The 114,609-nt window shown below is 61.6% G+C and carries 106 protein-coding genes and 1 pseudogene (1 of these 107 cut by a window edge); 61 read left to right on the top strand and 46 right to left on the bottom strand.

Annotation, left to right across the window (positions count from 1 at the left end; all coding sequences use genetic code 11):
• The 4 genes from IFT98_RS14500 to prlC all read right to left on the bottom strand — a co-directional run.
• A protein-coding gene (locus IFT98_RS14500; protein ID WP_192050328.1) for a gluconate 2-dehydrogenase subunit 3 family protein crosses the window boundary here: on the bottom strand, positions 1-259 show its beginning. 479 nt of this gene lie to the left of the window's left edge; only the first 259 of its 738 coding nucleotides appear in the window; the start codon lies at positions 257-259; the stop codon falls past the left edge of the window.
• Positions 260-512: 253 nt separating this feature from the next.
• The gene (locus IFT98_RS14505; protein WP_192050326.1) at positions 513-2,582 is read right to left on the bottom strand and encodes a M3 family metallopeptidase; all 2,070 of its coding nucleotides are present in this window, start codon (positions 2,580-2,582) and stop codon (positions 513-515) included.
• A 120-nt stretch (positions 2,583-2,702) separates the two neighbouring features.
• Positions 2,703-2,960 (bottom strand): YheV family putative zinc ribbon protein, encoded by a 258-nt coding sequence (locus IFT98_RS14510; protein ID WP_043191945.1) that lies wholly within the window; start codon positions 2,958-2,960, stop codon positions 2,703-2,705.
• Positions 2,957-5,005 carry an oligopeptidase A gene (gene prlC, locus IFT98_RS14515; protein WP_192050324.1) on the bottom strand — a complete coding sequence of 683 codons (2,049 nt, stop codon included), beginning with the start codon at positions 5,003-5,005 and terminating at the stop codon, positions 2,957-2,959. The genes IFT98_RS14510 and prlC overlap by 4 nt, the downstream gene beginning before the upstream one ends.
• Before the next feature lie 92 nt (positions 5,006-5,097).
• Here prlC and IFT98_RS14520 point away from each other — a divergent pair, with 92 nt between their 5' ends.
• Complete coding sequence (locus IFT98_RS14520) at positions 5,098-5,643, top strand: gamma carbonic anhydrase family protein (RefSeq protein WP_192050322.1); 546 nt, start codon at positions 5,098-5,100, stop codon at positions 5,641-5,643.
• A gap of 4 nt (positions 5,644-5,647) precedes the next feature.
• A complete protein-coding gene (locus IFT98_RS14525) occupies positions 5,648-6,304 on the top strand; it encodes an HAD hydrolase-like protein (protein ID WP_122796645.1) in 657 nt (218 codons plus the stop codon).
• Between the two features lie 67 nt (positions 6,305-6,371).
• Here IFT98_RS14525 and IFT98_RS14530 read toward each other — a convergent pair whose 3' ends face one another.
• Entirely contained in the window at positions 6,372-7,457 is a 1,086-nt protein-coding gene (locus tag IFT98_RS14530) for an aminopeptidase (RefSeq protein WP_192050320.1), read from the bottom strand.
• Between the two features lie 83 nt (positions 7,458-7,540).
• Here IFT98_RS14530 and IFT98_RS14535 point away from each other — a divergent pair, with 83 nt between their 5' ends.
• Both IFT98_RS14535 and IFT98_RS14540 read left to right on the top strand, forming a co-directional pair.
• The gene (locus IFT98_RS14535; protein ID WP_192050318.1) at positions 7,541-7,954 is read left to right on the top strand and encodes a PA0061/PA0062 family lipoprotein; all 414 of its coding nucleotides are present in this window, start codon (positions 7,541-7,543) and stop codon (positions 7,952-7,954) included.
• Between the two features lie 109 nt (positions 7,955-8,063).
• Positions 8,064-8,477 (top strand): PA0061/PA0062 family lipoprotein, encoded by a 414-nt coding sequence (locus tag IFT98_RS14540; RefSeq protein WP_192050316.1) that lies wholly within the window; start codon positions 8,064-8,066, stop codon positions 8,475-8,477.
• A gap of 50 nt (positions 8,478-8,527) precedes the next feature.
• On the opposite strand, the gene IFT98_RS14545 is transcribed toward IFT98_RS14540, so the two are convergent.
• Together IFT98_RS14545 and IFT98_RS14550 are read right to left on the bottom strand one after the other, a co-directional pair.
• Positions 8,528-8,761, bottom strand: coding sequence for a DUF1161 domain-containing protein (locus IFT98_RS14545; protein ID WP_192050314.1), 234 nt, complete (start codon positions 8,759-8,761; stop codon positions 8,528-8,530).
• Between the two features lie 53 nt (positions 8,762-8,814).
• Positions 8,815-9,240 carry an OsmC family protein gene (locus IFT98_RS14550; protein WP_342214174.1) on the bottom strand — a complete coding sequence of 142 codons (426 nt, stop codon included), beginning with the start codon at positions 9,238-9,240 and terminating at the stop codon, positions 8,815-8,817.
• A 197-nt stretch (positions 9,241-9,437) separates the two neighbouring features.
• On the opposite strand from IFT98_RS14550, the gene IFT98_RS14555 reads away from it, so the two are divergent.
• Complete coding sequence (locus IFT98_RS14555; RefSeq protein ID WP_192050310.1) at positions 9,438-10,439, top strand: LLM class flavin-dependent oxidoreductase; 1,002 nt, start codon at positions 9,438-9,440, stop codon at positions 10,437-10,439.
• A gap of 101 nt (positions 10,440-10,540) precedes the next feature.
• Here the strand turns inward: IFT98_RS14555 and IFT98_RS14560 are convergent, their stop codons facing one another.
• Together IFT98_RS14560 and IFT98_RS14565 are read right to left on the bottom strand one after the other, a co-directional pair.
• Positions 10,541-10,765, bottom strand: a complete 225-nt coding sequence (locus IFT98_RS14560; protein ID WP_192050309.1) for a DUF1161 domain-containing protein — start codon at positions 10,763-10,765, stop codon at positions 10,541-10,543.
• A gap of 133 nt (positions 10,766-10,898) precedes the next feature.
• Complete coding sequence (locus IFT98_RS14565; RefSeq protein WP_043191958.1) at positions 10,899-11,114, bottom strand: dodecin; 216 nt, start codon at positions 11,112-11,114, stop codon at positions 10,899-10,901.
• Between the two features lie 145 nt (positions 11,115-11,259).
• Between IFT98_RS14565 and IFT98_RS14570 the strand changes: the two genes are divergently transcribed.
• Positions 11,260-11,583 carry a DUF883 family protein gene (locus IFT98_RS14570; protein WP_122480070.1) on the top strand — a complete coding sequence of 108 codons (324 nt, stop codon included), beginning with the start codon at positions 11,260-11,262 and terminating at the stop codon, positions 11,581-11,583.
• Here the strand turns inward: IFT98_RS14570 and IFT98_RS14575 are convergent.
• A complete protein-coding gene (locus IFT98_RS14575; RefSeq protein ID WP_185794610.1) occupies positions 11,580-12,476 on the bottom strand; it encodes a LysR family transcriptional regulator in 897 nt (298 codons plus the stop codon). The genes IFT98_RS14570 and IFT98_RS14575 overlap by 4 nt on opposite strands.
• A 105-nt stretch (positions 12,477-12,581) precedes the next feature.
• Here IFT98_RS14575 and trpB point away from each other — a divergent pair, with 105 nt between their 5' ends.
• The 3 genes from trpB to IFT98_RS14590 all read left to right on the top strand — a co-directional run bounded on the left by trpB (position 12,582) and on the right by IFT98_RS14590 (position 15,227).
• Positions 12,582-13,805, top strand: a complete 1,224-nt coding sequence (trpB, locus tag IFT98_RS14580) for a tryptophan synthase subunit beta (RefSeq protein ID WP_192050307.1) — start codon at positions 12,582-12,584, stop codon at positions 13,803-13,805.
• On the top strand, positions 13,802-14,614 hold the full coding sequence (trpA, locus tag IFT98_RS14585) for a tryptophan synthase subunit alpha (RefSeq protein ID WP_192050305.1): 813 nt from the start codon (positions 13,802-13,804) through the stop codon (positions 14,612-14,614). Before trpB ends, trpA begins: the two co-directional genes overlap by 4 nt.
• A 121-nt stretch (positions 14,615-14,735) precedes the next feature.
• On the top strand, positions 14,736-15,227 hold the full coding sequence (locus tag IFT98_RS14590; protein ID WP_192050303.1) for an anti-virulence regulator CigR family protein: 492 nt from the start codon (positions 14,736-14,738) through the stop codon (positions 15,225-15,227).
• A 213-nt stretch (positions 15,228-15,440) separates the two neighbouring features.
• Here the strand turns inward: IFT98_RS14590 and IFT98_RS14595 are convergent, their stop codons facing one another.
• The 3 genes from IFT98_RS14595 to IFT98_RS14605 form a co-directional block, all read right to left on the bottom strand.
• Complete coding sequence (locus IFT98_RS14595) at positions 15,441-16,214, bottom strand: hypothetical protein (RefSeq protein ID WP_152965730.1); 774 nt, start codon at positions 16,212-16,214, stop codon at positions 15,441-15,443.
• 112 nt (positions 16,215-16,326) lie between these two features.
• Positions 16,327-16,800: a hypothetical protein gene (locus IFT98_RS14600; protein ID WP_192050301.1), complete on the bottom strand. Its 474-nt coding sequence runs from the start codon at positions 16,798-16,800 to the stop codon at positions 16,327-16,329.
• 94 nt (positions 16,801-16,894) lie between these two features.
• Complete coding sequence (locus IFT98_RS14605; RefSeq protein ID WP_192050298.1) at positions 16,895-17,803, bottom strand: choline sulfate utilization transcriptional regulator; 909 nt, start codon at positions 17,801-17,803, stop codon at positions 16,895-16,897.
• 114 nt (positions 17,804-17,917) lie between these two features.
• Between IFT98_RS14605 and betC the strand changes: the two genes are divergently transcribed.
• Both betC and choX read left to right on the top strand, forming a co-directional pair.
• The gene (gene betC, locus IFT98_RS14610; RefSeq protein WP_192050296.1) at positions 17,918-19,429 is read left to right on the top strand and encodes a choline-sulfatase; all 1,512 of its coding nucleotides are present in this window, start codon (positions 17,918-17,920) and stop codon (positions 19,427-19,429) included.
• A gap of 38 nt (positions 19,430-19,467) precedes the next feature.
• A complete protein-coding gene (gene choX / locus IFT98_RS14615; protein ID WP_122480064.1) occupies positions 19,468-20,388 on the top strand; it encodes a choline ABC transporter substrate-binding protein in 921 nt (306 codons plus the stop codon).
• A gap of 99 nt (positions 20,389-20,487) precedes the next feature.
• Here the strand turns inward: choX and aroE are convergent, their stop codons facing one another.
• Together aroE and hemF are read right to left on the bottom strand one after the other, a co-directional pair.
• Entirely contained in the window at positions 20,488-21,312 is an 825-nt protein-coding gene (gene aroE, locus IFT98_RS14620; protein WP_192050294.1) for a shikimate dehydrogenase, read from the bottom strand.
• Positions 21,313-21,329: 17 nt separating this feature from the next.
• Positions 21,330-22,253, bottom strand: coding sequence for an oxygen-dependent coproporphyrinogen oxidase (hemF, locus tag IFT98_RS14625; protein WP_192050292.1), 924 nt, complete (start codon positions 22,251-22,253; stop codon positions 21,330-21,332).
• 165 nt (positions 22,254-22,418) lie between these two features.
• On the opposite strand from hemF, the gene IFT98_RS14630 reads away from it, so the two are divergent.
• Positions 22,419-23,390 (top strand): NADPH:quinone reductase, encoded by a 972-nt coding sequence (locus IFT98_RS14630; protein WP_192050290.1) that lies wholly within the window; start codon positions 22,419-22,421, stop codon positions 23,388-23,390.
• 42 nt (positions 23,391-23,432) lie between these two features.
• On the opposite strand, the gene IFT98_RS14635 is transcribed toward IFT98_RS14630, so the two are convergent.
• The 3 genes from IFT98_RS14635 to IFT98_RS14645 form a co-directional block, all read right to left on the bottom strand.
• Positions 23,433-23,987 (bottom strand): L-threonylcarbamoyladenylate synthase, encoded by a 555-nt coding sequence (locus tag IFT98_RS14635; RefSeq protein WP_122480061.1) that lies wholly within the window; start codon positions 23,985-23,987, stop codon positions 23,433-23,435.
• 37 nt (positions 23,988-24,024) lie between these two features.
• Positions 24,025-25,131: a DNA-processing protein DprA gene (gene dprA / locus IFT98_RS14640; RefSeq protein ID WP_192050287.1), complete on the bottom strand. Its 1,107-nt coding sequence runs from the start codon at positions 25,129-25,131 to the stop codon at positions 24,025-24,027.
• 118 nt (positions 25,132-25,249) lie between these two features.
• Complete coding sequence (locus IFT98_RS14645) at positions 25,250-26,275, bottom strand: LysM peptidoglycan-binding domain-containing protein (RefSeq protein WP_122716106.1); 1,026 nt, start codon at positions 26,273-26,275, stop codon at positions 25,250-25,252.
• Between the two features lie 71 nt (positions 26,276-26,346).
• Here IFT98_RS14645 and def point away from each other — a divergent pair, with 71 nt between their 5' ends.
• The 4 genes from def (at position 26,347) to trkA (ending at position 30,571) form a co-directional block, all read left to right on the top strand.
• Complete coding sequence (gene def / locus IFT98_RS14650) at positions 26,347-26,853, top strand: peptide deformylase (RefSeq protein ID WP_192050285.1); 507 nt, start codon at positions 26,347-26,349, stop codon at positions 26,851-26,853.
• Positions 26,854-26,941: 88 nt separating this feature from the next.
• Positions 26,942-27,874, top strand: coding sequence for a methionyl-tRNA formyltransferase (fmt, locus tag IFT98_RS14655; RefSeq protein ID WP_192050283.1), 933 nt, complete (start codon positions 26,942-26,944; stop codon positions 27,872-27,874).
• Entirely contained in the window at positions 27,871-29,184 is a 1,314-nt protein-coding gene (gene rsmB, locus IFT98_RS14660) for a 16S rRNA (cytosine(967)-C(5))-methyltransferase RsmB (RefSeq protein ID WP_192050281.1), read from the top strand. The genes fmt and rsmB overlap by 4 nt, the downstream gene beginning before the upstream one ends.
• Before the next feature lie 13 nt (positions 29,185-29,197).
• A complete protein-coding gene (gene trkA / locus IFT98_RS14665; protein WP_122480055.1) occupies positions 29,198-30,571 on the top strand; it encodes a Trk system potassium transporter TrkA in 1,374 nt (457 codons plus the stop codon).
• Positions 30,572-30,646: 75 nt separating this feature from the next.
• Here trkA and IFT98_RS14670 read toward each other — a convergent pair whose 3' ends face one another.
• A complete protein-coding gene (locus tag IFT98_RS14670) occupies positions 30,647-31,534 on the bottom strand; it encodes a lysophospholipid acyltransferase (RefSeq protein ID WP_192050279.1) in 888 nt (295 codons plus the stop codon).
• A gap of 37 nt (positions 31,535-31,571) precedes the next feature.
• Entirely contained in the window at positions 31,572-32,123 is a 552-nt protein-coding gene (locus tag IFT98_RS14675) for a DNA-3-methyladenine glycosylase I (RefSeq protein WP_192050278.1), read from the bottom strand.
• Positions 32,124-32,206: 83 nt separating this feature from the next.
• Between IFT98_RS14675 and glyQ the strand changes: the two genes are divergently transcribed.
• Genes glyQ through IFT98_RS14695 form a run of 4 tightly spaced genes read left to right on the top strand, consistent with a single transcriptional unit; the run spans position 32,207 to position 36,533 of the window.
• Positions 32,207-33,160 (top strand): glycine--tRNA ligase subunit alpha, encoded by a 954-nt coding sequence (glyQ, locus tag IFT98_RS14680; RefSeq protein WP_043193756.1) that lies wholly within the window; start codon positions 32,207-32,209, stop codon positions 33,158-33,160.
• Positions 33,157-35,211, top strand: coding sequence for a glycine--tRNA ligase subunit beta (gene glyS, locus IFT98_RS14685; RefSeq protein WP_122799669.1), 2,055 nt, complete (start codon positions 33,157-33,159; stop codon positions 35,209-35,211). Before glyQ ends, glyS begins: the two co-directional genes overlap by 4 nt.
• 3 nt (positions 35,212-35,214) lie before the next feature.
• Positions 35,215-35,748, top strand: a complete 534-nt coding sequence (gene gmhB, locus IFT98_RS14690) for a D-glycero-beta-D-manno-heptose 1,7-bisphosphate 7-phosphatase (protein WP_192050276.1) — start codon at positions 35,215-35,217, stop codon at positions 35,746-35,748.
• Between the two features lie 14 nt (positions 35,749-35,762).
• A complete protein-coding gene (locus IFT98_RS14695) occupies positions 35,763-36,533 on the top strand; it encodes a lysophospholipid acyltransferase family protein (protein WP_192050274.1) in 771 nt (256 codons plus the stop codon).
• A gap of 185 nt (positions 36,534-36,718) precedes the next feature.
• On the opposite strand, the gene IFT98_RS14700 is transcribed toward IFT98_RS14695, so the two are convergent.
• Both IFT98_RS14700 and IFT98_RS14705 read right to left on the bottom strand, forming a co-directional pair.
• On the bottom strand, positions 36,719-38,338 hold the full coding sequence (locus IFT98_RS14700) for an MFS transporter (RefSeq protein ID WP_122716097.1): 1,620 nt from the start codon (positions 38,336-38,338) through the stop codon (positions 36,719-36,721).
• Positions 38,339-38,405: 67 nt separating this feature from the next.
• Positions 38,406-40,058 carry a GMC family oxidoreductase gene (locus tag IFT98_RS14705; protein ID WP_192050272.1) on the bottom strand — a complete coding sequence of 551 codons (1,653 nt, stop codon included), beginning with the start codon at positions 40,056-40,058 and terminating at the stop codon, positions 38,406-38,408.
• Positions 40,059-40,196: 138 nt separating this feature from the next.
• On the opposite strand from IFT98_RS14705, the gene IFT98_RS14710 reads away from it, so the two are divergent.
• On the top strand, positions 40,197-41,084 hold the full coding sequence (locus tag IFT98_RS14710) for a LysR family transcriptional regulator (RefSeq protein ID WP_192050271.1): 888 nt from the start codon (positions 40,197-40,199) through the stop codon (positions 41,082-41,084).
• 162 nt (positions 41,085-41,246) lie between these two features.
• On the opposite strand, the gene IFT98_RS14715 is transcribed toward IFT98_RS14710, so the two are convergent.
• The 5 genes from IFT98_RS14715 to dnaA all read right to left on the bottom strand — a co-directional run bounded on the left by IFT98_RS14715 (position 41,247) and on the right by dnaA (position 49,002).
• Entirely contained in the window at positions 41,247-42,584 is a 1,338-nt protein-coding gene (locus IFT98_RS14715) for an MFS transporter (RefSeq protein ID WP_192050269.1), read from the bottom strand.
• A gap of 230 nt (positions 42,585-42,814) precedes the next feature.
• Positions 42,815-45,232 carry a DNA topoisomerase (ATP-hydrolyzing) subunit B gene (gene gyrB / locus IFT98_RS14720; RefSeq protein ID WP_192050267.1) on the bottom strand — a complete coding sequence of 806 codons (2,418 nt, stop codon included), beginning with the start codon at positions 45,230-45,232 and terminating at the stop codon, positions 42,815-42,817.
• Between the two features lie 4 nt (positions 45,233-45,236).
• Entirely contained in the window at positions 45,237-46,340 is a 1,104-nt protein-coding gene (recF, locus tag IFT98_RS14725) for a DNA replication/repair protein RecF (protein WP_192050265.1), read from the bottom strand.
• Between the two features lie 11 nt (positions 46,341-46,351).
• Positions 46,352-47,455 (bottom strand): DNA polymerase III subunit beta, encoded by a 1,104-nt coding sequence (gene dnaN / locus IFT98_RS14730; protein ID WP_192050263.1) that lies wholly within the window; start codon positions 47,453-47,455, stop codon positions 46,352-46,354.
• A gap of 38 nt (positions 47,456-47,493) precedes the next feature.
• Positions 47,494-49,002: a chromosomal replication initiator protein DnaA gene (gene dnaA, locus IFT98_RS14735; RefSeq protein WP_192050261.1), complete on the bottom strand. Its 1,509-nt coding sequence runs from the start codon at positions 49,000-49,002 to the stop codon at positions 47,494-47,496.
• Positions 49,003-49,624: 622 nt separating this feature from the next.
• Here dnaA and rpmH point away from each other — a divergent pair.
• The 21 genes from rpmH to glmS all read left to right on the top strand — a co-directional run bounded on the left by rpmH (position 49,625) and on the right by glmS (position 69,795).
• Entirely contained in the window at positions 49,625-49,759 is a 135-nt protein-coding gene (rpmH, locus tag IFT98_RS14740) for a 50S ribosomal protein L34 (RefSeq protein ID WP_043192020.1), read from the top strand.
• Between the two features lie 13 nt (positions 49,760-49,772).
• The gene (gene rnpA / locus IFT98_RS14745; protein ID WP_049860458.1) at positions 49,773-50,177 is read left to right on the top strand and encodes a ribonuclease P protein component; all 405 of its coding nucleotides are present in this window, start codon (positions 49,773-49,775) and stop codon (positions 50,175-50,177) included.
• Positions 50,170-50,415: a membrane protein insertion efficiency factor YidD gene (gene yidD, locus IFT98_RS14750; RefSeq protein WP_082223633.1), complete on the top strand. Its 246-nt coding sequence runs from the start codon at positions 50,170-50,172 to the stop codon at positions 50,413-50,415. Before rnpA ends, yidD begins: the two co-directional genes overlap by 8 nt.
• 2 nt (positions 50,416-50,417) lie before the next feature.
• Complete coding sequence (gene yidC / locus IFT98_RS14755; RefSeq protein ID WP_192050259.1) at positions 50,418-52,103, top strand: membrane protein insertase YidC; 1,686 nt, start codon at positions 50,418-50,420, stop codon at positions 52,101-52,103.
• Positions 52,104-52,182: 79 nt separating this feature from the next.
• Positions 52,183-53,553, top strand: coding sequence for a tRNA uridine-5-carboxymethylaminomethyl(34) synthesis GTPase MnmE (gene mnmE, locus IFT98_RS14760; protein ID WP_192050257.1), 1,371 nt, complete (start codon positions 52,183-52,185; stop codon positions 53,551-53,553).
• Positions 53,554-54,014: 461 nt separating this feature from the next.
• On the top strand, positions 54,015-55,913 hold the full coding sequence (gene mnmG, locus IFT98_RS14765) for a tRNA uridine-5-carboxymethylaminomethyl(34) synthesis enzyme MnmG (RefSeq protein WP_192050255.1): 1,899 nt from the start codon (positions 54,015-54,017) through the stop codon (positions 55,911-55,913).
• Between the two features lie 5 nt (positions 55,914-55,918).
• The gene (rsmG, locus tag IFT98_RS14770; RefSeq protein ID WP_192050412.1) at positions 55,919-56,557 is read left to right on the top strand and encodes a 16S rRNA (guanine(527)-N(7))-methyltransferase RsmG; all 639 of its coding nucleotides are present in this window, start codon (positions 55,919-55,921) and stop codon (positions 56,555-56,557) included.
• A gap of 18 nt (positions 56,558-56,575) precedes the next feature.
• Positions 56,576-57,367: a ParA family protein gene (locus tag IFT98_RS14775; protein WP_049860453.1), complete on the top strand. Its 792-nt coding sequence runs from the start codon at positions 56,576-56,578 to the stop codon at positions 57,365-57,367.
• An 8-nt stretch (positions 57,368-57,375) separates the two neighbouring features.
• The gene (locus IFT98_RS14780) at positions 57,376-58,248 is read left to right on the top strand and encodes a ParB/RepB/Spo0J family partition protein (RefSeq protein ID WP_122716089.1); all 873 of its coding nucleotides are present in this window, start codon (positions 57,376-57,378) and stop codon (positions 58,246-58,248) included.
• A 148-nt stretch (positions 58,249-58,396) separates the two neighbouring features.
• Entirely contained in the window at positions 58,397-58,804 is a 408-nt protein-coding gene (locus IFT98_RS14785; protein ID WP_122796674.1) for a F0F1 ATP synthase subunit I, read from the top strand.
• A 16-nt stretch (positions 58,805-58,820) separates the two neighbouring features.
• On the top strand, positions 58,821-59,690 hold the full coding sequence (gene atpB / locus IFT98_RS14790; RefSeq protein WP_122480034.1) for a F0F1 ATP synthase subunit A: 870 nt from the start codon (positions 58,821-58,823) through the stop codon (positions 59,688-59,690).
• A gap of 134 nt (positions 59,691-59,824) precedes the next feature.
• Positions 59,825-60,082, top strand: a complete 258-nt coding sequence (gene atpE, locus IFT98_RS14795; protein WP_002555987.1) for a F0F1 ATP synthase subunit C — start codon at positions 59,825-59,827, stop codon at positions 60,080-60,082.
• 57 nt (positions 60,083-60,139) lie between these two features.
• Positions 60,140-60,610, top strand: a complete 471-nt coding sequence (locus IFT98_RS14800) for a F0F1 ATP synthase subunit B (RefSeq protein ID WP_122480033.1) — start codon at positions 60,140-60,142, stop codon at positions 60,608-60,610.
• 12 nt (positions 60,611-60,622) lie between these two features.
• Positions 60,623-61,159, top strand: coding sequence for a F0F1 ATP synthase subunit delta (locus IFT98_RS14805; protein WP_043192047.1), 537 nt, complete (start codon positions 60,623-60,625; stop codon positions 61,157-61,159).
• Between the two features lie 21 nt (positions 61,160-61,180).
• Positions 61,181-62,725 carry a F0F1 ATP synthase subunit alpha gene (atpA, locus tag IFT98_RS14810; RefSeq protein ID WP_122480032.1) on the top strand — a complete coding sequence of 515 codons (1,545 nt, stop codon included), beginning with the start codon at positions 61,181-61,183 and terminating at the stop codon, positions 62,723-62,725.
• 50 nt (positions 62,726-62,775) lie between these two features.
• A complete protein-coding gene (atpG, locus tag IFT98_RS14815) occupies positions 62,776-63,636 on the top strand; it encodes a F0F1 ATP synthase subunit gamma (protein WP_043192052.1) in 861 nt (286 codons plus the stop codon).
• Between the two features lie 27 nt (positions 63,637-63,663).
• Complete coding sequence (gene atpD / locus IFT98_RS14820) at positions 63,664-65,040, top strand: F0F1 ATP synthase subunit beta (protein ID WP_122480031.1); 1,377 nt, start codon at positions 63,664-63,666, stop codon at positions 65,038-65,040.
• Between the two features lie 42 nt (positions 65,041-65,082).
• Positions 65,083-65,508 (top strand): F0F1 ATP synthase subunit epsilon, encoded by a 426-nt coding sequence (locus tag IFT98_RS14825; protein ID WP_043192055.1) that lies wholly within the window; start codon positions 65,083-65,085, stop codon positions 65,506-65,508.
• A gap of 112 nt (positions 65,509-65,620) precedes the next feature.
• On the top strand, positions 65,621-66,988 hold the full coding sequence (gene glmU / locus IFT98_RS14830) for a bifunctional UDP-N-acetylglucosamine diphosphorylase/glucosamine-1-phosphate N-acetyltransferase GlmU (protein ID WP_192050253.1): 1,368 nt from the start codon (positions 65,621-65,623) through the stop codon (positions 66,986-66,988).
• Between the two features lie 192 nt (positions 66,989-67,180).
• Complete coding sequence (locus IFT98_RS14835; RefSeq protein ID WP_122480029.1) at positions 67,181-67,948, top strand: DeoR/GlpR family DNA-binding transcription regulator; 768 nt, start codon at positions 67,181-67,183, stop codon at positions 67,946-67,948.
• An 11-nt stretch (positions 67,949-67,959) separates the two neighbouring features.
• A complete protein-coding gene (gene glmS / locus IFT98_RS14840; RefSeq protein ID WP_192050252.1) occupies positions 67,960-69,795 on the top strand; it encodes a glutamine--fructose-6-phosphate transaminase (isomerizing) in 1,836 nt (611 codons plus the stop codon).
• 160 nt (positions 69,796-69,955) lie between these two features.
• On the opposite strand, the gene IFT98_RS14845 is transcribed toward glmS, so the two are convergent.
• The 4 genes from IFT98_RS14845 to cls all read right to left on the bottom strand — a co-directional run bounded on the left by IFT98_RS14845 (position 69,956) and on the right by cls (position 75,306).
• Entirely contained in the window at positions 69,956-71,455 is a 1,500-nt protein-coding gene (locus tag IFT98_RS14845) for a Fic family protein (protein ID WP_192050250.1), read from the bottom strand.
• Between the two features lie 272 nt (positions 71,456-71,727).
• On the bottom strand, positions 71,728-72,258 hold the full coding sequence (locus tag IFT98_RS14850) for a DUF1003 domain-containing protein (RefSeq protein ID WP_192050248.1): 531 nt from the start codon (positions 72,256-72,258) through the stop codon (positions 71,728-71,730).
• A 197-nt stretch (positions 72,259-72,455) separates the two neighbouring features.
• Positions 72,456-73,751, bottom strand: coding sequence for an acyltransferase family protein (locus IFT98_RS14855; RefSeq protein ID WP_192050246.1), 1,296 nt, complete (start codon positions 73,749-73,751; stop codon positions 72,456-72,458).
• Positions 73,752-73,866: 115 nt separating this feature from the next.
• Positions 73,867-75,306, bottom strand: a complete 1,440-nt coding sequence (gene cls, locus IFT98_RS14860) for a cardiolipin synthase (RefSeq protein ID WP_192050244.1) — start codon at positions 75,304-75,306, stop codon at positions 73,867-73,869.
• Between the two features lie 165 nt (positions 75,307-75,471).
• Between cls and IFT98_RS14865 the strand changes: the two genes are divergently transcribed.
• Together IFT98_RS14865 and zigA are read left to right on the top strand one after the other, a co-directional pair.
• A complete protein-coding gene (locus IFT98_RS14865) occupies positions 75,472-75,981 on the top strand; it encodes a DUF3617 domain-containing protein (RefSeq protein ID WP_446730843.1) in 510 nt (169 codons plus the stop codon).
• Between the two features lie 156 nt (positions 75,982-76,137).
• Complete coding sequence (gene zigA, locus IFT98_RS14870) at positions 76,138-77,349, top strand: zinc metallochaperone GTPase ZigA (protein WP_192050239.1); 1,212 nt, start codon at positions 76,138-76,140, stop codon at positions 77,347-77,349.
• Positions 77,350-77,359: 10 nt separating this feature from the next.
• Here zigA and IFT98_RS14875 read toward each other — a convergent pair whose 3' ends face one another.
• On the bottom strand, positions 77,360-77,710 hold the full coding sequence (locus IFT98_RS14875) for an NADH:ubiquinone oxidoreductase (RefSeq protein WP_192050237.1): 351 nt from the start codon (positions 77,708-77,710) through the stop codon (positions 77,360-77,362).
• A gap of 26 nt (positions 77,711-77,736) precedes the next feature.
• On the opposite strand from IFT98_RS14875, the gene IFT98_RS14880 reads away from it, so the two are divergent.
• Positions 77,737-78,702 (top strand): CobW family GTP-binding protein, encoded by a 966-nt coding sequence (locus IFT98_RS14880; protein WP_192050235.1) that lies wholly within the window; start codon positions 77,737-77,739, stop codon positions 78,700-78,702.
• A 6-nt stretch (positions 78,703-78,708) separates the two neighbouring features.
• Here the strand turns inward: IFT98_RS14880 and IFT98_RS14885 are convergent, their stop codons facing one another.
• Positions 78,709-79,098 (bottom strand): DUF3301 domain-containing protein, encoded by a 390-nt coding sequence (locus IFT98_RS14885; protein WP_122716071.1) that lies wholly within the window; start codon positions 79,096-79,098, stop codon positions 78,709-78,711.
• A gap of 117 nt (positions 79,099-79,215) precedes the next feature.
• Between IFT98_RS14885 and pdxY the strand changes: the two genes are divergently transcribed.
• Positions 79,216-80,082 (top strand): pyridoxal kinase PdxY, encoded by an 867-nt coding sequence (pdxY, locus tag IFT98_RS14890; protein ID WP_122480013.1) that lies wholly within the window; start codon positions 79,216-79,218, stop codon positions 80,080-80,082.
• Here pdxY and IFT98_RS14895 read toward each other — a convergent pair.
• A complete protein-coding gene (locus tag IFT98_RS14895; RefSeq protein WP_122480012.1) occupies positions 80,079-80,564 on the bottom strand; it encodes an acyl-CoA thioesterase in 486 nt (161 codons plus the stop codon). The genes pdxY and IFT98_RS14895 overlap by 4 nt on opposite strands.
• 251 nt (positions 80,565-80,815) lie before the next feature.
• On the opposite strand from IFT98_RS14895, the gene IFT98_RS14900 reads away from it, so the two are divergent.
• Complete coding sequence (locus IFT98_RS14900; RefSeq protein ID WP_192050410.1) at positions 80,816-82,570, top strand: cation:proton antiporter domain-containing protein; 1,755 nt, start codon at positions 80,816-80,818, stop codon at positions 82,568-82,570.
• Between the two features lie 101 nt (positions 82,571-82,671).
• On the opposite strand, the gene IFT98_RS14905 is transcribed toward IFT98_RS14900, so the two are convergent.
• The 3 genes from IFT98_RS14905 to uvrD form a co-directional block, all read right to left on the bottom strand.
• Positions 82,672-83,079, bottom strand: coding sequence for an SMI1/KNR4 family protein (locus tag IFT98_RS14905; RefSeq protein ID WP_192050233.1), 408 nt, complete (start codon positions 83,077-83,079; stop codon positions 82,672-82,674).
• 117 nt (positions 83,080-83,196) lie between these two features.
• A complete protein-coding gene (locus IFT98_RS14910; RefSeq protein ID WP_192050231.1) occupies positions 83,197-84,051 on the bottom strand; it encodes a Tim44 domain-containing protein in 855 nt (284 codons plus the stop codon).
• A 191-nt stretch (positions 84,052-84,242) separates the two neighbouring features.
• Positions 84,243-86,426, bottom strand: coding sequence for a DNA helicase II (uvrD, locus tag IFT98_RS14915; RefSeq protein WP_192050230.1), 2,184 nt, complete (start codon positions 86,424-86,426; stop codon positions 84,243-84,245).
• A gap of 154 nt (positions 86,427-86,580) precedes the next feature.
• On the opposite strand from uvrD, the pseudogene IFT98_RS14920 reads away from it, so the two are divergent.
• From IFT98_RS14920 to IFT98_RS14930, 3 genes and pseudogenes are all read left to right on the top strand, one after another.
• A pseudogene (locus IFT98_RS14920) lies at positions 86,581-88,128 on the top strand (PAS domain-containing protein); the annotation flags it as partial.
• Between the two features lie 196 nt (positions 88,129-88,324).
• On the top strand, positions 88,325-89,200 hold the full coding sequence (gene hexR, locus IFT98_RS14925; protein ID WP_122480007.1) for a transcriptional regulator HexR: 876 nt from the start codon (positions 88,325-88,327) through the stop codon (positions 89,198-89,200).
• Positions 89,201-89,300: 100 nt separating this feature from the next.
• A complete protein-coding gene (locus IFT98_RS14930; protein ID WP_122716067.1) occupies positions 89,301-89,516 on the top strand; it encodes a PA3496 family putative envelope integrity protein in 216 nt (71 codons plus the stop codon).
• On the opposite strand, the gene IFT98_RS14935 is transcribed toward IFT98_RS14930, so the two are convergent.
• A complete protein-coding gene (locus IFT98_RS14935) occupies positions 89,458-90,420 on the bottom strand; it encodes a LysR family transcriptional regulator (RefSeq protein WP_122796694.1) in 963 nt (320 codons plus the stop codon). The genes IFT98_RS14930 and IFT98_RS14935 overlap by 59 nt on opposite strands.
• Before the next feature lie 188 nt (positions 90,421-90,608).
• Between IFT98_RS14935 and IFT98_RS14940 the strand changes: the two genes are divergently transcribed.
• Together IFT98_RS14940 and oadA are read left to right on the top strand one after the other, a co-directional pair.
• Positions 90,609-92,024: an acetyl-CoA carboxylase biotin carboxylase subunit gene (locus tag IFT98_RS14940; RefSeq protein ID WP_122480004.1), complete on the top strand. Its 1,416-nt coding sequence runs from the start codon at positions 90,609-90,611 to the stop codon at positions 92,022-92,024.
• A gap of 11 nt (positions 92,025-92,035) precedes the next feature.
• Positions 92,036-93,859, top strand: a complete 1,824-nt coding sequence (gene oadA, locus IFT98_RS14945) for a sodium-extruding oxaloacetate decarboxylase subunit alpha (protein ID WP_192050226.1) — start codon at positions 92,036-92,038, stop codon at positions 93,857-93,859.
• 75 nt (positions 93,860-93,934) lie between these two features.
• Here oadA and IFT98_RS14950 read toward each other — a convergent pair whose 3' ends face one another.
• From IFT98_RS14950 to IFT98_RS14960, 3 genes are all read right to left on the bottom strand, one after another.
• Positions 93,935-96,895, bottom strand: a complete 2,961-nt coding sequence (locus IFT98_RS14950) for an autotransporter family protein (protein ID WP_192050224.1) — start codon at positions 96,893-96,895, stop codon at positions 93,935-93,937.
• A 61-nt stretch (positions 96,896-96,956) separates the two neighbouring features.
• Positions 96,957-97,640, bottom strand: coding sequence for a GNAT family N-acetyltransferase (locus IFT98_RS14955; protein ID WP_192050222.1), 684 nt, complete (start codon positions 97,638-97,640; stop codon positions 96,957-96,959).
• An 8-nt stretch (positions 97,641-97,648) separates the two neighbouring features.
• Positions 97,649-98,095 (bottom strand): GNAT family N-acetyltransferase, encoded by a 447-nt coding sequence (locus IFT98_RS14960; RefSeq protein WP_192050220.1) that lies wholly within the window; start codon positions 98,093-98,095, stop codon positions 97,649-97,651.
• A 366-nt stretch (positions 98,096-98,461) separates the two neighbouring features.
• On the opposite strand from IFT98_RS14960, the gene IFT98_RS14965 reads away from it, so the two are divergent.
• Entirely contained in the window at positions 98,462-99,673 is a 1,212-nt protein-coding gene (locus IFT98_RS14965) for a YeeE/YedE family protein (protein WP_192050218.1), read from the top strand.
• A 98-nt stretch (positions 99,674-99,771) separates the two neighbouring features.
• On the opposite strand, the gene IFT98_RS14970 is transcribed toward IFT98_RS14965, so the two are convergent.
• From IFT98_RS14970 to IFT98_RS14980, 3 genes are all read right to left on the bottom strand, one after another.
• Positions 99,772-100,770 carry an asparaginase gene (locus IFT98_RS14970; protein WP_192050216.1) on the bottom strand — a complete coding sequence of 333 codons (999 nt, stop codon included), beginning with the start codon at positions 100,768-100,770 and terminating at the stop codon, positions 99,772-99,774.
• Between the two features lie 12 nt (positions 100,771-100,782).
• Positions 100,783-102,225: an alanine/glycine:cation symporter family protein gene (locus IFT98_RS14975; RefSeq protein ID WP_185794650.1), complete on the bottom strand. Its 1,443-nt coding sequence runs from the start codon at positions 102,223-102,225 to the stop codon at positions 100,783-100,785.
• Positions 102,226-102,438: 213 nt separating this feature from the next.
• Positions 102,439-103,863, bottom strand: coding sequence for an aspartate ammonia-lyase (locus IFT98_RS14980; protein WP_122479996.1), 1,425 nt, complete (start codon positions 103,861-103,863; stop codon positions 102,439-102,441).
• 259 nt (positions 103,864-104,122) lie between these two features.
• On the opposite strand from IFT98_RS14980, the gene IFT98_RS14985 reads away from it, so the two are divergent.
• From IFT98_RS14985 to IFT98_RS15005, 5 genes are all read left to right on the top strand, one after another.
• Complete coding sequence (locus tag IFT98_RS14985; protein ID WP_192050214.1) at positions 104,123-105,031, top strand: LysR substrate-binding domain-containing protein; 909 nt, start codon at positions 104,123-104,125, stop codon at positions 105,029-105,031.
• 314 nt (positions 105,032-105,345) lie between these two features.
• A complete protein-coding gene (gene purE, locus IFT98_RS14990) occupies positions 105,346-105,837 on the top strand; it encodes a 5-(carboxyamino)imidazole ribonucleotide mutase (RefSeq protein WP_122479994.1) in 492 nt (163 codons plus the stop codon).
• Positions 105,838-105,848: 11 nt separating this feature from the next.
• A complete protein-coding gene (locus tag IFT98_RS14995) occupies positions 105,849-106,931 on the top strand; it encodes a 5-(carboxyamino)imidazole ribonucleotide synthase (protein WP_192050212.1) in 1,083 nt (360 codons plus the stop codon).
• Between the two features lie 93 nt (positions 106,932-107,024).
• On the top strand, positions 107,025-107,273 hold the full coding sequence (locus IFT98_RS15000) for a GlsB/YeaQ/YmgE family stress response membrane protein (RefSeq protein ID WP_122479992.1): 249 nt from the start codon (positions 107,025-107,027) through the stop codon (positions 107,271-107,273).
• Positions 107,274-107,413: 140 nt separating this feature from the next.
• The gene (locus tag IFT98_RS15005) at positions 107,414-107,947 is read left to right on the top strand and encodes a DUF3299 domain-containing protein (protein WP_192050210.1); all 534 of its coding nucleotides are present in this window, start codon (positions 107,414-107,416) and stop codon (positions 107,945-107,947) included.
• Positions 107,948-108,019: 72 nt separating this feature from the next.
• On the opposite strand, the gene IFT98_RS15010 is transcribed toward IFT98_RS15005, so the two are convergent.
• Positions 108,020-108,922 (bottom strand): D-hexose-6-phosphate mutarotase, encoded by a 903-nt coding sequence (locus tag IFT98_RS15010; RefSeq protein ID WP_192050208.1) that lies wholly within the window; start codon positions 108,920-108,922, stop codon positions 108,020-108,022.
• Between the two features lie 51 nt (positions 108,923-108,973).
• Positions 108,974-109,375: an acyl-CoA thioesterase gene (locus IFT98_RS15015; RefSeq protein ID WP_043192132.1), complete on the bottom strand. Its 402-nt coding sequence runs from the start codon at positions 109,373-109,375 to the stop codon at positions 108,974-108,976.
• 325 nt (positions 109,376-109,700) lie between these two features.
• Here IFT98_RS15015 and IFT98_RS15020 point away from each other — a divergent pair, with 325 nt between their 5' ends.
• The 3 genes from IFT98_RS15020 (at position 109,701) to IFT98_RS15030 (ending at position 114,578) form a co-directional block, all read left to right on the top strand.
• Positions 109,701-110,990: an MFS transporter gene (locus IFT98_RS15020; RefSeq protein WP_122479989.1), complete on the top strand. Its 1,290-nt coding sequence runs from the start codon at positions 109,701-109,703 to the stop codon at positions 110,988-110,990.
• A gap of 97 nt (positions 110,991-111,087) precedes the next feature.
• Positions 111,088-112,086 (top strand): phosphate ABC transporter substrate-binding protein PstS family protein, encoded by a 999-nt coding sequence (locus IFT98_RS15025; RefSeq protein WP_049860390.1) that lies wholly within the window; start codon positions 111,088-111,090, stop codon positions 112,084-112,086.
• Between the two features lie 206 nt (positions 112,087-112,292).
• Positions 112,293-114,578 (top strand): ABC transporter permease subunit, encoded by a 2,286-nt coding sequence (locus IFT98_RS15030; protein WP_192050206.1) that lies wholly within the window; start codon positions 112,293-112,295, stop codon positions 114,576-114,578.
• The last annotated feature ends 31 nt before the right edge of the window (positions 114,579-114,609 follow it).

Below are 114,609 nucleotides of genomic sequence, written 5' to 3' on the forward strand. Positions count from 1 at the left end.
GAGCGCCGGGGCCCAGATCGTCCGCCGGAATTAGGCGAGCCACTGCGGCCTGAACGAAAGCCCATTCTTCAGCGGTGAAAAATGACGGCTGATAGTCGGTGGCGGGCGTGGGCACAGGTGCTGCCGACCGAGCAGCGGCGTTGGCATCGACCGTCAGGGCTGCGACGCCCAAGCCACTGCTGGCGACGGTTACCACCGGAATGAGGGTCAGGGTTTTGCGCAGAAAATCCCGGCGCGGGTTGTTTTCTTGCTCGGACATCAAGGTTCTCATCAGCTGTTCGATACGGTTTTTATCGATGCGCAGCCCGGCGGTACGTGTTCGTTGCACCACGTGGCCAGCGGCGGGTGGTGCTTTGTGGAAGGCGCAGACGCGACACATTCGGCACGAAGCCAGGCGCGGCAAAATGCCGCCCTGACGGTTCAGCCGACAAATGTATCCATTTGTGACGGCAAATGAAACCGGTTTCAGTGTGTGCGTACCGGGTCTTCATATCTGCCATTGCGTGGCCCGATCACGTCTTGATGCCCAGATCGAGCAGCAGCGCGTCGATACCCGGCTTGCTGCCAGCAAAGCTTTCGACCAGTTCGGCAATGGGTCGCGTCCCGCCCGATGCCAGAATCAAGCGTTCGAAATCTCCCCCGACCTGGCTTGAGAGCAAGCCTTCGCGCTTGAAGCGGGCGAACAGATGAGCGGCGAGCACCTGGGCCCAGACATAACTGTAATACCCGGCCGCGTAGTACTCGTCGGTGAACAGGTGGACGAAGGTGTTCAACCAACGCACATAGGCGGGATAACGGACGACCTGGGTCTGCTGCAGCACCTGTTCGCCAATCTGCTGCGCCGAGAGCGTGTCGTTCTGGCTGTGCAGACGATAGTCGACCAAAGCGTATTCGAGCTGCCAGAGCAGGGCCTGGGCACGGAAGCGCGCTTGGGCGGCGAGCGCCTGTTCGACGAAGGCGGTACCGATCGGTTCGCCGGTTCGATGATGTCGCGACAGCGACTGCAGAACCTCGGGCTGCATGGCCCAGTGTTCGAACACGCCGCTGGGCAATTCCACCGCGTCTTCGGCCACGCCCTTGATGCCTGACACGCTGCCATGGTCGACGCGGGTCAGTACATGGTGCAGCGCATGGCCCAGCTCGTGGAAAAACATCTGGATCTCGCCCAGGCTGAGCAGGCAGGGAAACGCCGGCGTCTCGGCTGCAAATTCACAACCCACATGAGCGATGGGCAACTGCAGCCGGCCGTCGGCAAAACGATGGCGGTCACGCAGGGCTTCCATCCAGGCGCCCGCGCGCTTCTTCGGCCGGGTATGCAGGTCCAGGTAGATATGGCCCAGCACCTGTCCCTGCTCGCTGAGTTGAAACAGGTGCACCGATGCAGGCTGGCGCGGTGCCGGCGGGCATTTCAGCCACTGCACATCGAACAGTTGCTCGAGCAGCCGCTGCAGGCCATCGAGCACGGCCTGCACGGGAAAGTATTCACGCACCTTGAGCTCGGTCACCCCGTGATGGATCTGCAGGTATTTCTCCTGATAGTAATTGCAGTCCCAGGGCTGCAGCGCCGGCACTCCGAACAGCGCGGCCAGTTCCTGCAGCGGGGCGAACTCCGCCAGCGCCGCAGGGCGGACCTTGTCGATCAATTGCAGCAGGAGCTGTTCCACGTCGGCGGCTTCGTCGAACATGCGCGTGGCCTGGGCCAGCGAGGCATAGCTGCGATAACCACTCGCTTCGGCCAGCTCGGCGCGGGCCGCAAGGATGCGTTGCAGCACCGGTCCGTTGTCATGTTTTCCGGCCTGCGGGCCTTGCTCCGAAGCCTGGGTGTAGAAGGCGCGGTACACCTGCTCGCGCAGTGCGCGGTCGTGGGCCTGGCTCAGTACCGCCAGCACCAGCGGCAGCTCCAGTGGCAGCAGCCAGCCCGACAGGCCAGCCTCGCGTGCGCTCAGCGCCATGCTGGCGAGTACCGCAGGAGCAACGCCTGCCAGTGCGGTCTGGTTATCGAACTTCAGGGCCCCGGCTTCGCTGGCTGCGCTCATGTTGTCGGCGAAGGTCTGGTACAACCCGGCCAGCTCCAGATGCAGGCGCCCGATGCGCCTCTGAATCGAAGGTTGGGTGCCTGCCCCGGCCAGGCGCGAAGCACGCAAGGCATGGCTCAATGCTGCCTGCTGGGTCGGGTCCAGATCGAGCGCCTGCGGACTTTGCTGCAATAGCTGCAACACGGCATGCACGGTGCGGTTGTGCTTCATGGCCGACTCATAGGCCTGTACCCGTTCGCGACAGCGCGCATAGGCGTCGATCACCGCGAGATGGTGATGGCGACTGAGCAATTGTTCGGGCTGCAGCACCGCCAGCAGGCGTTGGTGCATGTCTTCCAGCGGTTTGACCAGGCCATCCCAGGTAGGGAACTCGAGTTGCTCGGGAAGCAATCGCGCCAGCTGACGCAAGTTGCTTTCGATCACATGGGTGATGGCCGGCTCGACGTGTTCGGCCTTGATCAAGTGGTAGGGGACTATGTCGTGATTGCCCAGCAAAGGGTTGTCGGCCAACAGGGCGGCCGGTGCAGACGGGTGCGCGGTGGTCATGTTCGATTCCTTGAATGACGCGTGAGTGGCGCGCCAGTCTAGGAATGGGAACGGTGTGGGACGTGGTAGCCGGCTATTGCCGTCGGCCTGCCCTTGCGGCAAGTCGACGGCGCGCCTGGCTCAAGGCTTCTTGAGCTTGGGGTTGGGAAAGAACTGCACCGGTTGCGAAGTGGGCCGGGCGACCTTGACGGCCACCTTATTGACCCGCGTGCCCAGCTCGCTGGGCACCGATTGGCCCTGCGCGTTCAGCGTGTCGCTGTAGCCGCAGGCCACGCATTCGCGATGCGGAACCTCGTCGACGCTCCACATCATCAGCTTGTCCGGCTCGCTGCAGGCCGGGCAGACGGCCCCGGCGATGAAGCGCTTCTTGGTGATCATGCTGCCGCTTCCTCGCTCAACCCGCTGTGGCGCAGCAGCGCATCGATGGAGGGCTCGCGACCGCGGAAGTCGACGAACAGCACCATGGGTGCCTGCGACCCGCCGCGGGCCAGAATGGCCTCGCGGAACGCGCGGCCAGTGTCGGCGTTGAGCACGCCGTCTTCCTCGAACTTGCTGAACGCGTCAGCCGACAGCACTTCAGCCCACTTGTAGCTGTAGTAACCGGCCGCGTAGCCGCCGGCGAAGATGTGCGCGAAGCTGTTGGGAAAGCGGTTGTAGGCCGGCGGACGCATGACCGAAACCTCGTCACGGACACCGTCGAGCACTTCCATCACGCTGCGGCCGTCGCCGTGGGAGGCGTGCAGTTCGAAGTCGAACAGCGAGAACTCGATCTGCCGGACCATCATCAGCCCGGACTGGAAGTTCTTCGCGGCCAGCATCTTCTCCAGCAGGTCCTGGGGCAGCGGCTCGCCGGTTTCGTAGTGACCGGAGATCAAGGCCAGGCCTTCGGGTTCCCAGCACCAGTTTTCCATGAACTGGCTGGGCAGCTCGACCGCGTCCCAAGCCACGCCGTTGATACCCGACACACCGACGTGCTCGACCCGCGTCAGCAAGTGGTGCAGGCCGTGGCCGAATTCGTGGAACAGTGTGGTGACTTCGTCGTGGGTCAGCAGCGCGGGCTTGCCAGCATCGGCCGGGGTGAAATTGCACACCAGATTGGCCACCGGGCTCTGCAGCTCGCCGGCCTCGGTGCGACGCCGGTCGCGGGCGCCGTCCATCCAGGCGCCGCCGCGCTTGTTGGCGCGCGCGTAGAGATCGAAGAAGAAGCGGCCCACGTGCTGGCCGTTTTCCTTGATCTCGAACAGGCGTACATCAGGGTGCCAGGTGTCGAACCCTTTCTGCTCGGCGATCTCGATGCCGTACAGGCGCTGCACGATGGCGAACAGGCCGCCCAGCACCTTGTCGATGGGGAAGTAGGCGCGCAGCGCCTCTTGGGAAACGCTGTAGCGCTGTTCGCGCAGCTTTTCGCCATAGAAGCCGCTGTCCCAGCTTTGCAGGTCGGCACAACCCTGTTCGGCGGCGTAGGCCTTGAGCTGTTCCAGATCCTGGGCCGCGAATGGCTTGCTGCGCTGGGCCAGATCACGCAGGAAGGTCAACACCTGATCGGTCGATTCGGCCATCTTGGTCGCCAGGCTCAACTCCGAATAGCTGGCGTAGCCCAGCAGCTGCGCCAGCTCCTGGCGCAGGTCGAGGATCTCGCGCATCACCGGCGTGTTGTCGTTCTGGCCCGCGTTGGGGCCTTGGTCCGACGCGCGGGTGCAGTAGGCCGCGTAGAGTTCTTCACGCAGGGCACGGTCGTGAGCGTAGGTCATGACCGCGTAGTAGCTGGGGAACTCGAGGCTGATGAGCCAGCCGTCCAGGCCCTTGGCCTGCGCCGCTGCAGCCATCTGCGCCTTGGCCGAATCGGTCAGGCCGGCCAGGGCCGCTTCGTCGGTGACGTGCTTGGTCCAGGCCTGGGTGGCATCGAGCAGCTGGTTGGAGAAACGGCTGCCCAGTTCCGAGAGCTTGCTCTGCACCTGGGCGTAGCGCTGCTGTTGATCGACCGGCAGATCAATACCGGACAGGCGGAAATCGCGCAGCGAATGTTCCAGAATGGTCTTCTGGGCAACGTCGAAGCCTGCAGCTTCAGGGCTGTTGGCCAGGGTTTCGAAGGCCTGGAACAGTTCGCGGTTCTGGCCCAGCTCGGTCGAGTAGGCACTGAGCGCCGGCAGGCACGCTTCATAGGCCTGGCGCAGTTCGGCACTGTTGCACACGGCATTGAGGTGGCTGACCGGGCTCCAGGCGGCGCCCAGGCGGTCGTTCAGCTCGTCCATGGCCAGCACCAGGCCGGCCCAGGTAGGCTGACTGCCCTGGGTTTGCAGAATGTGGGCAATGGCCGCGCGGTTATCGGCCAGGATCTGTTCAATCGCCGGTTGTACGTGCTCGGCACGGATCGCCGAGAACGGCGGCAGGTCGTAGGACTGCAGAAGGGGATTCGCGCTCACGGTTAAACACCTTGGCTATTGAAGAAACACTGGGACATCTTAATTACAATTGCGATTCACCGCAGCTATCGACAACACAGAGGATGCCTATCGTGGCTATTCGCACATTCCAGCAGCATACGCCGCGCCTTGGCGAACGCGCCTTCGTCGACCGCTCGGCGGTGGTCATCGGCGACGTCGAGATCGGCACCGACAGCTCGGTCTGGCCGCTGACCGTGGTTCGCGCAGACATGCACCGCATCCGCATCGGCAAGCGCACCAGCGTGCAGGATGCCAGTGTGCTGCACATCACCCATGCCGGCCCGTTCAATCCAGACGGTTTCCCGTTGCTGATCGGTGACGACGTGACCATCGGCCACAAGGTCATGCTGCATGGCTGCACCCTGGGCAATCGCATCCTGGTCGGCATGGGCAGCACGGTCATGGATGGCGCAGTGGTGGAAGACGACGTGATCATCGGCGCCGGCAGCCTGGTGCCGCCGGGCAAGCGCCTGCTCAGCGGCTTCCTGTACGTAGGCAGCCCGGCCCGCCAGACGCGGCCGCTGACCGACAAGGAACGCGCGTTCTTCACCTACACCGCTGGCAACTACATGAAGCTCAAGGACCAACACCTGGCCGAAGGCTTCGACAAGGACTGATTCCGTGCATTATCAAAATATCCTGTTCGACCTCGACGGCACCCTGACCGACCCGCGCGAGGGCATCACCCGCTCCATCCAGTATGCCTTGGCCAAACTGGGCATCGACGAACCCGATCTGCGCAACCTGGAGCATTTCATTGGCCCTCCCTTGCTGGAGCAGTTCATGCACGCCTACGGTTTCGACGAAGCCCGTGCCTGGCAGGCAGTGAATTTCTACCGCGAGCGTTTTCGCGTCACGGGCCTGTACGAAAACCAGATCTTCGCCGGTGTCATCGCGTTGCTCGAAACATTGCAGGCGCAAGGCCGCCATTTGTATATCGCCACATCCAAACCCTGGGAGTTCGCCCGGGAAATCGCCCGCCACTTCGATTTCGCCAGGCACTTCAAGGTCATCTACGGCAGCGAGCTCGACGGCACGCGGACCGACAAGGTGCAACTGATCGCTCATATCCTCGAGCAGGAAGGGCTGGAGCCAGGCAAGACCTTGATGGTCGGCGACCGCAAGCATGACCTGATCGGCGCCCGCCTCAATGGCCTGGATTGCGCGGCGGTGGGCTATGGGTTCGGTTCGCGGGAAGAGCTGGTCCTGGAAAATCCGACGTATCATTTCGATACGTTGCAGGCGCTGCATGAGGCGTTTTTGCAAGGCGCGCGATGATGCAGTGAAGGTGCGGGCCTCTTCGCGGCCAGTGGCCGCGAAAGGGCCCGAGAGAACACCGCAAACCTCATCGGCCCAACCGATTCAACTCGGCCCTGCGCTGGTCCATCGGCAACTTGCCCAGCTTTTGCGCCTGGGCATAGAACGCGCGCCAGTCGCCATCGACCTGCCGGAACAGGCCGGCGAACGCCGGTACCCATTGGTCATACAGGCCAAACGGCAACAGCTTGGCATTGTTCATCGGCCCATTCATCCAGGCATCGAAACGCCGGTCGCCACCCCAGCGCTCATCGCGCAGCTGGCGATAGTCACGGCGCAGGCGTTCGAACTCGGCAGCCTTGCCAGCCTGCATGGCCTCGGCCGTAAGCGGCTGCGCGTACAGCGTGGCCAGGCGTTCGCGGGTCTCGAGCACCAGCCGGGTGAACTGCTCACGTTGTACTGCAGGTGTGCCTGCCGCCTTTGCCAAACCGCGCCAGGCGCGCCACTGCCGGGTGCCCTCCTGCTCGACGAAGGTGGCGAAGGACTCGTTGAACTCGGTGTCGTCCTGCACATACACGCGCTGATGCGCCAGCTCATGGAAGATCAGCGTAGCCAGGCGCTCGTCGCCCCATCCCAGCATGGTGTTGAGAATGGGATCATCGAACCAGCCCAGGGTCGAGTAGGCCTCTACGCCGCCGATGTACACATCCCGGCCCGCCAGCTTCTGCAACGCCGCCTCGCCCCGAGCACCGGACTGGCTGTAGTAGCCGCGATACGCAACGCAACCGGCGACGGGGAAGCAATGGGTCAACGGCGCCAGGGAAAACTCTGGCGTGGCGAATACGTTCCACACCACCAGCGGCCGACCGATATCGGCATACAAACGATAGCTGCGGTTGTCCGGCAGATGCAGATGCGCACTGGCGAAATCGCGAGCGGCCTGCGCACGCTGCAACTGCTCGCGCAGGCGCGGATCGCGCGCGGGGTCTGCGATGATCCGCGTGACCGGCTCACGTGCCTGCAACAGCTGCCACTGGCCCTGCATCAACTGGCCGTAATAGCCGACGCTGGTGCAACCGCTGAGCAGGAACAACAGGCACAGGGGAACAAAAGCGCGCAAACCGCGGTCGAGTGCGGCAAGAATGGAACGACGAACAACAACGAATTCATGCATGTGGTTTTCCATCGCCAGGCCCGCCAGCGAGCAGGTGTTATCGGCGCTGACCCTGCATCTTACGATCCCATCAGGAGAATTCCATGCGCGCATTGATCATTGCTGGCGGCATGCTGGCCCTTGCCGGCTGCGCCGGTCTGCCCGACCCGGACCCCAGCCAGGCCTGGATCGATCTGCAGGCCGACAAGCACAACGCCCTGCAGGCGACCCAAGTCGACGAGCGGGAATGGGGCGACACCCGTTATTTCGAAGTCGAACCCGGCAGCCATGAGCTGACCGTGCGCTTGCAGTTCCCCGTGCAGCCGACCAACATCGGCCCAGTGCCCGCGCCGCTGTGGCGCAACTGCGAACTGAACCTCACCTACGCCGGCTTCGACGCTGGGCAACGGTATTTTCTGGAAGCCGGCAGCGTCGGCTTTCGCCCATGGGCCAGGCTCTACGACGAGCAGCGCAAACTGGTAGGCCAGGCACAACCTGCAGGCTGCCAGAGCGCCTGAGTACTCGGCCGGGCATGGCGACCGTCGGCGGCAACTCGCATGGCCGACGCAAAGCTTCTAGACTCGACGTGTGTCCTGCTCACTTTTTTCCTGCAGCCAAGGAGTTTCCATGCGCGCCGTGCTCGCCCTGTTGACCCTCACCACGCTGGCTGGCTGCGCCAATCCGCCGTTGCCGGCCGTGGATCCTGGCAAGGCCTGGATCGAAATGTTCACCACGACCGGTCGGCTGGTCATGGCAGAAAGTCTGGATGGTCGCAAACTCAATGACGGGCGCTACTTTCAGGTAGATCCCGGCAGCCATGAGCTGGAAGTGCGTTTCGATTACGAAATGTATGCCGGCGGGGGGCTGGTCAACGACCCGTTTGACCGTACCTGCTACCTGACCGTGCGCTATGACGGTTTCAAGGCAGGTCAGCGCTACCGCCTGGAGGGCAGAGCGATTGCCATGCAGGCCAGTGCGCGTCTGTATGACTCAAGCCGGCAGATCGTCGCCGAAGACCGGGCGATTCACTGCATTCCCTGAATCCGGGCGCAGCGGTGCACCACTGAACGACGACAGCGGATGCCGTGGGATCAGGTGTCGTTCTTTTGATAGATGATCTTGCGCGTGCCGTTGTCGCAGGACCCCACCACCATGCTCGGGTCCTTGGCGTCCAGATTGTCGACGATTTCCAGGGTGTAGGACACAACGCCTGCCCCTTGGATCTTAGCTTCGATCTCGGCCTTCAATTCTTCGCACGACTTGGGTGCCGCCAACGCCGAGGTTGCCAGGACACTGCACGTCATCGCCAAAATGAATCGTTTCATGGGCAATTCTCCAGGTGAGTGAGCAGTGTACGGCAACCGGGCGCAACCCTACCTCAAGATTCCAGCGTGGCGTCCAGAGTGATCTGGGCGTTCAGCACTTTCGACACTGGGCAGCCTTCTTTGGCCTTGTTGGCCAGTTCTTCGAACTTCGCCTGATCGATGTTGGGGATCTTCGCCGACATGGTCAGTTTGATGGCGGTGATCGCGAAACCTTCGCCTTCCTTGTCCAGCGTAACCTCGGCGGAGGTCTTGATCTGATCTGGCGTGAAGCCTTCACCGCCCAGGATCATCGAGAAGGCCATGGAGAAGCAGCCGGCATGGGCCGCGCCGATCAATTCTTCCGGGTTGGTACCTGGCTGGCCTTCGAAGCGGGTGTTGAAACCATAGGGGTTGCTTTTCAGGGCGCCGCTTTGCGTCGAGATCTCGCCCTTGCCGGTTTTCAGATCGCCTTTCCAGACAGCCGATGCGGTTTTCTTGATGCTCATAAAGCCTCCTTGATGGGCGCGACGGGTTCGCGCGGTGACAAGTGTTCAGAGGCCACGGCGCGAGGCAAGTTCAGCGCCGTTCTGACCGCTGGCTATTGAATCCGAATGATAAGCCCATATTGATTACACACTCGGTAGCAAAGATGCGCGGGGCATCCCACCTGCCACATACCCACAGGATGCCAATGATCATGACTGGTTTGACCGATACGAAATACTCCGTCCTCGACCTTGTACCGGTGCGGGCCGACCACGGCCCGGCGCGGTCGCTGCACAACGCGCTGGACCTGGCACGCCACGCCGAAGGCTGGGGCTACAACCGCTTCTGGGTGGCCGAGCATCACAACATGGACGGGATCGCCAGCTCGGCGACCTCGGTGCTGCTGGGCTATCTGGCGGGGGGCACTTCGTCGATCCGCGTCGGCTCTGGCGGGGTGATGCTACCCAACCATGCGCCGCTAGTGATCGCCGAGCAGTTCGGCACCCTGGAAAGCCTGTATCCGGGGCGCATCGACCTGGGCCTGGGCCGCGCGCCGGGGTCGGACCAGATGACCGCCCGGGCGTTGCGCCGTGAACGCTCCGGCAGTGCCGACGATTTTCCCGACGACGTCCGCGAGTTGATGGCCTACCTGGGGCCACGCACTCCGGATCAGAAGGTGATTGCGGTGCCGGGCAGCGGCACCAACGTGCCGGTCTGGTTGCTGGGCTCCAGCTTGTTCAGCGCGCAGCTGGCGGGCATGTACGGCCTGCCGTACGCCTTCGCTTCGCATTTCGCGCCGCGCTACATGCATGAGGCGATCCGGGTCTATCGCGCCCACTTCCAGCCCTCCGAGGTGCTCGACAAGCCTTATGTGATGCTCGGCGTGCCCTTGGTGGCAGCCGACAGCGACGAGCACGCCGACTACCTGGCAACCTCGGTCTACCGCCGCATCCTCAACCTGATGCGTGGCCAGACTCTGGTGCAGCAGCCACCCGTGAAAAGCATGGAAGGGTTGTGGTTGCCCCATGAGAAGGCCGCGGTCGGGGACTTTCTGGGCCTGGCGATGGTGGGAGGACCGGCGAAGCTCCGTGCCAAGCTGGACGTGCTGAAGGAACAGACTCAGGCAGATGAGCTGATCTTTACCTGCGATCTGTACGAGCATGCCGACCGCTTGCGGTCGTATGAGCTGTTGGCGCAGGTGATGCAGGGCTGAGTCTTGCACCGACCTGGTGTATTGCGGGGTTCGTTTCGCGGCCGCTAACCGCTCCTACAGGGGATTTCGTTTTCTGTGGGAGCGGGGGGCGGCTGCAATCTTCAGCGCTTGTAGACGATAGCCTTGGTACCGCCTTCACACGAACCGACCACCTGGAAACCGGCATCCGGAGTGACGTTGTCGACCACTTCCAAGGTGTAGCCCGACACGCCCTTGGCATCAATGTTCTTGGCGATTTCTCCCTTGAGTTCTTCACACGACTTGCCCGCAGCGAACGCGCCGCTTGCCAGGCTCAACAAACCCACAGCCAATAAAACTCGCTTCATCGCTTACATCCTTGGTCTGATAGTGCCGGTTTAAAGACAAACGGCGGGCCGCCTGGATTCAGGTCGACACGCCGGTAATGTGTTGTAACTCAACCTATGGCATTCGGCCAGTCGGAAGATTCCGTGTTTTCTGTCAGCTGTTCTGGATACGGAAGCCGACTTTGAGTGTGACCTGGAAATGCGCCACGCGACCGTCTTCGATATGGCCACGGGTTTCGGTCACTTCGAACCATTCCATTTTTTCGATGCTTTTGCTCGCTTCGGCCAACGCGTTGTTGATGGCGTCTTCGATGGTGGTGGTCGAGGAACCTACCAGTTCAACCTTCTTGTACGTGTGGTGATCGCTCATGATGCTCTCCATTCGGGTGGCTACTGAAGTGGTTGTCTACCTGTGTGGGGATTTCTGCGCTAAAAGTTCACACGCACTGCACTTTCATCTTGCAGCGCAGTCGGAATCTACACACGCTATTCACCACAATGAAGGAGAGTTACCCATGGCAATTTCGTCACGCAAAGCTTCGCTGCAGAGCATGGAAGCAGAAATCGAAAGCCTGCTCCGCTCCCTGGAAAGCCTGAAAGAAGATTCCACCGAGGAGTCGCGCAAGGTGCTCAAAGCGTTGAAAGCCAACGCGGAATCCGCGCTGAGCCATTCGCGCAGCCTGATCAGCGACGCCTATGAAGAAGTGAAGGTCAAGACCAAGGAAACCGGCATTGCCACCCGTGACTACGCCCAGGAGCATCCTTGGGCCGCCGCTGGCGTCGCCGTGGGCGCACTAGGCCTGATCGCCGCTTACCTGATGTGCAATCGCAGCAACTAATCGACCTGGCGTTCGAGCTCTTGCGCAAGCCATAGCGCCAGTTGTCGGGCGCGCCCGTCTGCGGCGCGTCGCGGGACCCAAAGTGCCAGCCGCGCCGGGGTTTGCGTAAACCCCCATGGCGCGGCCAGGCGCCCGGCGCGCAGGTCATCGACCACCAGCGGTTCGGGTGCGATGGCAATGCCCAGGCCAGCCACCGCCGCCTCCAGTAAATAATACAAATGCTCGAACCCTTGTCCCATGGTCAACGCCTCGGGATCCAGGCCGTTGCGCCGTGCCCAGCTGGGCCAGGCCTGTGGCCGCGATGTGGTGTGCAGCAACGAGTGCCCGAGCAAGTCGCTGGCAGCACGGCTCTGCAAGGCTTCGAACCCTTGGAAGCGCGGGCTGAGTACCGGGCCGATACGCTCTTCGGCCAGCTCGTACACGTCCATGTCGGCGGGCCAGGGCGGCTCGGCGAACATCAGCAAGGCATCCAGCCCGGGACGGCGAGGGTCCAGGTCACCTTCGCCAGCCGAGAGGTGCAGGCGCAAGTCCGGCAGCTCGCTGTTTAGCCGACCCAATCGAGGTATGAACCAGCGCGCCAGCAAGCTTCCCGAGCACCCTAGAACGAACGGTGCCTGAGCCTGGGCCTGGCTGAGCTCCGTACAGACCAGACGCAAACGCTCGAAGGCCTCGGCGCTGGCATCGCGCAGTCGAATGCCAGCATCTGTGAGTTTCAAGCCACGTCCCTGCTTGACGAACAACGCGATGCCCAGATGCTCTTCAAGCACTTTCAACTGTCTGCTCACGGCACCGTGGGTAACGCTCAGGTAGTCAGCCGCCTTGCTGACGCTGTTGAGCCGGGCAGTGGCTTCGAACGCTTTGAGGGCATTCAGCGGGGGCAGGTCACGGCTCATGGTATTGTGAGAAATCCTGACAGGTTGTCGAGATCTTATCGGTTTTCTTCGATCGTTGTCGTGGATACAGTGGCTACATCGTCATTCAATTCCCTGGAGCTTCGCATGACCCAGACCAATCTTCGCAGTGGTCCTGACAGCAACGGCCTGTTCGGCGCCTTCGGTGGCCGCTACGTCGCCGAAACCCTGATGCCGCTGGTGCTGGAGCTGGCTCGCGAATACGAAGCCGCCAAGGCCGATCCCGAATTTCTCGAGCAGCTCGCCTACTTCCAACGCGACTACATCGGCCGGCCCAACCCGCTGTATTTCGCCGAGCGCCTGACCGAACACTGCGGCGGGGCGAAAATCTACTTCAAGCGCGAAGAGCTCAACCACACCGGCGCGCACAAGGTGAACAACTGCATCGGCCAGGTGCTGCTGGCCAAGCGCATGGGCAAGAAGCGCCTGATCGCCGAGACCGGCGCCGGCATGCACGGCGTGGCCACGGCCACGGTGGCAGCTCGGTTCGGCTTGCCTTGCGTGATCTACATGGGCGCCACGGATATCGAGCGCCAGCAGGCCAACGTGTTTCGCATGAAGCTGCTGGGCGCTGAGATCGTGCCGGTCACTTCCGGTACCGGCACGCTGAAGGATGCCATGAACGACGCCTTGCGCGATTGGGTCACCAATGTCGACGACACCTTCTACCTGATCGGCACGGTGGCCGGCCCGCACCCTTACCCGGCCATGGTTCGCGACTTCCAGTCGATCATCGGCAAGGAAACCCGCGAGCAGTTGCAGGAGAAGGAAGGGCGCCTGCCCGACAGCCTGGTGGCTTGCGTAGGTGGCGGTTCCAATGCCATGGGTCTGTTCCATCCCTTCCTGGATGACAGCAGCGTGGAAATCATCGGTGTCGAAGCCGCCGGCCATGGCGTGGATTCCGGCAAGCATGCCGCCAGCCTCAACGGCGGCGTGCCCGGCGTACTGCACGGCAACCGTACCTATCTGCTGCAGGACGACGATGGGCAGATCACCGACGCGCACTCCATCTCGGCCGGCCTGGACTACCCCGGCATCGGCCCTGAACACGCCTTTCTGCATGAAATCAAGCGCGTGAACTACACCAGCATAACCGACGAAGAGGCGCTGACCGCGTTCCACGCCACCTGCCGCCTGGAAGGCATCATCCCGGCGCTGGAAACTGCCCATGCCCTGGCCGAGGCCATGAAGCGCGCGCCAACATTGCCCGCTGACCACCTGATGGTGGTGTGCCTGTCCGGCCGCGGCGACAAGGACATGCAAACCGTCATGAGCCATATGGGCGCCCACCCGAAGGAGACACTGGCATGAGCCGCCTCGAACAACGCTTCGCCGACCTCAAGGCCGAAGGCCGCGCCGCGCTGGTGACGTTCGTCACGGCGGGCGACCCAGGCTACGACGCTTCGCTGTCCATCCTCAAAGGCTTGCCGGCTGCCGGCGCCGATGTGATCGAACTGGGCATGCCCTTCACCGATCCGATGGCCGACGGCCTGGCCATCCAGCTGGCGACCCTGCGCGCACTCAACGCTGGGCAGACGCTGGCGAAAACCTTGCAGATGGTTCGCGAATTCCGCGTCGACGACAGCACCACGCCGATCGTGCTGATGGGTTACTACAACCCGATCCACCGCTTCGGCGTCGAAGCCTTCGTGGCCCAGGCCAAGGAAGCCGGTGTCGACGGCCTGATCATCGTCGACCTGCCGCCCGAGCATGATGGTGAATTGGCGACCCCGGCACAGGCCTCGGGTATCGACTTCATCCGTCTGACCACGCCAACCACCGACGATGCACGCTTGCCACGGGTACTGGAGCGCAGCTCCGGGTTCGTCTACTACGTATCGGTGGCCGGCGTGACCGGTGCCGGCTCGGCTACCACCGAGCACGTGGGCGCTGCCATAGAGCGGCTGCGTCGGCATACCGACCTGCCGATCAGCGTTGGTTTCGGCATCCGCACGCCCGACCAGGCTGCCGCCATTGCCCGCCTGGCCGATGGCGTGGTGGTCGGCTCGGCACTGGTGGACAAGATCGCCCATGCCCAGCACCACGGTCAGGCTGTGGAAGATGTGCTGTCGCTGTGCAGTCAACTGGCGCAGGGCGTACGTAAGGCTCGTGTCAGCTGAAGGTAAAGATTCCAATACAGAGGAATTAGCCTCTGGTTCACGGGACTAAACGGCAAGACCAAGGGGATCGAACCTGTGTTCGGTGCCCCTTTTTGCTGTTTGGCCGTGAAGGAAATCCATGATGAACATGCCAAAAAACCTGATCCTGAGCATGGGTGCATTGCTGATCGCTTGTGCACCGCTGGTGCAAGCCGCTCCCGGTGGTCCGGGTGGAGCGGATGAGCAACGTCAAGGACGCCAGGAACAACCCCATCAGCGGCAGGACGGACCCGATCGGCCTGATCATGACGAGCGCGGTCCGGGCAACCGTGGCCCAGGCAACCCAGGTGGCGGCATCGCGCGCGGTGGTCCACCCCAGGATTTCGGCCCCGTACGCCAGACCATTCAGGATCATCGCGACGTCTTCCGGCCCGGCAACCCACCTCCCGCCAGTATTCGCGCCATCAAGGGACAACCCCTGCCTCGCGGCTACGGTGCCCGCCTCGACGGTCCCGCGCTGAAGCATCTACCACGTTACGAAGGCTACGAATGGCGCCGCATGGGCACGGATGTGGTGCTGATCGCCATTGGTACCGGGATCGTTTATGAGGTATTGCAGGGGGTGTTGAACTGATCAACCATCTAGAGATGCACTGCCTGTCGTGACGCCTTCGCGGCTGTACGCCGCTCCTACACGGTCGCATTTCTTTGTAGGAGCGGCGTACAGCCGCGAAAACGGTGAGATAGGCGCTGCATAGCTTGCAGCAGAACCACGCCGACTCATAGCAGCAACGCAGCAAACTATTCAGCGCATTCGCTTCGAATCACTTCTAGCGCATAGCCAATGTCACTCGGCATAAACGCGTCTGGGAATGCCGGACATATCGTGATACTCAAAGAATGGAATGCTAACACTTCCATGGAAAGGCGCATTTAGCCCCCATTGACCATACCCAGCCTCTAGATGGCTAGGCGCTCCACCGGACGCAGACAGAGGGAAATTTGCAGCGGATAGGCTATCAACAGGCGAGCTCAAAACCGGCATTGACGGCTGCACCGGAACATCCAAGCTTTCATCGAACAGAGCTCTTAAGGCGCTTACAATCTCTTCATGCAAAACAGGATTATCGATACCAGGCTCGAACACACCCCAAAAACTAAATCGAGACAAACCCATCAAATCTCCAAATGTTGTAAACATAGAATTGCTGTTTTTTGTATTGCCAATCACCTTGATACCCCCCGGTGGGTAGTCGAGATTCATATCGTTTATAAGCCCAATCGACTTCACGGCGGCACGCCACCGAGGTAGTATATTTCCGCTGTCTCCGGACAAGACCACTTTTCGAGTCTGTCCTTCTTGGTAGAGATACCCCGTAGTCACCTGGTGACCTATTACACCCACCTCAGCGTGATGTTTTTTAACTGCAAAATGCCATGCTCTCAATGAGTGGCGATTAGAGGTGCCAATTGTCGCCGTACGAAGCGTGACGCGGTCGGTAGCTAAGCCATGTAGCTCCGCCATGACCTCTCCGTTCGGGTGACGAAGCGCCCAAAAGTTGTGGCTCCATAGACCGGCGATAGCATGTGAACGTGCTTCGATTTGATATTGCTGTGACATGGGTAACTCCTGTTAAGGGATGGATGTATGACTTCGCGAACTGTAGCCCGCGGTCTATGCTTCCACTACCCGGCTTATGGAGTTAAATACATAATTAATATTTTCTCATATTCTAATGAGAAGCCGCCCAAGCGCTTATACACCCCATGCCACTAGCCAAAAAGTCCATGGATGACCAATTCGATAGATCTGAAACAGGCTCGAGATAGTCGAAACCGTAAACAAGCGTGATATTGCCCCAACAGCCGCTCACTTTTTCGACGTTGCGATCCGGCTGCTGGAAATGGGTTTCGCTGATTACCGTACATACAATCCGGTTCGAGGCGTGTTGAGCAGAAACGCATTCGCCTTTCATGCCTTTGAAAAACGCTACCAGTGATGCATGGTCCAACGGTCGAAATGCCCGAGCGCCTATGGATCTACCTTCATCAAGACGAAGGGAAGGCGAGTGACCATCCGGCATCATGCGGATGATCGTATAGGTGAAGATATCGATTGGGGTAGGCGGGTGATAATCCTGAGGGATGGGTAGATAACATCCTGAAACGGCGGTAGATACAACGGCGACTGCTATGGCACGGCGCATGTCGATGCATTCCTGATCGGCGGGACATGCAGGTTAGCCAGTCGACCGATTGTGCAGTAGCAGCCGTTTCCCAAGTGAATGTGAGATATCCCCTCTACCGCCGGCTCTGCTCCTCCATCACCCAATCCACGAACCGTTGCACCATTTGTCCACGGCGTTTGCGTTGCGGCACCACCACGAAATAGCCCAACGCCGATGTGGCGGCGCCTTCGAAAGGGCGGCAGAGCAGTTGCTGCTCCAGCAATGCGTCCACCAGGTGACGCCAGCCGATGGCAACGCCTTGCCCGGCAATCGCGGCCTGGATGAGCAGTGTGTAGTTGTCGAAGCGCAATTGCCCCGGCGCTGGGGCACTGGGGATGTGCAAGGCGCGGAACAGGCCGATCCAATCGAACCACTGACAGCTGCTTTCACCGCGCAGGTGCAGCAGCGGCCATTCGAGCAATGCATCAGGGCCCAGCGGTAGCGTTCGATCGTCCAACAGGCGCGGGCTGCAGACCGGGAAGACTTCTTCGTTGAACAACCAGTGACTTTCACCCTGACGGAAACGGCCATCGCCGAACAGGACCGCCACATCGATGTTCGGGCCAAGCATGGCGTGGCTGCGTTCACTGGTGACCAGGCTGACGTCGACCTGTGGATAACGTTGGTGGAAGCGATGCAGACGTGGCATGAGCCAGTAGGCGGCGAACGCGAAGTCGGTAGAGACCTGAAGCACTTCGTGCTGGGTTTGACTGGTGATCAAGCCCAGACAGTCGTCAATGCCGCGCAGCCCTCCATGTACCGCCTCGAACAAGGTGTAGCCTGCGTCGGTCAGCTCGATGCCTCGGTAGATACGATCGAACAGGCGGATGGCCAGCTGTTCCTCGAGCCGTTTGATCTGCTGGCTGACGGCAGGCTGCGTCGTACCCAGCTCGACCGCGGCAGCGGTAAAGCTGCGCAGCCTGGCGGCCGCCTCGAAAGCCCGCAACAGGTCAAGAGACATCTCTCCAAGGCTCGTAAACATAAGCGCTACTTATCCTAGGTATTGTCCGGCATGGGCTTTACCAGGCCACAGCTGCACCGCATGGTGGACGGCAGAAATTTCGCATTAATCTCCACTATGGAATGCCCTGAGCCGATGAAGCGCAAGAACATTCTTTTCATCATGGCCGATCAGATGGCCGCACCCATGCTGCCGATCTACGCGCCATCACCGATCAAGCTGCCGAACATCAGCCGCCTGGCCGAGACCGGGGTGGTCTTCGATGCGGCTTACTGCAACAGCCCTTTGTGCGCGCCTTCGCGCTTCACATTGGTCAGCGGCCAGTTGCCGAGCAAGATCGGTGCCTACGACAACGCTGCCGACTTTGCCGCCGACGTGCCGACCTATGCTCACTACCTACGGCGCCTGGGCTACCGCACGGCGCTGTCGGGCAAGATGCATTTCTGTGGCCCGGACCAGCTGCACGGCTACGAAGAACGCTTGACCAGCGACATCTATCCGGCCGATTACGGTTGGTCGGTCAACTGGGACGAGCCCGACGTGCGCCCCAGCTGGTACCACAACATGTCCTCGGTGTTGCAGGCTGGTCCCTGCGTGCGCACCAACCAGCTGGACTTCGATGAAGAGGTGGTCTTCAAGGCCCAGCAGTACCTGTTCGATCACATTCGCGAAGACGGTGATCGGCCGTTCTGCCTGACGGTGTCCATGACCCATCCGCACGACCCCTACACCATTCCCAAGCCGTTCTGGGACCTGTACCGCGACGAGGACATCCCGCTGCCGCAGGACGTTCCGAACCAGGCCGAGCTGGACCCGCATTCGCAACGCCTGCTCAAGGTGTATGACCTGTGGGACAAGCCCCTGCCTGTGGATAAGATTCGCGACGCCCGCCGCGCCTACTTCGGGGCCTGCAGCTACATCGATCACAACGTCGGCAAGCTGTTGCAGACCCTGGAAGAAACCGGATTGGCCGACGACACCATCATCGTCTTCTCCGGCGATCACGGTGACATGCTCGGCGAGCGTGGCCTCTGGTACAAGATGCACTGGTTCGAGATGGCCGCGCGGGTGCCGCTGCTGGTTTGCGCGCCCGGGCAGTTCAAGCCAGGGCGAGTGCAGGCCGCAGTGTCTACCGCCGACCTGCTGCCGACCTTCGTCGAGCTAGCCGGTGGCGAACTGGAACCCGGCTTGCCGTTGGACGGACGCTCACTGGTGGCTCACCTGCAGGGCCAAAGCGGTCATGACGAAGTGTTCGGTGAATACATGGCCGAAGGTACCCACAGCCCGTTGATGATGATCCGCCGTGGCGCGATGAAATTTATCTACAGCGAGGTCGACCCTTGCCTACTCTATGACGTGGACAACGACCCACGCGAACGTGAAGACCTGAGCCAGTCACCCCCGCACCGGGCACTGTTCGAGGCTTTCCTGAGTGAAGCCCGGCTCAAATGGGACATGCCGGCGATACACCAACAGGTGCTCGCCAGCCAGCGCCGACGCCGCTTCGTGGCCGGCTCGCTGACCCAAGGCACGCTGAAGAGCTGGGACCACCAGCCGCTGGTGGACGCCAGTCAGCAGTACATGCGCAACCATATCGACCTGGACGACCTGGAGCGCAAGGCACGTTATCCACAACCCTGCCCATAACATTCGAAGCTCTGAGGGGAAGTCGCATGAAGGTCACCATGAAGATATCCACAGCCCTGGCCGCCGGTTGGCTGGCGGTTGCCGGGACCACGGCGGTCGCCGACGAACAACGCTGCGAGACGGTGAAGATGGCCGACCCGGGCTGGAGCGACATTGCCGCCACCAACGCGCTCACCAGCCTGGTGCTGGAAGGCATGGGTTACCGGCCCAAGATCGACACGCTGGCGGTGCCGATCATCTTTGGCGGTCTCAAGGATGGCCAGGTGGATGTCTTCCTCGGCAACTGGATGCCGGCCCAGCAGGGCTTCTACGACAAGTTCGTGGCCAACGGCGATGTGGTGCAGTACGCCAAGAACCTGGATGGTACCGAGTTCACCCTGGCCGTCCCCGACTACGTGTATGACGCGGGTGTGAAGGATTTCGCCGACCTGGACAAGCACGCCGACAAGTTCGGCAAGAAGATCTACGGGATCGGTTCAGGGGCACCGGCCAACCTCTCGCTGGCCGAGATCATCAAGAAGGACGAATTCGGCCTGGGTGACTGGAAACTGGTGGAGTCCAGCGAGCAGGCGATGCTGACCGAGGTCAATCGCAACGTGAAGAAGAAGTCGTTCGTGGTCTTCCTCGGCTGGACGCCGCACCCGATGAACGTGCAGATCAAGCTCAAGTACCTCACCGGCGGCGAGAAGTATTTCGGCTCGACCGGCACCGTGCACACCCTGACCCGCAAGGGCTATGCCGAGAGTTGCCCGAACACCGGCAAGCTGCTCAGCAATCTGGTGTTCACCCAGGACATGGAGAACAGCATCATGGCCGATGTGGCCAACAACAAGAAAACCAGCGCACAGGCGGCGCAGGCCTGGCTGAAAGCCAATCCGGCGGTGTTGGAGAAGTGGCTGGAGGGTGTGAAAACGCTGGATGGCAAGGATGCCCTGCCGGCGGTACGCGCGAAGCTTTGATTTGACGGGCTTTGATTTGATGGGTGTCAGTCATGGCCTCTTCGCGGGCGGCGAGCTCTTTGACCGCGAAGAGGCCTTCACTGACACCCTTCAATCAACTCAACCCGCCGCCATCTCCCGGCGCAGCTGGCTCAGCACCGGCGCCGTATCCACCGCCACGCCGCGCCAGTAGGTGAACGCTTCGGCCGCTTGCTCGACCAGCATTCCGAAACCGTCCAGCGACAGGCGCGCACCGTGTTCGCTGGCCCAGCGGCAAAACGGCGTCGGCTCCTTGCCATACATCATGTCGTAGCAGACCGTTACGCCTGGCTCGATCAGGCTGGCGGCGATCGGCGGCAGATCGCCCGCCAGGCTCGCCGAAGTGGCATTGATGATGATATCCACCGGCTCCTCCAGCCAATCGAAGCCACTGGCCGCCACCGGCCCCAGGTCAGCGAACAGCTGCGCCAGCTGTTCGGCTTTCTCGACCGTACGGTTGGCGATCACCAGTGACAGCGGCCGCTGTTCGAGCAACGGCTCGAGCACTCCACGCACCGCACCGCCGGCACCCAACAGCAGAATACGCTTGCCCTGCAGGGTCACGCCGGCGTTGTTGACCAGGTCGCGCACCAGCCCCACGCCATCGGTATTGTCGCCACGCAGGCTGCCATCGGGCAGCCGACTGAGCATGTTCACCGCGCCGGCACGCTGCGCTCTCGGGGTCAGTACGCTGCACAGGCCGAACGCCTGCTCCTTGAACGGGACGGTCACGTTTGCGCCCAGCCCTGCTTCGAAAAAGCCCAAGGCACTGCGGGTGAAGTCGTCGATGGGCGCCAGCCGTGTGTCGTATACCAGCGCCTGGCCCGTCTGCTCGGCAAACAACCGGTGGATGGCGGGTGATTTGCTGTGCCCCACCGGGTTGCCGAAAACCACGTAACTGTCCATGCCAATCGTTTCCTGAATCAAAGGGTAGGGGTCTGCGCCAGCCAGTCGCGATCCTGCAGAAAGTAGTCGGTGAGCCGCGCCTCCTCGCTGCCGGGTGCCGCTTTCCAGTCATAGCCCCAACGCACCTGCGGCGGCAGTGACATCAGGATCGACTCGGTACGGCCACCCGACTGCAGGCCGAACAGCGTACCGCGGTCGTAGACCAGGTTGAACTCGACGTAGCGCCCGCGGCGAAACTCCTGGAATTCACGCTGCTGCGCGGTGTACGCCATGGCCTTGCGCCGCTGAACGATGGGCAGGTAGGCGTCGATGAAGGCATCGCCGATGGCGCGCATAAACGCGAAGCTGGTGTCGAAATCCCATTCGTTCAGGTCATCGAAGAACAGGCCGCCCACGCCCCGCGGCTCGTCCCGGTGCTTGAGGTGGAAATAGCGGTCGCACCAGGCCTTGTAGCGCGGATAGACATCGGCGCCGAAAGGCTCGCAGGCCTGTTGCGCAACGCGATGCCAGTGGATGCAGTCTTCCTCGTGGGCGTAGTAGGGCGTCAGGTCGAAGCCGCCGCCGAACCACCAGACGGCCTCTTCGCCTTCTTTTTCGGCAATGAAGAACCGCACGTTGGCGTGGGAGGTGGGCACGTGCGGGTTGCGCGGGTGGATCACCAGCGACACGCCCAGTGCCTCGAAGCCGCGGCCGGCCAGTTCCGGTCGATGGGCGCTGGCCGAAGGTGGCAGGCCCGTGCCGAATACATGGGAAAAGTTGACCCCGCCTTTCTCGATCAACTCACCGTCGGCAATCACTCGAGTGCGCCCGCCGCCGCCGGCTGCGCGCGTCCAGGCATCTTCGACGAAGCGCGCGCCGCCGTCTTCGGCCTGCATGGCGTGGCAGATTCGATCCTGCAGATCGAGCAGATAGGCTTTCACGGCCTCTGTGCGGGTAGTCATGGCATCACCTTGAAAAAGGGCAAATACCGCCAGCGGCCTGGGAACACGCCTGACCGGCGATCAAGTCGGCGCGTAGCATAGCATCGCTCACCGCGTGCGGCAGTTGACGCCGGTCAAGCAAAGGCGTCCGATAGGCCTTCGCCCAACGACAGCAGGAGTGAGCAGATGGCAAAGCGTATCCAGTTCGGTTCCACCGGCGGCCCGGAAGTCCTCGAGTTCGTCGACTTCGAGCCCAGGCAACCGGGCCCGCAGGACATTCGCGTACGCAATCACGCCGTGGGCGTGAACTACATCGACAACTACTTCCGCAGCGGCCTGTACCCGGCGCCACTGCCTTCGGGCCTGGGCACCGAGGCCGCTGGCGTGGTCGAAGCGGTGGGCAGCGAGGTGGACCGGTTCAAGGTCGGCGACCGTGTGGCCTATGCCGGTGGCCCCCTGGGCGCCTACAGCGATCTGCACGTGCTGCCGGCGGCCATGGCCGTGCACCTGCCGCCGAGCATCAGCTTCGAACAGGCCGCTGCGGTGATGCTCAAGGGCCTGACCGTGCAATACCTGCTGCGCCAGACCTACAAGGTCGAGGCCGGCGAAACCATTCTGTTCCATGCCGCCGCCGGTGGGGTGGGCTCGCTGGCCTGCCAATGGGCGGCGGCGCTGGGCGTGAAGCTGATCGGTACCGTCAGTTCGACCGCCAAGGCCGAACGGGCCAAGGCTCTGGGCGCCTGGGAGGTGATCGACTACAGCCACGAAGACGTGGCCAAGCGGGTGCTCGAATTGACCGACGGCAAGAAATGCCCGGTGGTGTACGACGGTGTTGGCAAGGACACCTGGGAAACCTCGCTGGACTGCCTCCAGCCGCGCGGCTTGATGGTCAGCTTCGGCAATGCGTCGGGCGCGGTCAGTGGGGTCAACCTGGGCATTCTGTCGCAGAAGGGCTCGCTGTACGTAACCCGGCCGACCCTGGCCAGCTATGCCGTGCCCGGTACAGTACAGGGCATGGCCGACGAGCTGTTCGCGATGATCGCCAGCGGCAAGCTCAAGGTCGACGTCAGCCAGCAGTACGCACTCAGCGATGCCGCCAAGGCGCAGACCGCGCTCGCCGCGCGCGAGACGGTGGGCTCGACCATCCTGCTGCCGTGAAACCAGGCAGGGAGCCCCATCAAGGCGGCTCCCTCGCCGGCCTCAGGGCCTGATCACTTCACCGGTGATCAAGTCGCGAATCACGCTCGGGCTTTTCCGCCCACCCAGCGCGCCGCCCAGCACGACGTCCACTTCGCCACGAAAGTACTGCTCCACACGCAGGCGGCTGCGCGCGGCCGGGCGTCCTTGGCGATTGGCGGAGGTCGACACCAGCGGCCCGACCAGCGCACACAGTTCCCGTACCTGCGGGTGATCGCTCACGCGCAGCGCGACGGAATCGTGAATACCGGTGATCCATTCGGGCAGCAGGCCTTGGTGAGGCACCAGCCAGGTGTTCGGGCCGGGCCAGGTACTGGCCATCCGATCAATCCACTCTTCGGGAAAATCCTCGAACAGAAAGTCGAATTGGCGGATGTTGTCAGCGATCAGGATCAGGCCCTTGTCGACCGAGCGCTCCTTGATGGCCAGCAAGCGGTACACCGCTTCTTCGTCCCACGGATCGCAACCCAATCCCCAGACAGCTTCGGTAGGGTAGGCGATCACCGCGCCCGCTCGGATCTCGCGCGCCGCTTGTTGCACACGCCAACTGCTCACCATCTGCTGTCACTCCCATTGAAGACTGCCGCCAGTGTACTTAGCTGGCCCGTGCAAACCAACGTCCCGCCTGACTGACCACGCGCCCCTGCATCTCCAGCTCGGTAAGTTGCGCCATCACCTGCGGCAGTGGCCATCCCAGCGCCGCGGCCAAACCTTCGGTGGTGTGCGCGGCCGCCACCAGCACCTTCAGCAGCGGATCGGCGACCTGGGCTGGCACCAACGGCGTGACCGGTGGCAGACGCTGCCAGCCCTGCAACCCCTCCAGAATATGATCGATGGTCTCGACCAGTTGCGCGCCGTCGCGGATCAACTGGTGACAACCGCGTGCGCCGGGGTGATGAATCGAACCGGGCAGCGCCCACACTTCGCGGCCATGCTCGGCGGCCAGCCTTGCGGTGATCAGCGAACCGCTGGCCGGGCTGGCCTCGATGACCAGCACCCCCAGGGACAAGCCGCTGATGATCCGATTGCGGCGGGGAAAATTGCCCGGCTGCGCCTGCGCGTCGAGGGGAAACTCGGAAACCAGTGCGCCCTTTTGCTCGACGATGGCCTGGGCGAGCGCGCGATGCTTCTGTGGATAAAGTTTTTCCAGACCGGTGCCCAATACCCCGATGGTATGCCCACCCACCTCCAGTGCACCTTGATGAGCTGCCCCGTCCACGCCCAGGGCCAGGCCGCTGGTGATGGCAAATCCCGCCGCTGCCAGGCTGCGAGCGAATGCCCGGGCGTTGTCCAGGCCGGGCGGCGAGGCGCGGCGACTGCCGACCACGGCAATCTGCGGCTGCTCCAGCACACTGGGATCGCCGCGTACGAACAGCAGCGGTGGTGGGTCGGCGATTTCCTTGAGCAGGGCGGGGTAGTCGGATTGGTCCCACATCAGCAAATGCTGGTGCGGGCCCTCCAGCCAGGCCATTGCAGCCGCAGCGTTGCGATGGATGCAGGGGTCGCGGCGGGCCTGGGCGCTGGCGTCGCTGCAACCGGCACCGCGCCATTGCACGACCGGCGCATCGAGCGCCGAACGTGCGCTGCCAAAGTGCGCGACAAGCTTGTGGAAGCGTTGCGAGCCGATTTCCGGGAGCAAGTGCAAGCGCAGGCGCGCCTCGAGTTCGGAAATGGCGTGTGTAGCGGTATCGAAAAGCGGCATCCGATCATCCTTGAATCGGCAGGCCCGCAGACAGCTGGACAAGCTGTGGATAACTCTGTGCACAAAAGTATCGGAAAGCGACCGGCCATGACCCTGTCATGTCCGGTGCCGGTATGCGCTACGGGTTGCCTACCTTGTCCATCACTGCCAGCGAGCGGTTGGCGTTGAGGATCAAACCATAGCTCAGCTTTTCATAAGTGCGGAACACCATGAGCAACCCGGAACGCTCGTCGGGGACCTTGACCTGCTCGCCGGTGATACGATCGCGCACTGTTTCGCCGGTCTTGTACACCGCCAGAACGTTGCCTTCGCGCAGCCCGTCGCGCGTTCCGCGGTTCAAGGTGACCACGTCGTACTTGCCGATCTGTGTAACACCTCGTGGTACATCAATGATCACACCACGGATGTCCGTCTCTGGCGCGCTGGGGAAAAACGTCGAATTGACCGCACGTTGTTCGTCGCTGAACAGCCGGTCGCCCAGGCGGACCTCCTCGCGCGAGCGTTGCAGTACCAGGGTGGAGATGTCCCCCTCGGTCGCGACGATTTCGCCGCCCCCGATGTTGTCGGCGTTGATCCCCAGAAACTCCTGGGTGTCGGGGTCGGTGTAGGTCTTGCCCTGGCGGAAGATGCCGTACACCGATTGCGCCGGGTCGAATGCGCCACGGGCGTAGATACGGTCGCCCATGCCGCTGAGCACGCGCTCGGCATTACCGGCCACGATGTAGGGCGCGGCGTTGAACTGTTCAGCCGAATCCATGATGCGGTTGGTGAGCAGGAAGCTGTTGATCGATTCCAGCGGGATGCTTGGAATGGCCTCGGCCACGGGTGTGGTGCGGACCCTGGGCGAGAGCTTGATGGTGCCACGCGAAGCGCCACGTTCGAGCATCAGTTGTGGCTGGCCGTTGACGAAGCCCAGCACCAGCGAATCGCCAGGGTAGATCAGGTCCGGGTTGGCGATCTGCGGGTTGGCGTGCCAGAGGTGTGGCCACTGCCACGGCTGGCTGAGAAACTTCCCGGAAATGTCCCACAACGTATCGCCACGCACCACGGTGTAGCGCTGTGGGTAGCCGTCCCTGAGCTGCACTTGCGCCTGCGCCAGGCCGGCCATTGCCAGCATCAGCAGGGCGAGTAGTGATTTCCTCATGCCGTGAATCCCTTTATCATGTCTGCTCACGCGAAATAACGACTTTACCTCACAGTGCAGCACATACGCATATGGCTATTTTAAACATCCTCGAATTTCCAGACCCGCGCCTGCGTACCGTCGCCAAGCCGGTCACGGTGGTGGACGACAGCGTTCGCCGGCTTGTCGATGACATGTTTGAAACCATGTACGACGCGCCTGGCATCGGTTTGGCCGCCACTCAGATCAACGTGCACAAGCGCATCGTGGTCATGGACCTGTCCGAAGATCGCAGCGAACCACGGGTGTTCATCAACCCCGAGTTCGAGTCGCTGACCGACGAGATGGACCAGTACCAGGAAGGTTGCCTGTCGGTGCCCGGCTTCTACGAGAACGTCGATCGTCCGCAGAAGGTCAAGGTCACCGCACTGGACCGCGACGGCAAACCCTACGAACTGATCGCCGAAGGCCTGCTGGCCGTGTGCATCCAGCACGAGTGCGATCACCTCAACGGCAAGCTGTTCGTCGACTACCTGTCCAACCTCAAGCGCGACCGTATCAAGAAAAAGCTGGAAAAACTGCACAAGCAGCAGGCCTGATTCCCCCCCCTGTGGGCGCGGGGCGGCCGGCGAGCCCCGCGCCCACAGCATCCGCGCTTGCCCCCGACCCACTACCAGCGAGAACTCCATGCGCATCGTCTTCGCGGGCACTCCCGAGTTTGCCGCCGAACACCTCAAGGCCCTGTTGGCCACCTCGCACGACATCGTTGCCGTCTATACCCAGCCTGACCGCCCGGCCGGGCGGGGGCAGAAACTCATGCAAAGCCCGGTCAAGCAATTGGCCCAGGAGCACGGCATTCCCGTCCTGCAGCCAGCGACCCTGCGCGACCCCCAGGCCCAGGCCGAGCTGCGCGCGCTGGCACCGGATTTGATGGTGGTGGTCGCCTATGGCCTGATCCTGCCGCAGGCGGTGCTCGACATTCCGCCGCTGGGCTGCATCAACAGTCATGCCTCGCTGCTGCCGCGCTGGCGCGGAGCGGCACCGATCCAGCGGGCGATCCAGGCGGGCGATGCCCACAGCGGCGTCACCGTGATGCGCATGGAGGCAGGTCTGGATACCGGCCCGATGCTGCTCAAGGTCAGCACCCCGATCGACGCCCACGACACCGGCGGCAGCCTGCACGACCGCTTGGCGCAGATGGGCCCACCGGCCGTGGTCCAGGCCATTGCCGGCCTGGCCGCCGCTACCCTGCAGGGCGAAACGCAGGACGACAGCTTGGCCAACTACGCCCACAAGCTGGACAAGAACGAAGCGCGCATCGACTGGACCCAGCCGGCCGTGGTACTCGAACGCCTGGTGCGGGCGTTTTTCCCCTGGCCTGTCTGCCACAGCACCTTGAATGGCGAGGCGCTGAAGGTGCTGGCCGCAGCACTGGCCGAAGGCAGCGGCCGGCCCGGCGAAATCATCCAGGTCGACAAGGACGGGCTGACCATCGCCTGCGGTGAACAGGCCCTGCGCCTGACCCGTCTGCAGTTGCCGGGGGGCAAGCCGCTCGGCTTTGCTGATCTGTTCAACAGCCGCCGCGATCGTTTCGTGGTCGGCACGGTGCTGGGCCAATGAACCCGCGTCTGGCGGCGGCCCGTGCCTTGGCGACGGTACTCAGTGGCAAGGCCTCGCTCAACAGCTCCCTGCCCAGAGAGCTGGACAAGGTCGACGCGCGCGACCGTGGGCTTACCCAAGACCTGGCATTCGGCACCGCCCGCTGGCAGCCCCGTCTCGACGCGCTGGCCGAGCGCCTGCTGCAAAAGCCTTTCAAGGCCGCCGATGCCGATGTGCATGCCTTGCTCCTGGTCGGTCTCTACCAGCTGCTGTACACCCGAGTTCCGGCCCATGCCGCGATCGGCGAAACCGTTGGCTGTGCCGGCAAGCTGAAGAAGCCCTGGGCCAAGGCGCTGCTCAATGCCGTACTGCGCCGAGCCCAGCGTGAAAGCGAGGCGATTCTTGCCGAACTCGAGCGCGACCCGGTGGTGCGCACGGCCCACCCGCGCTGGCTGCAGAAATCGCTGAAAGCCTTCTGGCCCGAGCAGTGGGAAGCTATCTGTGCCGCCAACAACGCGCATCCGCCGATGATCCTGCGGGTCAACCGTCGCCATCACCCGCGTGATGCCTACCTGGGCCTGCTTGCCGAGCAAGGCGTGGCCGCCCAGGCATGCGTCTACAGCCGTGATGGCATCGTCCTGGCAGAAGCCTGTGACGTGCGCGGGCTGCCCGGTTTCAGCGAAGGCTGGATCAGCGTCCAGGATGAAGCGGCGCAGCTGGCCGCCGAGCTGCTCGACCTGAAGCCCGGTCAACGGGTACTCGACGCCTGCTGCGCGCCGGGCGGTAAGACCTGCCACATTCTGGAGGCCGAACCGACCCTGGCCGCTGTGGTAGCGGTCGATCTCGAGGAAAAGCGCCTGGTCCGGGTTCGCGAAAACCTGCAACGGTTGGGGCTGCAAGCCCAGCTGATCGCGGCCGATGGCCGCGATACCCAAGCCTGGTGGGACGGCCAGCCGTTCCAGCGGATCCTGCTCGACGCCCCTTGTTCGGCCACCGGCGTGATCCGTCGCCACCCCGACATCAAGCTGACCCGCCAGCCAGACGACATTCCAGCCCTGGCCGTGCTGCAAGGCCAGCTGCTCGACGCCCTGTGGCCGACCCTGGAGGTTGGCGGGACGCTGCTCTATGCCACTTGCTCGACACTGCCCACGGAAAATACCGAGGTCATCGAAGCGTTCCTGGCGCGCACGCCCGGCGCCCGCGAGCTCGACCTTTCCATTTGCGCCGGCATCAAGCAGACCCATGGTCGCCAATTGCTGGCACAAGAAGGCGGTCACGATGGCTTCTACTATGCCAAGCTGATCAAGATCGCCGCCGTAAGCGGCCACTGACGGGGAGTAACGGATGAAGATCATCATCCTGGGCGCAGGTCAGGTGGGCGGTACTCTCGCCGAGCACCTGGCCGGCGAGGCCAACGACATCACCGTGGTCGATACCGACGCCGAACGCCTGCGCAACCTTGGCGATCGTCTGGACATCCGCACCGTGCAGGGACGCGGCTCGTATCCGACAGTGCTGCGCCAGGCCGGCGCCGACGACGCCGACATGCTGGTGGCGGTGACCAACAGCGACGAGACCAACATGGTCGCCTGTCAGGTGGCCTACACCCTGTTTCATACCCCGACCAAGATCGCCCGGGTGCGCGAGTCGGCCTATCTCACCCGCGCCGGCCTGTTCAACAACGATGCCATTCCGGTGGATGTGCTGATCAGCCCGGAACAGGTAGTGACCAACTACATCAAGCGCCTGATCGAATACCCCGGCGCCCTGCAGGTCATCGACTTCGCTGGCGGCAAGGCGCAGCTGGTGGCGGTCAAGGCCTACTACGGCGGCCCGCTGGTGGGTCAGCAATTGCGGCAGATTCGTCACCACATGCCCAAGGTCGATACACGGGTGGCTGCCATCTTTCGCCGCGACCGGCCGATCCTGCCGCGCGGCGATACGGTGATCGAGGCCGATGACGAGGTGTTCTTCATCGCGGCCCGCGAAGACATTCGTGCGGTGATGAGCGAACTGCGCCGGGTCGACCAGAGCAACAAGCGCGTGGTCATCGCCGGCGGCGGGCAGATCGGCGAGCGCCTGGCGGAGGCCATCGAAAGCCGCTACCAGGTGAAAATCATCGAGATGAACCCAGCGCGCTGCCGCTACCTGTCCGATACCTTGGACAGCACCGTGGTGCTGCAGGGCAGCGCCTCCGACCGCGACCTGATGCTCGAAGAAAACATCGCCCAGGCCGATATCTTCCTGGCCCTGACCAACGACGACGAAGCCAACATCATGTCCTCGTTGCTGGCCAAGCGCCTGGGCGCGCGCAAGGTCATGACCATCATCAACAACCCGGCCTACGTGGATCTGGTCCAGGGAGGCGAAATCGACATCGCCCTGAGCCCGCAACTGGCAACCATCGGTACCCTGCTGGCGCACGTACGGCGCGGCGATATCGTCAGTGTGCATTCGCTGCGCCGAGGCGCTGCCGAAGCCATCGAGGCGATTGCCCATGGCGACGCGCGTTCGAGCAAGGTGATCGGCAAGCCCATCGAAACCATCGACCTGCCGCCGGGAACGACGATCGGCGCGATCATCCGCGATGACCAGGTGATCATCGCGCACAGCGACACGGTGATCGAGGCCGGTGACCACGTGATCCTGTTCGTCGTGGACAAGAAATACATCCGCGACGTCGAGAAGCTATTCCACGTCGGCCTGAGCTTCTTCTGACCCCCGCTTCCTGTGGGGGCAGGGCAGGCGGCTGAGCCCTCTGCCCGCGAAGAAGCCCCCACGCCAGCCGCTAACTCAATACCACCTGGCCTCACCCGCCGGCCGCTTCTTGAAGCGCTTCATGCTCCACATGTACTGGCTCGGATAGGCCCTCACGTACTTCTCGACCACCGCGCTCATGGACGCCACCGAGGTGTACGTGTCGGTGCTGTACATCGCCTCGGGTGCCGCTTCCAGGATCACCTTGTAGCCCGAGCCATCGGGCAGGCGCACGGCATGCAGGAACACGCCGACGGCCTTGCCGCCGGCGAGCATGTTGGGCACGAACTTGCTGGTCAGCGCCAGGGTGCCGAGAAACGGCACGAACAGCCCGGCCGATTCGGCCGGTTCCGGGTCGGCGGGAATGCCCACCTGGCCACCCTTGCGCACCTCCTTGATGACACTGAGGATGCCTTCCTTGGTCGAGGCCGCGACGCGGTTGCCCAACTGCACCCGTTGCTTGCGCAACAGCTCGTCCACCGCCTTGAGCTTGGGCGGACGGTAGAAAATGATCGGCTTGCACTGGTTGCAGTAGAAGTGATTGAGCACTTCCCAGTTGCCCAGGTGGCTGGTGATGCCGACCACGCCCTTGCCCGACGCGAGGGCATCCTTGAGCACGTCCAGGCCTTCGACCTCGCGCACCAGGTCGAGCGAGCGCTGGGCCGGCCAGATCCAGGCACAGGCGCTTTCGGTCAGGGTCTTGCCGATGTCCATCAGGCTGCGTCCTGCAAGGCGCTCGCGCTCGGCAGCGTCCATGTCCGGAAAACACTTGGCCAGGTTGATGCGCACCACCTCGCGAGAGCGGTTGGGCAGCTTCCACATCAACCAGCCGATGGCCGTGCCGACCCACTGCACGGTGCGCCATGGCAGCAGCGCGAACAACCGCAAGGCACCGACCATCAGCGCCCCTTTGAACTTATCCACAGATCACTCCTTAATTGCCCAGGCGCCCATTCTAGCCTCAGCCGGCCAGCTCGGCGTAGCGGTCGCAATTCTGGGTGTGGTCCATGACCATCCCCGAGGCCTGCATGAAGGCGTAGCAAATGGTCGGCCCTACGAAAGTGAAACCGGCTTTCTTCAAGGCCTTGCTCATGGCTCGGGCCTCTTCGGTTTCAGTGGGGATCTCGCTGCGATCGCGACGATGGTTGACCCGCGGCTGCCCACCGACGAACGACCAGAGAAAAGCCACCGGGTCTTCGAGCTGCAGCCAGGCGCGGGCGTTCTTGCGTACACCGTTGATTTTGAGCCGATTGCGCACGATGCCCGGATCCTGCATCAGCCCCTCGATCTCCTCGTCACTGAGCTGCGCGAGACGTTGCGGGTCGAAGCCGTGGAGCACCTGCCTATAGCGTTCACGCTTGCGCAGCACGGTGATCCACGACAGACCGGCCTGGAACCCTTCCAGCGAAAGCAACTCGAACAGGGCGCCCGCCTCGCGCAGCGGCACGCCCCATTCAAGGTCATGGTAGGCCTGGTACAAGGGGTCTTGGGTACACCAAAAGCAGCGAGGCATTAGGGCTCCATGGGTAGAGGCGCCGCGGATTCGCGGTATACTCCCGCTCTTTATATTCGCAGCCCTAGAAACAGGTGAATTTCGTGAGCCAGCCTACGCCAGCCGTGCGTACCTTCCAAGACTTGATCCTCGCCCTCCAGCAATACTGGGCCGAGCAAGGTTGTGTGGTGCTTCAGCCCTACGATATGGAAGTGGGCGCCGGCACTTTTCATACCGCCACGTTCCTGCGCGCCGTGGGCCCGGAAACCTGGAATGCCGCTTACGTGCAACCCAGCCGCCGTCCGACCGATGGCCGCTATGGCGAGAACCCCAACCGCCTGCAGCACTACTATCAGTTCCAGGTGGTTCTGAAGCCCAACCCGGACAACTTCCAGGAGCTGTACCTGGGCTCGCTCAAGCACATCGGCCTCGATCCTCTGGTGCACGACGTCCGTTTCGTCGAAGACAACTGGGAGTCGCCGACCCTGGGCGCCTGGGGCCTGGGCTGGGAGGTCTGGCTCAACGGCATGGAAGTCACCCAGTTCACCTATTTCCAGCAGGCGGGCGGCATCGAATGCTATCCGGTCACCGGCGAGATCACCTACGGCCTGGAACGCCTGGCCATGTACCTGCAGGGCGTCGATTCGGTCTACGACCTGGTGTGGGCCGATGGCCCGTTCGGCAAGGTGACCTACGGTGACGTGTTCCACCAGAACGAGGTGGAGCAGTCTACCTACAACTTCGAGCACGCCAACGTCGACAAACTCTTCGAGCTGTTCGATTTCTACGAAAGCGAGGCCAAGCGCCTGCTCGAACTGGACCAGCCACTGCCGCTGCCCAGCTATGAAATGGTCTTGAAGGCGTCCCACACCTTCAACCTGCTCGATGCTCGCCGCGCCATTTCGGTCACCGCACGCCAGCAGTACATCCTGCGCGTGCGGACCCTGGCCCGTGGCGTGGCACAGGCCTACCTGATGGCCCGTGCCAAGCTGGGTTTCCCCATGGCGACCCCCGATCTGCGAGATGAAGTATTGGCCAAGCTGGAGGCTGCGCAATGAGTGCTCAAGATTTTCTGGTCGAGCTGGGCACCGAAGAGCTGCCACCCAAGGCCCTCAACACCCTGGCCGACGCCTTCCTGGCCGGCATCGAGAAAGGCCTGCAGGCCGCCGGCCTGAACTACAGCGCCAAGAACGTCTACGCCGCGCCACGCCGTCTGGCCGTGCTGATCACCGGCCTGGATACCCAGCAGCCGGACCGCAGCATCAATCTCGACGGCCCGCCGCTGCAGGCCGCCTTCAATGCCGAAGGCGAGCCGACCCAGGCCGCACTGGGCTTTGCCAAGAAATGCGGAGTGGATCTCAGCGAGATCGACCGCAGCGGACCCAAGCTGCGCTTCAGCCAGAACATCGTCGGCAAGCCCACGGCCAGCCTGCTGCCGACCATCGTCGAAGACTCCCTCAACGACCTGCCGATTCCCAAGCGCATGCGCTGGGGCGCGCGCAAGGAAGAATTCGTGCGGCCGACCCAGTGGCTGGTGATGCTGCTGGGCGACGAGGTCGTCGATTGCACGATCCTGGCCCAGAAGGCCGGGCGTGAATCGCGCGGTCACCGTTTCCATCACCCGCAGAACGTGCGCATCAGCTCGCCTGCTGGCTACCGCGAAGACATGCGCAAGGCCTACGTGCTGGCCGATGCCCACGAACGCCGTGAACTGATTGCCCGACGTACCGCCGAGCTGGCCACCCAGCAGGAAGGCAGCGCCATCGTCCCACCGGCGCTGCTGGACGAAGTGACGGCCTTGGTGGAGTGGCCCGTGCCGCTGGTGTGTTCGTTCGAGGAACGCTTCCTGGATGTCCCGCAGGAAGCGCTGATCACCACCATGCAGGACAACCAGAAGTATTTCTGCCTGCTCAATGCCGACGGCAAACTGCTGCCGCGTTTCATCACCGTGGCCAACATCGAGAGCAAGGACCCGCGCCAGATCGTCGAGGGCAACGAGAAAGTCGTGCGTCCACGCCTGACCGATGCCGAGTTCTTCTTCAACCAGGACAAGAAGCAACCGCTGGAAGCCTTCAACAAACGCCTGGAAAACGTGGTGTTCCAGGCGCAGTTGGGCAGTGTCTACGACAAGGCCGTGCGGGTTTCCAAACTGGCGGCCTACATTGCTTCGCGCATTGGTGGCGATGCCCAGCGCGCTACGCGAGCAGGCCTGCTGTCGAAGTGCGACCTGGCCACGGAAATGGTCGGCGAGTTCCCGGAAATGCAGGGCGTGGCGGGCTATTACTACGCGCTCAACGCCGGCGAGCCCGAAGACGTCGCGCTGGCACTCAACGAGCAGTACATGCCTCGTGGCGCCGGCGCCGAGCTGCCCAGCACCCTGACCGGTGCGGCCGTGGCCATCGCCGACAAGCTTGACACCCTGGTCGGCATCTTCGGCATCGGCATGCTGCCCACTGGCAGCAAGGACCCCTATGCCCTGCGTCGCGCGGCTTTGGGCGTGCTGCGCATCCTGATCGAAAAGCAGCTGGACCTGAACCTCAACGAAGCCGTGAGCTTCGCCGTCTCGGCCTTCGGTACCCAGGTCAAGTCGGCCGGGCTTGCCGAGCAGGTGCAGGAGTTCATCTTCGATCGCCTGCGCGCTCGCTACGAAGACGAGGGCATCGATGTGGCCACTTATCTTTCGGTGCGTGCCCTGCAACCCGGTTCGGCATTGGATTTCGATCAGCGTGTGCAGGCGGTCCAGGCGTTCCGCCGGTTGCCCGAAGCCGCCGCGCTGGCTGCCGTCAACAAGCGCGTCTCGAACCTGTTGAGCAAGGCCGACGGCAAGGTCGCCGCTACCGTGGAGCCCAAGTACTTCGACAACGCCAACGAGTTCTCGCTGTACTCGGCCATCACCCAGGCCGACCATGCGGTAGCGCCGATGGCTGCCGAGCGTCGCTACAACGAAGCCCTGACCCGTCTGGCCGCCCTGCGCGAGCCGGTGGACGCATTCTTCGAAGCAGTGATGGTCAATGCCGAGGATGCCAACGTACGGGCCAACCGCTATGCCTTGCTGGCACGGCTGCGCGGCCTGTTCCTGGGCGTTGCCGACATTTCGTTGCTGGGGTAGGCCTTGAAACTGCTGATTCTCGATCGCGACGGGGTCATCAATCATGACTCCGATGCCTACATCAAATCAGTTGCCGAATGGCTGCCATTGCCTGGCGCGATCGAGGCCATTGCGCAGTTGCACCAGGCGGGCTGGACGGTCGCCGTCGCGACCAACCAGTCCGGCCTGGCGCGCGGCTACTACGATCTGGCCACCCTCGATGCCATGCACGCTCACCTGCGCACGCTGGTCGCGGAGCAGGGCGGCGAGGTCGGCCTGATCGTGCATTGTCCCCATGGTCCGGATGACCAGTGCGCCTGCCGCAAACCGCGGCCGGGTTTGCTGCAGCGCATTGCTGCCCACTATGACGTGCCCCTGACCGGGGTTTGGTTCGTCGGTGACAGCCTGAGCGATCTGCACGCCGCAACGGCAGTGGCTGCTCAACCCGTGCTGGTGAAGACCGGCAAGGGACTGCGCACCCTGACCCAGGAGCTGCCTGCGGGAACCCTGATTTTCGATGACCTGGCGGCAGTCGCCAGGCACCTTATCCACACTTGACGGTATCCACCGCTATGTCGATCCTGCGGGCAATCAGAATCTTTGCCTTTTATCTGCTTCTGGGCAGCAGCGCCTTGCTGTGGTGCACCCTGAGCTTTTTCATCGCGCCCTTTCTGTCCTTCAAGGCGCGCTACCGCTTCATCAACGTCTACTGGTGCCGCTGTGCGCTGTGGCTGACGCGCGTCATGCTGGGCATCGACGTACGGGTGAAGGGTGCGGAAAACGTTCCGCAGACCCCATGCGTCATCGTTTCCAACCACCAGAGCACATGGGAAACCTTTTTCCTGTCCGCCTACTTCCAGCCCCTGAGCCAGGTGCTCAAACGCGAGCTGCTGTTCGTGCCGTTCTTTGGCTGGGCCATGGCCATGTTGCGTCCTATCGCCATCGACCGCGACAACCCCAAGTCGGCGCTCAAGGAAGTTGCCAGCAAGGGCGATACGCTGCTGAAGGACGGCGTCTGGGTACTGATCTTCCCGGAAGGTACGCGTGTGCCGTACGGTCAGATCGGCAAATTCACCCGCAGTGGCAGTGCCCTGGCGGTGAACGCGGAGTTGCCGGTGTTGCCCATTGCCCACAATGCCGGGCGCTACTGGCCCAAGGAGGGCTGGAACAAGCATCGTGGCACCATCGAAGTGGTCATCGGGGCACCCATGTACGCCGAAGGCACCGGACCGCGGGCCATTGCGGCCTTGAACGAGCGCGTTCAGGCCTGGAACGAGCACACTCAACAAGCCATCGGTGCGCTGCCGGAGCATCCGCAGACCACACCCACGCCGGTCATCTAGTTTCTGTGGATAACTTGTGTATTGTTTTTCGCGTCAAGTCTTCGAAAGCTGCGTAACCGCTTGTTGAATATGCAGTTTTCAAAACCTTCCAAAACCCGGCAATTGGTGCATAAGTTTTTTGCACGACGGTGAAAGGCTCGATTTTTCGAGCCTTTCACCGCCAACTTCGAACCAGACCTCAGACCTCAGACCTTGTCCAGGTCCACGTGCCGTGTTTCCTTCAAACAGAACATCCCCACCACGAAGCTGATACCGGTCACCAGCACCGGGTACCACAGTCCGTAGAAGATATCCCCCGTGTACACCACCAGCGCGAACGAGACCGTGGGCAGGAATCCGCCGAACCAGCCGTTGCCTATGTGGTAGGGCAGGGACAAGGAGGTGTAGCGGATGCGGGTGGGGAAGAGCTCGACCATCACCGCTGCCAGCGGCCCATAGGTCATCGTGGCAATCAGAATCATGGCGACGATGATCAGCACCACCATGGGCTGATTGACCAGGCTTGAATCGGCTTTGGCGGGATAGCCTGCCTGGGCGATGGCCGCACGCAGGGCTGGCTCATCGTAGCCGTTGATCCGTTGCTCACCGACCGTGATTGCCACATCCGTGCCGTCGACCGGCGCTGCCGAGCTGTACGGCACACCCGACTTGATCAGCAGCGTCTTGACCTTGTCGCAGGGGCTGTCGAATTTGGCCTTGCCCACTGGGTCGAACTGGAAGGTGCACGTCGAAGGGTCCGCCATCACTGTGACCGGCGAGTTGCGGGTGGCATTGTCGATCTGCGGGTTGGCGTAGTGACTCAAACCCTTGAACAGGGGGAAGTAGGCGAAGGTCGCCAGCAGCAGGCCAAGCATCAGGATGGGTTTGCGTCCGACACGGTCGGACAGCCAACCGAAGAACACGAAGAACGGTGCACCGATGACCACACTGATGATCAGCAACTGGTTGGCTAGCGCCGGGTCCATCTTGAGCATCTGCGTCAGAAAGAACAGCACATAGAACTGCGCACAGTAGAACGTCACTGCCTGCCCCGCATTGATGCTGAACAACGCGGTCAGCACGATCTTCAGGTTCTGCCAGGAACCGAACGACTCGCGGATCGGCGATTTACTGGTCTTGCCCTCGGCCTTCATCTTGGTGAACGTAGGCGATTCGCTCAGACTCAGGCGGATCCAGGTAGAAATGCCCAGCAGTACGATCGACAGCAGGAACGGCAGGCGCCAGCCCCAAACTTCGAATTGATCGCCACTGATATAGCGGCTGCCCATTACCACCAGCAATGACAGCAGCAGGCCCAGGGTGGCTGTCGACTGGATCCAGCCGGTGTGGAAACCACGTTTTTTCTGCGGGGCATGTTCGGCCACGTACGTCGCTGCGCCGCCATACTCGCCGCCCAGGGCCAGACCCTGAAGCATGCGCAACAGCACCAGGATGATCGGCGCGGCAATACCGATGCTGGCATAGGTCGGCAGCAATCCCACCGCAAAGGTCGAGACGCCCATCAGGATGATGGTCATTAGGAAGGTGTACTTGCGCCCGATCATGTCGCCCAGGCGTCCGAACACCAAGGCACCGAAGGGTCGCACCAGGAAGCCTGCGGCAAACGCCATCAGGGCGAAGATGAAGGCTGTGGTCTCGTTCACTCCGGCGAAGAACTGCTTGCTGATCACCGCAGCCAGGGCGCCGTACAGGAAGAAGTCGTACCATTCGAAAACCGTCCCCAGCGACGATGCGAAGATGATCTTCTTCTCGTCCCGGTTCACGGCAGGCGCTGCCGCCGCGCCGTGTTGCAGATAATCCGCCATATTGCCATCCTCAGTGATTATTGTTGTTGTTCCACTGTTGCCTTTCCCGAGTACTGCCTGCGCTCGGTCAAATCGTTTCCGGCACCTGCAGCGCCGTGGCCGGCATGGCCTCCAGCGGCTGCGGGTGCAGAATCATCTGCGCTGCCTTTTCGGCGATCATCACCGTCGGCGAGCAGGTATTGCCCGAGACGATTTCCGGCATGATCGACGCGTCTGCCACGCGCAGCCCCTGCACGCCGCGAACCTTGAGCTGCGCATCCACCACCGCCAGGGTGTCGCTGCCCATGCGACAGGTGCCTGCTGGATGAAAGATAGTCGTTCCTATGCGTCCTGCTGCAGCGCGCAGCGCTTCTTCACTCTGCACGTCCACGCCTGGCAGGTATTCCTGCGGAGCAAAGCCTTGCAGGGCCGAGCCCCGGACGATCTTGCGCGTCAGGCGTATGGCATCGATCGCCACCTGCAGATCGTCAGGATGGCTGAGGTAGTTGGGATCGATCAGCGGCGCTGCGTCCGGATCGGCCGAGCTGATATCGACGCGCCCGCGGCTCCTGGGTCGAAGGTTGCACACCGAAGCTGTGAACGCGGGAAACCGGTGCAGCGGCTCGCCGAAACGTTCCAGCGACAGCGGCTGCACGTGGTACTGAAGATTGGGGGAGGGCTGCTCGGGGCTCGAGCGCACGAACGCGCCCAGCTGACTCGGCGCCATCGCCAGCGGCCCGCTGCGGTCGTAGAGGTAACGCATACCCATGCCGAACTTGCCCCACAGGCTGTTGGCAACCTGGTTGAGGGTACGTGCGTTGCTGACTTTGTACACTAGCCGCAACTGCAGATGATCCTGCAGATTGCCACCCACGCCAGGCAGCTCGTGCTGCACATCGATGCCCAGGCGTTCGAGCAAGGGCCGGGGGCCAATGCCGGAGCGCTGGAGAATGTTCGGCGAGCCGATTGCGCCGGCGCACAGAATGATCTCTGCGCGCGACTCGAACCGATGGTCGGCGCCCTGCCAGCGGGCAGCCACCGCATGGGCACGGCCGTCTTGCAGCAGCACCTTGTCCACCCGCACGCCAGTATGTACCGTCAGATTCGACCGTTTAAGTGCGGGACGCAGGAAAGCCTTGGTCGAATTCCAGCGCACACCGGACTTCTGATTGACCTGAAAATAACCGCAACCCTGGTTGTCTCCGGTGTTGAAGTCTTCGATGCTGGCGATCCCGGACTCGGCCGCCGCACTGCGGAAGGCGTCGAGAATGGGCCAGCGATAGCGCTGCTGCTCGACTCGCCACTCGCCCTCGGCGCTGTGGAACTCGGAGTCGCCGGCATGATGGTTTTCGCTCTTGCGAAACAGCGGAAGGACGTCTTTCCAGCCCCAGCCAGGATTGCCCAAGGCCTCCCAGCGATCATAGTCGCTGGACTGACCGCGCATGTAGATCATGCCATTGATCGACGAGCAGCCGCCCAGCACCTTGCCCCGAGGGTAGTTGAGGCTGCGGCCGTCGAGGCCTGGTTGTGGCTGGGTCTTGAAGCACCAGTCGGTGCGGGGATTACCGATACAGAACAGATAACCGACCGGGATGTGGATCCAGGCATAGTTGTCCCGGCCGCCTGCCTCGAGCAACAGCACCTTTACCGAAGGGTCGGCCGACAGTCGATTGGCAAGCAGACAACCTGCAGGACCTGCGCCGACAATGATGTAGTCATAGACAGATGGGACTGATGGCATGGTGTACTCCGCGCCGTTTTATTGTTCTTGTCGTTCCCCATGTTATTGATTAGCTTCGTGGTGAAAACTAAAGATTTCACCCAGGGGCTGAGCGTTTTCGCACAGTCCAGAGCGCAGTTGATTAACAAGGGAAAATCGATGTTCGACTGGAACGACCTGCGCTTCTTTCTCGAGCTGCAACGCAGCGGCCGATTGCTGACCGCTGCCAAACGCCTGCATACCACTCACAGTACGGTCGCCCGGCACATCGAAAGCATCGAGCGCCACCTGGGCACGCCGCTGTTCGTGCAGAACGCCCACGGCTACGAACTGACCCCAGCAGGGCAGACGCTGCTCAAGCACGCCGAGGCCATGGAGAACCTGGCCCTGCGCGCGCAGGAGGACATTACGCAGTCATTCAATCCGCTGGGCAAGATCCGCCTGGGCGTCACCGAAGGCATCGGTATCGCCTTCATCACACCGCGCCTTGGCGAGCTGTTCAGGCGTTATCCAGGCCTTGAGGTCGAGCTGGTGGCCGTGCCGCGCTTTGTCAGCATTCTCAACCGCGAAGCCGAAATCAGCGTGCACCTCGAGCGTCCCAATGCCGACCTGCTGATCACCCGCAAGCTCACCGACTACAACCTGGCACTGTATGCCAGTGCCGATTACCTGGCTGCTTGCGAGCCGCTGCGCAATCGCGAAGACCTGGCACAGCATCGCTGGATCGGCTATGTCGATGACCTGCTGTTCAGCCAGGAGCTGTTATTGCTCAACAGCTTCTGTCGCAACCCGGTCGTGGCCTTTCGCAGCACCAGTGTGCTCGCTCAACAGGAGGCTGCATGCATCGGCCTGGGCATCGCCGTATTGCCCGTTTACATGGCTGCCAAGGACCCACGGCTGGTACGCGTACTGCCCGACGAAACCATCCAGCGCAGTTACTGGATCAGCACCCGACGCGAACTGCACAAATCGGTACGGCTGCGCGTGGTCTGGGATTTCCTCCTGCAACTGTGCGCCGACCAGCAGGCCGCACTGCTGGCGACCTGACTGATATTGCCCGCGAAGAGGACACTGCAGTATGTCAGTTGTACCGCGGTGTGCTGTTCGCGGGCAGAGCCCGGCTCCCACAAGGGACGCGCGTATTGATCTGATGTGGGAGCGGGCTCCGCCCGCGAAAACCCCGGCACCGTCACTGCATATCCACTTGGCTCAAACCGCTACCGGTTGCCCGTCGTGCGCGACGTTGCCGCCATCGCCATGCAGGGAAATCTTCGATGTCTCCGGCAACGCCAGACCGCCCGCAAGCGCCAGCACCGAAACCGCCATCAAGTAAAACGCCGGAGACAGGCTGCTCCCCGTCATACTGATCAGCCAAGTCGCCATCAGCGGCGCTGTGCCGCCAAACACCGTGTAGGCGAGGTTGTAGGTGATCGCCGAGGCCGTGTAGCGGGTTCGGGTCGGGAAGGTTTCCGACAACAGCGCTGCAGTCACCACACCACTGAGCACTGCACCGACCGCCAGCATCATCACCCCGATGACGGAAGCGACGAACGAGCCTGAGCTGGCGAGCAGGAACGATGGGTAGACCACCGCAATCATCAGCACGCCCGTTGTCGCCACCGTGGCCCGGCGACCGACCTTGTCGGAGAAAGCTCCCGCGACCGGGCACATCAATGCCGCGAACACCAAGGCGATGACCGAAATCAACAGCGCCGTCGCTCGGCTCAAACCACCGACCACCTGCAGATAAGTCGCAAAGTAGGTGGTGAACGTATAGAAGGAGAGGGCAGTCAGGGACACGTAGGCACCCAGGCACAGGATCGCACCGCCGTGACTGCGCAAAGTATCCTTGAGCGGCGAGTGGGCCACGTCATGCTCTTGCTTGACGGCCTGGAACGCAGGCGTTTCATCCAGCCGCCAGCGCAGGTACAGCCCGACCAGGCCCAACGGCGCTGCAATCAGAAACGGCACCCGCCAACCCCAGCTGGCCATCGCTTCGGGCGACAGCGACGCGTCCAATCCATAGGCCATGACCGCAGCACAGGCGAACGCGCTGAAGGTCGATACCGGGATGAAGCTCCCATACCAGGCACGTTGGGTACGCGGCGCATGCTCCATGAGATAGGCACAGGCGCCGGCATACTCACCGCCGGCAGAAAAACCCTGTGCGCAGCGAATCAGCGTGAGCATGATCGGCGCAGCAATGCCTATGGCGGCATAGGTGGGCAACAAACCGATCAGCGTCGTTGCACCAGCCATGAGCAGGATGGTCATGGCCAGCACTTTCTTGCGTCCTATGCGATCGCCGAGCATGCCGAACACGATCCCGCCCAGGGGCCGGAACGCGAAGGCCACGGCAAACACCGCGAACGTTTTCAGCAGTCCGGTGGTGGCATCCGAGCTGGGGAAAAATTGCTGGGCAATCGCCGTGGCCAGAAAGCCGTAGACCGCAAAGTCGAACCATTCCACGAAGTTGCCCACGGCAGCCGCGCAGATCACCTTTTTCAACGTCGCGGGGGATACCCGCCCCTCCATTGCATGGTCCATGAGCTTTACCCCTGTGCAGACGTGTCGAGCCATCGATTATCCGTTGCGGGCGGTGACACCCCTGCCGAAAAGCGGCATTGGCGTAGTCATGCCCGCAGCGCACCTGCAATAAGCCTGCGCAAGATCCACGCCAGGGTTGGTTCGTCAGTCGGTGGCGCGAGGGGCAGGGCAGACGCCCATAAAAAAACCCCGGGCCAACGGCGCCGGGGTTCGATGAACGGGTCGAAGCCTCAGAAATCCAGGTTCGACACTGCCAGTGCATTGCTCTCGATGAACTCTCGACGAGGCTCGACCGCATCACCCATCAGGGTGTTGAAGATCTGATCGGCGCCAATCGCATCCTCGATGGTGACCTTGAGCATGCGTCGCACGCTTGGGTCCATCGTGGTTTCCCACAACTGGTCTGGGTTCATCTCACCCAGACCTTTGTAGCGCTGGATGGTATGGCGCTTGGTGCTTTCGGTCATCAGCCACTCGAGGGCTTCCTTGAACTCAACCACGGCCTTCTTGCGCTCGCCACGTTTAACGTAGGCGCCTTCGTCCAGCAGACTGGCCAATTGCGCGCCCAAGGCGGTCACGGTCTTGTAGTCGTTGCTGCCGAAGAAATCCCGGTTGAAGGTGATGTAGCTCGCCAGTCCATGAGAAGTGATCTCCACCTCTGGCAGCCAGACGTTGCGCTCACGGTCTTCACGCAGGCTGGCCTTGTACACCAGGCCCGATTTCTCACTGGTACGCAGACGTGCATCGAACTTGGCCAACCAGGCCTGCATGGCTTCGTGATCGCCCAGCTGCTCGAGTGCCACTGCCGGCAGGTACACGAAGTGCTCGGTCAGCTCCTGAGGGTACAGACGCGACAGACGCTTGAGCGTCTTCATGACCATGCGGAAGTCATTGACCAGACGCTCCAGCGCTTCACCGGAAATACCGGGTGCCGAGTCGTTGAGGTGCAGGCTCGCATCTTCCAGAGCCGACTGCGTCATGTACTCTTCCATGGCGTCGTCGTCCTTGATGTACTGCTCCTGCTTGCCTTTCTTCACCTTGTACAGCGGCGGCTGGGCAATGTAGATGTAGCCGCGCTCGATCAGCTCGGGCAACTGACGGAAGAAGAAGGTCAGCAACAAGGTGCGGATGTGCGATCCGTCAACGTCGGCATCGGTCATGATGATGATGTTGTGATAGCGCAACTTGTCGATGTTGTACTCTTCGCGACCGATACCGCAGCCCAGTGCCGTGATCAGGGTGCCCACTTCCTGGGACGAGATCATCTTGTCGAAGCGTGCTTTCTCGACGTTGAGGATCTTGCCCTTGAGCGGCAAGATGGCTTGGGTCTTGCGATTGCGGCCTTGCTTGGCCGAACCCCCGGCGGAGTCACCCTCCACCAGGTAGAGTTCGGAAAGGGCAGGGTCCTTCTCCTGGCAGTCAGCCAATTTGCCTGGCAGGCCAGCGATGTCCAATGCCCCCTTGCGACGAGTCATCTCGCGCGCCTTGCGGGCAGCTTCGCGGGCACGCGCAGCGTCGATCATCTTGCCAACCACGGCCTTGGCTTCGTTCGGATTCTCCAGAAGGAAGTCCGAGAAGTACTTGCCCATCTCCTGCTCGACCGCGGTTTTCACCTCGGATGAAACCAACTTGTCTTTGGTCTGCGAGCTGAACTTGGGGTCAGGCACTTTCACCGAAATGATCGCAGTCAGGCCTTCACGCGCATCGTCGCCGGTGGTCGAGACCTTGTTCTTCTTGGCCAGGCCTTCCTGTTCGATGTAGTTGTTCAGGTTGCGCGTCAGCGCCGACCGGAAACCGACCAGGTGAGTACCACCGTCGCGCTGCGGAATGTTGTTGGTGAAGCACAACAGGTTTTCGTTGAAGCTGTCGTTCCACTGCAGTGCCACTTCAACGCCCACGCCATCGTCGCGTTGCACATTGAAGTGAAACACCTGATTCACGGGTGTCTTGTTGGTATTGAGGTATTCAACGAATGCCCGCAGGCCACCTTCGAACTTGAACAGCTCTTCCTTGGCGGTGCGCTCATCCTTCAGCAGGATACCCACGCCGGAGTTGAGGAAGGACAATTCGCGGATTCGCTTCGCCAGAATGTCCCAGCTGAAGTGGATGTTCTTGAAGGTGTCGGCCGATGGCTTGAAGTGGATCTTGGTACCGGTGGTCTCGCTTTCACCAACGCTCTGCATGGGTTCCTGCGGTACGCCGTGCACATAGAACTGCTCCCACAATTTGCCAGCGCGACGCACTGTCAATTGCAGGCTTTCAGAGAGTGCGTTCACTACGGACACACCCACACCGTGCAGGCCGCCGGAAACCTTGTACGAGTTATCGTCGAACTTACCGCCAGCGTGCAGCACGGTCATGATGACCTCGGCCGCAGATACGCCTTCTTCCTTGTGCACATCCACTGGAATGCCGCGACCGTTGTCGGTCACGGAAATGGATTCATCTGGATGAATGGTGATGGTGATTTCATCACAGTGCCCGGCCAGTGCTTCGTCGATGGAATTGTCCACCACTTCGAAGACCATGTGGTGCAGGCCGCTACCATCATCGGTGTCGCCGATGTACATACCGGGACGTTTGCGTACGGCATCAAGCCCTTTCAGCACCTTGATGCTGGAGGAGTCGTACGTTTGATTCTCGCTCATGCCTTCACTCCCGATGATCTTGGGTCTGGGTAATACTGCCGTGTTCCACGTGGAACACGGCAACTGGCGTTTCCGTTTGCCAGCCTTCCCTCAATAATTCCTGATCTACACAGGTGATAAACACCTGGCAGCGTAATTCTTCCAGCAAGCGGCACAATGCACCACGATGTCGCTCATCCAGTTCGGAGGGCAAATCGTCTACCAGATAGATACATTGCCCCCGGCGGGCCTGGCCAACCAAATGACCCTGGGCGATACGAAGTGCGCACACCACCAGCTTCTGCTGACCGCGCGACAAAATGTCGGCTGCGTTGTGAGCGCCCATTCGAAGGCGAAGATCGGCGCGTTGAGGTCCAGCCTGGGTATGCCCCATCTGCTGGTCTCTCAACAGTGAACCTGCCAATACGTCGGCAAGTTCACGATCCTTATCCCAACCCCGGTAATAACTCAGCGTCAGCCCATCGAGCTGCACCAGCTCGGCGAGTGTCTGTTCGAACACGGGTTTGAGCGCCTTGATATAAGCACGGCGATATTCGTCGATTTCCGCACTTGCAAGGCAGAGTTCTCGGTCCCAGGCCGCTTGCGAAGCAACGTCAAGTGTACCATGTCGAAGCCACGAGTTTCGTTGCTTCAAGGCCTTCTGCAGGCGCTGCCAGGTCGACATGAAGCGAGGTTCCACGTGGAACACACCCCAATCGAGAAACTGCCTGCGAATTTTTGGCGCGCCTTCGAGTAGGCGAAAACTGTCGGGATTGATCAGCTGCAACGGCAGAATCTGTGCGAGCTGCGCTGCGCTTCGTGCATTCTGACCGTCTATACGAATGGTGAAATCGCCTTGGCGCTCTCTGGATATCCCAAGGTTGCTATGTCCACCTTCGGCCAGTTCGACCTGCCCGAACACCGTAGCACTCGCCTGATCGTGTTGGATGATTGGCACCAGGCGCGTACTGCGGAACGATCGAGCAAGCCCCAGCAAGTGGATCGCTTCCAGAACGCTGGTCTTGCCACTGCCGTTGGCACCGTAAAGGATGTTGATACGCGGGGAGGGGGAGAAGGTCACCGGGTGCAGGTTGCGCACCGCGGTGACTGTGACGCGGGTAAGGGACATTCAGGCAGTGGTCAGAGGCGCATCGGCATGACGACATATGCCGAGTCGTCGTTGTCCGATTCCTGCACCAAGGCGCTGCTATTGGAATCGGACAGAATCAGGCGCACCTGCTCCGTCGTCATCACGCCCAGCACGTCGAGCAGATAGCTCACGTTGAAGCCGATCTCCAGCGCGCCACCGTTGTAGTCCACGGCCACTTCTTCTTCCGCTTCTTCCTGCTCGGGGTTGTTGGCCTGAATTTTCAGCTGACCGGCCGCCAGTTGCAAACGGATGCCGCGGTACTTTTCGTTGGACAGAATAGCGGTGCGGCTGAACGCTTCACGCAAAGCCTGGCGATCCCCGACCACCAACTTGTCGCCGCCTTTTGGCAGCACGCGCTCGTAGTCGGGGAATTTGCCATCGACCAGTTTGGAGGTGAAGGTGAACTCACCGGTGGTGGCACGGATATGGTGCTGGCCCAGCACGATGCTGACATTGCCATCAGGATCGGTCAGCAGGCGGGCCAACTCCAGGATACCCTTGCGCGGCACGATGACCTGATGCCGATCGGCCTGGCCGATGTCGGCTTGCATCGAGCACATGGCCAAGCGGTGTCCGTCAGTTGCAACAGCGCGGATGATACCTGCCGATACTTCCAGCAGCATGCCGTTGAGGTAATAGCGCACATCCTGCTGAGCCATGGCGAAACTGGTGCGCTCGATCAAACGGCGCAGCTTGCTCTGGACCAGGCTGCACGTCAGCGAACCCGGACCTTCCTCGACCGTCGGGAAATCATTGGCCGGCAGCGTCGACAAGGTGAAACGGCTGCGTCCGGCCTTGACCACCACCTTCTGCTCATCGACCTTGATGTCGATCAGGGCGTCGTTGGGCAAGCTCTTGCAGATGTCCATCAACTTGCGCGCAGGCACGGTGATCTCGCCGGGCTCGGCGGGCTCTTCCAGCTGTACGCGGCCAACCAGTTCCACTTCCAGGTCGGTACCGGTCAAAGACAACTGCTGCCCCTGAACGACCAGCAGCACGTTGGAAAGCACAGGCAAGGTCTGTCGGCGTTCGACGACGCCGGCGACCAGCTGCAGGGGTTTCAACAGGGCTTCGCGTTGAATGGTGAAATGCATGGTCTAGTCCCTTGCCTCAAAAGCTGCGTAGTGAATGTTCACGTGGTCAGGGTACGCAGCAGGTTCTTGTAGTCCTCGCGGATATCCGCGTCGGATTCCTTGAGTTCGTTGATCTTTCGGCAGGCGTGCAGCACGGTAGTGTGGTCACGGCCACCAAACACGTCGCCGATTTCCGGCAGGCTGTGGTTGGTCAGTTCCTTGGACAACGCCATGGCCACCTGCCGCGGCCGCGCCACCGAACGCGAGCGGCGTTTGGACAGCAGATCGGAAATCTTGATCTTGTAGTACTCGGCCACCGTGCGCTGAATGTTATCCACACTCACCAGCTTGTCTTGCAGTGCCAGCAAATCCTTGAGCGACTCGCGGATCAGCTCGATGGTGATCTCGCGGCCCATGAAGTGCGAGTGGGCAATGACCCGCTTGAGTGCGCCCTCGAGTTCGCGCACGTTGGAACGGATTCGCTGGGCAATGAAGAACGCCGCATCATGGGGCAACTCAACCTTGGCCTGATCCGCCTTCTTCATCAGGATCGCGACTCGCGTCTCGAGCTCCGGCGGTTCGACCGCCACCGTCAAACCCCAGCCAAAGCGCGACTTCAGGCGCTCTTCGAGCCCTTCGATTTCCTTGGGATAGCGGTCGCTGGTCAGGATGACCTGCTGGCCACCCTCCAGCAGCGCATTGAACGTATGGAAGAACTCCTCCTGAGAGCGCTCCTTGCGGGCGAAGAACTGAATGTCATCGATCAGCAATGCATCGACCGAACGATAGAACCGCTTGAATTCGTTGATCGCGTTCAGTTGCAACGCCTTGACCATGTCGGCCACGAAGCGCTCGGAATGCAGGTAGACAACCTTGGCATTCGGATTCTTCTTGAGCAGGTGGTTACCCACAGCATGCATCAAGTGCGTTTTACCCAGGCCCACACCGCCATAGAGGAACAGCGGGTTGTAGCCATGCTTGGGGTTGTCCGCAACCTGCCACGCAGCGGCGCGCGCCAACTGGTTGGATTTACCTTCGACGAAGTTTTCGAAGGTAAAGGTGCGATTCAGATAGCTGGTGTGCTTGAGCGCACCCTCTACCTGCACGGTGCGCTGCTCGGCACGTACGGGTGCCGGTTGCGAGCTGGCGCCGGCCATGGGGTCGAAACTGTCCCGCGAGGGTTCCTCACTGGCCGCCGAAGGCTTGGAAACGGCCTCTACAGGCGCAACTGCAGGCACGGTAGCCACCGGGGCCGCCTGCGCCTGGCTGGCCGCCGCAGAGGCCGCCAGCGGGGCGTTGAATGCTGCGCGGGGCGTCGAGCTGCGACGGCTGCCGATCAGCAACGAAAGCGCCGGCGCGAGTCCGTTGCCGTGCTCGCCCAACAGTTCGAGAAGTCGTGTCAGGTATTTCTCGTTTACCCAGTCCAGCACAAAGCGGTTGGGCGCGTAGACCCGCAACTCGTCGCCTTCGGCTTCGACCTGTAGCGGACGGATCCAGGTGTTGAATTGCTGGGCAGGCAGTTCATCGCGCAGGAGTTCCACGCACTGCTGCCAAAGTTCCACTGACACAGGTATCCCCTGAATTGAAAGCCGGCAAGGCAAAAACAACCCCCATTGTACCGACGCTCCTCACACTTATCCACATGTAGGACCTGCAAGCTCACTGCAAAGCACGAAAAACATCCTCTGAAGCCAGCAGAATCCTATTCCTGAGGTCTGTGGATAACCCAACCTGAGATCTATGCACAAGTGGGGGTCGAGCGCTGTGGATAACCTGCCTGTGGATATCAGCCGTTTTAATCCACAGCTTGTCCTGAGCATCGACACAGGCGCAGCACCTCTTCTGGACAGGGTTTCGGATCGCCAAGAGGTCCAGCCAGCAAGGGGTAAAAGCGGTTATCCACAGAAAGGGGCTTCACTAAGATCTATAAGCATTACAGAAAAGCTTTAAATAAGTCCCTTCTCTATTTTTATATTTGACCGGTGCTGACATCCAGTTCCATGGTTCGGACGAAGACGTAAATGGATCGAAGGCGAGGCCCGTTCACGACGTCGTACCGGATGGCTCTGGTAAACGATGCAAAAGTAATAGCTGGTTGGAAATTGACCTTCTGCTGCGCTTTCACTAGAATCGCCGGTCTCTTAAAACGGGGTCCATTCCGGCCCGTTGTGGACGAACCAGGTAACAACCATGAAACGTACTTTCCAACCCAGCACCATCAAGCGCGCTCGCACCCACGGTTTCCGTGCTCGCATGGCTACCAAGAACGGCCGTACCGTCCTGTCGCGTCGTCGCGCCAAGGGCCGCAAGCGTCTGGCAGTTTGATCCTTCGGCACGGGTGGTGAGTCAGGACTACGGTCGGGAAAAGCGTCTGCTGACAGCCCGGCATTTCAAAGCAGTCTTCGACTCGCCATCTGGCAAGGTCCCCGGCAAGAACCTGCTGCTCCTTGCGCGTGAGAACGGCCTCGAACATCCCCGTCTGGGGCTGGTCATCGGCAAAAAGAGCGTCAAGCTCGCCGTTCAACGCAATCGCTTGAAACGTTTGATGCGTGACTCGTTCCGTCTGCACCAGGACATACTGGCTGGCTGGGACATCGTCATCGTCGCGCGTAAAGGTTTGGGCGACGTGGAAAACCCTGAATTGCATGAGCATTTTGGCAAGCTCTGGAAGCGCCTTGCACGTAACCGGCCCGCTCCAGTGGTGAAGACCGAACCTGCAGGAGTGGACAGTCAAGATGCGTAAACTGGCAATCGTTCCGATCCAGTTCTACCGCTACGCCATCAGCCCTCTCATGGCGAATCACTGTCGTTTTTATCCCAGTTGCTCTTGCTACGCGCTCGAAGCCATCGAGATCCACGGCCTCCTGCGTGGAAGCTGGCTGACCGTTCGTCGCCTTGGCCGCTGTCACCCATGGAATGCCGGTGGTTTCGACCCGGTTCCAGACGCCCCATCACCCCGTTCTTCTTCGATAGCCGAGTAATCATGGATATTAAACGCACGATCCTGATCGTCGCCCTGGCAGTCGTGGCCTACGTCATGGTCCTGAAATGGAACCAGGACTACGGTCAAGCCGCCTTGCCGACTCAGAATATGGCTACCCAGAACCCGACCCCGGCATTGCCGGAAACGGTACCGGGCACCAACACTCAAGCCAGTGCCGATGTACCCAGCGCCAATCCTGATGCCAATCTGCCTGTGCCGACCCCTGTCGTGGTCAGCAAGGACCTGATCTGGGTCAAGACCGACGTGCTCAACTTCGCTATCGACCCTACCGGTGGTGATATCGTCCAGCTGAACCTGCCCGAGTACCCTCGGCGCCAGGACATGCCGAACATTCCGTTCCAGTTGTTCGACAACGGCGGTGAGCTGACCTACCTGGCGCAGAGCGGCCTGACCGGCGCGAACGGCCCGGATGCGCGTTCCACCGGGCGTCCGGTGTACAGCGCCACGCAGAAAAGTTATCAACTGGCCGAGGGTCAGAACCAGCTGGTAGTCGACCTGACCTACAGCGACAACGGCGTCAACTACGTCAAGCGCTTCACGGTCGACCGCGGCGAATACGACCTGAAAGTCGGCTACCTTGTGGATAACCAGAGCGCGCAGAACTGGAGCGGCAACATGTTCGCCCAGCTCAAGCGAGACAACAGCTCCGATCCATCGTCGACCACCGCCACCGGTACCGCGACCTATCTGGGTGCGGCCCTGTGGACAAGCGGCGAGCCGTACAAGAAAGTGTCGATGAAGGACATGGACAAGGCCGGCCTCAAGGAAACCGTGCAGGGTGGTTGGGTGGCCTGGCTGCAGCACTACTTCGTGACGGCCTGGATCCCTGCCCCCGGTGACAGCAACAACGTCATGACGCGCAAGGACAACCAGGGCAACTACATCATCGGCTACACCGGTCCGACGTTGTCCGCCGCACCAGGTGGCAAGGTCGAAACCACAGCCACCCTGTATGCCGGTCCGAAAGTGCAGGACAAGCTCAAGGAGTTGTCCCCAGGCCTGGAGCTGACCGTCGACTACGGCATCCTGTGGTTCATCGCGCAACCGATCTTCTGGCTGCTCAAGCATATCCACGCGATCCTGGGTAACTGGGGCTTCTCGATCATCTGCCTGACCATCCTGATCAAGCTGCTGTTCTTCCCCTTGTCGGCCGCCAGCTACCGGTCGATGGCGCGCATGCGTGCCGTTGCGCCGAAACTGGCGTTGCTCAAGGAGCAGCATGGCGACGATCGCCAGAAGATGTCGCAGGCCATGATGGAGCTGTACAAGAAAGAGAAGATCAATCCGCTGGGTGGCTGCTTGCCGATCCTGGTGCAGATGCCGGTCTTCCTGTCTCTGTACTGGGTACTGCTGGAAAGTGTCGAGATGCGTCAGGCACCTTGGCTGCTGTGGATAACCGACCTGTCGATCAAGGATCCGTTCTTCATCCTGCCGATCATCATGGGCGCGACCATGTTCATTCAGCAGCGCTTGAACCCAACGCCTCCGGATCCGATGCAGGCCAAGGTGATGAAGATGATGCCCATCGTGTTCACCTTCTTCTTCCTGTGGTTCCCGGCTGGCCTGGTACTGTACTGGGTGACCAACAACACCCTGTCGATTGCCCAGCAGTGGTACATCACGCGCGGTATCGAGAAAGCCGCGGCAAACAAACCTGCCGTTTAACGGGTTGCTCGACTAACCTGTGCACAAAGCGCCCCCTCGTGGGGCGTTTTGCTATCTGAAATTCGACCGGAGTATCTGCATGAACGTCGTTCGCGAAACCATCGCTGCCATTGCCACAGCCCAAGGTCGCGGTGGAGTGGGGATCGTGCGTATCTCCGGCCCACTGGCCAGCGAGGCGGCCCAGGCGATCATCGGCCGCGTGCCAACGCCTCGCTACGCTCACTACGGGCCGATGCTCGACGCGCAGTGCCAGGTCATCGACGAGGGCCTGAGCCTGTACTTCCCCGGGCCCAATTCGTTCACCGGCGAGGACGTGCTCGAGCTGCAAGGCCACGGTGGGCCTGTGGTGATGGACATGCTCCTGCAGCGCTGCCTGCAGTTGGGCTGCCGGCTGGCACGTCCGGGGGAATTCAGCGAGCGCGCATTCCTCAACGACAAGCTTGACCTGGCCCAGGCCGAGGCCATCGCCGATCTCATCGAAGCCAGTTCAGCCCAGGCGGCGCGCAACGCTGTGCGTTCGCTGCAAGGGGCTTTTTCCCGCCGTGTGGATAACTTGACCGAGCAGCTCATCGCGTTGCGTATCTACGTCGAGGCCGCCATCGACTTTCCCGAAGAGGAAATCGATTTCCTGGCCGACGGTCATGTACTGAACATGCTCGACAAGGTACGTGGCGAGTTATCCATCGTGCTGCGGGAAGCCGGGCAGGGGGCCTTGCTGCGTGATGGCATGAACGTGGTCATTGCCGGTCGACCGAATGCCGGCAAGTCGAGCCTGCTCAACCTGCTGGCCGGCCGCGAAGCCGCGATCGTGACGGAGATTGCCGGCACGACCCGGGACGTGCTGCGCGAACATATCCACATCGATGGCATGCCGTTGCACGTGATCGACACGGCAGGGCTGCGCACCACGGCCGATGAAGTCGAGCAGATCGGCGTTCAGCGCGCGCTGAAGGCCATTGCCGAGGCCGATCGCATTCTGCTGGTAGTGGATGCGACTGCTGCTGAAGCAGCCGACCCGTTTGCGGTCTGGCCGGAGTTCCTCGAACTCACGCCCGACATCGGCAAAGTCACGGTGATTCGCAACAAGGCGGATCTGAGTGGGGAACCCATTGGTCTGCAGCAGGACGGCGACGGACACGTTACCTTGAGCCTGACTGCCAAAGGGGCGGGCCAGGGGCTGGAACTGCTGCGCGAACATCTCAAGGCCTGCATGGGGTACGAACAGACCGCAGAAAGCAGCTTCAGCGCACGTCGACGCCACCTCGAAGCCCTTCGCCACGCCGGCGACTACCTCGACCATGGACGTGATCAGCTGACCCTGGCCGGTGCGGGCGAGTTGCTGGCCGAAGACTTGCGCCTGGCACAGCAAGCACTGGGTGAAATCACTGGAGCGTTCAGTTCCGATGATCTGCTGGGACGCATCTTTTCAAGCTTCTGCATCGGCAAGTAGGCGTGCGACCACCGCCATGACCATCGCATGAACCTGATCAACAGCCGCCTTTCGAGGCGGTTTTTTTTTATACACGCTGCAGGAGCCCTGTGGAAAAGCCTGCCTGAGCCAGGTTGATAAGCAGGTCCGAAACCTGATGATAAATCCGCCTGTGGGTAAGCGACCTTGTTACCCACAGGTTAATTCCGGTTATACACCGGGCTCATGAACAGGTGATCACAACCTTTATTTTCTCTGTACAGTAGGCAGTCAAAGGCTCTCAGAGTTCTATCCACAGATTTGTGCTTGCATAGTAATAAACATAAAAACAAAGCTTTAATAAATCTCTCTCTTTTAATTTCTATTACCCGGTCTATCCACAGCTGGTTATTTTTTGTGCAGAAGGGTTCTTTAGCCGAGGCAAATTCCCTATACTGCGCCGCTATCCCAATTACCCACATTGAACAGGCACGAGGTGCGTGGTGGATTTCCCTTCCCGTTTTGAAGTGATCGTCATCGGCGGCGGTCATGCCGGTACCGAGGCAGCACTGGCCTCAGCACGCATGGGTGCAAAGACCCTGCTGTTGACGCACAACGTGGAAACCCTCGGTGCCATGAGCTGCAACCCGGCCATTGGTGGCATCGGCAAGAGTCATCTGGTCAAGGAGATCGATGCGCTCGGCGGTGCCATGGCGCTGGCTACCGACAAGGGTGGCATTCAGTTTCGCGTGCTCAACAACCGCAAGGGCCCGGCGGTACGGGCCACCCGTGCCCAGGCCGACCGGGTCCTGTACAAGGCCGCGATTCGCGAAACCCTGGAGAATCAACCCAACCTGTGGATATTCCAGCAGCCGGCAGATGACCTGATCGTCGAGCAGGACGAGGTCAAGGGTGTGGTCACCCAGATGGGCCTGCGCTTCATGGCCGATTCCGTGGTGCTTACCACCGGAACCTTCCTCGGCGGGCTTATCCACATCGGCTTGCAGAATTATTCCGGGGGGCGTGCGGGCGATCCGCCTTCAATCGCCCTGGCCCATCGCCTGCGTGAACTGCCCCTGCGAGTAGGCCGGTTGAAGACCGGTACACCGCCGCGCATCGACGGCAAGTCCGTGGACTTTTCGGTAATGACCGAGCAGCCGGGCGATACCCCGATCCCGGTAATGTCGTTCATGGGGTCCAAGGCACTGCACCCGCGCCAGGTCAGTTGCTGGATCACCCATACCAACGCGCGCACCCATGAAATCATCGCGGCCAACCTCGATCGCTCGCCGATGTACTCGGCAGCCGGTGAAATCGAAGGCATAGGTCCACGCTACTGCCCTTCGATCGAAGACAAGATTCACCGCTTCGCCGACAAGCAGAGCCATCAAGTGTTCATCGAGCCAGAGGGGCTGACCACCCACGAGCTGTACCCCAACGGTATTTCCACGTCCCTGCCGTTCGATGTGCAGTTGCAGATCGTCCGTTCGATCCGAGGCATGGAAAACGCACACATCATGCGTCCCGGCTACGCCATCGAATACGACTACTTCGATCCGCGCGATCTCAAGTACAACCTCGAAACCAAGGTGATCGCCGGTCTGTTCTTCGCCGGGCAGATCAACGGCACCACCGGCTACGAAGAGGCCGGCGCCCAGGGGTTGCTGGCCGGCGCCAACGCGGCGTTGCGTGCACAGGGCAAAGACGCCTGGTGCCCGCGCCGGGACGAGGCCTACATCGGTGTACTGGTCGATGACCTGATCACTCTGGGCACCCAGGAGCCGTACCGGATGTTCACCTCGCGGGCCGAGTATCGCCTGATCCTGCGCGAGGACAACGCAGACCTGCGCCTGACCGAAAAGGGTCGCGAACTGGGCCTGGTCGACGACGCCCGTTGGGCGGCGTTCAGCGCCAAGCGCGAAGCCATCGAAATCGAGGAACAGCGGCTCAAGAGCACATGGGTTCGGCCGAACACCGCCATGGGCGATGCGCTCGCGGAGAAATTCGGTACGCCGTTGACCCATGAATACAACCTGCTTAACCTGCTCAGCCGACCGGAGATCGACTATGTCGGTCTGGTCGAAGTCACCGGCGGCGGCGCGCAGGATCCACAGGTGGCCGAACAGGTCGAGATCAAGACCAAGTACGCCGGGTACATCGATCGTCAACAGGACGAGATCGCTCGTCTGCGTGCCAGCGAAGACACCCGTCTGCCTGTGGATATCGACTATGTCGGCATTTCCGGGTTGTCCAAGGAAATCCAGGGCAAGCTGGGTGCGACTCGTCCCGAGACCCTGGGGCAGGCGTCGCGTATTCCGGGCGTCACGCCCGCAGCCATTTCGCTGTTGATGATTCATCTGAAAAAACGCGGCGCAGGCCGTGAGTTGGAGCAAAGCGCTTGAGTTCCATGGTCACCGAACAGCACCGCGAAGAGTTGTCCACAGGCGCCCGGCAATTGGGTGTCGAACTGTCCGAAAATCAACGCGAGCAGTTGTTGGCCTACCTGGCCCTGTTGATCAAATGGAACAAGGCGTACAACCTGACGGCGGTGCGCAATCCCGACGAAATGGTTTCCCGGCACCTGCTCGACAGCCTGAGCATCCTGCCGCACCTGGCATTGGCCGACAGCTGGCTGGACGTCGGCAGTGGCGGCGGCATGCCTGGCATCCCGCTGGCGATCATGTTTCCTGAAAAACGGATCGCCACGCTCGACAGCAATGGCAAGAAGACCCGCTTCCAGACCCAGGTGAAACTGGAGCTGGGACTGGCCAACCTGCAAGTTATCCACAGCCGCGCCGAAACCTTCGTCCCCGAGCAGCCTTTCGCCGGTATCGTTTCACGTGCGTTCAGCAGCCTGCATGATTTTGCCCACTGGACACGCCACCTGGGCAACGGCGACACGCGCTGGTTGGCGATGAAAGGGCTGCATCCAGCTGACGAACTGGTAGCATTGCCAGCGGACTTCCACCTCGATAGCGAACACGCCTTGGCCGTACCTGGTTGCCAAGGCCAACGCCATCTGCTGATACTGCGCCGCACGGCATGATTGGGAACACGAGCAATAATGGCTAAGGTATTCGCGATAGCGAACCAGAAAGGTGGTGTGGGCAAGACCACCACCTGCATCAACCTCGCAGCATCGCTGGTCGCGACCAAGCGCCGCGTGCTGCTGATCGACCTTGATCCGCAGGGCAACGCCACCATGGGTAGCGGAGTGGACAAGCACGCGCTTGAAAACTCCATCTACGACGTGCTGATCGGCGAGTGCGATCTGGCCCAGGCCATGCACTTCTCCGAGCACGGCGGATACCAGCTGCTGCCGGCCAACCGTGACCTGACGGCGGCCGAGGTGGTCCTGCTGGAAATGCAGATGAAAGAGAGCCGGCTGCGCAGTGCGCTGGCGCCGGTGCGCAACAACTACGACTACATTCTGATCGACTGCCCGCCCTCGCTGTCGATGCTGACCCTCAATGCGCTGGTAGCGTCCGATGGCGTGATCATTCCGATGCAGTGCGAGTACTTCGCCCTGGAAGGACTCAGCGACCTTGTGGATAACATCAAGCGCATCGCCGAACTGCTCAATCCGGACCTCAAGGTCGAGGGTCTGCTGCGGACCATGTACGACCCGCGCCTGAGCCTGATGAACGATGTATCGGCGCAGCTCAAGGAACACTTCGGTGACCAGCTCTACGATACCGTCATCCCGCGCAACATTCGTCTGGCCGAAGCACCCAGCTATGGGATGCCGGCACTCTCGTACGACAAATCGTCACGCGGCGCCCTGGCCTACCTGGCACTGGCTGGCGAGATGGTTCGTCGGCAGCGTCGCCAATCTCGCACCGCTGCAGTCATTTAAGGAATCCAATGGCCGTCAAGAAACGTGGTCTCGGGCGTGGACTGGATGCGCTGCTCAGCGGTTCGACCGTCAGTGCGCTCGAAGAGCAGGCCGTCACGGTCGATCAGAACGAGTTGCAGCATTTGCCCCTGGACGTCATCCAGCGCGGTAAATACCAGCCACGTCGGGACATGGACCCGCAGGCCCTCGAAGAGCTGGCGCATTCGATCAAGACCCAGGGCGTGATGCAACCGATCGTGGTCCGGCCAGTGGCCAACTCGCGGTTCGAGATCATCGCCGGGGAGCGTCGCTGGCGCGCCGCGCAACAGGCCGGCCTGGAGACCATTCCGGCCATGGTCCGCGATGTGCCCGACGAAGCCGCGATCGCCATGGCATTGATCGAAAACATCCAGCGCGAAGACCTCAACCCGGTGGAAGAGGCCATTGCCCTGCAACGCCTGCAGCACGAGTTCCAATTGACCCAACAGCAGGTGGCCGATGCGGTGGGCAAGTCGCGGGTCACCGTGGCCAACCTGCTGCGCCTGATCGCCTTGCCCGAAGTGATCAAGACCATGCTGTCTCACGGCGATCTGGAAATGGGGCACGCGCGCGCATTGCTCGGTCTGCCGGACGAACAGCAGGTCGAAGGGGCGCGACACGTTGTCGCACGTGGTCTGACCGTGCGTCAGACCGAAGCCCTGGTACGGCAGTGGTTGAGCGGCAAGCCCGAGCCTGTGGAGCCGGCCAAGGCCGACCCGGACATCACCCGGTTGGAACAGCGCCTGGCCGAGCGCCTGGGCTCTGCGGTGCAGATTCGCCACGGACAGAAGGGCAAGGGCCAGTTGGTGATCCGCTACAACTCGCTGGACGAGTTGCAGGGTGTGCTCGCACACATTCGCTGAAACAATTCCCTGTGTAGCGCGCAGTCGGAAATCACTACCCGGCAGTTGAATAGGGGCGGAAGCGCCCCTATACTCTGCGCGCATTTTGTCGGCACAATTTATGCCAAGTTAGGGCTTATGGCACGTCGACCATTGAGGAGTCGCCACGATGGAAACCCGCACGCCAAACCGCCTGCCGTTCCATCAATGGGTCGTTTTCCCGATGTTGTTGGCGCAAGGTGTCGTCGCGTTGCTGGCAGCTCTGGTGCTGTGGCAATGGCTCGGGGCGGTCAGCGGTTATTCGGGTCTCTGCGGAGGCCTGATCGCCTGGTTGCCCAATCTGTATTTCGCCTGGAAGGCATTCCGGTTCACGGGAGCCCGGGCCGCACAAGCCATCGTCCGGTCGTTCTACGCCGGCGAGGCAGGCAAGCTGATTTTGACGGCAGTGCTGTTCGCACTGACGTTCGCAGGAGTGAAACCACTGGCGCCGCTGGCTGTATTCGGCGTCTTCGGGTTGACCCAACTGGTCAGCTGGTTCGCACCCCTGCTCATGAAAACAAGACTTTCGAGACCTTAGGGCGTTTGAGGCAACCATGGCAGAAACAACCGCTTCGGGCTATATCCAGCACCACTTGCAGAACTTGACCTTCGGTCAGCTACCAGAAGGCGGCTGGGGCTTTGCCCACACCGCTGCAGAAGCCAAGGAAATGGGGTTTTGGGCGTTCCACGTCGATACCCTCGGCTGGTCGGTTGCCCTGGGCCTGATCTTCATCCTGATCTTCCGCATGGCGGCGAAGAAGGCAACGTCCGGTCAGCCGGGTGCCCTGCAGAACTTCGTCGAGGTGCTGGTCGAGTTCGTCGATGGCAGCGTGCGTGACAGCTTCCATGGCCGCAGTGCGGTGATTGCACCGCTGGCGCTGACGATCTTCGTCTGGGTGTTCCTGATGAACGCCATCGACCTGGTTCCGGTCGACTGGATCCCGATGGCTGCGGCCTGGATCTCCGGCGACTCGCACATCCCGTTCCGCGCCGTGCCGACCACCGACCCGAACGCGACCCTGGGCATGGCCCTGTCGGTGTTCGCGCTGATCATCTTCTACAGCATCAAGGTCAAGGGCCTGGGCGGCTTCATCGGCGAGCTGACCCTGCACCCGTTCGGCAGCAAGAACATCTTCGCCAAGATCCTGCTGATCCCGGTGAACTTCCTGCTTGAATTCGTCACCCTGATCGCCAAGCCGATCTCGCTGGCACTGCGACTGTTCGGCAACATGTACGCCGGCGAGCTGGTGTTCATCCTGATCGCGGTGATGTTCGGCAGCGGCCTGTTGTGGCTCAGCGGCCTGGGCGTCGTGCTGCAGTGGGCGTGGGCCGTGTTCCACATCCTGATCATCACGCTGCAGGCATTCATCTTCATGATGCTGACCATCGTCTACCTTTCGATGGCGCACGAAGAAAACCATTGAGACCCGCCTGGCGAGTCTGATGCCCCTCGCGCTCTGGCGCGAGGGAGGCCCCTCCGGGCCGAAACACCGGTTTGTAACACCGCTTTAAAACCTAAAAACCAAGCAAAAGACGACGTAAAAAGTCGGGAGGAAAGATGGAAACTGTAGTTGGTCTAACCGCTATCGCTGTTGCTCTGCTGATCGGCCTGGGCGCACTGGGTACCGCTATCGGCTTCGGCCTGCTGGGCGGCAAGTTCCTGGAAGGCGCTGCTCGCCAGCCAGAAATGGTTCCGATGCTGCAAGTCAAAATGTTCATCGTCGCCGGTCTGCTCGACGCCGTGACCATGATCGGTGTTGGTATCGCTCTGTTCTTCACCTTCGCGAACCCCTTCGTTGGTCAACTCGCTGGCTGATCTCTCGAACCTTCGAGTGGATTGGTGTGATGGACAAAGAACGAGCGAGGTGTTGGCGTGAACATTAATGCAACCCTGATTGGCCAGACCGTTGCGTTCTTCATTTTTGTGCTGTTCTGCATGAAGTTCGTGTGGCCTCCGGTCATCGCGGCTTTGCACGAACGTCAGAAGAAGATCGCTGATGGTTTGGACGCTGCCAGCCGAGCAGCTCGCGACCTGGAGTTGGCCCAAGAGAAAGTGGGTCATCAACTGCGCGAAGCGAAAGCTCAGGCAGCCGAAATCATTGAGCAGGCGAAGAAACGCGGCAACCAGATCGTCGAAGAGGCCGTTGAAAAGGCCCGTATCGACGCTGACCGCGTGAAAGTGCAGGCTCAAGCCGAGATCGAGCAGGAACTGAACGGCGTCAAAGACGCGCTGCGTGCCCAACTGGGTATGCTGGCCGTGGGCGGTGCCGAGAAGATTCTGGGCGCCACAATCGATCAAAACGCGCACGCGGAGCTGGTTAACAAACTGGCTGCTGAAATCTAAGCGAGGGCGATCATGGCAGAACTGACCACGTTGGCCCGACCTTACGCTAAGGCGGCCTTCGAGCACGCTCAGGCCCACCAGCAGCTGGCCAATTGGTCAGCCATGCTCGGCCTGGCTGCAGCGGTGGCGCAAGATGCCACCATGCAGAGCCTGCTCAAGGCCCCGCGACTGACGAGCGCAGACAAGGCCGCCACGTTCATTGACGTGTGCGGCGACAAGTTCGATGCCAAGGCACAGAATTTCATCCACGTCGTTGCCGAAAACGACCGTCTCCTGCTGTTGCCGGAGATCGCCGAGCTGTTCGACCTGTACAAGGCCGAGCAGGAAAAATCGGTCGACGTGGAAGTCACCAGTGCTTTCGCATTGAACCAAGAACAGCAAGACAAACTCGCCAAGGTTCTCAGTGCACGACTCGACCGGGAAGTGCGCCTGCAAGTTGCGGAGGATGCCAGCCTGATAGGTGGCGTCGTCATCCGCGCCGGCGACCTGGTTATCGATGGCTCGATTCGCGGCAAACTCGCGAAACTGGCCGAAGCATTGAAATCTTGAGTTTGAAGGGGCAGCAGAGCAATGCAGCAACTCAATCCTTCCGAAATAAGTGAAATCATCAAGGGTCGCATCGACAAGCTCGATGTGACCTCCCAAGCCCGTAACGAAGGCACCGTCGTCAGCGTTTCCGACGGTATCGTACGGATTCACGGTCTGGCCGACGTCATGTACGGCGAAATGATCGAGTTTCCAGGCGGCGTCTTCGGCATGGCACTCAACCTGGAGCAGGACTCCGTAGGCGCCGTGGTACTGGGCGCGTACACCAGCCTGGCCGAAGGCATGAGCGCCAAGTGCACCGGCCGCATCCTGGAAGTTCCAGTTGGCAAGGAACTGCTGGGTCGCGTCGTCGACGCACTGGGCAACCCTGTCGATGGCAAGGGTCCGCTGGGCAACACCGAGACCGACGCGGTCGAAAAGGTTGCACCGGGCGTTATCTGGCGTAAGTCGGTAGACCAGCCTGTGCAGACTGGCTACAAGGCCGTCGACGCCATGATCCCTGTCGGCCGCGGTCAGCGCGAGCTGATCATCGGTGACCGTCAGATCGGCAAGACCGCTCTGGCGATCGACGCGATCATCAACCAGAAGAACTCCGGTATCTTCTGCGTCTACGTTGCCATCGGTCAGAAGCAGTCGACCATCGCCAACGTGGTACGCAAGCTGGAAGAAAACGGCGCCCTGGCCAACACCATCGTGGTGGCTGCCAGTGCATCGGAATCTCCTGCGCTGCAGTTCCTCGCGCCGTACTCCGGCTGCACCATGGGCGAGTTCTTCCGTGACCGCGGTGAAGACGCACTGATCGTCTACGACGATCTGTCCAAGCAAGCAGTGGCCTACCGCCAGATTTCCCTGCTGCTGCGCCGTCCACCAGGTCGTGAAGCCTACCCAGGCGACGTGTTCTATCTCCACTCCCGCTTGCTGGAGCGTGCTTCGCGCGTTTCCGAAGAGTACGTCGAGAAGTTCACCAACGGCGCAGTGACCGGCAAGACCGGTTCCCTGACCGCGTTGCCGATCATCGAAACCCAGGCTGGCGACGTTTCCGCGTTCGTTCCGACCAACGTGATTTCCATCACCGACGGTCAGATCTTCCTGGAATCGGCCATGTTCAACTCGGGCATCCGCCCTGCAGTGAACGCCGGTGTTTCGGTATCCCGCGTAGGTGGTGCCGCTCAGACCAAGATCATCAAGAAGCTGTCCGGTGGTATCCGTACCGCTCTGGCTCAGTACCGTGAACTGGCGGCATTCGCCCAGTTCGCATCTGACCTGGACGAAGCCACCCGCAAGCAGCTCGAGCACGGCCAGCGCGTGACCGAGCTGATGAAGCAGAAGCAGTACTCGCCAATGTCGATCGCCGACATGGCGCTGTCGCTGTATGCCGCCGAGCGTGGTTTCCTGACTGACGTCGAGATCGCCAAGGTTGGTAGCTTCGAGCAGGCCCTGATTGCTTACTTCAACCGCGATCACGCCGACCTGTTGGCGAAGATCAACGTGAAGGGTGACTTCAATGACGAAATCGACGCGGGCCTCAAGGCCGGTATCGAGAAGTTCAAGGCCACCCAAACCTGGTAAGCCGCAGCAGGGGCCGCAAGGCCCCTGCTTGCTAACCTGATAGGTGTTACATGGCAGGCGCAAAAGAGATTCGCAGTAAGATTGCGAGCATCAAAAGCACGCAAAAAATTACCAGCGCCATGGAAAAAGTGGCGGTCAGCAAAATGCGCAAGGCACAAATGCGCATGGCAGCCAGCCGTCCCTACGCGGAACGTATCCGCCAGGTGATTGGACATCTGGCCAACGCCAACCCGGAATACCGCCACCCGTTCATGATCGAACGCGCCGTCAAGCGCGTCGGCTATATCGTGGTGAGCAGTGACCGTGGTCTGTGCGGCGGCTTGAACACCAACCTGTTCAAGGCTCTGGTCAAGGACATGGCGGCCAATCGCGAACGCGGCGTCGAAATCGACCTGTGCGTGATCGGCAGCAAGGGTGCAGCGTTCTTTCGCAACTTCGGCGGCAACGTCGTGGCAGCGATCAGCCATCTGGGCGAAGAGCCGTCGATCAATGATCTGATCGGCAGCGTCAAGGTGATGCTGGACGCGTACCTGGAAGGCCGTATCGATCGCCTGTCCGTGGTGTCCAACAAGTTCATCAATACCATGACGCAACAACCGACGGTGGAGCAGTTGATCCCGTTGGAGGCAACCCCGGATCAAGAACTCAAGCACCACTGGGATTACCTGTACGAACCCGACGCCAAAGAGCTGCTGGAAGGTCTCATGGTGCGTTACGTGGAGTCGCAGGTGTACCAGGCGGTGGTCGAGAACAACGCTGCTGAACAAGCGGCGCGGATGATCGCGATGAAGAATGCAACCGACAACGCCGGCGACCTGATCAGCGATTTGCAGCTGATCTACAACAAGGCGCGTCAGGCTGCGATCACCCAAGAGATCTCGGAAATCGTCGGCGGCGCTGCCGCGGTTTAACGGTTCAAATATTCAGAGGATCCAGCTATGAGTAGCGGACGTATCGTTCAAATCATCGGCGCCGTTATCGACGTGGAATTTCCACGCGACAGCGTACCGAGCATCTACAACGCGCTGAAGGTACAAGGCGCTGAAACCACTCTCGAAGTCCAGCAGCAGCTGGGCGACGGCGTGGTTCGTACCATTGCCATGGGCTCCACCGAAGGCCTCAAACGCGGCCTGAACGTACTCGACAGCGGCGCAGCCATTTCCGTACCCGTTGGCAAGGCCACCCTGGGCCGGATCATGGACGTGCTGGGCAACCCGATCGACGAAGCGGGCCCGATCGACACCGAAGAGCGCTGGGGCATTCACCGTCCAGCACCTTCCTTCGCGGACCAGGCAGGCGGCAACGACCTGCTGGAAACCGGCATCAAGGTCATCGACCTGGTCTGCCCGTTCGCCAAGGGCGGTAAAGTCGGTCTGTTCGGTGGTGCCGGTGTCGGCAAGACCGTGAACATGATGGAGCTGATCCGTAACATCGCCATCGAGCACAGCGGTTATTCCGTGTTCGCCGGTGTGGGCGAGCGTACCCGTGAGGGTAACGACTTCTACCACGAGATGAAGGATTCCAACGTTCTGGACAAGGTAGCCCTTGTCTACGGCCAGATGAACGAGCCGCCGGGTAACCGTCTGCGCGTCGCCCTGACCGGTCTGACCATGGCCGAGAAATTCCGTGACGAAGGTAACGACGTTCTGCTGTTCGTCGACAACATCTATCGTTACACCCTGGCCGGTACCGAAGTGTCCGCACTGCTGGGCCGTATGCCATCGGCAGTAGGCTATCAGCCGACCCTGGCCGAAGAGATGGGCGTTCTGCAGGAACGCATCACTTCGACCAAGGAAGGTTCGATCACCTCGATCCAAGCCGTATACGTACCTGCGGATGACTTGACCGACCCGTCGCCGGCGACCACCTTCGCCCACTTGGACGCCACTGTCGTACTGTCCCGTGACATCGCCTCCCTGGGTATCTACCCAGCGGTCGATCCACTGGACTCGACTTCGCGCCAGCTGGACCCGAACGTGATCGGCCAGGAGCACTACGACACCGCTCGCGGCGTTCAGTACGTGCTGCAGCGCTACAAAGAGCTGAAGGACATCATTGCGATCCTGGGTATGGACGAGCTGTCGGAAACCGACAAGCAGTTGGTATCCCGCGCTCGTAAGATCCAGCGCTTCCTGTCGCAGCCGTTCTTCGTGGCTGAAGTCTTCACCGGTGCCTCGGGTAAATACGTTTCCCTGAAAGACACTATCGCAGGCTTCAAAGGCATCCTCAACGGCGACTACGACCACCTGCCGGAACAAGCGTTCTACATGGTCGGCGGCATCGAAGAAGCGATCGAGAAAGCCAAGAAACTGTAATCCTGGCGCCCGGCGACGGGCGCTAATCAGGTTGAGGCAAGTATGGCTATGACAGTCCATTGCGATATCGTCAGTGCGGAAGGAGAAATTTTTTCCGGTCTGGTCGAGATGGTGATTGCGCACGGTAACCTGGGTGATATCGGTATCGCTCCAGGCCACGCCCCGCTGATCACCGATCTCAAGCCAGGTCCGATCCGCCTGATCAAGCAGGGTGGCGAAGCCGAGGTGTTCTACATCTCTGGTGGTTTCCTCGAGGTTCAGCCGAACATGGTCAAGGTTCTTGCCGACACCGTGCAGCGCGCTGCCGACCTGGACGAAGCTTCCGCTCAGGAAGCCGTCAAGGCTGCCGAGAAGGCCCTGAACGAAAAAGGCGCAGACTTCGACTACGGATCTGCTGCCGCACGTCTGGCCGAGGCTGCAGCTCAGCTGCGCACCGTCCAGCAGATCCGCAAGAAATTCGGCGGCTGATGCGTCGACTCACTTGCGATTGAGTAAAAGGGTAGCCTCGGCTACCCTTTTTCTTTTTCAGCACTTTCTCCCCGGTCAGCCTGCTGGCCATTCTCCGGATTGGTAGCCGTTCATGTCTCTCGATATCGTCATTCTCGCCGCCGGGCAAGGCACGCGCATGCGCTCGGCCTTGCCCAAGGTGCTGCACCCTGTCGCCGGCAATTCAATGCTCGGCCATGTTATACACAGCGCGCGCCAACTCGAGCCGCAGAACATCCACGTGGTGATTGGCCACGGTGCGGATGCGGTACGTGAACGTCTGGCCGCCGACGACCTCAATTTCGTGCTGCAGGACAAGCAGCTGGGCACCGGCCATGCGGTTGCCCAGGCGGTCCCAGGCCTGACTGCCGATAACGTATTGATTCTCTACGGCGACGTTCCGCTGATCGAAGTGGCGACGTTGCAGCGCCTGCTGCAGAAAGTCAGTGCCGACCAGCTAGGCCTGCTCACCGTCGAGCTTGCCGATCCTACGGGCTACGGCCGCATCGTGCGCGATGCGGATGGCCAGGTGCAGGCCATCGTCGAGCACAAGGACGCCAACGATTCACAGAAAGCCATTCGCGAAGGCAACACCGGCATTCTCGCAGTGCCTGGCAAGCGTCTGGCCGAGTGGCTGGCGCGCCTGTCCAACAATAACGCTCAGGGCGAGTATTACCTTACCGATGTGATTGCCATGGCTGTCGGCGATGGCTTGGTGGTGGCCACCGAAACCGCTCAGGATCCGATGGAGGTGCAGGGCGCCAATGACCGTCGTCAACTCGCGGAGCTGGAGCGTCACTACCAGTTGCGCGAAGGGCGTCGTCTGATGGCCCAGGGCGTGACCTTGCGCGACCCGACGCGCTTCGACGTACGCGGTGAAGTCAGCGTGGGTCGGGACGTGTTTATCGACGTCAATGTGATACTCGAAGGGCGGGTGGTGATCGAAGACGATGTGGTCATCGGGCCCAACTGCTACATCAAGGACAGTACGCTGGGCAGAGGTGTGGTGGTCAAGGCCAACAGCCACCTCGACGGTGCAGTGCTGCACGAAGGCAGCGATGCTGGCCCGTTTGCGCGCCTGCGACCCGGCACGGTACTGGAAGCTCGAGCGCATGTGGGTAACTTCGTCGAGCTGAAGAACGCCCGGATGGGAGAGGGCGCCAAGGCCGGTCACTTGAGTTATCTGGGCGATGCGGACATCGGTGCCAACAGCAACATCGGCGCCGGTACCATCACTTGCAACTATGATGGCGCCAACAAGTGGAAGACGACCATTGGTGAGGACGTTTTCATCGGGTCCAACAATGCGTTGGTCGCACCTGTGGATATCTTGGCGGGATCGACGACTGCTGCGGGATCGACCATTACTCAGGGCGTTCCGGAAGGGCAACTGGGCGTGGCACGGGCCCGGCAGCGCAACATCGAAGGGTGGAAGCGACCGGTGAAGGTCAAGAAGCCGTAGTTATCCACAGTCGTAGCTGTTGTATAGGGCCTTTCTCGGGCAGAGCCCGCTCCCACAAGGTTTCATGTAGGACCTTGTGGGAACGGGCTCTGCCGCGAGGAGGCCAGGAGAAATACGATTACACCATTGACGAACCTTTCAGTTTAGGTTTCTATTGCCTTCGTTATCTTTCGAATCGAAACTTAGGCCGTCATGTCAAAGCGCAATACGCCCCAACGCCGTCACAGCATCCTTGCCCTGCTCAATGAGCAGGGGGAAGTGACTGTGGATAACTTGGCGAGGCATTTCGCAACGTCCGAAGTCACTATCCGCAAGGACCTTGCCGCCCTGGAAAGTCATGGCCTGCTGCTGCGTCGCTATGGCGGCGCGGTGACCATGCCGCAGGAGCTGATCGGCGAACCCAGCCAGCGTGTCTCGGCCATCAAGCAATCCATCGCCCGTGCGGCCGTCATGCGCATCAAGGAGCATGCGCGCATCATCATCGACAGTGGCAGCACTACCGCCGCCATGATTCCCGAGCTGGGCAAACAGCCGGGCCTGGTGGTCATGACCAACTCGCTGCACGTCGCCAATGCCTTGAGTGCATTGGAGCACGAGCCCGTGCTGCTGATGACTGGCGGCACCTGGGATCCACACTCTGAATCGTTTCAGGGCCAGGTGGCCGAGCAGGTGCTGCGCTCCTATGACTTCGACCAGTTGTTCATCGGTGCCGACGGCATCGATCTGGAGCGCGGCACGACGACCTTCAACGAGTTGCTGGGGCTGAGCCGGGTGATGGCCGAAGTCGCTCGCGAAGTGATCGTCATGGTCGAGTCCGACAAGGTCGGACGCAGGATCCCCAATCTGGAGCTGCCCTGGGGCCGCATCAGCACTCTCATTACCGATGATCGCCTGCCCCTCGAAGCACGCGATCAGATTCAGGCGCGCGGGATAGATCTCGTGCTCGCCGCTACCAGCTAGGAGAAGCGAACATGTGTGGAATCGTCGGCGCCATCGCGGAGCGCAACATCACTGCCATTCTGGTCGAGGGCCTCAAGCGCCTGGAATATCGCGGTTACGACAGCGCAGGCGTAGCCGTGTTGAGCGAGGATGGCAGCGTGCAGCGCCGGCGTCGTGTCGGCAAGGTAGCCGAACTGCAGGCCGCGCTGGCGGATGAGCCTCTGCTCGGCAAACTGGGCATTGCACATACCCGCTGGGCCACCCACGGTGCGCCGACCGAACAGAACGCCCACCCACACTTTTCCACTGCTGAAGTGGCAGTGGTGCACAACGGCATCATCGAAAACCACGAAGTCCTGCGCACCCAGCTCAAGGAGCTGGGCTACGTATTCACGTCGCAGACCGATACCGAAGTCATCGCGCATCTGTTGCATCACACCCTCAAGGCATTGCCCGACCTGGCCGACGCCCTCAAGGCGACGGTCAAGCAACTGCACGGCGCCTACGGACTGGCGGCCATCAGTGTGCACCAACCTGACCGTCTGGTGGCCGCCCGCAGCGGCAGCCCACTGGTCATCGGCCTGGGCATGGGCGAGAATTTTCTCGCCTCCGACCAGTTGGCGCTGCGTCAGGTGACCGACCGTTTCATGTACCTGGAGGAGGGTGATATCGCCGAGATCCGCCGTGAAAGCGTGCAGATCTGGGACGCCGCTGGCACACCTGTGGAACGTGAAAGCGTGCAGTATCACGAAGGCGCCGAGGCGGCCGACAAGGGCGAGTATCGCCACTTCATGATGAAAGAGATCCACGAGCAGCCCACCGTGGTACAGCGCACCCTGGAAGGCCGCCTGGGCCAGAACCAGGTGCTGGTGCAGGCCTTCGGTCCGCAGGCCGCCGAGTTGTTTGCCAAGGTGCGCAATGTGCAGATCGTGGCGTGCGGCACCAGCTATCATGCCGGTATGGTTGCGCGCTATTGGCTCGAGGGCCTGGCCGGCATCCCGTGCCAGGTCGAAGTGGCCAGCGAGTTCCGCTATCGCAAGGTCGTGGTGCAGCCCAACACGTTGTTTGTCTCCATCTCGCAGTCCGGTGAAACGGCCGACACCCTGGCCGCGCTGCGCAACGGCAAGCAATTGGGGTTTCTCGGCAGCCTGGCGATCTGCAACGTCGGCATCAGCTCTTTGGTGCGCGAGTCCGACCTGACCTTGCTGACGCAGGCCGGTCCGGAAATCGGCGTCGCGTCGACCAAGGCCTTCACCACTCAACTGGTTGCGTTGATGCTGCTGACGCTGTCGCTTGGCCAAGTGCACGAGACGCTGGAGGAGGGCGTGGAAGCCGAGCTGGTGGCCGAGTTGCGCCGCCTGCCGACGCGCCTGGGTGAAGCCCTGGCCATGGACGCCACCATCGAGCGCATCGCCGAGCTGTTTGCCGAGAAGCACCACACGCTGTTCCTGGGCCGCGGTGCGCAATTCCCGGTGGCGATGGAAGGCGCGCTGAAGCTCAAGGAAATCTCCTACATCCACGCCGAAGCCTATCCGGCCGGTGAGCTGAAGCACGGGCCACTGGCGCTGGTGGACAAGGACATGCCGGTGGTCACCGTGGCGCCGAACAACGAGCTGCTGGAAAAGCTCAAATCCAACCTGCAGGAAGTCCGTGCGCGCGGCGGCGAGCTGGTGGTGTTCGCCGATGAGCAGGCGCAACTGAGCAATGGTCCCGGCACCCATGTGGTGGCGATGCCGCACATCATCGATGCACTGGCGCCGATCCTCTACACCATTCCTTTGCAGCTGCTTTCGTACTATGTGGCGGTGCTCAAGGGGACGGACGTGGATCAGCCGCGCAACTTGGCGAAGTCGGTGACGGTGGAGTGAGGGGGACGGCAGTGGCAGACTCTGAAGCCACGAAATAAAGTCTGTCAGAGGCAAATGAAGTCCGTCGCTGGCGCCTTCGATCCTCCCGATCGAGTAGCCGGTGACGCTTTCTCCCGGCCACCGTGCTCGGGACTGCCATTCGACCGTACCGATCGCTGGACTATTCGTCGTTGGGCTTTGCGTAGGCTTCTGCCAGAAGGGCTTGGGCATGACCTTCAAGGAAGTCGAAGACCTCCTCTTGGATATACCCGTTGTATTGCTTCCGCCGGCCCTTTGATACGACTCCATTCTGGTCTAAGCATTGCATGATCAGCTTGCTCAACAAGCTGCCGCGCACGTCGTAGTTGTCATTAACAACCTTGAGCAACGTGTCGTATCGTTGCAGATACTCAGTTTCTTCCTTCAATTCGACTTCCAATGCCCGTTTGGCCATTTCCAACGTGAAGGCCACACATTCAGTTGCATCCCAGTAGCGATATAGGCTTGAGTCGCCGGTGAAGTTTAATGACATGTTGTCGGCATCGATCCAGCGAACTTCCCAAAATTGCCGTGCAGGCTTCGAGAAGCTCTGCAGAGCTTCAAGATAGCGTTGCTCCTCTCGTTTCATGGCCACGGAGATAGGAAGTAGCAAACCATTTTCCAACGCACCGCTGCAGCACAACGCCTGGTGTATCAAGAAGCGCGACAGTCGCCCGTTCCCATCCATGAAGGGATGCAAGAAGACGAAGCCGAATGAAGCGATGCCGGCGGCCACCAGCGGGTCAAGCTCCAAGGGCGCACGGTTTGCAAATGCCATGAGTTCGACCATCAGATCCCGGCAAAGCTCTGGAGGAGGCGGAATATAGGTAACCCCCGCCGCTCCACGAAAAGAATTGGTCAGGTGGTTTTGTTCATGCCGAAAAGCCACCGCCCATTCCAGCGGTTGCGAGATCACATTGTTTTGCAGAGAGACCAAGTAGTCTTCGGTCAGCGGCTGGCGTTCATGTGCCTGGCGCAGCAAGTGAACAAAACGCTCTGACTTCTGCTCGCTTGGCGCTTCCTTTTCAATCGCAAATGAAGAATCTGTTTCGCTCAGGTATGCCCAGTTGATGGCACGGTCCATCATTTCCCTAGGCAATGAGGCGATGAAGTTTTTCGAACGCCCTAGGATGTCGTATTCAAGCAGAGCCTGGATTTCAGGCGTGCGCTCTACCGTCGCGCAATATTGCAGCGTCCCTAGCCCATTGAAATCCACCCGCCATCTGTTGTTTCGCACCGATGGGCCCGTGATATATCGCTCTGGATCAAATAGCAGGACGCCGGGACCCCGCGGCTTGTCTGTATAGTCCAGTGAACGGCCGGAATAGGCTTCCCAGAGAAAGCAGACTTTGCGCAGATAGCCACTGCTGGGAGATTGGGTTATGGCCTCGACAAGGAGTCGACCTTCAATGCGAGGCAGAGCCTGGGCCAAAATAGAGAGATTGACTCCCTCATGTTTGAGCGCAAAGATGATGTGGGCGAGAAAATCACCAGCCTCCGGTGCAACCGTCTGCGGCACTGCAAGCGCGCCGTTGATCCGCTCGATACGGGTGACGGGTTGAACGAGTGCAGGCTTCTTGACTTCGATAGCCTTCAGCCCCATCTCATTGGTCAAATGAGCGTAACCCACTAGATTTCCCATTCTCTCCCCTGCGTGTGGCTAGATTTTTTTAACATAGCCAAGATTTTCTTAAAATAAGCCCAGAACGCCAATAAAATAGTAACCGAAGATAGCCACGCAACCACTAATTTGCGTTCTTGGCTATCGCGGCGTTGCTATTCGATCCTTACTACTTCACTCGTGTGTTGGCGCTGGCTCCGAAGTGAATCAATGGCCAACGTCAAACTACTCCGGCGCTAATCGGCGATCATCCTGAAATCAGCCGATCCTACCCAGAACGCCCAAGTGCACATTCACACGCTGCCCTTGGGCTCCACACTCGCCAGGACCCGATCCAGCCGCTCGAGGATCTCCTTGTCGATCTTTTCGTGCAGTCGCATGATCTCCAGCTCCGCGCGCAGGTTTACCTCGAAGTCCAGGCTCGCGGCCAGGCGGTCTTTGGCCGACTGGCGGTTCTGGCTCATCATGATCACCGGCGCCTGAATGGCCGCAACGGTGGAGAGCAGCAGGTTGAGGAAAATGTAGGGGTAAGGGTCGAAGGCCAGGCCGAAGTGATCAAGCACATCGGTATTGAGCAGCATCCAGCCCAGCAGAATGATGGTGAAAGCGATGATGAACGCCCATGAACCGCCGATGGCCGCCACCCGGTCGGACAGGCGTTCACCGAACGTTGCGACTTCGTCCGAGGCGTCACTGGCATCGCGGCTGATGGGCAGCCGGTTTTTCATCTGCTCGAGAACGTGGAGCTCTTCCGGTTCGAGCTGATGCGGGTGTTTGCCGAGGAAGCGTCGAGCCAGCGGTTCAAGTGGGTGCTTGGTGGCCATGGGGCAGGGTCTTCAGATGGGGAGGAAGACAGACACTATCCCATGGAATTCGGCGGTGTTGAATGCTCGGGTGGGTCCGGCGTAAGCGGTATCTCACGCCAAGTGCAGTGCCATACCTTTCAACCGGCCCACAGACAGCTGCCCGATACTTGACTCGTAGCAGGTCAAGCATGCGCCTGACCTGCTGGCACTTTCCGTCAGCGGCTTACGCTGACATTCATACGGCGCGATTTACTTTTATCTGCACGCTTGCTCTTGACCACCCAGCGACTCAACGGACCCTGCAGCAGCCACTGTCGCGTGCGGTTACCAATCTGCTCCTGGAAGATCACGCACAGAATGATGCACGCCAGCAGCAGCAGCGGGTAGTAAGTCAGCGACAAGGGATGCCCCTTGGCCTCTGCCACGCACGCCGCCGCGTTGGTGAAGCACAGGTTCACGTCGATGTTGGCCAGCATTTCCAACCGACGGAAGACAATGAAGATCGGCGTGTGCAGGGCGAACATCGGCAGTGACGCGGCGCCCAAGCGGCGGGCCCATTTGATATGACGCTCGCTTTGCGCACTCGAAGCCATGGCGCACAGGATGATCACGCTGAGCACCATCGGCAGCAGCAAGCCATTGTGCAGCAGAACGTACCAATGGCTCTCGCCCCTCCAATTGACCTCGGCGGCGATCGCCACACCGAAGCCCAGGGCAATCACCGCCATCAACTTGCGCGGCCCGCGCAGGCCGGTACCCATCAATCGGTAATCGCGAAACAGCAGGTAGGCGACGATGCCTGCGAGAAAGACCGGCAGCCGCAGCAACGGGAAGTGATGCAGGAAACCGATCCAGATCGAGCTGTAGTCGTCGTTGAAGACCACCAGTAGCGGGGGAATCAGGCAGGCGGCCCAGATAATCAGCAGCAACCGCACCTTGTGCTTGGCAGCGGCAAGGCGTGGCGCAAACCAGGGGAAGACCAGGTAGAAGAAGAACAGCGCCGAGATCGACCACAGTGGGCCGTTGTAGGCCAGGTAGACCGGGTTCCAGGCCTGCAGCAGGGTAACCTGCAGCACAGCATTCACGGCTATCTGGAAATCGCTGAGTTTGTATTTGAGCAGTTCGGGGGCCGTACGCTTGAGCAGGTCATCGGAACGATACGCCACACTCAGGTCAGTGTTGCTGTCGAACAGGCCTGTCAGCGATATCAGCACCACGCAGCTGGCGAGGCCGAATATGTGGATCGGATAGAGGTTGGCAAACCGTTTGGTCATGAAGGAAACCGGCGGCTCTCGCAGCTTGTTGCCGTCGAGGTAGACGTGCGCGAGGAGAAAACCGGACAACGCAAAAAAGCTGCTCGTGGCAAAGAAACCCAATTCGGTGAATTCCACCAACCCACTCAGCTGTGTGTATTCCTCATAGAACGGCAGCGTGTGGAACATCACCAGGTACACGCCCAGGAAAAACCGCAGCCATTCCAAACCGATGAATCTCTCTTTCTCTGCGTTCATGCAGGTCCACTTCCCTTTAGTAATATCGAAGCCCGCTCATGGTACACGAAGCGTTTCCAATGTTTCCTGATATGTCCAAAACCCAGGAAGCTGCCGATTACCTGCTCTTTGCTGGCTAGAGGATAGGCGAAATTAGCCGTGCCACACGCATACCTAGCTTTTCCAAACGATGTGTCTCTTTGCTATCACGAACATCTATCTCTCGTGACTGGGCGAAGTCATCGAGCAACATCTGTTCCACTTCACTGGTAAATGCTTTATCGACGGTCAGCAACATGATTTCGAAGTTCAAACGAAACGAGCGGTTGTCCATGTTGGCACTGCCGATTGCTGTAATCTCGTCGTCGACCAGCACCACTTTCTGATGCAGAAAGCCCGGACCATAGCGGTACATTTTGACCCCGGCGCGCACTGCCTCGAACGCGAACAGGCTGGACGCGGCATACACCACTTTATGATCCGGACGCGAAGGCAGCAGGATACGGACGTCCACCCCGCGCAGCACCGCCAAGCGCAGTGCGGCAAAAACGGCTTCGTCCGGTATGAAATAGGGGGTAGTAATCCAGACCCTGTCATTCGCGGCGTGGATCGATTCAACGAAAAACAACGAGCAGGTTTCATAGGGATCGGCCGGGCCACTGGCCAGCACCTGGCACAGCACGCCGTCTTCTTCGTACGCTTCCGGGAGAATCAGGGGCGGCAACTCCCGTGCTGCCCAGAACCAGTCTTCGGCAAAGGACTCCTGCAGACAGGCGATCACCGGACCGCTGATGCTCACATGGGTATCGCGCCACGGCGACAGCTTGGGATTGCCGCCCAGGTATTCGTCGCCGACGTTATGGCCACCGATGAAGCCTTTTACTCCGTCCACCACGACGATCTTGCGGTGGTTGCGGAAATTCACCTGAAACCTGTTCAACCAACCGCTTTGAGTGGCGAATGCTTTTACGTTGACGCCGCCTTCGCGTAGCCGCTCGACGTACTCGCGGGGCAGGGCGTGGCTTCCCACTCGATCATAAAGCACATAGACCTCCACACCTTCGGAGGCTTTTTGCAGCAGCAAGCCTTGCAACTGACGGCCGATATGATCGTCGTGGATGATGAAGAACTGCACCAACACCGCTCGCCGGGCTTCGCGGATGGCTGCAAAGATGGCATCGAACGTGGCGTGTCCATTGATCAGCAGACCAACCCGATTGTTGGCCAGGCACGGCATCCGACCCAGCTTAGGCATGGCCCTGAGTGAGGCGTATGACTTGGACTTGCGCGCGGCCAGGGCTTCCTCTATCCAGGGTCGCCAATCCATGTCGGCGATGGCGGTGTGCATCTCTTTGTTGGCATGCCGACGGGCCTTGATGTACGCGTCGAACGTGCTGCGGCCAAATACCAGATAGGGGATCAACGTGAGGTAGGGAATGAACAACAGCGATAAGGCCCAAGCGATCGAACCCTGCGCGGTGCGGACGGTAAGAACTGCATGAACGGCGGCAGCAATGCCCAACACGTGCAGCAGGCCAAATAGATACCCAAAAAAAATCGGACTGTGATAATCCATTGCACGGCGGCTCCTTGATGCGCTGTGATAAACAGACCACGTTCAGTGGCGGTTGTCGCGTTTTTATTACCGCGCAACTCGGCACCTGTTTCGACGTCAAAGACCCATGCCCGCACTTTTCCCAACGTTCTTGAGGAGTGACATCAGATGAGATTTAAATGGCCGATGGCTGCATTGGTAGTGGGCCTTTCGGCAACCGGGGCTCAGGCGCAGATGCTCCAGCCGGGCCTTTGGGAAATGACCACCAGTAACATGCAAGTCGATGGCAAGCCGCTGCCTGACATGCAAGTGATGCTGGGCCAGCTGAAGATGCTTCCACCCGAGCAAAGGGCAATGATGGAAGGGGTCCTCGCCAACCAAGGCATCACCGTGGGCGGCAATGGCATTCGCTCGTGCCTGACGCCTGAACAGGTGAAAACCAACGACATCCCGTTGCAAGATGCAAAGTCGGGATGCACGCAGAAGATCACTGAGCGCAATGGCAATGTCTGGAAATTTCAGTTCAGTTGCCCCAAGGCCCAAGGTACCGGGCAGGCCCAGTTTCTCAGCGATAGAGAGTTTCTTACCACTGTCAGCGGCACCTTCAATGCCTCGGGCGTCGCGCAAAAAGGCAGCATGAACACGCGCGCTGTCTGGTTGGGAAACAACTGTGGTTCAGTAAAACCTCGCACCTGATACCTGCAACGCGTGTTCCACGTGGAACACGCGTTTCTCGATCATGCACTTGCCGCAAAAAGCACCACGAGACCAGGCAAGCGGTGACTTATATGTTATGTTATAACAATATAAGTGATGCAGTGTTCTTTGCATCCGTCACCGATGAGGTCCGTCATGCCCAACCGTTTACCCGTCACCGTGTTGTCCGGCTTCCTGGGGGCCGGCAAGAGCACGTTGCTCAATCACATCCTGCGCAACCGCGAAGATCTGCGCGTTGCCGTGATCGTCAACGACATGAGTGAGATCAACATCGACGGCAGTGAAGTGCAGCGTAACGTCAGCCTCAACCGGGCCGAAGAAAAACTGGTCGAGATGAGCAATGGCTGCATCTGCTGCACGCTGCGCGAAGACCTGCTCGAAGAAGTGGCCAAGCTGGCTGCCGAGGGGCGTTTCGATTACCTGCTGATCGAGTCGACGGGCATCTCCGAGCCGCTGCCGGTGGCCGAAACCTTTACCTTCCGCAACGAGCACGGCCAGAGCCTGGCCGATCTGGCCCGGCTCGACACCATGGTCACGGTGGTCGATGGGGTCAATTTCCTGCTCGACTATCAGGCAGCGGAAAGCCTGGCGACGCGCGGCGAAACCCTGGGAGAGGACGACGAGCGAGCCATCACTGATCTGTTGGTGGAACAGGTGGAGTTTGCCGACGTCATCCTCATCAGCAAGATCGACCTCATCAGCCAGGCTGAACGCACCGAGCTGATGGCAGTACTGCACACACTCAACCCCAGCGCGCAGGTCGTGCCCATGGTCATGGGTCAGGTGCCGCTGGCACGCATCCTGGACACCGGGCTGTTCGATTTCGAGCGCGCAGCGCAGGCGCCTGGCTGGCTGAAGGTGCTCAGGGGGCAGCACATTGCGGAAACCGCAGAATACGGCATTGCATCCACGGCCTACCGCGCCCGGCGTCCGTTCCACCCACAGCGCTTCCATGACTTCATCGACAAACCCTGGACCAACGGTCGGCTGCTGCGCTCCAAAGGCTTTTTCTGGCTCGCCAGCAAGCCCCAGGAAGCGGGGAGCTGGTCCCAGGCGGGTGGCTTGATGCGCTACGGCTTCGCTGGTCGCTGGTGGCGTTTCGTGCCGCAAACGCAATGGCCGCAGGATGTCGAGAGCGTGGCTGCCATCCAGCAGACGTGGCAGGCCGACACCGGAGACTGCCGCCAAGAGCTGGTATTCATCGGGCAGAACATGGATTTTGCAGCGTTGGGCCACGCCCTGGACCAGTGTCTGCTCAATGATGAGGAACTGGCCCAGGGCGCACAGACCTGGGTGCACTGGCCGGATCCGTTCGGCAAGTGGCACGAGCATGGTCAGCAGGCGTGATCCGGATCGCTCAGGGCGAGACCCATTGTCCCTGACTGTTCTGTTCGCAGAACGGCTTGAGGTAGGCGGCATCGCTCGCCACACCGTAGTAGTGGATGTCCTGTTCATAGGGCATGCGCTCGACCCGAGCGCCGCGGCAAATACCGTAGGCGCCTTGCGGGCACTGCGCCAGGAATTGTACTTCGACCTGCTGCCCCGGCAGGTTGGGTCGACAAAAACCTTCCTTGAACAGCTTCGGCGGTATAGTGCGATTCTGCTGGCACACCTCGACGCTCACCCGTTCTGCCTGGCTATGCACCACGCAGGCCTCGGCCCACACCTGAGTACTGGCCAGCAGCCCCAGCAAACCCCACACCCACATCGTTCAACCTCCATAGATATCCGACCATGCTGCAGAACATCCCCACCCATGTCATTGCAGGCCCCTTGGGCGCCGGCAAGACCAGCCTGATTCGTCGTCTGCTGGCGTGCAAGCCGACAAACGAGCGTTGGGCCGTGCTGATCAACGAATTTGGCCTGGTGGGCATCGACGCCGCGCTGCTTGCCACCACCGATGATGGTATCGCAATCGGCGAAATCGCCGGTGGTTGTCTGTGCTGCGTGAACGGTGCGCCGTTTCAGATAGGCCTTGGCCGTCTGCTGCGCAAGGCTCGTCCGGATCGCCTGTTCATCGAACCCTCGGGCCTCGGCCATCCGCTGCAGATTCTTTCACAGTTGAGTGAAGCGCCCTGGCGCGGGGTTCTGGCGGTGCAACCGCTGGTCATGGTGCTCGACGCGCTGGCCTGGGAGAACGGCCTCGGGTTACCCGCAGCACAGCGTGAAGCCGCTGAAATGGCAGGCCTGGTGATCATGAACAAGGCAACAGCGCTGCAGAGCCTGTGCATAACCTCCGGGTTACCCACAGACCGAATGCTGTGGCTCGATGTCGATCAGGTTTGGTTCGAGCAACTGCCTCTTGTGGATAATTCGGCGCCACTGGTTGTGGACAGGCTGGTCGAGCTCCCGGGAGCCATAGGTGAAATCTGGGTGGATAAGTCCCAGCCACAATGCCGTGTGCAGGATCACACCGATGGCTGGAGCATCGGCTGGCGATGGCAAGCCCAGACGCAGTTCGATTTGCGGGCAGTGGAACGCGCGTTGGCCACTTGGTATTGGCGACGGGCCAAGCTGGTTATCCACAGCCCGAATGGATGGTTCTCGAGCAACCTGTTGGCAGGCCAGTCGGCGCAGTGGAAAGCCAGTGAATGGCGTCGTGATTCACGTCTGGAGCTGATATTCGATACGCCGCAGGACGCAGCGGCGCTTCAGCATCGACTGCAGCAGGCACGCGTGGACGACCCATCGCAGGGCTGACGTCGCTCAGGGGCGCCAGCGCTTGTGTTCCTGACGCCACTGACTCATCTCGATGACTTCGGCACTCGTCGCGGTTTTCACTTCGAACGGGTAGGGTGCCAACTCGATCTGCACCGCGTGTGGCCCGAACTGGGTGGCGATCCCCGCATGGCGTTGCTCGCCGGTTACCGTGAATTCGAAGTTATACACACGCGCCAGACGCTTGCGGCCGTTGGCATCGGCCAGCCAGGCAAAACGCTTGAATGCCACGTTGTCGTCGAGCAGTTCCAGGTCGAGCTTACTGCAATGCTGCTTGACCCGCGCCAGGGCCTTTTCACGCAGGCCATGGTTGTGCCACAGCCAAGCCGCACCTGCGGCCATCAACATCAGGATGAACATATTGCCAAGGGTCAACATCGAAGTGCGCTCCAACCGGTTGCTCGCAGCTTAACTGTCTCTCCGGTCTGTCGTACAGGCTGCATTTCGCGCGATACTGCGCGCCATGAAGTCCTGTCACCGGTCCGGAATCCTTGCATGAAACGTACACCACACCTGCTCGCCATCCAGTCCCATGTCGTATTCGGCCACGCCGGCAACAGCGCGGCGGTTTTCCCGATGCAGCGGGTGGGGGTCAAGGTCTGGCCACTGAATACGGTGCAGTTTTCCAATCACACTCAGTATGGCCAGTGGACGGGAGAAGTGTTGGCGCCGCAACACATTCCCGCACTGGTCGAAGGGATTGCGACGATTGGCGAATTGGGCAACTGCGATGCCGTGCTTAGTGGCTACCTGGGCAGCGCCGCGCAGGGGCGAGCGATTCTGGGCGTGGTACGTCGGGTCAAGGCGGCCAATCCCAAGGCCCTGTATCTGTGCGACCCGGTGATGGGGCATGCCGAAAAAGGCTGCGTGGTGCCGGCCGAGGTCAGCGACTTTCTGCTCGATGAAGCCGTTGCCGCCGCCGACGTGCTGTGTCCCAACCAGCTGGAACTCGACAGCTTCAGCGGGCGCAAGGCCCAGTCCCTGCCGGATTGCGTGGCCATGGCGCGGGCATTGCTGGCGCGCGGACCCAAAGCGGTGCTGGTCAAGCACCTGGCCTATCCAGGCAAATCAGCCGAGGATTTTGAAATGCTTCTGGTCACTGCTGCGGGCAGTTGGCACCTGCGCCGCCCGCTGCTGGCGTTTCCGCGCCAACCGGTCGGCGTGGGTGATCTGACCAGTGGCCTGTTCCTCGCCAGGCTGCTGCTGGGCGATGACTGGCTGGCGGCTTTCGAATTCACCGCAGCGGCCGTGCACGAAGTGCTGCTGGAAACCCAGGCCTGCGCCAGCTACGAGCTGGAGCTGGTGCGCGCCCAGGATCGTATCGTCCATCCGCGCCTGCGGTTCGAAGCCGTAGCGCTTTAAATCGGCTCATCCTTGAGATCGCGGTAGCGCTTTTCCAGCTCCTGGCGAATCTGCCGGCGTTGCTGCGCCTGGATGAAGCGCCGCGTGCCTTCGGCATCCTGCGGCTGCAGGGGCGGCACGCTGGCCGGCTTGCGCTGGTCATCCACCGCCACCATGGTGAAGAAACAGCTGTTGGTGTGGCGCACCGAACGCTCGCGAATGTTCTCGGTGACCACCTTGATGCCCACTTCCATCGAGGTATTGCCGGTGTAATTGACCGAGGCCAGGAACGTCACCAGTTCGCCGACATGCACCGGCTCGCGGAAGATCACCTGATCCACCGACAAGGTCACCACATACCGGCCGGCATAGCGGCTGGCGCAGGCGTAAGCCACTTCGTCGAGGTATTTGAGCAGCGTTCCTCCGTGCACATTGCCGGAAAAATTGGCCATGTCGGGGGTCATCAGCACCGTCATCGACAGCTGGGCGTTTCCAGGTTCCATAGTGAACTCACGGTTGGTTGGCAGAAGTGCAGGGGCGTCGCCTATATTGGCGTTTGCCGCTTTCAAAGGGTTGCATCCAGAAGCGGACGCCGAACGGACGGGCGCCGTCACGTCTATCGTGCCATTACGCAGGGCATAGCGGCGATCTGTTTCCGCATATTGCACCGACGTTCGCCTGCAATGGCCGGTGTTAATCTGCCTTTCTGAAACAATTGGTACAGCAATTCTGAATAGCAATGGAGGCTATCACCGTGCATGCCATCAGTTTTATCCAGGACCTGGCGGTGATCATGCTGGTGGCCGGCGTGGTGACGATTCTGTTCCATCGCCTGCGGCAACCCGTGGTGCTGGGCTACATCGTCGCCGGCTTCATCATCGGCCCCCACACCCCGCCGTTCGGCCTGATCCACGACGAAGACACCATCAAGACTCTGGCCGAACTGGGTGTGATCTTTCTGATGTTCAGCCTGGGCCTGGAATTCAGCCTGCGCAAACTGTTCAAGGTCGGTGCCACGGCCTTTATCGCTGCGTTCCTGGAAATCGTGCTGATGATCTGGATCGGCTACGAAATCGGCCGCTGGTTCGATTGGGGCACCATGGACTCGCTGTTCCTCGGGGCTATCCTGGCCATTTCCTCGACCACCATCATCGTCAAGGCGCTCAACGACCTGAAGATGAAGAACGAGCGCTTCGCTCAGCTGATCTTCGGCGTGCTGATCGTCGAGGATATTCTGGGTATCGGCATCATCGCGCTGCTGTCGGGGATCGCCGTCAGCGGCGCGGTCAGTTCGGGCGAGGTGTTCTCGACGGTCGGCAAGCTCTCGCTGTTCATGGTGATCGCCCTGGTCGTGGGCATCCTCGTGGTGCCGCGTCTGCTGGCCTATGTGGCCACCTTCGAGAGCAACGAGATGCTGCTGGTGACCGTGCTGGGCCTGTGCTTCGGCTTTTGCCTGCTGGTGGTCAAGCTCGAATACAGCATGGTGCTGGGGGCCTTCCTGATCGGGGCGATCATGGCCGAATCGCGGCAATTGCTGAAGATCGAGCGTTTGATCGAACCCATCCGCGACATGTTCAGCGCGATCTTCTTCGTTGCCATCGGCCTCATGCTCGACCCCGCCATTCTGCTCGACTATGCCTGGCCGATTGCAGTCATCACCGTGGCCGTTGTGCTCGGCAAGATCGTCTCTTGCGGGCTGGGCGCATTCATTGCCGGCAACGATGGCAAGACGTCACTGCGGGTAGGCATGGGCCTGTCGCAGATCGGCGAGTTCTCGTTCATCATCGCCGCGCTGGGCATGACCCTGCAGGTCACCAGCGATTTTCTCTACCCCGTTGCCGTGGCCGTGTCGGTGCTGACGACGTTGTCCACGCCGTACCTGATCCGGGCAGCCGACCCCTTGTCCCATCGCCTCGGCGCTATCGTGCCGCAGCGCGTCGCACGGGTGCTGGGCATGTATGGGGAATGGCTGCGCAGCATCCAGCCGCGCGGGCAGGGCGCCATGCTGGCGTCGATGATCCGCAAGATCCTCCTGCAGGTGGGGGTCAACCTGGCGCTGGTGATCGGTATCTTTCTGGCCGGCGCGTATTTTGCCGAGCGTATCGGCGGTTACCTGACCACCTGGGTGGCCGAGCCGGGCGGGCAGAAGGCGCTGATCTGGGGTGCAGCCTTGCTGGTGTCACTGCCGTTTTTGATCGCCGCCTATCGCAAGCTCAAGGCACTCTCGATGCTGCTGGCGGAAATGGGCGTGAAGCCGGAAATGGCTGGCAGGCATACCCAGCGGGTGCGGCGCGTCATCGCCGAAGTCATTCCGCTGCTGTCGCTGCTGGTGATCTTCGTGCTGCTGGCGGCACTGTCAGCGAGCATATTGCCGACCATGGAATTGCTGCTGCTGATTGCGGTGGTTGCAGCTGCAGTGGTGGCGGTGTTGTGGCGCTGGTTCATTCGCGTGCATACGCGGATGCAGGTGGCTTTGCTGGAGACGCTGGACAACAACGTCGAGCATTGAATTTGGGTAGGCAGGTTTGGCCTCTTCGCGGGTAGAACCCGCTCCCACAGGGTTGGCGGCGCGCCATCGAGCAGTGAAAAGGTCACACCTGCCTCTACCGATCAGCTTTCCAGCCAGACGTCTCGCACCCAGTGCCAGACCGACTCCCAGCTTTCCTCGGTCACCAGCTCTTCTTCTCCCGACCACAGCACCACGGTGCCGTCCTCTTCGACACAGTAGTAGTCCTCGCCGTCCTGACAGATCGGGATCAGCTCGCGTGGTACACCGATGTCCCAGGCGCTGGCGGCGACCTCCGGAAGATAGGTGTGCGATTGCGGGTCGGTCACGGTGATCGGTTCCAGGCTGCCGTACACGACGTCGCTGACGGTGAGCAAATACTCCTTGAACACGAACGGGATATTGATGAACAACTGCTCTTCGATCTCGACCAGCAGGTCTTCGTCTGGCAGTTCCAGGGGAACCGGTACCGGTTCGTTGGCTTCTCGGAGCTGCTCGATCACTTCTTCCACGATGTTTTCCTCTGACCAGAATACGCGCTGCGGTTTATACCTTAGCTGGAAATGGATGCAACGTTCAAAATGCAAAAGCCCCGACCAGGGCCGGGGCTTCGCAAAGCGTGACGTGTATCAGTTCTGGCGGATACCCGCGACCAGCCAAGGCTTGTTTTCGCCCTGGGCGCGTTCCATGTTCCAGCTTTCGCTGAAGGGTTCGCCCTTGTCGAAGCGAGAGGTCTTCGATACGCCGACGAATGTCAGGGTAGCGATGGTTTTCTCGGCGCGGTCATCGACACCTTCCAGCTGCACTTGCAGGTCGTCGATGTAGGTGGACTGGAAGCCATCACCCAACTCGGCACGTTCCTGCTTCAACGACTGCAGCATCTGCGGGGTGACGAACTCGGCGATCTTGTCCATCTCGTTCGCGTCCCAGTGCTGCTGCAGCGACTGGAAGTGGCTGCGTGCAGCGTTCAGGAAGCTTTCTTCGTTGAACCAGGCCGGCGCGTTGATCACCGGACGGGCAGCGGAAGCACCGCTTGCGCCACCGAAGATCGACGGTTGGGCAGGTGCCTGGTCGATCGCTTCACGCTGGTACGGAGCACCGGCGCCGGCCATTTGCGGGCCTTGCTGCTGCTTGCGACGGCGAGCGGCGATGAAGCGGAAGATCAGGAAGGCGATGACCGCCATGATCAGGAAGTCGAAGATTTGCATGCCCTGAAAGCCGTCGCCCATGAACATGGACGCCAGCAGGCCACCGGCGGCGAGGCCGGCCAGAGGGCCCAACCAGCGCGAAGCACCGCTGGCGGCAGGGGCTGCACGGCCCGGAACGGCGGCTGCGGCACCTGGGGTGGTGGGCGCGGCCTGGCGAGTCTGGTGAGTCGGGGCTGCGCCCATGCTCTTGCCGCCGCCGAAGCGTTTGGCACTGGCATCGAGGCTCATGGTCAGGCCGATGCACAGGGCCAGGGCCATGCTGAGAAAACGTTGCATAGGTTCATTCCGTTAGGTGGATTGCACGCGAGTCATGTTGCACAGGTGTGCTGTACATAGCTAGTGACAACATGTTTCGAGCTTTTGCGTAAATGTGAAATGCAGCGTAGGAAAATTCGTTGCCTTTGGCGCCTGCAGCTCAAGCGCTTTCGCGGCGGCCGAACGCCGCGAAAAAGCCTGGAGGCAAATGACTACACGGCTTCGAGCTTTGCGTAACCGAGCATCAGCCACTTGCTGCCTTCGGCGAAGTTGACCTGCACCCGCGCCTGCGCGCCGGAGCCTTCGAAGTTGAGGATCACGCCTTCGCCAAACACCGAATGCTGCACGCGCTGGCCCAGATTGAACTGGGTTTCCGGAATGTTGGCCGCACCGAACAGGCTGCTCGAGTTCTGCGCCTGGCCACCGCCGAAGGGACGACTCACGCTGTTGGACAGGCGCACTTCCTGGATCAGCCCGGCGGGCACCTCGCGCACGAAGCGCGACACCTTGTTGTAGGTTTCGCTGCCGTAGAGGCGGCGGGTCTCGGCGTAGGTCATCACCAACTGCTGCATGGCCCGGGTGATGCCGACATAGGCCAGGCGCCGCTCTTCCTCGAGACGGCCGGGCTCTTCCAGGCTCATCTTGTGCGGGAACAGGCCTTCTTCCATGCCCACCAGGAACACGTAGGGAAACTCCAGGCCCTTGGCGCTGTGCAGGGTCATCAGCTGCACGCTGTCCTCGTGTTCCTCGGCCTGGGTGTCGCCAGCCTCGAGCGAGGCATGGCCCAGGAATGCCGCCAGCGGCGTCAGGTCGGCTTCTGCCTCGCCGTTTTCGAAGTTGCGCGCAGCGCTGACCAGTTCCTCGAGGTTTTCCACCCGTGCCTGGCCTTTTTCGCCCTTTTCTTCCTGGTGGTAGATGATCAGGCCGGACTGCTCGATGACGGTCTGGGTCATCAGGTGCAACGGCATCTGCATGACCTTGGCGGCGAGGTTTTCGATCAGCTCGATGAACGCGCCCAGGGCATTGGCGGCACGCCCGGTCAGGCCCTTGTTGGCCACCAGCTGGCGGCCGGCTTCCCACATCGACACTTCGCCATGACGGGCATGCTGACGGATGGCTTCGACGGTCTTCTCGCCCAGGCCGCGTGGCGGGACGTTGATCACCCGCTCCAGGGCGGCATCGTTGCCGCGCCCTTCGAGCAGGCGCAGGTACGCCATGGCGTTCTTGATTTCGGCGCGCTCGAAGAAGCGCTGTCCGCCATAGATGCGATAAGGGATACGCTCGCGCAACAGCGCTTCTTCCAGCACCCGCGACTGGGCGTTGGAACGGTAGAGAATGGCGATGTCGCTGCGCGCCAGGCCGGTCTTTAGCGCGCTCTCGATGGTTTCGACCACATAGCGCGCCTCGTCGTGTTCGTTGAACGCGGCGTACAGGCTGATCGGCTCGCCATCGCCGCCATCGGTCCACAGCTCCTTGCCCAGTCGCCCGCTGTTGTTGGCGATCAGGGCGTTGGCAGCCTTGAGGATGCCGGCGGTGGAGCGGTAGTTCTGTTCCAGACGAATCAGCTGCGAATCCGGGAAGTCGGCGGAATACTGGTGAATGTTCTCGATCTTGGCGCCGCGCCAGCCGTAGATCGACTGGTCGTCGTCGCCTACCACCATCAGGCTGTCGCCACCTTGAGCCAGCAACCGCAGCCAGGCGTATTGCACGGCGTTGGTGTCCTGGAATTCGTCGACCAGCACATGGCGGAAACGGCGCTGGTAGTGCGCCAGCAGGCCGGGATTGTCGCGCCACAGGTCAAGGGCACGCAGCAGCAGCTCGGAGAAGTCGATCACGCCGGCCCGCGCGCAGGCCGCCTCGTAGGCTTCATAGATCGAGCGCATGGTCGCCAGGAACAGGTCGCCACCGGGCTGGATGTGCTGCGGGCGCAAACCCTCGTCCTTCTGCCCGTTGATGAACCACTGCGCCTGGCGCACCGGCCACTTCTGCTCGTCCAGGCCCAGCTCGCGCATGACCCGCTTGACCAGGCGTTGCTGGTCGTCGCTGTCGAGAATCTGGAAGTTCTGGTTCAGGTTGGCTTCCTGCCAGTGCGCGCGCAGCAGGCGGTGCGCCAGGCCGTGGAAGGTGCCGACCCACATGCCGGCCGGATTGATGCCCATCAGCTGCTCGATGCGCTGGCGCATCTCGGCGGCCGCCTTGTTGGTGAACGTCACCGACAGCAGAGAGTGGGGCGAAGCGTTCTCGACCTGGATCAACCAGGCGATACGGTGCACCAGCACTCGGGTTTTACCGGAACCAGCACCGGCCAGGACCAACTGACGGCCAACGGAGGCCGCTACGGCCTGGCGTTGGGCATCGTTGAGGGAGTTCAGCAGAAGGGAGAGGTCATCGCGCATCCGGGCATTTTAGGGTGCGCGGTGGAGTTGGGGCAAACAAGAGTTGCGCGTCTTGGAGCAAATACCCCCAGAGTCGGACATAAGGTGCATGTGCGCCGCCTGTGCTTGTGTATTCTGACTCGACGGATGGCACATCACGACAAGCACATTGCCCATGACGCCGAACCTCAACCCGCTGGACTCGCCCCTGGAGCAGCAGGCCCTGCAGGAGCGCTACGCCGCGCAATTGGCCGCCGAGCGCACGCGCCTGCTGTACCAGGGCTCGTTGCTGCCGACCTTGCTGATGCTGCTCAACGGCGGCCTGTGCGCCTGGCTACTATGGACTCCGCAGCATTACCTGGGGGTCAGCATCGGGTTGTTGTGGCTGTTGCTGCTGGTGGCCGGACGGGTCATCCAGGTGGCGGCGTTCGATGCGGCCATGCCCGATCGGCAGGCGCAGGGGCACTGGCGGCGCATGTTCATCGTCGGTTCGGCCGTCAGCGGCGCAACGCTGGCAGCGGCGGCCATTGCCCTGGTCTCGGAGGACAACCTCATTCAACAGGCCTGGGTGTTCGGCCTGCTGGGCGCGGCGACACTGTCAGCCAGCGTCGCCTACGCCGTCAGCCTGCCGGCCTTTCTTGCCTATACCCTGCCGTGCCTGCTGCCGCCCACCGCCTACCTGTTCGTATGGAACGATGGCGCCCAACGCGGCTGGGGCTGGTTCGGACTGATCTTTCTGGGCGCGTTGCTGGTGGTGGCCTGGCAGGTCAACCGCTTGACCAACCGCAGCCTGTTGCGGCGCTTCCGCAATCAGGAACTGATCGAAACCCTGCAGTTGGCGCAAAGCCGCAGCGAGCGCTTGAACCAAGCCCTGACCACCGAGGTGGGCCAGCGTCGCGAGGCCCAGCAGCAACTGGCTCAAGCCCATGCGCAGCTTGAAACTCGCGTGCAGCAGCGCAGTCGTGAACTGGATCAGGCCAATCGGGCGCTCGGCAAGAGCGAGCAGCGTCTGGCCCTGGCCCTGGAGGCGAGCGGTTTGGGGCTCTGGGACTGGAACCTGAGCACCGACGAGGTCTACCACACTCAACTCAAGGAGTTGTTCGGCCTGGAGCCGGAATTCATGCAGGCAATGCTCAAGCAACTGCGCCCCCGCATGCACCCTGAGGATGTGCCGCGGGTGAAGCGCGCCATGATCGACCACCTCAAGGGGCGCAGCGACGACTACCTGGTGCAGTACCGCATCCGCCACCACGAAGGCCACTGGTTGTGGATCGAAGACCACGGTCGGGCCGTGGAGCGTGCGGCGGATGGCAGTGTCCTGCGCATGGTCGGTACCCGCCGCGATGCCAGCCGCGACATCGTGTTGAGCGGCCAGTTGCAGTTGGCAGGGTTGGTGTTCGACAACTCGAGTGAAGGCATCCTGGTACTCGATGCTCAGTACAAGGTGTTGACGTCGAATCCGGCATTCAGCCGCATTACCGGTCTGGCGGCAGATCAGGTGTGCGGCCGAGCCTGGTTGCAACTGCCTTGCAGCCGCGATGCACGTCGGTGCGCGACATCGATCCAGCACGCCATGGACGCCGAGGGCGCATGGCAGGGAGTGCTCACGGAGACGCGACTGGATGGGGAGCAGTATCGTCAATGGTTACAACTGATCGGTGTGCGAAATGCTCGAGGTGAAATTCACCAGACCATTGTTCTGCTGACGGACGTCTCTGCGCGTATCGCTTACAGCCCCTAGCCTGGGCGAGGGGCTGCAGGGGTGAGATTCGTCTGGTGCCACTGGCATTCGCAAAGCGTCAGAATCGGCAAACGATCACCCTTGCTGAGACGTTTAACTGGGCGATCACAGAGGCCTGTAGTATAACTGCAGGTCAGCTACATCCCGGCCCTTCGACCCCTTTAGCGGAAGCTGTCCCTTGAACCTGCTGCAACACATCGACCAGTCTCGCCACCTGCTGCGCAAATCCGAACTCAAGGTTGCCGAGCATGTGCTGCTGGACCCTGCGGCGGTGATGCACAGCTCCATGGCCGACCTGGCGCACAGCGTGGGCATCAGCGAGCCGACCATCGTGCGCTTCTGCCGCGCGATCGGCTGCACCGGTTTTCAGGACCTCAAGCTCAAGCTGGCGCAAAGCCTGGCGGCGGGAGCGAGCTTCGGTCAGTTCGCCATCCACGAAGACGACTCGGTGGCCGACTACAGCCTGAAAATCTTCGACACCACCCTGCACACCCTGATGGAAGTGCGTGAGAAGCTCGACCCCGAGGCCTTGCAGCGGGCGATCAGCGCCATGGTCACCGCGCAGCGGGTCGAGTTCTATGGGTTCGGCGCATCGGGCGCGGTGGCGGCCGATGCCCAGCACAAGTTCTTCCGTCTGCTGCTGACGGCGGCGGCGTACTCGGACCCGCACATGCAGGCCATGTCGGCGGTGACCCTGAAGCCAACCGACGTGGCCGTGTGCATCTCCCAATCCGGGCGCTCCAAGGACCTGCTGATCACCGCCAACCTGGTGCGTGAAACCGGCGCCACCCTGATTTCGCTGTGCCCGGGGCAGACGCCGCTGGCGGAACTGGCGACGGTCAACCTGGCGGTCGACGTGCATGAAGACACCGAGATCTACACCCCGCTGGCCTCCCGCATCGCCCACCTGGTGGTGATCGACGTGCTGGCCATGGGCGTGGCAATGGCCCGCGGCCCAGACCTGGTCAATCACTTGAAGAGCGTCAAGCGCAGTCTGCGCAGCCTGCGCCTGTCGCCCAAGTCTTTGAAGGCTCACGAGGCCCACGAGGACTGATCGGCCGCTTCGGGTTTAACCCGATGTTCACCGCCTCGTCGCCAAACCTTCACATAGCCACGCCACCCTGTACTCCCGAACTCGAACTGGGAGACACGCAATGGCTCGTTACTTCGATGGCTCGCAACCGCAGGGCAACAGCGCTACCCGTACCAAACGTCAGCAGGAGGATCAGCGCCGCATGGAGTTTCGCCGCGCGATCGAGAGCTATTCCGAGCAGCGTCGCTTGCTCCAGGAAATCGGCGACGATGCCGAGCTCAATTATTGGCAGGCGGCATCGGCGGGTTCCCGGCAAAGCGCTCGACCAGCGCCGTGATCTGCGCACGTTCGGCGCGGATGAATGCGGCGAAGGCCAATGCCACTGGCGACTGACGCCGTGCCTTGGCCTGCACCACGCACCAACTGCGCTGCAACGGCAGCTCTTCCACACGCAGCTCACGCAGCGTGCCTGTGGATAATTCCCTGGCGACGGCGTGGCGTGTCAGCAGTGCCAGGCCCAGCCCTGCAATCACGCATTCACGCTGAGCCTCGGCGGAAGACACCTCCAGCGTCTGCGCAAAATGCACGCGCTTTTCCTTGAAATATTCCTCGCACGCTCGTCGCGTGCCCGAGCCCTGTTCGCGTACCAGCAAGGTATAGGCTTGCAGGTCCTGCAGGTTCACCCGTTGCGCCCGGCACAGCGGGTGCTCGGGCGGCGCCACCGCCACGATCGGGTTGTTGAGGAAGGGCATGAAGTCCAGCCCCATGTCCTGCGGCACCATCGACATGATGGTCACGTCGTCGCGGTTGTCACTCAAACGCCGAATCACCTGCGCACGGTTGACCACCGTGAGCTGCAGATTGACTTCCGGATGCAGCGTGCGGAAGGCGGCGAACAGGTGCGGCGTGAAATATTTGGCACTGGATTCGACCGCCAGCTTGAGCTGCCCCTGCAGCGAGCCCTGCAGGTCGGACAGCTGCATGTCGAGGTTTTCCAGACGACCGAAGATGTCCCGGCTGGCGGCCTGCAGCGCTTCGGCTGCCTCGGTCAGGTAGAGCTTCTTGCCCACGTAGTCGAACAGCGGCTGACCCACCAGTTCTTCCAGCTGACGAATCTGCAGGCTGACCGCGGGTTGAGTCAGCGACATTTCTTCCGCCGCACGGCTGTAGGAGCGCAGGTCGCACACTTCGTTGAACACTTGTAGCTGGCGCAACGTCAAGCGCATCAATGACTTACGCATTTCTCAATCCAATTTCCGGTGGGCAGTCCGTCAACTATAAGCTTTGGCTAATATGTAACCTAACAAAGATTTATTTTTATTAATCCTCATGCCGCGCTAGCTTGCAGGGGCGACCAGGAAACAACTGGTTACCCAAAGGGTCGGCCACGCACCGACCCGAATGGATTCATCGGTCGAGGAAATTCCAAGTGATAAAAAAGATCCTGATCGCCAACCGAGGTGAGATTGCCGTACGTATCGTACGAGCCTGCGCCGAAATGGGCATTCGTTCGGTCGCGATCTATTCCGAAGCCGATCGTCACGCGCTGCACGTCAAGCGCGCCGACGAAGCCCACAGCATCGGTGCCGAGCCCCTGGCCGGTTACCTGAACCCACGCAAGCTGGTGAACCTGGCGGTGGAAACCGGCTGTGATGCCTTGCACCCAGGCTATGGCTTTCTTTCCGAGAACGCCGAGCTGGCAGATATCTGCGCCGAGCGCGGGGTGAAGTTCATCGGCCCGTCGGCCGAGGTCATCCGCCGCATGGGCGACAAGACCGAAGCCCGGCGCAGCATGATCAAGGCGGGCGTGCCGGTCACGCCCGGCACCGAGGGCAACGTGGCCGACATCCGCGAAGCGCTGGAGGAGGGCGAACGCATCGGCTACCCGGTCATGCTCAAGGCCACTTCCGGCGGCGGCGGGCGCGGCATTCGCCGCTGCAACAGCCGCGAGGAGCTGGAGCAGGCGTTCCCGCGGGTGATTTCCGAAGCGACCAAGGCTTTCGGTTCGGCCGAAGTGTTCCTGGAAAAATGCATCGTCAATCCCAAGCACATCGAAGCACAGATCCTGGGTGACAGCTTCGGCAATGTGGTGCACCTGTTCGAGCGCGACTGTTCGATCCAGCGGCGCAACCAGAAGCTCATCGAGATCGCGCCCAGCCCGCAGCTGACCCCCGAGCAGCGCGCCTACATCGGCGACCTGTCGGTGCGTGCGGCCAAGGCGGTGGGTTATGAGAACGCCGGCACCGTGGAATTCCTGCTCGCCGAAGGCGAGGTGTATTTCATGGAGATGAACACCCGGGTGCAGGTCGAACACACCATCACCGAGGAAATCACCGGCATCGACATCGTCCGTGAACAGATCCGCATCGCCTCGGGGCTGGCCCTTTCGGTGAAGCAGGAAGACATCGTGCACCGCGGCTTTGCCCTGCAGTTCCGCATCAATGCCGAGGACCCGAAGAACAATTTCCTGCCCAGCTTCGGCAAGATCACCCGCTACTACGCGCCCGGTGGGCCGGGCGTACGCACCGACACGGCGATCTATACCGGCTACACCATTCCGCCCTTCTACGACTCCATGTGCCTGAAGCTGGTGGTCTGGGCGCTGACCTGGGAAGAGGCCATGGACCGCGGCCTGCGCGCGCTGGATGACATGCGCCTGCAAGGCATCAAGACCACTGCGGCGTACTACCAGGAAATCCTGCGCAACCCCGAGTTTCGCAGTGGCCAGTTCAATACCAGTTTCGTCGACAGCCACCCCGAGCTGACCCAGTACTCGATCAAGCGCAAACCCGAAGAGCTGGCCCTGGCCATCGCCGCCGCCATCGCCGCCCACGCCGGCCTGTGAGGAACACAACAATGTCCAATACGCCCGTTTCCAAGCGCATATTCGTTACCGACACCATCCTGCGCGACGCCCATCAGTCCTTGCTGGCCACGCGCATGCGCACCGAAGACATGCTGCCTATCTGCGACAAGCTCGACCGGGTGGGTTACTGGTCGCTGGAAGTATGGGGCGGCGCCACCTTCGATGCCTGCGTGCGCTTTCTCAAGGAAGACCCGTGGGAACGCCTGCGCAAGCTGCGCGAGGCGCTGCCGAACACGCGCCTGCAGATGCTCCTGCGCGGGCAGAACCTGCTCGGCTACCGGCATTACAGCGATGACGTGGTGCGGGCCTTCGTGGCCAAGGCGGCCGACAACGGTATCGACGTGTTCCGCATCTTCGATGCCATGAACGACGTGCGTAATCTGCGCGTGGCCATCGAGGCCGTGAAGGCAGCCGGCAAACACGCCCAGGGCACCATCGCCTATACCACCAGCCCGGTGCATACCGTGGCCGCGTTCGTGGCTCAGGCCAAACAGATGGAAGCCATGGGCTGCGACTCGGTGGCGATCAAGGACATGGCGGGCCTGCTGACGCCTTATGCGACCGGCGAACTGGTCAGGGCGTTGAAGGCCGAGCAGTCGCTGCCGGTGTTCATCCACAGCCACGACACGGCCGGCCTGGCCGCGATGTGCCAGCTCAAGGCCGTGGAAAATGGCGCCGATCATATCGACACCGCCATCTCGAGCTTCGCCTGGGGCACCAGCCATCCGGGCACCGAGTCGATGGTCGCGGCGCTCAAGGGCAGCGAATTCGATACCGGCCTGAGCCTGGAGTTGCTGCAGGAAATCGGCCTGTATTTCTATGCCGTGCGCAAGAAATACCACCAGTTCGAAAGCGAATTCACCGCGGTCGATACTCGAGTGCAGGTCAATCAGGTGCCCGGCGGGATGATTTCCAACCTGGCCAATCAGCTCAAGGAGCAGGGTGCGCTGAACCGCATGAACGAGGTGCTGGCCGAGATCCCCAAGGTGCGCGAAGACCTCGGCTTCCCGCCACTGGTCACGCCTACCTCGCAGATCGTCGGTACCCAGGCGTTCTTCAACGTATTGGCCGGCGAGCGCTACAAGACCATCACCAACGAAGTGAAGTTGTACCTGCAAGGCGGTTATGGCCAGGCGCCGGGCAAGGTCAACGAACAACTGCGGCGCCAGGCGATCGGCAGCGAGGAGGTCATCGACGTACGTCCCGCCGACCTGCTCAAGCCGGAGATGGACAAGCTGCGCAAGGACATCGGCGAGCTGGCCACGTCCGAGGAAGATGTGCTGACCTTCGCCATGTTTCCCGACATCGGACGCAAGTTCCTCGAAGAGCGCGCCGCCGGGACCCTGGTACCCGAGGTGCTGCTGCCGATTCCTGAAGCGGGCACCCAGGCTGCGCGCAGCGGCGAGGGCGTACCGACCGAGTTCGTCATCGATGTGCACGGCGAGAGCTATCGAGTCGACATCACCGGTGTCGGGGTCAAGGCCGAAGGCAAGCGGCACTTCTACCTGTCCATCGACGGAATGCCCGAAGAGGTGGTGTTCGAGCCGTTGAACGAGTTCGTCGGCGGCGGTATCGGCAAACGCAAGCAGGCCAGCGAACCGGGCCATGTCAGCACCGCCATGCCCGGCAATATCGTCGATGTGCTGGTCAAGCTGGGTGACTCGGTCAAGGCCGGCCAGGCGCTGTTGATCACCGAGGCAATGAAGATGGAAACCGAGGTCCAGGCCGGTGTGGCAGGCAAGGTCACGGCGATCCACGTGGCCAAGGGGGACCGCGTGAACCCCGGCGAGATACTGATCGAGATCGAGGGCTGACCTCAGGTTTCAAGGTTTTCCTCTGGGGGCCGGGTGGCCCCCTTTTTTTTGTCCACCCGGCAGCCGCGAGACTGATCAGAAGCACATCTGCCACTGGCCGACCACAGCATGGTTGCGACTGTTGCTACCCAGCTCGCCGGTGTAACCGATGCCGACGCTCTGCCGCGCACTGACACCCAGGTCCAGGCCGGCTTCGACCATCAGGCTGTCGCGGTCCAGGGCGCTGCCTTCGACACTGAACGCATTGCCACCACTGGCAAACGCCTGCCGGGTGCTGTTGTCGACGTCCCCATAGGCATGACGCCAGCCCAGGCTGCCACGCGGCGTCAGGCTCATGCCGTTGTCCAGTTGGCTCAGGTGAGCCAGGCGCACGCCGAAGGTGCTGGTGAAGTTGTCCTGTGTCTGTGCGTCCACGGCCAGCGCAGCGGCCCCGCCTTTTTCGCGGTAGCTGTCGCGGCTGTAGCGCTGATAGCCCAGGTTGGCGAAGGGTTCGGCGCTGAGACGGCCGCTGCCCAGGTCGTAGCCCACCTCGGCGAAGGCTTGCTGGCTGTCGGCGTCGTAGTCGCCGCGCAACCGGTCGCTGAAACCGGCGAAGTAGACGCTGCGCTTGCTGTTGCCATCATGCTGGCTGTAGGCCGCACCCAACCGCAGGGCCAGCGGGCCGCTCTGGCGCATGGCATAGATGCCCGCGTGCCAGCTGTCGATTTTGCCGTCCACGCCGGATGCGTCCAGGTCGGTACGCGAATAACCGCCCAGCAGACCCACGCGCCAGTCCGGGGTCAGTGCCCAGTCGGTGCCCAACACGGCGCCCGAAGTCCGTTGTTCGAGGCCATCGCTGCCGTGTTCGCCATCGAGCTTGCCGTAGCTACCCAAGGCCTGGACCCAGACACGGCCCTGTGCGTTCGGGTCGTTGAGGTTGCGGGCCTGGTCAGGTATGCCGCTGGCGGCCAGCACCGGCGTGTCTTGTGCGCCCAGGCCCACCAGCAGGCCGCTGCCGCTGCCCATCTGGCGCATGGCCGACAACATGCTACTGCCGACCTGCGTGGTGCCGGCCAAGGTCGCGGCAGCCAGGTTGGCGTTGCTGCTCCCGGCCAGTTGCTCGATGGCCGCCCCTGCGCTGGCGGTGCTGGTGCCGAGCAGGGCGTTGTACAAGGTGCCGCTGCTTGCGGCAGCCAGACTGCGGGCCGCATTGCCGCCATTGGTGGTGCTGGCGAAGTCGGCGAAGGCGATGTCGTTGCGGGCGTAGTCGAGGTCGACCGCGGTCGCGCTGTAGCTCAAGGTCGGGGTCAGAAAGGCGTAGTCGCTCGTCACCGTACCGAAGCGACCGTTCACGCTGCCCGCGTGCAGCACGGTGTAGCGGCTCTGCCAGGGGTATTCGCCACGGCTCGGGACAACGGCCAGGGTGGCGCCGTCGAGGTTGGCCGCGCCTGCGACCTGCAGCGGCGCACTGCTGCCATCGGCGTTCACCCCATACGCCAGCGTCGCGCCGCGTGCCAGGGTCAGGTCGCCGTTGACCAAGGCAGTGCCCAGCTGGCTGTTGCTCGACAAGGTGCCGTTGACGAGCAGGTTGCCCACTGCGCCACCGCCGGCGTAGACGCCGCCCGGGTCAACGCTGAGGTTGCCAGCAATACTGCCCTGGTTGATCAGCGTGGCGCCGTTGGCTATGCGACTGTCGGCGCTGAAATCACCGATGCTGGTAAGGGTCCAGGTGCCGCTCTGTACTTCCAGGGTTTCGAAGTGGCGGCTGTTGCCGAAACTGCCGCCGGCATTGCCTTGCAGGATCACACGATCGTGGCCGCTGCCGCCGTCGACCATGCCGTTGAAGCGACCACCACTGCGTACGGTCAAGTCGTCATCGCCTGCGCCCATTTGCAGCGCCTGTCCATTGCTGCCGCCGATGGAGCCGGCGTTGATCACGGTGTCGGCGAAGGCGCCATTCAACTGCACGCCGAAGCCGTTGAGCCCGCTGATGCTGCCATGGTTCTCCAGATAGGTGGCGCCATGGGCCGAGCCATTGCTGCCATCGTCGATCAGGATGGCATTGTCGGCGCCGCTGATGGTGGCGCCTGCCGCATTGAAGATATAACCGCCACCCATGGCGATGCCTTCGCTGGCGTTGGGCGGGTCGCCTGGCTTGGCACCGGATGCACCGGTGCCGCGAATGGTGCCGTAGTTCTCGATATGGCCGATGTAGTCGATGTCCACACCGTCGCCGTCGCCCACTGCCTGCAGCCCGGACACATCGCCGGAAATCAGGCCGTGGTTGATCACCGTACCATTGCCGTCCGAACCGTAGCCCGAGCCATTGCGGCCGATCAGCGTGCCTTCGTTGTACAGCAGCGCACCTTCATCCGTGGTCAGGCCGTGGCGGCCGCCGCTGATCAAGCCATGGTTGTACACGGACACGCCAGTGGCCGCGGCCACGTCGATACCGTCGTACTTGTCGTCGAGGCTGAAGGTGTCGCCTGTGGATATCTCGCCGTGGTTGATGATCGTGGCATTGATGCCGGTTTTCATCGCGTCGTTCTTTTCGCTGCGGATCAACCCGCCGGCGCGGTTGTCGAGGGTGGTGGCAATGCCAGCGCTTTCCAGGGCTTCCAGATCGATGGCGCGCTTGTTCAGCGAGCGCAGCGTGCCACTGTTGTCGATGACGATGGTGCCACGGCTGAAATCGTCCTTGATGCGAAAGGCATCGGACGAGCCTTGAATCAGCGCACCGGCGCGATTGATCACGGTGTAGTTGCGCACGGCGCCGGTGCTGGAGCTGTCGATCGCTCGATCGGCAGTGGAGATCAGTCGGCCTGAGTTATCCACAACCACGCCGGTGCCCGGCGCCGAACCCTTGAGCTTGATTGCCTCGGCACTGGCCGTGATGCTCCCGCCCTTGCTCACGGTCAGGCGATCGGTATCGCTGAGGCTTTGAGTTGCCTGGGTGGTGGTAACGATCTGCAGGTCTTTGGCGAAAACCGCCGACACCGGCGTGCCCAGAGCGAGCAGAGCGATGGCAAGGGCAAGACGGTGCGGAGAGTACGGCATGAGCGGACGACCTGGTGGCAGTGAGGTCGTCCTGTATAGCCTCTGGTCTTTACAGAATTATTCAAACGGCGACACGAAACTGTTCCAAAGGTTTGAGCTGGCCGGAGGAAGGCTGGTTTTCCACCGCCAGCCAGCCCTCGAACGCGCCCTCGATTGCCGGCCACTCAGTGTGGGTGATGGAAAAGTACGCTGTGTCACGGTTGCGACCCTTGACCACCATGTGCTGGCGGAACACACCTTCGAGGCTGAAACCGACGCGCTCGGCGGCGCGACGCGAGCGTTTGTTGGCGTTGTCGCACTTCCATTCGACCCGGCGATAGCCCTGACCGAATGCCAGTTTGAGCGCCAGGTAGATCGCCTCGGTGCCCTTGGGCGTGCGCTGCATGGAGGCGGCAAAGGCCACGTGGCCGACTTCCAGGCGTCCGTGCGCCGGCACGATGGACATCAGGCTGAGGATGCCTTCGGCCTTGCCGGTGAGCTGATCGACCACACAGAAGCCCAGCGGATCGTTGCTGATGGCATAGCCGTCGAGCCAGATGTAGAACAACTCCAGGTCGTTGAACGGGCCGTAGGGCAGGTAGTCCCACAGCTGTGCGTCGGACTGCGGCCCCTGCAGGGCTTCCCAGAGGTCTTCACCATGGCGCTTGGGGTCGAGTTTCTCCAGGCGGATGAAGCGACCGTTCATGGTGGTCGCCACGGGTGCCTTGACGGGCTTCCAGTCGGATGCGGAGGCGGATGTGGGCATGGCAGCTCCTAGAGTGGCTTGCGAAATTGGATGAAACCGGGCTGCTCGGCGATATTCCGGTACAGCCCGATGGCGGTGCTGTTGGTTTCATGGGTGAGCCAGTGCACCTTGGCGCAGCCGGCGGTCTTGGCGGTTGCGTAGACGAACTCGATCAACTGGCGACCCACGCCTGCGCCGCGTGCCGAGGCATCCACCAGCAGGTCTTGCAGGTAGCAGGAATTTTCAATGGTCCAGCACGAGCGGTGATAGATGTAGTGAACCATGCCGATCGCCACGCCGTCGCGCCAAGCGAGCGCGGCGTGCATGGGTTCGGCATCGTCGAGCATGCGCTGCCAGGTGACCTGGGTCACGGCTTCGGGGATGTCGGTCTGGTAGAAACGCTGGTAGGCCTGCCAGAGGTTCAGCCAGGCAGAATGATCGGCTGCGCTGACAGGACGAATTGCAAGGTCGGACATGGTCGAGCTCCGGTGAGTCGTGACCCTCATCTTGGCATCTTGTACGAGCCTGTGCATCCAAGTGCGTCATGAAGATTATCCACACAGGTATCCACAGGGTTATACCCCTGGTTATGCACAGGCTTATCCACAGAAGAAGCAGAGTGTCTGGTATTACATACAGTGAAATGGCTTGTTCAGCAGGTGTTGGATAGTTTCTGACCGGTGCGTCGAGGGAACGTTGCAAGAAGGTTGTTCACAAAATCCTGCGGGTTCCTGGCACAGATCGCCTGCGGCCTGAAGTCGCTGTGGTCGCAGAGAAGCATCAACACGTGGCTTTAGGTTTTATACTGCTGCGCTGTCTTGTCTCTCTATTCGGATGCTGCCATGAGTTCGACTTTTTCTGTTGCCCCGCGGCGGGCACTGGGTGCGCCGTTGGTGGCGGTGTCACTGCTGGTGCTCGGCGCGGTGTTTCTCGCCGCTGCGGTAGGTTCGCGCCAGGTGCTGTTGTGGGCGGTCGGTGCGGCCCTGGGTCTGACGCTTTATCACGCAGCGTTCGGCTTCACGTCTGCCTGGCGGGTGTTCATTCGTGATCGCCGAGGCGCAGGGCTGCGTGCGCAGATGGTCATGCTGGCGCTGGCGGTATTGCTGTTCTTCCCGGTTCTGGGTGCAGGCAGCCTGTTCGGCCAGCCGGTGGTAGGGCTGGTCGCACCCGCCGGGTTGTCGGTGGTGTTCGGTGCCTTCATTTTCGGTATCGGCATGCAGTTGGGCGGCGGTTGTGCGTCGGGGACGCTGTTCACCGTCGGTGGGGGCAACGCGCGCATGCTGGTGACCCTGCTGTTCTTCATCTGTGGCTCGCTGATTGCGACCCATCATGTGGACTGGTGGTTTGCCTTGCCATCGTTGCCGGCGATCTCGATCGTCAAGAGCCTGGGTGTGGTGCCGGCGCTGTTGCTGAGCCTGGGCGTGTTCGCGCTGATCGCGTGGGTGACGGTGGGCCTGGAACGGCGTCGGCATGGTGCGCTGGAAACACCCGACGTGCGGGCGACGCCTGGTTCGAACAGGTTCCTGCGCGGGCCGTGGCCCTTGGTGTGGGGTGCCGTGGCGCTGGCGCTGCTCAACTTCGCCACGCTGGCGCTGGCCGGGCGGCCTTGGGGCATCACTTCGGCGTTCGCGCTTTGGGGGGCGAAAGTGGCCAGTGGGTTGGGCGTGGATGTGGGCAGTTGGGCGTTCTGGCAGACCGCAGCTAACGCCAAGGCGCTGGCTGCGCCGGTGTGGGAAGACATCACCAGCGTCATGGACATCGGTATCGTGCTGGGTGCGCTGCTGGCGGCCGGGTTGGCCGGGCATTTCGCGCCCAGCCTGAAGATCCCGCGCCGGTCACTGATCGCAGCCGTGATTGGCGGGTTGTTGCTGGGGTATGGATCGCGCCTGGCTTATGGCTGCAACATTGGTGCGTATTTCAGCGGCATCGCCTCTGGCAGCCTGCATGGCTGGCTATGGCTGGTCGCAGCGTTCATCGGCAACAGCGTCGGCGTTCGCCTGCGTCCGTTGTTCTTTCCCAACGAAGCGCGCGTGGAACGCCTGACCGGCTGCTGAGTGACAGCAGCACCGCAGCGCCTGTTTCGCGGCCGATGACCGCTCCTACGGGATGTGCGCAACCCTTGTAGCAGCGCGAGGGCGCGCAGCGGGTTCGATCAGGCCAGTTCGCCGCACAGGTCGAGTTCTACCAGGCGGCGGACTTCTTCCACCGGCAGGCCTGCACCCAGCAATGCGTGCAGCTTGCCCAATGCCGTCTCGCGGGTCATGCCGCCGCCGGAGAGCACGCATGCATCGCGCAGGCGGCTACCGGCTTCATACACATCCAGTTCGACGCCGCCTTCCTGGCACTGCGTCAGCGCCACGACCACGATGCCCCGCGCATGGGCTGCCCGCAGTGCGTCGAGGAACGCCGCGTTGTCGGACGGCCCGGTCCCGCTGCCATAGCATTCGAGCAATAGGGCCTGCACTCCGCTGTCGACAACCGCCTGCAACAGCGGCACGCCGAGGCCGGGGTACAGCGGCAATACACCAATGTTGGCAGGCTGACGTGGCTGGCGATAATCCAGCGCCGCCGGCATCGGTGCAACCCGGGCGGCGCCACCCGTGCGCCGCAATGCGGCAAAGGGATTGCGGCCCGAGCTGCGCACTTTGGCACAGCGGGTCGGCAGCAGCAGCTCGCCGTGGAAATGCAGGTGCACGCCCGGCTCCAGGCCCCTGGCAAGATCTCCCAGGGCGCCGTTGACGTTTTCCCAGGCATCGCTGTCGGGCACCCCGGCCGGCAGCATGGAACCGGTGAACAGCACCGGCGCCTCGAGCCCCAGCAACTGGAAACTCATGGCCGCTGCGCTGTACGCCAGCGTGTCGGTACCATGCAGAATCAGTACGGCATCGCACCTCTGCTCATCCACCGCTCGAACCACAGCTTCGCGCAGCCGCTGCCAGTAGGCCGGCGTCATGTTGGCGCTGTCGATCAGCGGCAGCAGCTCCTCGAAGCTGAAGTGCGGCACCACCCGTTCAGGCTGGGCGTCGAGTTGTTCGCGCATGCGCGCCTCGAAGCCCGAAGCCGGAGCCAGGCCATTGGCACTGGCCTGCATGCCGATGGTGCCGCCGGTGTACAGCACCCGTACGTGACGGGCAGGGGATGCGATGCTCATGCAGAAGGCTCCTTAACGCTGGACGGGCAGGGGTGCCTGGGCCTTTTCATCGGCTGCCGCCGGATTTGGCACCGGCCAGGCCTTGAGGTCCAGGTCGAGGTCGGCGAACTGCCGCGAATCGAACACCGGTACCTTGATCCCGGCACTGCGCTGCGCATCATAGTCGCGCAGCAGACGCAGGCCGGTCTTGAACAGCATGGCCAGGGCGATCAGGTTGACGAAGGCCAGCAAGGTCATGGTGATGTCGGCGAAGGCAAAGACGGTCTCGAGGTTCTCGATGGCGCCCCAGAAAATCAGCAGCAACACGATCGCGCGGTACACCAGCACCGCCTTGCGGTTGTCGCCGATGAGGAAACGCAGGCTGTTCTCGCCCAGATAATAGTTGTAGAGGATCGAGGTGAACACGAACAGCGACAAGGCGACACTAATGAACACCCGGCCCCATTCACCCACCACGTTGGCCAGCGAATTCTGCGTCAGGGCAATGCCATCGCCTTCGAAACCCGGCGTATAGAAGCCCGACAGCAGGATCACCAGTGCGGTACAGGTACAGATCACGAAGGTGTCGAGGAACACGCTGAACGCCTGCACCACACCCTGGGCAACCGGGTGCTCGACCTGCGCCACGGCGGCTACGTTGGGCGCACTGCCCAGGCCCGCTTCGTTGGCGAACACGCCGCGCTTCACGCCCATGACGATGGCGCTGCCGAGCAGACCGCCGAATACCGGGTCCAGGCCGAACGCGCTGCGCACGATGGTCGCCAGCATTTCCGGAACCTGATCGAACTGCAGCACGATCACATAGAGGCTGACCGCGATGTAGGCCAGGGTCTTGACCGGCACCAGCAGGTCGGCGACCGCCGCGATCCGCTTGATCCCCCCGAAGAACACCAGGCCCAGCAACGCGGCCAGGCCGACGCCGGTCCAGGTGGTCGACAGGCCGAAGGCATCGTTCAGCGAACTGGTGACCGCATGCGATTGCAGGCCGTTGAAGGCAAAGCCGAAGGTCAGCAGCAACAGCACCGCCATGACCATCCCCAGCCAGCGCTTGCCCAGGCCGTGCTGAATGTAGAACGAAGGGCCGCCGCGGTATTGGCCGTCGGGGTCGCAGCGCTTGTAGGCCTGCGCCAGGGTGCATTCGAAGAAGCTGCTGGCCATGCCCACCAGGGCGGTGACCCACATCCAGAACACCGCGCCCGGGCCACCCAGGGTCACGGCAATGCCGACACCTGCGATGTTACCTGCGCCGACTCGCCCGGCCAGGCTGAGCATCAGCGCCTGAAACGAGCTGAGCTGGTCTGAACTGTTGCGCAGGCTGTCGCGGAACACGCTGAACATGTGCAGGAAGTGGCGCAGTTGGACGAAGCGCGAGCGCACGGTGAAATAGCCACCGAGGCCGACGATAAGCACGATCAGGACTTTTCCCGAGAGGAAGTCGTTGATGACTTCAAGCATGGGGGTTACCTCGTCAAGTTCAAAAGGGCGGCACTATACCCATAGGTGTAAGGCCGCGCAGCTTTTTGGTGCATAGGACTGGGCATATTCATCTTGTGGGATGTTTGACCCAGGGCGTTACAGCGGCACAAAAAAAGGGCTCCGAAATTGCTCTCGGAGCCCTCAAAAGGTGAGAGGTGTCTAGTCCCTCGACCTGGTGAGCGTACGGCCGGCTCAGGCCTTGAGGGGCACGAGGCGCGGCGCGATCATGTTTTCCGGGCGCAGGATGTCGGCCAGCATGGCGTCGTCGAGCAGGCCTTCCTCACGTACCAGTTCCAGCACGCCGCGACCTGTCTGCAGGGCGATGCGAGCGATACGGGTGGCGTTTTCATAGCCGATGTAGGGGTTCAGCGCGGTGACCAGGCCGATGGAGTGCTCCACCAGCTCGCGGCAGCGCTGTTCGTTGGCGGTGATGCCGACGATGCAGTGCTCGCGCAGCATGTCCATGGCGCGCTGCAGCAGGCGGATGGAGTCGAAGATCTTGTAGGCGATCAGCGGTTCCATGACGTTGAGCTGCAACTGCCCGCCCTCGGCGGCGATGGTCAGGGCCAGGTCGTTGCCCATTATCTCGAAGGCGCACATGTTGACCGCTTCGGGAATCACCGGATTGACCTTGCCCGGCATGATCGAGCTGCCCGGCTGGCGCGCTGGCAGGTTGATTTCGTTGATACCGGTACGCGGGCCGCTGGACAGCAGGCGCAGGTCGTTGCAGATCTTCGACAGCTTGACCGCCGTGCGCTTGAGCATGCCGGAGAACAGCACGAAGGCACCCATGTCGGAGGTTGCTTCGATCAGGTCGGCGGCGGGCACCAGCGGCTGGCCGCTGATGGTGGCCAGGCGCGAAACGGCCAGGGCCTGATAGCCCGGGTCGGCGTTGATGCCGGTGCCGATGGCGGTGCCACCCAGGTTGACTTCGGTCAGCAGTTCCGGAGCCAGGCTGCGCAGGCGGTTGAGGTCTTCGGTCAACGTGGTGGCGAAGGCCTTGAATTCCTGGCCCAGGGTCATCGGCACGGCGTCCTGCAGCTGGGTCCGACCCATCTTCAGCACGTGGGCGAATTCCACGCCCTTGGCGGCGAATGCCTGGATGAGGCTGTCGAGGCTGGCCAGCAGGGCGTCATGGCCCAGCAGCAGACCCAGGCGAATGGCCGTCGGGTAGGCGTCGTTGGTCGACTGCGCCATGTTCACGTCGTTGTTGGGGTGCAGGTACTGGTATTCGCCTTTCTGATGGCCCATGACTTCCAGGGCGATGTTGGCGATCACCTCGTTGGCATTCATGTTGGTGGACGTACCGGCGCCACCCTGAATCATGTCGACCACGAACTGATCGTGGAAATCGCCGCGCACCAGGCGGGCACACGCTTCACTGATTGCCGCATGCTTGGCTGTGTTCAGATGCCCCAACTGGTGGTTGGCATCGGCGGCGGCCTGCTTGACCATGGCCAGGGCCACGACCAGCTTGGGGTAGTGCGACAACGGCACGCCGGAGAGGCGGAAGTTGTGCACGGCGCGCAGGGTTTGAATGCCGTAGTAGGCTTCAGCCGGGACTTCGAGAACGCCGAGCAGGTCTTTTTCAGTGCGCAGTGATGCAGCGGAGGACATGATAGAGATAATCTCTGTAGAGGCCCGGCAAGTGCCGGAATGCTTGCAATGCTAGGCCTGTAGCAGATTTGCGGCTAATGCTGATGCTTGCTGGGGTATGCATAATCGGCATAATGGCGCATGTGACGCGCAAGGGTGATCAGGCGTATTCCAGTAATCTGGGTGTCGCTCGCTGACGCGGCTCGCGCCGCTGCTGCAAGGGATCGCATAAGCGCGTCTGGGCGTTGCACGCGGGTGAATCCATGAAACGAGAACCGACATGAACCTGGAAAGCAAATGGCTGGAAGATTTCAGCGCACTGGCGGCCACCCGCAGCTTTTCACAGGCTGCTGAACGCCGCTTCGTTACCCAGCCTGCGTTCAGCCGGCGTATCCGCAGCCTGGAAGCTGCGCTGGGCCTGACGCTGGTGAACCGGTCGCGCACGCCGGTCGAGTTGACCGAGGCCGGTCAGTTGTTTCTGGTCACGGCGCGCACGGTGGTCGACCAACTGGGCGAGGTGTTGCGTCATCTGCATCACTTGGAGGGCGGGCAGGGCGAGGTCATGCAGGTGGCTGCAGCGCACTCGCTGGCATTGGGGTTCTTTCCGGGCTGGATCGCGAAACTGCGCAATGATGGCCTGCCCATCGCGACCCGCCTGGTGGCCACCAACGTCGGCGATGCCGTGCATGCGTTGCGCGAGGGCGGCTGTGACCTGATGCTGGCGTTCTACGACCCCGATTCGGCGATGCAGATGGACCCGGAGATATTTCCGTCGCTGCACCTGGGCACCACCGAGATGCTGCCCATCTGCGCCAGCGACGCCCAGGGCCAGCCGTTGTTCGACCTGGAAGGCGAGGGCAGCATTCCACTGCTGGCTTACACCGCAGGCGCATTTCTCGGGCGCTCGGTGAACCTGCTGCTGCGTCAGCGCAGCCTGCGCTATACCACGGTGTACGAAACCGCCATGGCCGACAGCCTGAAAAGCATGGCGCTCGAAGGCCTGGGGATCGCCTGGGTGCCGCGCCTGAGCGTGCGCGCCGAATTGGCTCGGGGCGAGTTGGTGGTGTGTGGCGGGCCGCAGTGGCACGTGCCGCTGGAGATTCGCGTGTATCGCTGTGCGCTGGTGCGCAAGGCCAATGTGCGGCTGTTGTGGAAGCGGTTGGAGGGTGCGGCGGCGGGCAGTGCCTGATTCGAGTCGGCGGTGCTGCCTTCGCGGCCACTGGCCGCTCCTACGCAAAGCCATAGTGTTTCCTGTAGGAGCGGCCAGTGGCCGCGAAGCGTTCACCGCCGATTTCACTGACCTGAAAGTCAACAAACCCGCGCTTTGCAGCCGTTTGACGGTCGGTCGAGATGGCTGCAATAAATCTTCATTCTTGCGGTATACTGCGCGGCCTTCGGCCGGTCTGTTCCGGTCATTATTCGCATAACGAGCCACGCCGGTCTTCCTGCGTGGCTCGTTGTTTTTTGACGCGCCTGCGGGCGCCCAAGAGAAGAGGCTCGACGATGAGTGCATTGGTTGGCGTGATCATGGGCTCCAAGTCCGATTGGTCCACCCTTAGCCACACCGCCGATATGCTGGAAAAGCTCGGTATTCCCTTCGAGGTCAAGGTGGTTTCCGCTCACCGCACCCCGGACCTGCTGTTCCAGTATGCCGACGAGGCCGAAAGCCGCGGCATCGAGGTGATCATCGCCGGCGCCGGCGGTGCGGCGCATCTGCCAGGCATGTGCGCGGCCAAGACGCACCTGCCGGTGCTGGGCGTGCCGGTGCAGTCGTCCATGCTGTCGGGCGTCGACTCGCTGCTGTCCATCGTGCAGATGCCGGCGGGCATTCCGGTCGCCACACTGGCCATCGGCAAGGCCGGCGCGATCAACGCCGCACTGCTGTCGGCCAGCATCCTGGGCGCCAAGCACCCGCAGTTCCACACTGCGCTGAAAACGTTCCGCGCCGAGCAGACAGACAACGTTCTGGACAATCCCGACCCGCGCCAGGCCTGAGGTTCTTTGACATGAAGATCGGTGTAATCGGTGGCGGCCAACTGGGCCGCATGCTGGCCCTGGCCGGTACCCCCCTGGGGATGAATTTCGCTTTCCTGGACCCGGCGCCCGATGCCTGTGCCGCCCCTCTGGGCGAGCACCTGCGGGCCGACTACGGCGACCAGGATCACTTGCGCCAGTTGGCCGACGAAGTCGACCTGGTCACCTTCGAGTTCGAAAGCGTTCCGGCCGAGACCGTGGCGTTCCTGTCGCAATTCGTACCGGTGTATCCCAGTGCCGACGCGCTGCGCATCGCCCGTGACCGCTGGTTCGAAAAAAGCATGTTCAAGGACCTGGACGTGCCGACGCCGACGTTCGCCGACATCCAGTCCCAGGCCGATCTCGACGCCGCGGTGGCCAGCATCGGCCTGCCCGCTGTGTTGAAAACCCGTACCCTGGGCTATGACGGCAAAGGCCAGAAGGTCCTGCGCAGCGCCCATGATGTGGCCGGAACCTTCGCCGAACTGGGCAGCGTGCCGTGCCTGCTGGAAGGCTTCGTGCCCTTTACCGGCGAAGTGTCGCTGATCGCCGTGCGCGCACGCGATGGCGAGACCCGCTTCTACCCGTTGGTGCACAACACCCACGAGGCCGGCATCCTGCGCCTCTCGGTGGCAAGCACCGCCCATCCACTGCAGGGGCTGGCCGAAGACTACGCTGGTCGTGTGCTGGAGAAGCTTGACTACGTTGGCGTACTGGCGTTCGAGTTCTTCGAAGTGGACGGTGGTTTGAAAGCCAATGAAATCGCGCCGCGCGTGCACAATTCCGGGCACTGGACCATCGAAGGCGCCGAGTGCAGCCAGTTCGAAAACCACCTGCGCGCCGTGGCCGGGCTGCCATTGGGTTCGACCGCCAAGGTCGGCGAAAGCGCCATGCTCAATTTCATCGGCGAAGTGCCGGCAGTGGCGCAGGTCGCGGCCATCGACGACTGCCATCTGCACCACTACGGCAAGGCGTTCAAGGTCGGGCGCAAGGTTGGTCATGCCACCGTGCGCTGTGCCGATCGCGCCACGTTGCAACGCCAGATCGCCGAAGTCCAGGCGCTGATCGAGGGTTGAGGAACCATTGCCGACCATCAACCCTCTGATGGCTGTACGCCAAGGCTGCTATCGCACCTTGGCATCAAGCCTGTTCATATCAGAGGGAATATCATGGGAATCATCGGGACTATCTTCATCGGCTTGATCGTTGGTCTGCTGGCTCGTTTTCTGAAGCCTGGCGATGACAGCATGGGTTGGATCATGACCATTCTGCTGGGTATCGCCGGCTCCCTGGCTGCGACCTACGGTGGTCAGGCGCTGGGTATCTACCGAGCTGGCGAAGGTGCCGGTTTCCTCGGCGCGCTGGTCGGCGCGATCATCCTGCTGGTGATCTACGGCATGGTCAGCAAGAAGCGTTGATTCAACGCGCCTGATACCTGCGGCAGCCCTGCAGGTACCTGACTGGTTGCACCGCAGCCCCCCTCGAGCTTGCCTCGATGGGGGCTGCGTCACGTCTGGGCTGTGGTTAGAATGGCCGACTTTCCACTCTGGGCCCTGCCATGCGCCGACTTCTACTGCTCTGCTTCATGTTCGCCGCAGCCACTGCGCACGCTGAACTGCCGGAAACCGACTGGCTGCAGCTGATGCCCAAGGCTGACCAGAAGGCCTTGGAGCAGATGCCCGAGATCGACCACGACTCACCCGAAGCACAGGGCACGTTCACCGAAAAGGGCGGCATGAAGCAGGCCAAGGGTTTGCCGGCGGTGATGTATTCCACCAAGACCGTGGCGGCCATGAACGGCAAGGACATTCGCATTGGCGGCTATCCCGTTCCGCTGGAAAGCGATGCCAAGGGCAACAGCACGCTGTTCTTCCTGGTGCCGTACCCTGGCGCGTGCATTCACGTTCCGCCGCCGCCGCCGAACCAGTTGATTCTTGTGCGCTACCCCAAGGGGCTGAAGCTGGCCGATATCTACACGCCGTTGTGGGTCACGGGCAAGGTCAAGGTGGAGAAAGTCAGCAACGACCTGGCCGATGCGGCTTATGCGCTGGATGCGCAGAAAGTGCGGGTGGTGGAGGAGTCGGATTTGTGAGTTTGTGAGTTTGCAGGTCTGGCCTCTTCGCGAGCCTTCTACCCGCGAAGAGGCCAGACTTGCCTGCAAATATCAAAGCTCTGAAGCCGTAAACCTCACACCCATGGCGCAGGCCGCACCGGGTGCCAGCGTCACCACGTCATCCCAGACGTTCGCCGTCTCGATGCACAGCATGCCCTGCCAACCGTCGTCGGCCATGTCCGGCAAGGCCGTGGCGCGCTCGATCCACGGGTTCCACACCACCGCGCTGCGTGAGCCGGTGGAGGCGAGGGTCACCCGCCGTTGCCAGCCCGGGTCGACGAAGCTCAGTTGCGCCGGGGTATTCAGGTAGATCCGGTCGGTTTCGCCGGCAAACCCGAGCACGCCGGCCTGTTGGCGGGGCTGCCAGCCGTCCAGGGTTTCGATGTAGGTCAGGCCGCCCAGGCACTCGACAGTGGCCTGACGCACGTCGCTCACCGCAAAGTAGCTGTGCAGCGCCTGGCTAAGGCTCACCGGATGGTCGTCCAGGTTGCGACTGTGCAAGGTGATCTCCAGCGCCTCGCCAAGCACCACGTACAGCCTGACCTCGACCTTGTGCGGCCACCCTGGCAATTCGCCCCGAGCTGCCTGCGGCACGCTCAATTCGACCTTGATGCCTGAGTCGAGATTTTCGATGCCCAGCAACTCCCAATCCAGCGTCCGCACCAGGCCGTGGGCAGGTGCCTCGTCGCTGGCGGTACGCATGGCCTGCACCGCCTCGGGATTGCGTCCCAGGTTGCCGAACCATGGCCAGCACACCGGCACGCCGGTGCGAACGGCCTTGCCCGGCTTGTAGAGGGCGGCCGGGTTGGGCCAGATCAGCGGCTGCTCACCGTGACGCTGGTAGCTGATCACCTGGGCGCCTTGTTGCGCGATCAGCAGCTCAGCCTGATCGGTGCTGATGCGCCAGCAATTGAGTTCATCCAGCTTGACCGATTCGACCTGCGGCTCAGACATGAAGAGTTCTCGCTATGGGTTCAAAAAGTCGGCTGATGCGCCGGTGGTGCATCAGCGCCGCGGCGGTACCGCGCGTGTGCGGCCGCTGCCGTCGATGGCGACGAACACGAAGACGGCCTCGGTGACCTTGCGCCATTCGCTCGACAGTGGATCGTCGCTCCATACCTCGACCATCATCTGGATCGAGCTGCGGCCGATCTCCAGGGTTTGGGTATAGAAGGACAATTGCGCGCCGACGGCAACCGGGACCAGGAATGCCATGCGGTCGATGGCTACCGTCGCCACCCGCCCACCGGCGACCTTGCTGGCCATGGCCGTTCCGGCCAGATCCATCTGGGCGACCAGCCAGCCGCCGAAAATATCGCCAAAGCCATTGGTTTCGCGCGGCAGCGCGGTGATCTGCAAGGCCAGGTCGCCTTGGGGAATGGGATCTTCTTGTTCGAGTTCAATCATGCCGGGGGGGCCTCTGACCCGTGACGCTTTATTGGAGTGGCGCATTGATCGGCGCCAATGACAAAAGCCTACACGGCTTTTCTTTCAACTGGCGCACACAGGGTACCTCTGCGAAATCGGCTACAACGCTAGCTGCGTTTTCGCACAACACCCTTTAATTAAGGCCAGTATATAGGCGCAGAACCACCATAACGACCGTTCGCTGTCCAATTACTGCAATTGCCAATACAGGCCATGTGCTTTTTCTAGCAATTTGCTATCGTGCCTGCACTGCCAAACCCAAAACAGCAACAAAGCTGTGGATTTGTATATAAGAGAACATCAAATGACCGCCGCGCCTTCGAGTATCGCTCCGCCTTCGCGTCCGCTGACCCGCAGTGATTACAAGACACTTTCGTTGTCCGCCCTGGGCGGTGCACTTGAGTTCTACGACTTCATCATCTTCGTGTTCTTTGCGGCGGTGGTGGGCAAGTTGTTCTTTCCCGCCGACATGCCCGAGTGGCTGCGGCTGATGCAGACCTTCGGCATCTTCGCCGCCGGCTATCTGGCGCGGCCGCTGGGCGGCATCATCATGGCGCACTTCGGTGACCTGTTGGGGCGCAAGAAGATGTTCACCTTGAGCATCTTCATGATGGCCGTGCCGACCCTGATCATGGGTCTGCTGCCCACTTACGCACAGATCGGCATTTTTGCGCCCATCCTGTTGTTGTTGATGCGCGTGATCCAGGGCGCAGCCATCGGCGGCGAAGTACCCGGGGCCTGGGTGTTCGTCTCCGAGCACGTGCCGGGGCGCAATGTCGGCTATGCCTGCGGCACGCTGACCTGCGGCCTGACCACAGGGATTCTGCTGGGCTCGCTGATGGCCACTGCCATCAACAGCATCTACACCCCGGCCGAGGTTTCGGACTACGCCTGGCGTATCCCTTTCCTGATCGGTGGTGTGTTCGGCCTGGCGTCGGTGTACCTGCGGCGCTGGCTGCATGAAACCCCGGTCTTCGCCGAGCTGCAGCAGCGCAAGGCGCTGGCCGCCGAAGTGCCGCTGCGCACGGTGCTGCGCGACCACCGCGGTGCGGTGGCCATTTCAATGCTGCTCACCTGGTTGCTGTCGGCGGGGATCATCGTGGTCATCCTGATGACCCCGACCATTCTGCAGACTCTCTACGGCTTCACCCCCAAGCAGTCGCTGCAGGCCAACAGCCTGGCCATCGTGTTCCTGAGCCTGGGCTGCATCGGTTCGGGGGCGCTGGCTGACCGCTTCGGCGCCGGCAAGGTGTTCGTGGTCGGCAGCCTGGCGCTGCTGGCCACCTCCTGGACGCTGTTCCACAGCCTGCACGCGCATCCCGACTGGCTGTTTCCGCTGTATGCGGTGACTGGCCTGTGCGTGGGCGTGATCGGCGCGGTGCCCTACGTGATGGTCAAGGCCTTCCCGGCGGTGGTGCGTTTCTCCGGCCTGTCGTTTTCGTACAACGTGGCCTATGCCATCTTCGGCGGCCTGACGCCGATGGCAGTGACCCTGCTGATGAAGTCCAATCCCATGGGCCCGGCCTATTACGTGGCGGCGATCTGTGTGATCGGCTTCCTGTGCGGGTTGTACCTGATGGCCAAGAAACGCTGAATCCGGCGGCCNACAATCCTTTCATAGAGTGTCCCCACGGCCCGCCAATACCGAGCGCCGAGTCAACACCCTTTTCTGGATCTGCTAGGAGCAAGGCATGAAACTCACGCGTTTGATGGCCGCCATGACCTTCGTCGCCGCAGGCGTTGCCACTGCCAATGCGGTAGCCGCCGTCGACCCTTCCATCCCTGCCTACGTCAAGACCACCGGCGTGTCGGGCAACTTGTCCAGTGTGGGTTCCGATACCCTGGCCAACCTGATGACCTTGTGGGCCGAGAACTACAAGAAGGAATACCCGAACGTCAACATCCAGATCCAGGCAGCAGGTTCGGCCACGGCGCCCACGGCGCTGATCGAAGGCACCGCCAACCTGGGGCCCATGAGCCGTAAGATGAAGGACACCGAAATGGCGGCCTTCGAGCAGAAATACGGCTACAAGCCCACGGCCATTCCGGTAGCCGTCGACGCCCTGGCCGTGTTCGTGCACAAGGACAACCCGATCCAGCACCTGACCATGGAACAGGTCGACGCGGTGTTCTCGTCCACTCGCCTGTGTGGCGCCAAGGCCGATGTCAAGACCTGGGGCGATCTGGGCGTGACCGGCGACCTGGCCAACAAACCGGTGCAGCTGTTCGGTCGCAACTCGGTGTCCGGTACCTATGGCTATTTCAAGGAAGAGGCCCTGTGCAAGGGTGACTACAAGCCCAACGTCAACGAGCAGCCAGGCTCGGCCTCGGTGGTGCAGTCGATCAGCAGCTCGCTCAATGGCATCGGCTACTCGGGTATCGGTTACAAGACCGCCAGCGTGAAGACCGTCCCGTTGGCCAAGAAAGGCAGCAGCGAGTTCATCGAAGACACCGAGGAAAACGCCCTGAACGGCAAGTATCCGCTGTCGCGTTTCCTCTATGTGTACGTCAACAAGGCGCCGAACAAGCCGCTGGCGCCGCTCGAGGCTGAATTCGTCAAGCTGATGCTGTCCAAACAGGGTCAGGAGGTCGTGGTCAAGGATGGCTACATTCCGCTGCCGGCCAAAGTCGCCGCCAAGGCCCTGGCCGACCTGGGTCTGAAGGAAGGCGCAGACGTCGCCAAGCAATAAACATCGTCGCCCTGTAGGAGCGGCCGGTGGCCGTGAAATGAGCGCCGCGGTACACCTGATGCACTGCGGTGACTGTTTCGCGGCCGCTGACCGCTCCCACGGAAATTGCTGTGAACCTGTTCGCCGACGGCCTTGAGCCGGCCGGCGATTTTGTCGCGTCACCTCATTGTCATGTTTCTGTCATACAGGATCGCTAGGGTGTGCGCATGAACGATCTGGCCAATTCCCCGATGACCCCGACTTCTCCACCCAAGCGCATCGATTTCAACACCCCCGAGATGCAGCGCAAGCGGCGTATTCGCGCGCTCAAGGATCGCTTCACGCGCTGGTATGTGTTGGTCGGTGGCCTGGCCGTGCTGGCCGCGATAACGTTGATCTTTTTCTTCCTTGCCTACGTGGTGGTACCGCTGTTCAAAGGCGCAGAGCTGACGGTCGAGCCGCCCCTGCACCCCGCGTGGCTGCAGGATGCCGGCAAGCCTCTGGTGTATGCGCTCGAAGAGCAGAACGAGGCAGGCATGCGCGTCTCGGAGCAGGGCACGGCACTGTTCTTCAATGCCCATACCGGGGAAGAGCTGTCGCGCACGGCCTTGCCGATTCCCGCCGGCGTGACCGTGACCGCCAGCGCCAAGGACCAGCCTGGCGCGCCACTGGTGGTACTGGGCCTGTCCAACGGTCAGGCCCTGGTGTTTCGCCACACCTACCGGGTGACTTACCCAGGTGGCAACAAGACGGTGACCCCGGCGATCGAATACCCCTACGGCAGTGCCCCCATCGAACTTGACCCTCAAGGCCGCGCGCTGGAGCGGGTGAGCATCAATGCCAGCGACTCCAGCCTGATCCTGGCCGGTTCCACCGGCGATCAGCTCAACGTGCTGCAGCTCACCCGCGAAGAAAACATGATGACCGGCGAGGTCGTCAACGAGCAGAAGCGCATCGAGCTGCCGCAGATGAACCAGGCGGTGAAGGCGATCTTCATCGACCCGCGCCAGCAGTGGCTGTACGTGATCAACGGCCGGGCCCAGGTCGACGTCTTCAGTCTGCGCGACCGCAGCATGAACGGCCGCTACAAGCTCAGCGAAAACGCCGACACCCAGATCACCGCCAGCGCCCAGCTGGTCGGCGGCATCTCGCTAATCATCGGCGACTCCAGGGGCGGCCTGGCGCAATGGTTCATGGCCCGCGACGAAGACGGCGAACCACGCCTCAAGCAGATTCGTACCTTCCAGATGGGACACACGCCGATCATCCAGATCAGCTCCGAACAGCGGCGCAAGGGCTTCACCGCCCTGGATGCATCCGGCCAGTTGGGGGTTTTCCACAGCACTGCGCACCGCACCCTGCTGGTCGAGCCCGTGGTCGACGGCGCGGGTATCTACGCCATGGCGCCGCGGGCCAACAAGCTCATGGTCGAAGCCAACGGCGCGTTGCAGCCCTTGACCCTGCACAACCCGCATCCGGAAGTTTCGTGGAGCTCGATGTGGAGCAAGGTCTGGTACGAAAACTACGACAAACCGGCCTATGTCTGGCAGTCGACCGCAGCCAACACCGATTTCGAACCCAAGATGAGCCTGGCGCCGCTGACGTTCGGCACCTTGAAGGCAGCGTTCTACGCAATGCTGCTGGCCGCGCCGCTGGCCATTGCCGCAGCGATCTACACCGCCTACTTCATGGCCCCCGGCATGCGCCGCAAGGTCAAGCCGGTCATCGAGCTGATGGAAGCCATGCCCACGGTGATCCTCGGCTTCTTCGCCGGCCTGTTCCTGGCACCCTATGTCGAAGGTCACCTGCCCGGTATCTTCAGCCTGCTCCTGCTTACGCCGCTGGGTATCCTCACCGCAGGCTTCGTGGTCAGCCGCCTGCCGGAGTCGATCCGCCTGCGCATTCCGGACGGGTGGGAAAGCGCGATCCTGATCCCGGTGATCCTGCTGGTGGGCTGGTTTGCGCTGTACATGAGCCCGTTCCTGGAAACCTGGTGGTTCGGCGGCGATATGCGCCTGTGGATCAGCAACGACTTGGGCATCACCTACGATCAGCGCAACGCGTTGGTGGTCGGTCTGGCCATGGGCTTCGCGGTCATTCCGAACATCTATTCGATTGCCGAAGACGCCGTGTTCAGCGTGCCCCGCGGCCTGACCCTGGGTTCGCTGGCGCTGGGCGCTACACCTTGGCAGACCTTGACCCGTGTGGTGATCCTGACCGCCAGCCCAGGCATCTTTTCGGCGCTGATGATCGGAATGGGCCGGGCCGTGGGCGAGACCATGATCGTACTGATGGCCACCGGCAACACACCGGTCATGGAAATGAACCTGTTCGAAGGCCTGCGCACCCTGGCGGCCAACGTTGCGGTGGAAATGCCCGAATCGGAAGTAGGCGGCAGCCACTACCGCGTGCTGTTCCTCTCGGCATTGGTGCTGCTGTTGTTCACCTTCGTCATGAACACCGCGGCCGAGCTGATTCGTCAGCGCCTGCGCAAAAAGTATTCATCGCTTTGAGAAAAGGTAGCCGGCTGTGAAGCAGATTTCC

The organism is Pseudomonas sp. CFBP 8770, from assembly GCF_014841705.1.
In the GTDB taxonomy this organism is placed as follows: domain Bacteria; phylum Pseudomonadota; class Gammaproteobacteria; order Pseudomonadales; family Pseudomonadaceae; genus Aquipseudomonas.

Bases quoted from the DNA above. Each gene is read 5' to 3' on its own strand.
- rsmB (WP_192050281.1), top strand. From the start codon at position 27,871: ATGAACCCGCGTCTGGCGGCGGCCCGTGCCTTGGCGACGGTACTCAGT.
- yidC (WP_192050259.1), top strand. From the start codon at position 50,418: ATGGATATTAAACGCACGATCCTGATCGTCGCCCTGGCAGTCGTGGCC.
- IFT98_RS14895 (WP_122480012.1), bottom strand. From the start codon at position 80,564: ATGGAACCTGGAAACGCCCAGCTGTCGATGACGGTGCTGATGACCCCC.
- IFT98_RS14865 (WP_446730843.1), top strand. From the start codon at position 75,472: ATGGCTGCATTGGTAGTGGGCCTTTCGGCAACCGGGGCTCAGGCGCAG.
- glyS (WP_122799669.1), top strand. From the start codon at position 33,157: ATGAGTGCTCAAGATTTTCTGGTCGAGCTGGGCACCGAAGAGCTGCCA.
- trkA (WP_122480055.1), top strand. From the start codon at position 29,198: ATGAAGATCATCATCCTGGGCGCAGGTCAGGTGGGCGGTACTCTCGCC.
- IFT98_RS14955 (WP_192050222.1), bottom strand. From the start codon at position 97,640: ATGCCCACATCCGCCTCCGCATCCGACTGGAAGCCCGTCAAGGCACCC.
- hemF (WP_192050292.1), bottom strand. From the start codon at position 22,253: ATGACTACCCGCACAGAGGCCGTGAAAGCCTATCTGCTCGATCTGCAG.
- IFT98_RS14675 (WP_192050278.1), bottom strand. From the start codon at position 32,123: ATGCCTCGCTGCTTTTGGTGTACCCAAGACCCCTTGTACCAGGCCTAC.
- IFT98_RS14545 (WP_192050314.1), bottom strand. From the start codon at position 8,761: ATGAAACGATTCATTTTGGCGATGACGTGCAGTGTCCTGGCAACCTCG.
- IFT98_RS15030 (WP_192050206.1), top strand. From the start codon at position 112,293: ATGAACGATCTGGCCAATTCCCCGATGACCCCGACTTCTCCACCCAAG.
- IFT98_RS14595 (WP_152965730.1), bottom strand. From the start codon at position 16,214: ATGTCACAGCAATATCAAATCGAAGCACGTTCACATGCTATCGCCGGT.
- IFT98_RS14700 (WP_122716097.1), bottom strand. From the start codon at position 38,338: ATGGCGGATTATCTGCAACACGGCGCGGCGGCAGCGCCTGCCGTGAAC.
- atpA (WP_122480032.1), top strand. From the start codon at position 61,181: ATGCAGCAACTCAATCCTTCCGAAATAAGTGAAATCATCAAGGGTCGC.
- aroE (WP_192050294.1), bottom strand. From the start codon at position 21,312: ATGGACAGTTACGTGGTTTTCGGCAACCCGGTGGGGCACAGCAAATCA.
- rsmG (WP_192050412.1), top strand. From the start codon at position 55,919: ATGGTCACCGAACAGCACCGCGAAGAGTTGTCCACAGGCGCCCGGCAA.
- IFT98_RS14965 (WP_192050218.1), top strand. From the start codon at position 98,462: ATGAGTTCGACTTTTTCTGTTGCCCCGCGGCGGGCACTGGGTGCGCCG.
- IFT98_RS14635 (WP_122480061.1), bottom strand. From the start codon at position 23,987: ATGGTGAGCAGTTGGCGTGTGCAACAAGCGGCGCGCGAGATCCGAGCG.
- IFT98_RS14930 (WP_122716067.1), top strand. From the start codon at position 89,301: ATGGCTCGTTACTTCGATGGCTCGCAACCGCAGGGCAACAGCGCTACC.
- IFT98_RS14855 (WP_192050246.1), bottom strand. From the start codon at position 73,751: ATGAACGCAGAGAAAGAGAGATTCATCGGTTTGGAATGGCTGCGGTTT.
- IFT98_RS14715 (WP_192050269.1), bottom strand. From the start codon at position 42,584: ATGGACCATGCAATGGAGGGGCGGGTATCCCCCGCGACGTTGAAAAAG.
- IFT98_RS14630 (WP_192050290.1), top strand. From the start codon at position 22,419: ATGGCAAAGCGTATCCAGTTCGGTTCCACCGGCGGCCCGGAAGTCCTC.
- atpB (WP_122480034.1), top strand. From the start codon at position 58,821: ATGGCAGAAACAACCGCTTCGGGCTATATCCAGCACCACTTGCAGAAC.
- dprA (WP_192050287.1), bottom strand. From the start codon at position 25,131: ATGCCGCTTTTCGATACCGCTACACACGCCATTTCCGAACTCGAGGCG.
- IFT98_RS14775 (WP_049860453.1), top strand. From the start codon at position 56,576: ATGGCTAAGGTATTCGCGATAGCGAACCAGAAAGGTGGTGTGGGCAAG.
- IFT98_RS14645 (WP_122716106.1), bottom strand. From the start codon at position 26,275: ATGAGGAAATCACTACTCGCCCTGCTGATGCTGGCAATGGCCGGCCTG.
- betC (WP_192050296.1), top strand. From the start codon at position 17,918: ATGAAGCGCAAGAACATTCTTTTCATCATGGCCGATCAGATGGCCGCA.
- IFT98_RS14995 (WP_192050212.1), top strand. From the start codon at position 105,849: ATGAAGATCGGTGTAATCGGTGGCGGCCAACTGGGCCGCATGCTGGCC.
- IFT98_RS14710 (WP_192050271.1), top strand. From the start codon at position 40,197: ATGTTCGACTGGAACGACCTGCGCTTCTTTCTCGAGCTGCAACGCAGC.
- IFT98_RS14835 (WP_122480029.1), top strand. From the start codon at position 67,181: ATGTCAAAGCGCAATACGCCCCAACGCCGTCACAGCATCCTTGCCCTG.
- IFT98_RS14605 (WP_192050298.1), bottom strand. From the start codon at position 17,803: ATGTTTACGAGCCTTGGAGAGATGTCTCTTGACCTGTTGCGGGCTTTC.
- pdxY (WP_122480013.1), top strand. From the start codon at position 79,216: ATGAAACGTACACCACACCTGCTCGCCATCCAGTCCCATGTCGTATTC.
- IFT98_RS14825 (WP_043192055.1), top strand. From the start codon at position 65,083: ATGGCTATGACAGTCCATTGCGATATCGTCAGTGCGGAAGGAGAAATT.
- IFT98_RS14845 (WP_192050250.1), bottom strand. From the start codon at position 71,455: ATGGGAAATCTAGTGGGTTACGCTCATTTGACCAATGAGATGGGGCTG.
- glmU (WP_192050253.1), top strand. From the start codon at position 65,621: ATGTCTCTCGATATCGTCATTCTCGCCGCCGGGCAAGGCACGCGCATG.
- atpG (WP_043192052.1), top strand. From the start codon at position 62,776: ATGGCAGGCGCAAAAGAGATTCGCAGTAAGATTGCGAGCATCAAAAGC.
- purE (WP_122479994.1), top strand. From the start codon at position 105,346: ATGAGTGCATTGGTTGGCGTGATCATGGGCTCCAAGTCCGATTGGTCC.
- recF (WP_192050265.1), bottom strand. From the start codon at position 46,340: ATGTCCCTTACCCGCGTCACAGTCACCGCGGTGCGCAACCTGCACCCG.
- IFT98_RS14570 (WP_122480070.1), top strand. From the start codon at position 11,260: ATGGCAATTTCGTCACGCAAAGCTTCGCTGCAGAGCATGGAAGCAGAA.
- IFT98_RS14565 (WP_043191958.1), bottom strand. From the start codon at position 11,114: ATGAGCGATCACCACACGTACAAGAAGGTTGAACTGGTAGGTTCCTCG.
- trpB (WP_192050307.1), top strand. From the start codon at position 12,582: ATGACCCAGACCAATCTTCGCAGTGGTCCTGACAGCAACGGCCTGTTC.
- IFT98_RS14980 (WP_122479996.1), bottom strand. From the start codon at position 103,863: ATGTCCTCCGCTGCATCACTGCGCACTGAAAAAGACCTGCTCGGCGTT.
- IFT98_RS14960 (WP_192050220.1), bottom strand. From the start codon at position 98,095: ATGTCCGACCTTGCAATTCGTCCTGTCAGCGCAGCCGATCATTCTGCC.
- def (WP_192050285.1), top strand. From the start codon at position 26,347: ATGGCTATTTTAAACATCCTCGAATTTCCAGACCCGCGCCTGCGTACC.
- IFT98_RS14780 (WP_122716089.1), top strand. From the start codon at position 57,376: ATGGCCGTCAAGAAACGTGGTCTCGGGCGTGGACTGGATGCGCTGCTC.
- glmS (WP_192050252.1), top strand. From the start codon at position 67,960: ATGTGTGGAATCGTCGGCGCCATCGCGGAGCGCAACATCACTGCCATT.
- mnmE (WP_192050257.1), top strand. From the start codon at position 52,183: ATGAACGTCGTTCGCGAAACCATCGCTGCCATTGCCACAGCCCAAGGT.
- oadA (WP_192050226.1), top strand. From the start codon at position 92,036: ATGTCCAATACGCCCGTTTCCAAGCGCATATTCGTTACCGACACCATC.
- IFT98_RS15020 (WP_122479989.1), top strand. From the start codon at position 109,701: ATGACCGCCGCGCCTTCGAGTATCGCTCCGCCTTCGCGTCCGCTGACC.
- IFT98_RS14885 (WP_122716071.1), bottom strand. From the start codon at position 79,098: ATGTTGACCCTTGGCAATATGTTCATCCTGATGTTGATGGCCGCAGGT.
- IFT98_RS14970 (WP_192050216.1), bottom strand. From the start codon at position 100,770: ATGAGCATCGCATCCCCTGCCCGTCACGTACGGGTGCTGTACACCGGC.
- IFT98_RS14705 (WP_192050272.1), bottom strand. From the start codon at position 40,058: ATGCCATCAGTCCCATCTGTCTATGACTACATCATTGTCGGCGCAGGT.
- IFT98_RS14560 (WP_192050309.1), bottom strand. From the start codon at position 10,765: ATGAAGCGAGTTTTATTGGCTGTGGGTTTGTTGAGCCTGGCAAGCGGC.
- IFT98_RS14505 (WP_192050326.1), bottom strand. From the start codon at position 2,582: ATGACCACCGCGCACCCGTCTGCACCGGCCGCCCTGTTGGCCGACAAC.
- atpD (WP_122480031.1), top strand. From the start codon at position 63,664: ATGAGTAGCGGACGTATCGTTCAAATCATCGGCGCCGTTATCGACGTG.
- choX (WP_122480064.1), top strand. From the start codon at position 19,468: ATGAAGATATCCACAGCCCTGGCCGCCGGTTGGCTGGCGGTTGCCGGG.
- cls (WP_192050244.1), bottom strand. From the start codon at position 75,306: ATGGATTATCACAGTCCGATTTTTTTTGGGTATCTATTTGGCCTGCTG.
- IFT98_RS15000 (WP_122479992.1), top strand. From the start codon at position 107,025: ATGGGAATCATCGGGACTATCTTCATCGGCTTGATCGTTGGTCTGCTG.
- IFT98_RS14510 (WP_043191945.1), bottom strand. From the start codon at position 2,960: ATGATCACCAAGAAGCGCTTCATCGCCGGGGCCGTCTGCCCGGCCTGC.
- IFT98_RS15010 (WP_192050208.1), bottom strand. From the start codon at position 108,922: ATGTCTGAGCCGCAGGTCGAATCGGTCAAGCTGGATGAACTCAATTGC.
- IFT98_RS14975 (WP_185794650.1), bottom strand. From the start codon at position 102,225: ATGCTTGAAGTCATCAACGACTTCCTCTCGGGAAAAGTCCTGATCGTG.
- atpE (WP_002555987.1), top strand. From the start codon at position 59,825: ATGGAAACTGTAGTTGGTCTAACCGCTATCGCTGTTGCTCTGCTGATC.
- IFT98_RS14805 (WP_043192047.1), top strand. From the start codon at position 60,623: ATGGCAGAACTGACCACGTTGGCCCGACCTTACGCTAAGGCGGCCTTC.
- IFT98_RS14875 (WP_192050237.1), bottom strand. From the start codon at position 77,710: ATGTGGGTGTGGGGTTTGCTGGGGCTGCTGGCCAGTACTCAGGTGTGG.
- IFT98_RS14540 (WP_192050316.1), top strand. From the start codon at position 8,064: ATGCGCGCCGTGCTCGCCCTGTTGACCCTCACCACGCTGGCTGGCTGC.
- IFT98_RS14600 (WP_192050301.1), bottom strand. From the start codon at position 16,800: ATGCGCCGTGCCATAGCAGTCGCCGTTGTATCTACCGCCGTTTCAGGA.
- trpA (WP_192050305.1), top strand. From the start codon at position 13,802: ATGAGCCGCCTCGAACAACGCTTCGCCGACCTCAAGGCCGAAGGCCGC.
- zigA (WP_192050239.1), top strand. From the start codon at position 76,138: ATGCCCAACCGTTTACCCGTCACCGTGTTGTCCGGCTTCCTGGGGGCC.
- rpmH (WP_043192020.1), top strand. From the start codon at position 49,625: ATGAAACGTACTTTCCAACCCAGCACCATCAAGCGCGCTCGCACCCAC.
- IFT98_RS15015 (WP_043192132.1), bottom strand. From the start codon at position 109,375: ATGATTGAACTCGAACAAGAAGATCCCATTCCCCAAGGCGACCTGGCC.
- IFT98_RS14695 (WP_192050274.1), top strand. From the start codon at position 35,763: ATGTCGATCCTGCGGGCAATCAGAATCTTTGCCTTTTATCTGCTTCTG.
- IFT98_RS14535 (WP_192050318.1), top strand. From the start codon at position 7,541: ATGCGCGCATTGATCATTGCTGGCGGCATGCTGGCCCTTGCCGGCTGC.
- IFT98_RS14575 (WP_185794610.1), bottom strand. From the start codon at position 12,476: ATGAGCCGTGACCTGCCCCCGCTGAATGCCCTCAAAGCGTTCGAAGCC.
- IFT98_RS14950 (WP_192050224.1), bottom strand. From the start codon at position 96,895: ATGCCGTACTCTCCGCACCGTCTTGCCCTTGCCATCGCTCTGCTCGCT.
- dnaN (WP_192050263.1), bottom strand. From the start codon at position 47,455: ATGCATTTCACCATTCAACGCGAAGCCCTGTTGAAACCCCTGCAGCTG.
- IFT98_RS14850 (WP_192050248.1), bottom strand. From the start codon at position 72,258: ATGGCCACCAAGCACCCACTTGAACCGCTGGCTCGACGCTTCCTCGGC.
- IFT98_RS14590 (WP_192050303.1), top strand. From the start codon at position 14,736: ATGAACATGCCAAAAAACCTGATCCTGAGCATGGGTGCATTGCTGATC.
- IFT98_RS14530 (WP_192050320.1), bottom strand. From the start codon at position 7,457: ATGCATGAATTCGTTGTTGTTCGTCGTTCCATTCTTGCCGCACTCGAC.
- IFT98_RS14910 (WP_192050231.1), bottom strand. From the start codon at position 84,051: ATGCAACGTTTTCTCAGCATGGCCCTGGCCCTGTGCATCGGCCTGACC.
- yidD (WP_082223633.1), top strand. From the start codon at position 50,170: ATGCGTAAACTGGCAATCGTTCCGATCCAGTTCTACCGCTACGCCATC.
- IFT98_RS14880 (WP_192050235.1), top strand. From the start codon at position 77,737: ATGCTGCAGAACATCCCCACCCATGTCATTGCAGGCCCCTTGGGCGCC.
- gyrB (WP_192050267.1), bottom strand. From the start codon at position 45,232: ATGAGCGAGAATCAAACGTACGACTCCTCCAGCATCAAGGTGCTGAAA.
- fmt (WP_192050283.1), top strand. From the start codon at position 26,942: ATGCGCATCGTCTTCGCGGGCACTCCCGAGTTTGCCGCCGAACACCTC.
- IFT98_RS15025 (WP_049860390.1), top strand. From the start codon at position 111,088: ATGAAACTCACGCGTTTGATGGCCGCCATGACCTTCGTCGCCGCAGGC.
- uvrD (WP_192050230.1), bottom strand. From the start codon at position 86,426: ATGCGCGATGACCTCTCCCTTCTGCTGAACTCCCTCAACGATGCCCAA.
- IFT98_RS14555 (WP_192050310.1), top strand. From the start codon at position 9,438: ATGACTGGTTTGACCGATACGAAATACTCCGTCCTCGACCTTGTACCG.
- IFT98_RS14985 (WP_192050214.1), top strand. From the start codon at position 104,123: ATGAACCTGGAAAGCAAATGGCTGGAAGATTTCAGCGCACTGGCGGCC.
- IFT98_RS14785 (WP_122796674.1), top strand. From the start codon at position 58,397: ATGGAAACCCGCACGCCAAACCGCCTGCCGTTCCATCAATGGGTCGTT.
- IFT98_RS15005 (WP_192050210.1), top strand. From the start codon at position 107,414: ATGCGCCGACTTCTACTGCTCTGCTTCATGTTCGCCGCAGCCACTGCG.
- IFT98_RS14935 (WP_122796694.1), bottom strand. From the start codon at position 90,420: ATGCGTAAGTCATTGATGCGCTTGACGTTGCGCCAGCTACAAGTGTTC.